Source organism: Pseudomonas karstica, assembly GCF_009707515.1.
Classification (GTDB): domain Bacteria; phylum Pseudomonadota; class Gammaproteobacteria; order Pseudomonadales; family Pseudomonadaceae; genus Aquipseudomonas; species Aquipseudomonas karstica.
On the sequence record NZ_WLYI01000003.1, the window covers coordinates 1 to 115,343 of the forward strand.

57 protein-coding genes and 3 pseudogenes (1 of these 60 running past the window's edge) are annotated in these 115,343 nt (G+C 59.9%); 30 read left to right on the forward strand and 30 right to left on the reverse strand.

The features are described from left to right. The 4 genes from GIR22_RS02880 to GIR22_RS02895 all read left to right on the forward strand — a co-directional run. The coding region (locus GIR22_RS02880; RefSeq protein ID WP_246207780.1) for a phosphopantetheine-binding protein at nucleotides 1-610 on the forward strand (610 nt) is incomplete at its 5' end. Between the two features lie 326 nt (nucleotides 611-936). Continuing rightward, nucleotides 937-31,860 carry a non-ribosomal peptide synthase/polyketide synthase gene (locus GIR22_RS02885; protein WP_154741848.1) on the forward strand — a complete coding sequence of 10,308 codons (30,924 nt, stop codon included), beginning with the start codon at nucleotides 937-939 and terminating at the stop codon, nucleotides 31,858-31,860. A 169-nt stretch (nucleotides 31,861-32,029) separates the two neighbouring features. Next, entirely contained in the window at nucleotides 32,030-33,181 is a 1,152-nt protein-coding gene (macA, locus tag GIR22_RS02890) for a macrolide transporter subunit MacA (RefSeq protein ID WP_154741849.1), read from the forward strand. Between the two features lie 2 nt (nucleotides 33,182-33,183). Beyond that, nucleotides 33,184-35,145 carry a MacB family efflux pump subunit gene (locus tag GIR22_RS02895; protein ID WP_154741850.1) on the forward strand — a complete coding sequence of 654 codons (1,962 nt, stop codon included), beginning with the start codon at nucleotides 33,184-33,186 and terminating at the stop codon, nucleotides 35,143-35,145. A 57-nt stretch (nucleotides 35,146-35,202) separates the two neighbouring features. Here the strand turns inward: GIR22_RS02895 and GIR22_RS02900 are convergent, their stop codons facing one another. Beyond that, entirely contained in the window at nucleotides 35,203-36,543 is a 1,341-nt protein-coding gene (locus GIR22_RS02900; RefSeq protein ID WP_154741851.1) for a diaminobutyrate--2-oxoglutarate transaminase family protein, read from the reverse strand. A gap of 483 nt (nucleotides 36,544-37,026) precedes the next feature. Between GIR22_RS02900 and GIR22_RS02905 the strand changes: the two genes are divergently transcribed. The 3 genes from GIR22_RS02905 to GIR22_RS02915 are packed head-to-tail and all read left to right on the forward strand — an operon-like array spanning nucleotide 37,027 to nucleotide 42,619. Next, nucleotides 37,027-38,454 carry an efflux transporter outer membrane subunit gene (locus GIR22_RS02905; RefSeq protein ID WP_154741852.1) on the forward strand — a complete coding sequence of 476 codons (1,428 nt, stop codon included), beginning with the start codon at nucleotides 37,027-37,029 and terminating at the stop codon, nucleotides 38,452-38,454. Beyond that, the gene (locus GIR22_RS02910) at nucleotides 38,451-39,554 is read left to right on the forward strand and encodes an efflux RND transporter periplasmic adaptor subunit (protein WP_343039632.1); all 1,104 of its coding nucleotides are present in this window, start codon (nucleotides 38,451-38,453) and stop codon (nucleotides 39,552-39,554) included. The genes GIR22_RS02905 and GIR22_RS02910 overlap by 4 nt, the downstream gene beginning before the upstream one ends. Further along, complete coding sequence (locus tag GIR22_RS02915; RefSeq protein WP_154741854.1) at nucleotides 39,551-42,619, forward strand: efflux RND transporter permease subunit; 3,069 nt, start codon at nucleotides 39,551-39,553, stop codon at nucleotides 42,617-42,619. Before GIR22_RS02910 ends, GIR22_RS02915 begins: the two co-directional genes overlap by 4 nt. A gap of 63 nt (nucleotides 42,620-42,682) precedes the next feature. Here GIR22_RS02915 and GIR22_RS02920 read toward each other — a convergent pair whose 3' ends face one another. Together GIR22_RS02920 and GIR22_RS02925 are read right to left on the reverse strand one after the other, a co-directional pair. After that, nucleotides 42,683-43,555, reverse strand: a complete 873-nt coding sequence (locus tag GIR22_RS02920; RefSeq protein ID WP_154741855.1) for a helix-turn-helix transcriptional regulator — start codon at nucleotides 43,553-43,555, stop codon at nucleotides 42,683-42,685. 148 nt (nucleotides 43,556-43,703) lie between these two features. After that, nucleotides 43,704-44,366, reverse strand: a complete 663-nt coding sequence (locus tag GIR22_RS02925; RefSeq protein ID WP_154741856.1) for an acyl-homoserine-lactone synthase — start codon at nucleotides 44,364-44,366, stop codon at nucleotides 43,704-43,706. Nucleotides 44,367-44,839: 473 nt separating this feature from the next. Between GIR22_RS02925 and GIR22_RS02930 the strand changes: the two genes are divergently transcribed. After that, complete coding sequence (locus GIR22_RS02930) at nucleotides 44,840-45,439, forward strand: LysE family translocator (protein WP_154741857.1); 600 nt, start codon at nucleotides 44,840-44,842, stop codon at nucleotides 45,437-45,439. 103 nt (nucleotides 45,440-45,542) lie between these two features. Here GIR22_RS02930 and GIR22_RS02935 read toward each other — a convergent pair whose 3' ends face one another. Continuing rightward, nucleotides 45,543-46,277: a helix-turn-helix transcriptional regulator gene (locus GIR22_RS02935; protein ID WP_154741858.1), complete on the reverse strand. Its 735-nt coding sequence runs from the start codon at nucleotides 46,275-46,277 to the stop codon at nucleotides 45,543-45,545. A gap of 488 nt (nucleotides 46,278-46,765) precedes the next feature. Between GIR22_RS02935 and GIR22_RS02940 the strand changes: the two genes are divergently transcribed. Both GIR22_RS02940 and GIR22_RS02945 read left to right on the forward strand, forming a co-directional pair. Then, the gene (locus tag GIR22_RS02940) at nucleotides 46,766-47,509 is read left to right on the forward strand and encodes a class I SAM-dependent methyltransferase (RefSeq protein WP_154741859.1); all 744 of its coding nucleotides are present in this window, start codon (nucleotides 46,766-46,768) and stop codon (nucleotides 47,507-47,509) included. Nucleotides 47,510-47,601: 92 nt separating this feature from the next. Then, the gene (locus GIR22_RS02945; protein ID WP_154741860.1) at nucleotides 47,602-48,858 is read left to right on the forward strand and encodes an MFS transporter; all 1,257 of its coding nucleotides are present in this window, start codon (nucleotides 47,602-47,604) and stop codon (nucleotides 48,856-48,858) included. Here the strand turns inward: GIR22_RS02945 and GIR22_RS02950 are convergent. The 7 genes and pseudogenes from GIR22_RS02950 to GIR22_RS26710 form a co-directional block, all read right to left on the reverse strand. After that, a complete protein-coding gene (locus tag GIR22_RS02950; RefSeq protein ID WP_178122060.1) occupies nucleotides 48,855-49,649 on the reverse strand; it encodes an alpha/beta fold hydrolase in 795 nt (264 codons plus the stop codon). The two genes, GIR22_RS02945 and GIR22_RS02950, sit on opposite strands and share 4 nt — an antisense overlap. Continuing rightward, entirely contained in the window at nucleotides 49,639-50,721 is a 1,083-nt protein-coding gene (locus tag GIR22_RS02955) for a Gfo/Idh/MocA family oxidoreductase (RefSeq protein WP_154741862.1), read from the reverse strand. The genes GIR22_RS02950 and GIR22_RS02955 overlap by 11 nt, the downstream gene beginning before the upstream one ends. Further along, entirely contained in the window at nucleotides 50,718-51,812 is a 1,095-nt protein-coding gene (locus tag GIR22_RS02960) for an NAD-dependent epimerase/dehydratase family protein (protein ID WP_154741863.1), read from the reverse strand. Before GIR22_RS02960 ends, GIR22_RS02955 begins: the two co-directional genes overlap by 4 nt. Beyond that, entirely contained in the window at nucleotides 51,809-57,283 is a 5,475-nt protein-coding gene (locus tag GIR22_RS02965; protein ID WP_154741864.1) for a non-ribosomal peptide synthetase, read from the reverse strand. Before GIR22_RS02965 ends, GIR22_RS02960 begins: the two co-directional genes overlap by 4 nt. Further along, nucleotides 57,280-63,687, reverse strand: a complete 6,408-nt coding sequence (locus tag GIR22_RS02970; RefSeq protein ID WP_154741865.1) for a non-ribosomal peptide synthetase — start codon at nucleotides 63,685-63,687, stop codon at nucleotides 57,280-57,282. The genes GIR22_RS02965 and GIR22_RS02970 overlap by 4 nt, the downstream gene beginning before the upstream one ends. Next, nucleotides 63,684-65,024, reverse strand: coding sequence for a salicylate synthase (locus GIR22_RS26705; RefSeq protein WP_377664403.1), 1,341 nt, complete (start codon nucleotides 65,022-65,024; stop codon nucleotides 63,684-63,686). The genes GIR22_RS02970 and GIR22_RS26705 overlap by 4 nt, the downstream gene beginning before the upstream one ends. Before the next feature lie 54 nt (nucleotides 65,025-65,078). After that, a pseudogene (locus GIR22_RS26710) lies at nucleotides 65,079-66,653 on the reverse strand ((2,3-dihydroxybenzoyl)adenylate synthase); the annotation flags it as partial. A gap of 256 nt (nucleotides 66,654-66,909) precedes the next feature. Here GIR22_RS26710 and GIR22_RS02980 point away from each other — a divergent pair. Beyond that, complete coding sequence (locus GIR22_RS02980; protein WP_154741867.1) at nucleotides 66,910-68,691, forward strand: ABC transporter ATP-binding protein; 1,782 nt, start codon at nucleotides 66,910-66,912, stop codon at nucleotides 68,689-68,691. Beyond that, nucleotides 68,675-70,387, forward strand: a complete 1,713-nt coding sequence (locus GIR22_RS02985; protein ID WP_154741868.1) for an ABC transporter ATP-binding protein — start codon at nucleotides 68,675-68,677, stop codon at nucleotides 70,385-70,387. The genes GIR22_RS02980 and GIR22_RS02985 overlap by 17 nt, the downstream gene beginning before the upstream one ends. Nucleotides 70,388-70,390: 3 nt before the next feature. On the opposite strand, the gene GIR22_RS02990 is transcribed toward GIR22_RS02985, so the two are convergent. Continuing rightward, the gene (locus GIR22_RS02990; protein WP_154741869.1) at nucleotides 70,391-71,281 is read right to left on the reverse strand and encodes an AraC family transcriptional regulator; all 891 of its coding nucleotides are present in this window, start codon (nucleotides 71,279-71,281) and stop codon (nucleotides 70,391-70,393) included. Between the two features lie 181 nt (nucleotides 71,282-71,462). Continuing rightward, nucleotides 71,463-73,532, reverse strand: coding sequence for a TonB-dependent receptor (locus GIR22_RS02995; protein ID WP_154741870.1), 2,070 nt, complete (start codon nucleotides 73,530-73,532; stop codon nucleotides 71,463-71,465). A gap of 300 nt (nucleotides 73,533-73,832) precedes the next feature. Between GIR22_RS02995 and GIR22_RS03000 the strand changes: the two genes are divergently transcribed. The 3 genes from GIR22_RS03000 to GIR22_RS03010 all read left to right on the forward strand — a co-directional run bounded on the left by GIR22_RS03000 (nucleotide 73,833) and on the right by GIR22_RS03010 (nucleotide 76,064). Continuing rightward, complete coding sequence (locus GIR22_RS03000) at nucleotides 73,833-74,393, forward strand: TetR/AcrR family transcriptional regulator (protein WP_377664406.1); 561 nt, start codon at nucleotides 73,833-73,835, stop codon at nucleotides 74,391-74,393. 56 nt (nucleotides 74,394-74,449) lie between these two features. Beyond that, entirely contained in the window at nucleotides 74,450-75,553 is a 1,104-nt protein-coding gene (locus GIR22_RS03005) for an alkene reductase (protein WP_154741872.1), read from the forward strand. Between the two features lie 130 nt (nucleotides 75,554-75,683). Next, a complete protein-coding gene (locus tag GIR22_RS03010; RefSeq protein ID WP_154741873.1) occupies nucleotides 75,684-76,064 on the forward strand; it encodes a nuclear transport factor 2 family protein in 381 nt (126 codons plus the stop codon). 51 nt (nucleotides 76,065-76,115) lie between these two features. Here the strand turns inward: GIR22_RS03010 and GIR22_RS03015 are convergent, their stop codons facing one another. From GIR22_RS03015 to GIR22_RS03025, 3 genes are all read right to left on the reverse strand, one after another. Further along, entirely contained in the window at nucleotides 76,116-76,928 is an 813-nt protein-coding gene (locus tag GIR22_RS03015; protein WP_154741874.1) for an oxidoreductase, read from the reverse strand. Nucleotides 76,929-76,965: 37 nt separating this feature from the next. Next, on the reverse strand, nucleotides 76,966-77,964 hold the full coding sequence (locus GIR22_RS03020; RefSeq protein ID WP_154741875.1) for an NADP-dependent oxidoreductase: 999 nt from the start codon (nucleotides 77,962-77,964) through the stop codon (nucleotides 76,966-76,968). A 138-nt stretch (nucleotides 77,965-78,102) separates the two neighbouring features. Continuing rightward, nucleotides 78,103-78,891 (reverse strand): SDR family NAD(P)-dependent oxidoreductase, encoded by a 789-nt coding sequence (locus GIR22_RS03025; RefSeq protein ID WP_154741876.1) that lies wholly within the window; start codon nucleotides 78,889-78,891, stop codon nucleotides 78,103-78,105. Nucleotides 78,892-79,134: 243 nt separating this feature from the next. Between GIR22_RS03025 and GIR22_RS03030 the strand changes: the two genes are divergently transcribed. The 3 genes from GIR22_RS03030 to GIR22_RS03040 all read left to right on the forward strand — a co-directional run bounded on the left by GIR22_RS03030 (nucleotide 79,135) and on the right by GIR22_RS03040 (nucleotide 89,210). Further along, nucleotides 79,135-79,734 (forward strand): TetR/AcrR family transcriptional regulator, encoded by a 600-nt coding sequence (locus tag GIR22_RS03030; protein ID WP_154741877.1) that lies wholly within the window; start codon nucleotides 79,135-79,137, stop codon nucleotides 79,732-79,734. A gap of 521 nt (nucleotides 79,735-80,255) precedes the next feature. Next, nucleotides 80,256-81,638 (forward strand): LLM class flavin-dependent oxidoreductase, encoded by a 1,383-nt coding sequence (locus GIR22_RS03035; RefSeq protein ID WP_154741878.1) that lies wholly within the window; start codon nucleotides 80,256-80,258, stop codon nucleotides 81,636-81,638. A gap of 381 nt (nucleotides 81,639-82,019) precedes the next feature. Beyond that, nucleotides 82,020-89,210, forward strand: a complete 7,191-nt coding sequence (locus GIR22_RS03040) for a non-ribosomal peptide synthetase (RefSeq protein WP_178122061.1) — start codon at nucleotides 82,020-82,022, stop codon at nucleotides 89,208-89,210. Here the strand turns inward: GIR22_RS03040 and GIR22_RS03045 are convergent. Then, complete coding sequence (locus tag GIR22_RS03045) at nucleotides 89,197-90,096, reverse strand: LysR family transcriptional regulator (protein ID WP_154742041.1); 900 nt, start codon at nucleotides 90,094-90,096, stop codon at nucleotides 89,197-89,199. The two genes, GIR22_RS03040 and GIR22_RS03045, sit on opposite strands and share 14 nt — an antisense overlap. Nucleotides 90,097-90,277: 181 nt before the next feature. Between GIR22_RS03045 and GIR22_RS03050 the strand changes: the two genes are divergently transcribed. Together GIR22_RS03050 and GIR22_RS03055 are read left to right on the forward strand one after the other, a co-directional pair. After that, nucleotides 90,278-91,288, forward strand: a complete 1,011-nt coding sequence (locus GIR22_RS03050; protein ID WP_154741880.1) for a zinc-dependent alcohol dehydrogenase family protein — start codon at nucleotides 90,278-90,280, stop codon at nucleotides 91,286-91,288. Nucleotides 91,289-91,396: 108 nt separating this feature from the next. After that, a complete protein-coding gene (locus GIR22_RS03055; RefSeq protein WP_246207782.1) occupies nucleotides 91,397-91,567 on the forward strand; it encodes a hypothetical protein in 171 nt (56 codons plus the stop codon). Between the two features lie 274 nt (nucleotides 91,568-91,841). Here the strand turns inward: GIR22_RS03055 and GIR22_RS03060 are convergent, their stop codons facing one another. Beyond that, a complete protein-coding gene (locus tag GIR22_RS03060) occupies nucleotides 91,842-92,468 on the reverse strand; it encodes a hydrolase (RefSeq protein WP_154741881.1) in 627 nt (208 codons plus the stop codon). Nucleotides 92,469-92,918: 450 nt separating this feature from the next. Here GIR22_RS03060 and GIR22_RS03065 point away from each other — a divergent pair, with 450 nt between their 5' ends. From GIR22_RS03065 to GIR22_RS03105, 9 genes are all read left to right on the forward strand, one after another. After that, nucleotides 92,919-93,605 carry a hydrolase gene (locus GIR22_RS03065; protein WP_154741882.1) on the forward strand — a complete coding sequence of 229 codons (687 nt, stop codon included), beginning with the start codon at nucleotides 92,919-92,921 and terminating at the stop codon, nucleotides 93,603-93,605. A gap of 47 nt (nucleotides 93,606-93,652) precedes the next feature. Beyond that, a complete protein-coding gene (locus tag GIR22_RS25915) occupies nucleotides 93,653-93,826 on the forward strand; it encodes a hypothetical protein (protein ID WP_178122062.1) in 174 nt (57 codons plus the stop codon). A gap of 137 nt (nucleotides 93,827-93,963) precedes the next feature. Further along, entirely contained in the window at nucleotides 93,964-95,802 is a 1,839-nt protein-coding gene (locus GIR22_RS03075; protein ID WP_178122063.1) for an amidohydrolase, read from the forward strand. 104 nt (nucleotides 95,803-95,906) lie between these two features. Next, a complete protein-coding gene (locus GIR22_RS03080; protein ID WP_154741884.1) occupies nucleotides 95,907-96,329 on the forward strand; it encodes a DoxX family protein in 423 nt (140 codons plus the stop codon). A 50-nt stretch (nucleotides 96,330-96,379) separates the two neighbouring features. Then, a complete protein-coding gene (locus GIR22_RS03085; protein ID WP_154741885.1) occupies nucleotides 96,380-97,966 on the forward strand; it encodes an MFS transporter in 1,587 nt (528 codons plus the stop codon). Nucleotides 97,967-98,104: 138 nt separating this feature from the next. Further along, nucleotides 98,105-98,878, forward strand: coding sequence for an alpha/beta fold hydrolase (locus GIR22_RS03090; RefSeq protein ID WP_154741886.1), 774 nt, complete (start codon nucleotides 98,105-98,107; stop codon nucleotides 98,876-98,878). Between the two features lie 76 nt (nucleotides 98,879-98,954). After that, complete coding sequence (locus tag GIR22_RS03095; protein WP_178122064.1) at nucleotides 98,955-101,969, forward strand: sensor histidine kinase; 3,015 nt, start codon at nucleotides 98,955-98,957, stop codon at nucleotides 101,967-101,969. Between the two features lie 4 nt (nucleotides 101,970-101,973). Then, nucleotides 101,974-102,612, forward strand: a complete 639-nt coding sequence (locus GIR22_RS03100) for a response regulator transcription factor (protein ID WP_154741888.1) — start codon at nucleotides 101,974-101,976, stop codon at nucleotides 102,610-102,612. Nucleotides 102,613-102,754: 142 nt separating this feature from the next. Next, entirely contained in the window at nucleotides 102,755-103,342 is a 588-nt protein-coding gene (locus tag GIR22_RS03105; RefSeq protein WP_178122065.1) for a helix-turn-helix domain-containing protein, read from the forward strand. Here GIR22_RS03105 and GIR22_RS03110 read toward each other — a convergent pair. Then, nucleotides 103,323-104,645, reverse strand: a complete 1,323-nt coding sequence (locus GIR22_RS03110) for an OprD family porin (protein WP_178122066.1) — start codon at nucleotides 104,643-104,645, stop codon at nucleotides 103,323-103,325. The genes GIR22_RS03105 and GIR22_RS03110 overlap by 20 nt on opposite strands. Nucleotides 104,646-104,988: 343 nt before the next feature. Continuing rightward, nucleotides 104,989-105,912 carry an alpha/beta hydrolase gene (locus GIR22_RS03115; RefSeq protein WP_154741890.1) on the reverse strand — a complete coding sequence of 308 codons (924 nt, stop codon included), beginning with the start codon at nucleotides 105,910-105,912 and terminating at the stop codon, nucleotides 104,989-104,991. A 127-nt stretch (nucleotides 105,913-106,039) separates the two neighbouring features. Between GIR22_RS03115 and GIR22_RS03120 the strand changes: the two genes are divergently transcribed. Beyond that, nucleotides 106,040-106,963 carry a LysR family transcriptional regulator gene (locus GIR22_RS03120; RefSeq protein ID WP_154741891.1) on the forward strand — a complete coding sequence of 308 codons (924 nt, stop codon included), beginning with the start codon at nucleotides 106,040-106,042 and terminating at the stop codon, nucleotides 106,961-106,963. A gap of 67 nt (nucleotides 106,964-107,030) precedes the next feature. Here GIR22_RS03120 and GIR22_RS03125 read toward each other — a convergent pair. From GIR22_RS03125 to GIR22_RS03170, 10 genes and pseudogenes are all read right to left on the reverse strand, one after another. Continuing rightward, nucleotides 107,031-107,518: pseudogene (locus GIR22_RS03125) on the reverse strand (IS66 family transposase); the annotation flags it as partial. 1 nt (nucleotide 107,519) lies between these two features. Continuing rightward, nucleotides 107,520-107,813, reverse strand: a pseudogene (locus GIR22_RS03130) (AraC family transcriptional regulator); the annotation flags it as partial. Between the two features lie 426 nt (nucleotides 107,814-108,239). Beyond that, a complete protein-coding gene (locus GIR22_RS03135) occupies nucleotides 108,240-109,001 on the reverse strand; it encodes a carbon-nitrogen hydrolase family protein (RefSeq protein WP_154741892.1) in 762 nt (253 codons plus the stop codon). 110 nt (nucleotides 109,002-109,111) lie between these two features. Next, nucleotides 109,112-109,396 carry a gamma-butyrobetaine hydroxylase-like domain-containing protein gene (locus GIR22_RS03140; RefSeq protein WP_178122067.1) on the reverse strand — a complete coding sequence of 95 codons (285 nt, stop codon included), beginning with the start codon at nucleotides 109,394-109,396 and terminating at the stop codon, nucleotides 109,112-109,114. Beyond that, nucleotides 109,393-110,340, reverse strand: a complete 948-nt coding sequence (locus tag GIR22_RS03145) for a HEAT repeat domain-containing protein (protein WP_154741893.1) — start codon at nucleotides 110,338-110,340, stop codon at nucleotides 109,393-109,395. The genes GIR22_RS03140 and GIR22_RS03145 overlap by 4 nt, the downstream gene beginning before the upstream one ends. Then, on the reverse strand, nucleotides 110,337-111,185 hold the full coding sequence (locus tag GIR22_RS03150) for an ABC transporter ATP-binding protein (RefSeq protein WP_154741894.1): 849 nt from the start codon (nucleotides 111,183-111,185) through the stop codon (nucleotides 110,337-110,339). Before GIR22_RS03150 ends, GIR22_RS03145 begins: the two co-directional genes overlap by 4 nt. Next, complete coding sequence (locus GIR22_RS03155; RefSeq protein ID WP_154741895.1) at nucleotides 111,185-111,967, reverse strand: ABC transporter permease; 783 nt, start codon at nucleotides 111,965-111,967, stop codon at nucleotides 111,185-111,187. Before GIR22_RS03155 ends, GIR22_RS03150 begins: the two co-directional genes overlap by 1 nt. Nucleotides 111,968-112,016: 49 nt before the next feature. Then, nucleotides 112,017-113,423: an ABC transporter substrate-binding protein gene (locus GIR22_RS03160; RefSeq protein WP_154741896.1), complete on the reverse strand. Its 1,407-nt coding sequence runs from the start codon at nucleotides 113,421-113,423 to the stop codon at nucleotides 112,017-112,019. A gap of 131 nt (nucleotides 113,424-113,554) precedes the next feature. Further along, nucleotides 113,555-113,800, reverse strand: a complete 246-nt coding sequence (locus tag GIR22_RS03165) for a 4Fe-4S dicluster domain-containing protein (protein WP_028616162.1) — start codon at nucleotides 113,798-113,800, stop codon at nucleotides 113,555-113,557. Between the two features lie 58 nt (nucleotides 113,801-113,858). Further along, nucleotides 113,859-115,343, reverse strand: partial view of a fumarate reductase/succinate dehydrogenase flavoprotein subunit gene (locus GIR22_RS03170; protein WP_178122068.1) — the 3' portion only. It continues 246 nt past the right edge of the window; 1,485 of the gene's 1,731 nt are visible here — the last part of the coding sequence; the start codon falls outside the window, past its right edge — the gene reads right to left on this strand; its stop codon occupies nucleotides 113,859-113,861.

Genomic DNA, 115,343 nt, shown 5'->3' on the forward strand with positions numbered 1-115,343 from the left:
TAACGACGACCAGGTGAAGATCCGCGGTTTTCGCATTGAGCTGGGCGAGATCGAAGCCAAACTCGCTCGACACGAAGCGGTAAAAGAAGCCGTGGTGCTGGCTCGCGAAGACGTACCGGGAGAAAAAAGGCTGGTCGCCTACTACACGTCGCAGGCATCGCCGGACACAGGCAGCCTGCGCGCGTACCTGCAAGTGCATTTGCCGGAGTACATGGTGCCGGCTGCCTACGTGCGACTCGATGTCCTGCCGCTGACCCCCAACGGCAAGCTCGACCGCAAAGCCCTGCCAGCGCCGAACAGCGACGCCTATGCCACGCGTCATTACGAAGCGCCGGTGGGTGACGTCGAAATCAGGTTGGCTTTGCTCTGGGCCGAGTTGCTGAAGGTCGACCGGGTCGGTCGACACGATCACTTCTTCGAACTGGGTGGGCATTCACTGTTGGCGGTCAGCCTGATCGAACGCATGCGCAAGGAGAGCATGGAGGTTGATGTGCGCGTGCTGTTCGGTCAGCCGACGCTGGCTCTGGTCGCTGCGGCCGTGGGGCAGGTGCAACGCATCGAGGTGCCGCAGAGCAAGATCCCGACGCTCATGCGCAAACGCAGTATCTGAGTCACCTGCGGTGGCAATCCGATGGGCTCGCTCATCGGATTGCGCCGATCCTGCGAGTCCCGCCTGACCCCCTCCAGGGCTTGTCCCTGCTTCCCATGACATACATCTCCCGCCGAATGTTCTAATTTTTTTAACCTGTAAGGGGCGTAATTGCTGCCTCTGATCAGCTATCAATTTTGAAACATGGCGATGCCCTCACAGCCCTGATCCATACGTAGCCATCGGCCCTTGAAACGCAGCCGATTTCCGGGTTCAGGCGTCACGCCGTATCTAAAAACCACGTTTTTTATCGTCAACCACTCCGAATTTAAAAAGCAGGTTCTTCAATGCAATTCAGCGATTTGATGGCCGTTCTTTCCAAGCACCCGATCCGTCTGCAACTGGATGACGACAAACTGGTGATCCTGGGCGACGACGAAGGACTGGACAGCGCTCTGTGGGACAGTCTTGCGATCCATAAGAGTGAATTGCTCGACCTGGTGCAAAGAAACGGCGGTGACTGGCTGAGTCCGGCATTTCGCATCACCCCGGACATGCTGCCCCTGGCCAATCTCACTCAAGAAGAGATTGACCGGGTTGTCGACAGCGTGCCTGGCGGCGCTGGCAATGTGCAGGACATCTACCCGATGGCGCCGTTGCAAGAAGGCATTCTTTACCATCACCTTGCGGCGCAGCAGGGCGATCCCTACGTACTGCATGCCCTGTTCGGGGCCGAGCAGCGCTCACGGCTTGATGATTTTACCCAGGCGCTGCAAGGGGTGATCAACCGCCACGATATCCTGCGCACCAGCGTGGTTTGGGAAGGCTTGGATGAACCGGTGCAAGTGGTTTGGCGCGAGGCCACGCTGGCCCTGGAAGAGATCGTCCTCGACCCGGCTGCCGGAAATATCGAGGGGCAGTTGCAGCAGCGCTTCGACACCCAGCATCACCGCCTGGATGTGCGCAAGGCCCCGCTGCTGCGGCTGGTCTGCGCGCAAGACCGCGACAATGATCGTTGGGTGGCGATTCTGTTGTTCCACCACATGGCACTCGACCATGCGGCGCTGGAGGTGGTGCAGCACGAGATGCAAGCGTTCCTGCTCGGCCAGGCGCAAGACTTGCCCGGCGCGGTGCCTTACCGCAATTACGTGGCACAGGTCCGACTGGGCGTCAGTGGCGAGGCCCATGAGGCGTTTTTCCGCGAAATGTTGAGCGATATCGATGAGCCGACGCTGCCATTCGGGATTGCCGATGTGCCGGAACACGCGCCGGCTATCGAGGAAGTCAATCTGGCGCTCGATACGTCACTGAGCGTTCGACTGCGGGCTCAGGCCCGGCAGTTGGGCGTGAGCGCCGCGAGCCTGCATCATTTGGCTTGGGCGCGGGTGGTGGGCGCTGTGTCCGGCAGGCAAGACGTGGTATTCGGCACCGTGCTGATGGGGCGCATGCAAGGCGGCGACGGTGCGGATCGCGCGCTGGGCATGTTCATCAACACCTTGCCGCTGCGGGTCAACCTGGGCGTGCAGAACGTACGCGACGGGGTAAAAACCACCCATGCCGGCCTGACGGCGCTGCTCGGTCATGAGCATGCTTCGTTGGCGTTGGCCCAGCGCTGCAGCAGTGTGCCGGCCCCTACGCCGCTGTTTGGTTCACTGCTCAACTACCGGCACAGCGGCACGGCGCAGGTCGCGTCAGCCGCAGCGCTTAAGGCATGGGAAGGCCTACAGACACTGGGCGGCGAAGAACGCACCAACTATCCACTGACCTTGTCAGTGGATGATCTGGGCGAAGACTTCAGCCTGAGCGTGCTGGCCCTGTCCGGGATTGGCGCGCAGCGTGTCGGCGATTACATGCTGGTGGCGCTCGAAGGCCTGATCCGGGCCTTGGAGCAGGATCCGCAGATGCCGCTGCACCAACTCACTATCCTGCCGAGCGCTGAGTATCAGCAGGTAGTGCGGGATTTCAATGCGACGTCTCGACGCTATCCGCAGGACAGTACCGTTCATGGCCTGTTCGAGGCGCAGGTTTTGGCGGCTCCACAGGCGACGGCGGCGATACATGGCGCGCGAAGCCTGACTTACCAGGAACTCAACACCAAGGCTAATGGCCTGGCTCATCACTTGGTTGGCCTCGGTGTACAACCGGGTGATCGTGTGGCGATTCTGCTGGAGCGTTCGCTTGAATTGCTGATCAGTCAGTTGGCGATTCTCAAATGCGGGGCGGTTTATGTACCGCTGGATGCCAGTGCGCCTGCCGATCGTCAGCAGTTTATGCTGCAAGACAGCGGGGCGCAGGTGGTGCTGGCGTTGAGTGCGACGACGGTGCCTGAAAATGCCAGGCGTGTGGATCTGGACAACCTGGACCTGGACGCTGAAGTGACCCACGATCTGGGTTTGGTGCAAACCGCCGAGTCGGTCGCCTACCTGATGTACACCTCGGGCTCGACCGGCGCGCCAAAGGGCGTATTAGTTGCGCACCGGGCGATCAATCGGTTGGTGATCAATAACGGTTATGCCGAGTTCAACGCCCAGGATCGCGTGGCGTTCGCCTCCAACCCGGCCTTTGACGCCAGTACCCTCGACGTTTGGGCGCCGTTGCTCAATGGCGGTTGTGTGGTGGTGGTTGAACAGGATGTGTTGTTGTCGCAAGAGCGCTTTAAAACGCTGCTGCTTGAACAATCAATCAGTGTGTTGTGGATGACGGCTGGTTTGTTCCATCAATACGCCGCCGGTTTGCTATCGGTATTCAGTCAGTTGCGCTACCTGATCGTCGGCGGCGACGTGCTTGACCCGGCAGTGATTGGTCGGGTGCTGAAGGATGGTGCACCGCAGCATCTGCTCAACGGTTATGGCCCGACTGAGGCGACCACGTTCACCACCACGTTTGAGATCAAGTCAGTTGGTGAGGGCAGCATTCCAATCGGCCACCCCGTCGGCAACACCCAAGTCTATGTGTTGGACGCGCACCAGCAGCCTGTACCGCTGGGTGTGGCGGGCGAGTTGTATATCGGTGGCGACGGCGTGGCGAAGGGGTATTTGAACCGGCCTGAACTGACTGCCGAGAAGTTTGTCGTTGATCCGTTCAATGCTGATGCGTTGCTCTATCGCACCGGCGACCTCGGTCGTTGGCTACCAGACGGCAATGTCGAATACTTGGGTCGTAACGACGACCAAGTGAAAATCCGTGGTTTTCGCATCGAACTCGGCGAAATTGAAGCGCGTTTGGGCCTGTGTTCGGGCGTGCAAGATGCCGTGGTGCTGGCACGTCAAGACGAGTCGGGCCCAAAACGCCTGGTCGGTTATGTTATCTCCCAGCCGGGTGTCACCTTGTCAGTGCAGGATTTGCGCGCTGAACTGGTCGCCTCACTGGCCGAGTACATGATTCCTGGGGCTTTCGTGGTCCTTGATAGTTTCCCGCTCACTGCCAACGGCAAACTTGATCGTCGCGCGCTGCCAGCGCCGGATGCCGAGGCCTACGCCAGCCGCGAGTACGAAGCACCGCAGGGCGAAATCGAAGAAACCCTGGCCAAGCTCTGGGCTGAAGTGTTGAAGGTCGAACGCGTTGGTCGCCACGACCACTTTTTCGAACTGGGCGGGCACTCGCTGCTGGCCGTCACGCTGATCGAACGGATGCGCCAGGTCGATCTGAGCGCCGACGTGCGCGTCCTGTTCAGCCAGCCAACCCTGGCCGCACTGGCCGCCGCCATCGGCAGTGGCAAAGAAATCAACGTCCCGGAAAACCTGATACCGCTGGACTGCGAACACATCACCCCGGCCATGCTGCCGTTGGCGACCCTGACCCAAGACACCATCGACCGTATCATCGCCACCGTTCCCGGCGGCGCCCGTAACGTGCAGGATATCTACCCCCTGGCGCCATTGCAGGAAGGCATCCTCTATCACCATTTGGCCGCCGAGCAGGGCGATCCTTATGTCTTGCAATCGCAGTTCGCCTTCGACAACCGCGAACGCCTCGACGCTTTTATTCAAGCGCTGCAAGTAGTGATTGATCGCCACGACATTCTGCGCACCGGCGTTGTCTGGGATGGGGTGGAGTCACCCGCCCAAGTGGTTTGGCGCCAGGCGACATTGTACCTTGAGCAGGTCGAACTCGACCCGGCCGCTGGCGATGCTGTGACGCAGTTGAGCCAGCGCTACGACCCGCGACATCACCGACTGGATGTCAGCCAGGCGCCGATGATGCGCCTGGCCTTTGCGCAGGACGACACCCATCAACGGCTGGTTGCGACGCTGTTGTTTCACCATATGGCACTCGATCACACGGCCATGGAAGTGGTGCAGCATGAGATGCAGGCATACCTGCTTGGCGAGGCCGATCAACTAAACGACGCCGTGCCGTATCGCAACTATGTGGCCCAAGCACGCCTGGGCGTGAGTCGCGAGGAACACGAAGGGTTTTTCCGCGAGATGCTCGGCGATATCGATGAGCCGACCCTGCCGTTCGGTTTGCAGGATGTGCAAGGCGACGGGCGTGATATTGAAGAACATACCCGGCCCGTCGAGGTTGCGCTGGACCTGCGCCTGCGGGCCCAGGCGCGCCAACTCGGCGTGAGTGCCGCCAGCCTGATGCACTTGGCTTGGGCGCAAGTGCTGGGCAAAGTTTCCGGCAGACAGGACGTGGTGTTTGGCACTGTGCTGATGGGCCGGATGCAGGGCGGCGAGGGCGCTGACCGGGCGCTGGGGATGTTCATCAACACCCTGCCACTGCGGGTGGACGTCGGCACCCAAGGCGTACGGTCCGGCGTCAAGGCGGCCCATGCGCGACTGACGGCCTTGCTGGGGCACGAACACGCGTCCTTGGCGTTGGCCCAACGTTGCAGCGGTGTGCCGGCACCGACCCCATTGTTCAGCGCGCTACTCAACTATCGCCACAGCGCGACGAACGTTGCCTCGGCGCAAGCACTGGACGCGTGGGGTGGCATTACGCTCCTAAACGGAGAAGAACGGACCAATTATCCGCTGACCCTGAACGTCGATGACCTGGGCAACGGCTTTAACCTGACGGTGCTGGTGGCGTCTCAGGTCGGCGGGCAGCGTGTCTGCGATTACATGCATACGGCGCTGGAAACATTGGTATTGGCGCTGGAACAGACGCCGCAGGCGTCGTTGTACCGGCTGCCGGTGTTGCCGGTGGCTGAGCGTGAACAGTTGCTGGTGACGTTTAACGCCACGCAAGCCGATTACCCGCTGGAGCAGACGATTCACGGCTTGTTTGAAGCCCAGGTGGCGCGCACTCCAGAGGCGCTGGCGGTGCTGCATGGCGCGCAACGCCTGAGTTATCGCGAACTGAATGCCAAGGCCAACCAGTTGGCGCATTACCTTCGCGGGCAAGGCGTGCAGCCGGATTCGCGAGTGGCGATCTGTGTCGAGCGTGGCCTCGACATGGTGGTAGGGCTGTTGGCAATTCTGAAGGCGGGCGGTGGTTATGTACCGCTGGATCCGGCCTATCCGTTGGACCGGATTGCCTACATGCTCGAAGACAGCACGCCGGCCGTGGTGTTGGCGCAGGCAGCTACACTCGGGTTGCTGAGCGAAGCGTCGATGCCAGTGATCAACCTGGACAGCGGGCTCTGGCAGGATGAATCCGTCTCCAATCCAGAGATTGCTGAGCTGACCTCGTCGCACCTGGCCTACGTGATCTACACCTCGGGCTCCACCGGTTTGCCCAAAGGCGTGATGATCGAACACCGCAACACCGTGAACTTCCTGACCTGGGCACAGCGTTCGTTTGACGCTGAAACCTTGGCCAAAACCCTGTTCTCCACCTCGTTGAACTTCGACTTGGCGGTCTACGAGTGCTTTGCACCACTGACGTCCGGCGGCAGCATCGATGTCGTGACTAATGTGCTGGAACTGCAGCAGGGCGAACACGACATCACCTTGATCAACACCGTGCCTTCGGCGCTCAAGGCGTTGCTGGAATCTGGCGGGCTGAGCGAAGGCGTGCACACGGTCAACGTCGCTGGCGAAGCGCTGAAGCGCAGCCTGGTGGAAAACCTGTTTGAACAGACTCAGGTCAAGCGCCTGTGCAACCTTTACGGCCCTTCGGAAACCACCACCTACTCAAGCTGGGTCTCGATGGCCCGCGAAGACGGTTTTGCCGCACACATCGGTAAACCTGTCGCCAACACCCAGTTCTACCTGCTGGACGAGCACGGGCAACCGGTGCCGTTGGGTGTTGCCGGTGAAATCTATATCGGTGGTGCCGGCGTGGCGCGGGGTTACCTGAACCGTGACGACCTGACCGCTGAACGCTTCCTCAAAGACCCGTTCAGTACCGCTGCGAATGCGCGCATGTACCGCACTGGTGACCTGGGTCGTTACCTGCCCGATGGCAACATCGAATACCTGGGCCGCAACGACGACCAGGTGAAAATCCGCGGTTTCCGCATCGAGCTGGGTGAGATCGAAGCCAAACTCGCTCGACACGAAGCCGTAAAAGAGACCGCAGTGCTGGCCCGTGAAGACGTTCCCGGCGACAAACGCCTGGTCGCCTACTACACCTCGGCGCAAACACTCGACATCGACGCACTGCGTCGTCACCTGCAAACCCAACTGCCGGACTACATGATTCCGGCTGCCTACGTGCACCTCGACGCATTGCCGCTGACCCCCAACGGTAAACTGGACCGCAAGGCCCTGCCGGCACCGGACTCAACTGCTGTCATTGCCCGCATCTACGAAGCCCCGCAAGGCGAGGTCGAAATTGCCCTCGCACAGATCTGGCAAGACCTGCTGGGTCTGCCGCAAGTCGGCCGTCACGACCACTTCTTCGAACTCGGTGGGCATTCATTACTGGCCGTCAGCCTGATTGGGCGGATGCGCCAGCTCGGTTTGTCGGCGGACATTCGTGTCTTGTTCGGCCAGCCAACCCTGGCGGCGCTGGCAGCTGCGGTCGGTGGCACCCCTGAAATCGTGGTGCCGGCCAACAACATCCTGCTGGGTTGCACCCACATCACCCCGGACATGCTGCCTTTGGTCAAACTGGACCAGCCGGCCATCGACCGTATTGTGGCGTCGGTCTCGGGCGGTGCGCGCAACGTGCAGGACATCTACCCGCTGGCGCCGCTGCAAGAAGGCATTCTTTATCACCATATTGCTGCAGAGCAGGGTGACCCCTATGTGCTGAAGGCGACGTTCACCGTCGCAGATCGCGAGCGTCTGGAGGCCTTCACACACGCCTTGCAAGGTGTTATCGACCGCCATGACATCCTGCGCACCTCGGTGGTGTGGCAGGGGCTCGACGAGCCGGTGCAAGTGGTCTGGCGCAAAGCGCAACTGGCCGTCGAGGAAGTTACATTTGACGCTGGCGAAGGCGAGATCGCCGACCGCTTGCGCGAGCAATTCGACACCCTGCATTACCGTCTGGACATGCAACAGGCGCCGTTGATGCGCATTGCGTTTAGCCACGATGCGCCGAATCAGCGCTGGGTGGCCATGCTGTTGTTCCACCACATGGCACTCGATCACGTGGCCCTGGAGGTGGTGCAACAGGAAATGCAGGCGTACTTGTTGGGGCAGGCAGACGCGTTGGGCGAAGCGGTGCCTTACCGCAACTATGTGGCCCATGCGCAACTGGGCGTCAGCCGCGAGGAACACGAAGGGTTTTTCCACGCCATGCTGGGTGACGTAGACGAACCGACCTTGCCGTTCGGCCTGCAGAATGTCCGGGGCGATGGCAGTGACATCGAAGAGGCCACGCTGAACCTCAGCGCCGACCTGAGCCTGCGTCTGCGGGCGCAAGCGCGCCAGTTAGGTATCAGCGCCGCGAGCCTGCACCATTTGGCCTGGGCTCAGGTGCTGGGCCAGGTATCGGGCCGTGACGACGTGGTGTTCGGTACAGTGTTGATGGGCCGGATGCAGGGTGGCGAAGGTGCCGAGCGGGCATTGGGGATGTTCATCAACACCTTGCCACTGCGGGTGAACCTCGGTGAGCTTGGCGTGCGTGATGGTGTAAAAGCCACCCATGCCCGGTTGACCGAATTGCTGGGCCACGAACATGCCTCGCTGGCATTGGCCCAACGTTGCAGCGGGGTGGTCGCGCCGTTGCCATTATTCAGCGCCTTGCTCAACTATCGACACAGCGCCGGGCATTCTGCGTCGCCCGATGCCCTGAACGCCTGGGAAGGGATTGAAATCCTCAGCAACGAAGAACGCACCAACTACCCGCTGACACTCTCGGTGGATGACCTGGGCAAGGACTTCAGCTTGACGGCGCTGGCCATGCCACAGATCGGTGCCGAGCGAATTTGCGCTTACATGGAAACGGCATTGGCGCATCTGGTCGAGTCGCTGGAGCAAGCGCCCCAGACCCCGTTGCACAGCCTGGCAATCCTGCCGCCTGCTGAGCGTCAACAACTGCTGGTGGAGTTCAACGCAACGACGCGCTCCTATCCGCAGGATAAAACCGTGCATGGGCTGTTTGAAGCCCAGGTCCTGGCTCATCCGCAGGCAACGGCGGCTGTTCACGACGGGCAAAGCCTGACTTACAACGAACTCAATACCAAGGCCAACCAGCTCGCCCATCATCTGCTGAGCGTCGGTGTTCAACCGGGCGAGCGCGTGGCGCTGCTGCTGGAGCGCTCGCTTGAGCTGCTGATCAGCCAGTTGGCGGTCCTCAAGTGCGCGGCGGTCTACGTGCCACTGGACATCAGTGCGCCTGACGAGCGCCAGCACTTTATGGTGCAAGACAGCGAGGCGCAGATTGTGCTGACGCTGAGCTCGACGTCTTTGCCTGAAAACGCACGGCGCGTGGATCTGGATGCGCTCACGCTCGATAGCCTGGCTGCCCATGACCCGCAATTGCCGCAGTCAAGCGAGATGCCGGCCTACATCATGTACACCTCGGGCTCGACCGGCACGCCAAAGGGCGTATTGGTTCCGCATCGGGCGATCAATCGGTTGGTGATCAACAACGGTTATGCCGAGTTCAATGCCCAGGATCGCGTGGCGTTCGCCTCCAATCCGGCGTTCGATGCCAGCACCCTCGACGTATGGGCGCCGCTGCTCAATGGCGGTTGCGTGGTGGTGGTTGAACAGGATGTGCTGCTGTCCCAGGAACGCTTTAAAGCGCTGCTGCTTGAGCAATCGGTCAGTGTGCTGTGGATGACGGCTGGTTTGTTCCATCAATACGCTGCCGGTTTGATGAGTGTGTTTGGCCAGTTGCGCTACCTGATCGTCGGCGGCGATGTGCTTGATCCGGCAGTGATCCGCCGGGTGCTGAAAGAAGGTGCACCGCAGCACTTGCTCAACGGCTATGGCCCGACGGAAGCGACCACGTTCTCCGCGACTTATGAAATCAAGACCGCCGTTGAGGGCAGCATCCCGATTGGCCGTCCGATCGGCAATACGCGGCTCTACCTGTTGGATAAACAGGGGCGCCCGGTGCCTATCGGTGTGGCGGGTGAGCTGTATATCGGTGGCGACGGCGTGGCCAAGGGGTATTTGAACCGGCCCGAGCTGACTGCCGAGAAGTTTGTCGTCGACCCGTTCAGTGCTGGTGCGCTGCTCTATCGCACCGGCGACCTCGGTCGTTGGCTACCAGACGGCAATGTCGAATACTTGGGTCGTAACGACGACCAAGTGAAAGTCCGTGGCTTTCGCATCGAACTCGGCGAAATCGAAGCGCGTTTGGGCCAGTGCACTGGCGTACAAGACGCTGTGGTGCTGGCGCGCCAGGACGAATCCGGGCCAAAACGCCTGGTGGGTTATGTCATCGCTCAGCCAGGTGCCACTTTGTCAGCGCAAGACCTGCGTGCCGAACTTGTCGCTTCACTGGCCGAATACATGCTGCCGAGTGCTTTTGTGGTCCTCGAGAGTTTCCCGCTTACCGCTAACGGCAAACTCGACCGCCGCGCGCTGCCAGCGCCGGACGCCGAGGCCTACGCCAATCGTGAGTACGAAGCCCCTGAGGGTGAAGTAGAAGAAACCCTGGCGCAGCTCTGGTCCGAAGTGTTGAAAGTTGAGCAAGTCGGTCGCCACGACCACTTTTTTGAACTGGGTGGGCATTCGCTGTTGGCCGTTACGCTGATCGAGCGGATGCGCCAGGCCGGTTTAAGCGCCGACGTGCGCGTCCTGTTCAGCCAGCCAACCCTGGCTGCACTGGCCGTCGCCATCGGCAGTGGCAAAGAAATCAAGGTGCCGGCAAACCTGATTCCAGCACATTGCGAACACATCACTCCAGCGATGCTGCCGCTGGCGAACCTGACCCAGGACGCCGTCGACCGCATCGTCGCCACCGTTCCCGGCGGCGCCTGTAACGTGCAGGATATCTACCCGCTGGCACCGTTGCAGGAAGGCATCCTTTATCACCACCTCGCAGCCGAGCAGGGCGACCCGTACGTGCTGCAAAGCCAATTTGCCTTCGACAGCCGCGAGCGCCTTGATGGGTTTATCCAGGCCTTGCAAGTGGTGATCGGTCGCCACGACATTTTGCGCAGCAGCGTGGTGTGGGAGGGACTCGACGAACCGGTTCAAGTGGTTTGGCGCAAGGTGTTACTGGAACCTGAATGCGTCGACCTGGAGCCTGCGGCTGGAGATATCGCCACGCAGTTGGGCGCCCGCTTCGATGCGCGGCATTATCGCCTCGACCTGCGGCACGCACCGCTGCTGCATGTGGCTTACGCCCACGACGCCGCGCAAAGCCGCTGGGTGGCAATATTGCTGTTCCACCACATGGCACTGGACCACACCGCGCTGGACGTGATGCAGCACGAAATGCAACTGCACCTGCTGGGCCGGACTGAGCAGTTAGGCGCAGCGATGCCGTACCGCAACTATGTGGCCCAGGCTCGCCTCGGTTTGACTGCGGAGGATCACGAGGCTTTCTTCCGTGAAATGCTCAGTAATGTCGACGAACCGACCCTGCCATTCGGCCTGCAAGATGTGCAGGGCGATGGGCATGGCATCGACGAGGCTCGCCAGCCTGTCGATCTGGCACTCTCCGTGCGTCTGCGGGCTCAGGCGCGCCAGTTGGGTGTGAGTGCTGCCAGTCTGGTGCACCTGGCCTGGGCGCAAGTGCTGGGCAAGGTCTCCGGCAAACAGGACGTGGTGTTCGGCACGGTGTTGCTGGGTCGACTGCAAGCCGGCGACGGCGCCGACCGGGCGATGGGCATGTTCATCAACACCTTGCCGTTGCGCGTGGATGTTGGCGCCCAAGGTGTCCGGGCCGGGGTCAAGGCGACCCATGCGCGGCTCACTGAATTGCTTGGTCACGAACATGCGTCCCTGGCGCTGGCACAGCGTTGCAGCGGTGTAACTGCTCCGACGCCGCTGTTCAGTGCCTTGCTCAACTACCGGCACAGTGCCGGGGATGTCACCAAGGAAGCTGTGTCAGCCTGGCAAGGCATTGAAGCGCTGGGTGGTGACGAGCGGACCAATTACCCGTTGACCCTGAATGTGGATGACTTTGGTGAAGGCTTTCACCTCACTGCACTGGTCGCTTCGCCCATCGGTGCCGAGCGCATTTGCGGCTATATGCAAGTAGCGCTGGACAACCTGGTGGTGGCGCTGGAAACCGCGCCGCACACACCGCTGCACGCGGTCACGATCTTGCCGCCGGCCGAGTACCAGCAGTTGCTTGAAACCTGGAACAGCACCGAGGCGGAGTATGCCCATGACGCGCTGATCCACCAGCAGGTTGAAGCCCGGGCTGCGGCGCAACCAAACGCCGTGGCTGTGGTGTATGAAGACCTGAGCCTGACCTACGGCGAGCTCAACGCCCGTGCTAACCAGATCGCCCATCGTTTGCTGGCACTAGGCGTACGCCCGGATGATCGGGTGGCGATCTGCGTCGAGCGCAGTCTTGATATGATCGTCGGCCTGCTGGGCATCCTGAAGTCCGGTGCCGGCTATGTACCGTTGGACCCGGCGTATCCTGCCGAGCGTATTGCCTACATGCTGTATGACAGCAGTCCTGTGGCCCTGGTGACACAGCTGCCATTGCGTGCCCAGTTGCCGCAAATGAATCTGCCTACGGTACTGCTCGACTTGATCGAAGCCAGTCATGAGGCTGCACCGGCACAGCACAACCCTGATGTTGCGGGCCTCACGTCAGCGCATTTGGCTTACGTGATCTACACCTCCGGCTCGACCGGGCTGCCGAAAGGCGTGATGGTCGAACACCGCAACGTCGCTCGGTTGTTTTCGGCAACCCAACCTTGGTTCGACTTTGGTCCACAAGACGTCTGGGCCTTGTTCCATTCCTTCGCGTTCGATTTCTCGGTCTGGGAAATCTGGGGCGCGCTGACCCACGGTGGGCAGTTGCTGGTAGTGCCGCAGCTAGTCAGCCGCTCACCGCAATACTGCTACGCATTGCTGTGCAAGGCCGGGGTGACGGTTCTCAACCAGACCCCGAGCGCCTTCCGCCAGTTGATTGCCGCCCAGGGCGAAAGCGATCTGAGCCATAGCCTGCGGCAGGTGATCTTCGGCGGCGAAGCGCTGGAAACCGGCATTCTCAAGCCCTGGTATGCCCGCCAGGCCAATGCGCAAACGCAACTGGTCAACATGTATGGCATCACCGAAACCACGGTGCACGTGACCTACCATGCACTGGACGCGGCCGATGCAGAGATGGTCGGCGTCAGCCCGATTGGCCGGCGCATTCCCGACCTGCAACTGTACGTGCTGGATGCCCAGCGCGAGCCAGTACCGGTGGGGGTGATCGGCGAGATGTACGTGGGCGGTGCAGGTGTCGCGCGGGGTTACTTGAACCGCGAAGAACTGACCGCCGAGCGCTTCCTGAGCAATCCATTCAGCGCCGACCCGAGTGCGCGGCTGTACCGCACCGGTGACTTGGGCCGTTGGTTGGCAGATGGCAGCATTGAATACCTGGGCCGCAATGACGATCAGGTGAAGATTCGCGGCTTCCGCATTGAGTTGGGTGAAATCGAGGCGAAACTGGCCGCATGCACCGGTGTGCGTGAAGCTGTGGTATTGGCGCGCCAGGACACGGGCGACAAACGCCTGGTGGCCTATGTGATTGCCAAGGACGGTGAGCAACTGTCGGCCGCAGAACTGCGCGCCGAGCTGTTGGGCTCATTGGCGGAGTACATGGTTCCCAGTGCTTTCGTCACGTTGACTTCGTTCCCGCTGACCACCAACGGCAAGCTTGATCGCCAGGCGCTGCCGGTGCCAGACCAGTCATCGGTGGTCAGCCGCGAATACGAGGCGCCGCAAGGTGAGGTCGAAACGGTAATTGCGCAGATCTGGCAAGACTTGCTGCAACTGCAGCAGGTTGGTCGCCACGATCATTTCTTTGAGCTGGGCGGGCACTCGTTGCTGGCCGTGAAATTGATCGAGCGGATGCGCCAGGTTGACCTGGCCGCCGATGTCCGCGTCCTGTTCGGCCAACCGACCCTGGCGGCACTGGCCGCTGCGGTGGGTGGTGGTCGCGAAATCGTGGTGCCGGTTAACGGCATCCCGCAGGGCTGCACGCGGATCACCCCGGACATGTTGCCGCTGGCCACGTTGAGCCAGGACGAGATCGACCATGTAGTGGCCACGGTCCCTGGTGGCGTGTGCAATGTGCAGGACATCTACGCCTTGGCACCGCTGCAGGAGGGGATTTTGTATCACCACCTCGCGGCAGCGAAAGGCGACCCTTACTTGCAATACGCGATGTTCTCGTTTGACAGTCGCGCCCGCTTGGACGTCTTCGCCCAGGCACTGCAAAGCGTGGTGTCGCGTCACGATATCCTGCGCACTGGCGTGGTCTGGGAAAACCTCGACGAGCCCGTGCAAGTGGTCTGGCGCGAGGCACAACTGGGTCTGGATGAGATTGTGTTGGACCCGCAAGCGGGCGATATCGTCGAGCAATTGCTCGAACGCCTCGACCCACGGCATTTCCGCCTCGACATTCGCCAGGCACCGATGATGCGAATCGGCTATGCCGAAGACCCGGCGAACCAGCGTTGGGTCGCCATGTTGCTGTTCCACCACATGGTCGACGACGCTACATCCCTGGGCATGCTCACCGCCGAAATCGAAGCGCACATGCTCGGCCAGGCGCAGCAGTTAGCGGCCTCGGTACCGTATCGTAACTATGTGGCCCAGGCGCGACTGGGCGTCAGCCGCGAAGAACATGAAGCATTCTTCCGCGACATGCTCGGCGATGTGGCCGAGCCGACGCTGCCTTTCGGCCTGCAGAATGTGCAGGGCGACGGCCACGATATCGAGGAAGTCCGTCAGGTCGTGGATGCCGGCCTCAGCCAGCGTCTGCGGGCCCAGGCCCGTCAGCTTGGGGTGAGCGCGGCCAGTGTCTATCACTTGGCCTGGGCGCAGGTACTGGGTCGCGTGTCTGGCAAGGACGATGTGGTCTTTGGCACAGTGCTGTTGGGTCGGATGCAGGGCGGCGAAGGGGCTGATCGTGCGTTGGGCATGTTTATCAACACCTTGCCGCTGCGCGTGAGTGTCGGGGCACAAAGTGTACGTGCCGGGGTCAAGGCGACCCATGCGCGGCTGACCGCGCTGCTCGGCCACGAGCATGCCTCGCTGGTGCTGGCGCAGCGTTGCAGCGGCGTGACCGCGCCGACGCCACTGTTCAGTGCATTGCTCAATTACCGTCACCTGGGGGCACAAACCGCTTCCAGTGAAACTGTCGCCGCGTGGGAAGGTATTCAGGCGCTGGACGGTGAAGAGCGCACCAACTATCCGTTGACGTTGTCGGTGGATGACTTGGGTGAGGGCTTTAACCTGACCGTTATGGCCCAGGCGCCGATAGGTGCCGAGCGTGTTTGCGGCTACATGCAGTGTGTTCTGCAAAACCTGGTCGAAGCGCTGGAACAGGCGCCGCAAGCAGCGCTGCACGGCTTGGAAGTCTTGCCCAAGGCCGAGCGCCTTCAGTTGCTTGAAACCTGGAACAGCACCGATGCGGTGTATGCCCATGACGCGCTGATTCACCGCCAGTTCGAATCCCAGGCAGCGGCGCAACCAGACGCCGTGGCGGTGGTGTATGAAGACCTGAGCCTGACCTACGGCGAGCTCAACGCCCGGGCTAACCGGGTCGCCCATCGTTTGCTGGTACTGGGCGTACGCCCGGATGATCGGGTAGCGATCTGCGTCGAGCGCAGTCTTGAAATGATCGTCGGCTTGCTGGGCATCCTGAAGTCCGGCGCCGGTTATGTACCGTTGGACCCGGCGTATCCGGCCGAGCGTATGGTCTACATGCTGCACGACAGCGCACCGGTGGCGGTGTTGGCGCAATCCGCGACTCGGCGGCTGCTGGCCGACGTCTCGGTGCCGGTCGTTGACCTTGATGGCGAAAGTTGCCAGGAACACTCTGTTGCCAACCCACAAGTAGCCGGCCTTGGCTCCAGTCACCTGGCGTACGTGATCTACACCTCCGGCTCGACCGGGCTGCCGAAAGGCGTAATGGTCGAACACCGCAACGTCGCTCGGTTGTTCTCGGCAACCCAGCCCTGGTTCGACTTTGGTCCGCAAGACGTCTGGGCCTTGTTCCATTCCTTCGCGTTCGATTTCTCGGTCTGGGAAATCTGGGGCGCGCTGACCCATGGCGGGCGTTTGCTGGTGGTGCCGCAACTGGTCAGCCGTTCGCCGGCAGACTGCTACGCGCTGCTATGCCAGGCCGGTGTCACGGTGTTGAACCAGACCCCGAGTGCTTTCCGCCAGTTGATTGCCGCCCAGGGCGAAAGCGACCTGAGCCACAGCCTGCGGCAAGTGATCTTCGGCGGCGAAGCGCTGGACACCGGTATCCTCAAACCATGGTATGCCCGGGCTGTGAATGCCCAGGCGCAACTGGTCAACATGTATGGCATCACCGAAACCACGGTGCACGTGACCTACCATGCACTGGACGCGGCCGATGCAGAGATGGTCGGCGTCAGCCCGATTGGCCGGCGCATTCCCGACCTGCAACTGTACGTACTGGATGCCCAGCGCGAGCCAGTACCGGTGGGGGTGATCGGCGAAATGTACGTGGGCGGTGCAGGTGTCGCGCGGGGTTACTTGAATCGTGCGGAGCTCAACAGCGAGCGCTTTATCACGGACATCTTCAGTGGCCATGCCGGCGCGCGGTTGTACCGCACCGGTGACCTTGGTCGATGGCTGGCAGACGGCAGCATCGAATACCTGGGCCGTAATGACGACCAGGTGAAGATTCGCGGTTTCCGCATTGAGCTGGGTGAAATCGAGGCGAAGCTGGCGGCATGCGCTGCAGTGCGCGAAGCCGTGGTTATCGCCCGTGAAGACGAGCCGGGTGACAAGCGCTTGGTGGCCTATGTGATCGCCGAGGAGGGCGCTCAACTGTCCGCCGCCGAGTTGCGCACGCAGTTGCTGGACTCGCTGGCGGAATACATGGTGCCGAGCGCGTTTGTGACGCTGTCGGCGTTCCCACTGACTACCAACGGCAAGCTCGACTACAAGGCATTGCCTTCGCCGGATTCGGCAGCGTATGCCAGCCGCGAATATGAAGCGCCCCAAGGCGAGGTCGAGACGACCATTGCCGGGATTTGGCAGGAGTTGCTGAAGATCGAGCAGATCGGTCGGCATGACAATTTCTTTGAACTGGGCGGCCATTCTCTGTTGGCCGTGAAACTGATCGAACGGATGCGCCAGGTTGACTTGGCTGCCGATGTTCGTGTGCTGTTTGGCCAACCGACCCTGGCTGCACTGGCTGCCGCCGTCGGTGAGCAACATGACGTGGTGGTGCCGCCCAATCGTATTACCCAGGATTGCCAGCGGATTACGCCGGATATGTTGCCGCTGGCCGACCTGGATCAGGCGGCTATCGACCGGATTGTCGCCACTGTGCCGGGCGGCGTGGCCAATGTGCAGGATATTTATGCCCTGGCGCCGTTGCAGGAAGGCATTCTTTATCACCACCTCGCGGCGACCCAAGGTGACCCGTACGTGCTGCAAGTGCTGTTCGACTTTGACAGCCGTGAACGACTGGACGCGTTTGCCCAGGCCTTGCAGAGCGTGGTAACGCGCAACGATATTCTGCGCACCAGCATCCTCTGGCAAGGGCTGGAGGCGCCGGTGCAAGTGGTCTGGCGCAACGCGCAGATGGCGGTCGAGGAAGTTGCGACCGACCTCGCGGCTGGGGATGTCCTGCAGCAACTGCACAGCCATTTCGATCCGCGGCATTACCGCCTGGACATCGCTCAGGCACCGCTGATGCGGCTGGCCTTCGCGCAAGACCCGGTCAATCAACGCTGGATTGGCATGCTGCTGTTCCACCACATGGCGCTGGATCACACGGCCCTTGAGGTGGTAGTGCATGAAATGCAGGCCAGCCTGATGGGGCAGACGGACCTGCTCGCAGCTGCCGTGCCATACCGTAACCATGTGGCGCAGGCGCGTCTGGGAGTGAGTCGCGAGCAACACGAGGCGTTCTTCCGCGAAATGCTCGGCGATATCGAAGAGCCGACGCTGCCGTTCGGCTTGCAGGATGTGCAAGGCGACGGCGGCGGTATCGAAGAGCAGCAGCTATTGGTCGATGACGCGCTGAGCCAGCGTCTGCGAGTGCAGGCCCGTCAACTGGGGGTCAGTGCGGCCAGCCTGGTTCACTTGGCGTGGGCGCAGGTCGTCGGTCGGGTGTCGGGGCGCGAAGAAGTGGTGTTCGGCACCGTACTGATGGGGCGGATGCAGGGTGGTGACGGGGCCGATCGTGCCCTGGGCATGTTCATCAATACGCTCCCGCTGCGCATCAGTGTCGGCGCGCAAAGTGCGCGCGCCGGGGTCAAGGCAACCCATACGCAGCTCTCGGCCTTGTTGGGGCACGAGCATGCTTCGCTGTCCCTGGCGCAACGTTGCAGTGGCGTGCCGAACTCGCTGGCGCTGTTCAGCACGCTGTTGAACTACCGACACAGCGCGTCTGAAGCGGTGTCCGAGCAGGCGGTTTCGGCCTGGCAGGGGATTCAGACACTGAGCATGGAAGAGCGGACCAACTACCCGTTGTGCCTGAATGTGGACGATCTGGGCGAGGGTTTCATGCTCACCGCGCAAGCGGTGGTCGAGGTCAGTGCGCAGCGTGTTTGCGATTACATGCATACGGCGATGGAAACGTTGGTGGAGGCGTTGGAACAAACGCCTGACGCGTCGTTGCGTAGTTTGTCGATTTTGCCGGAAACTGCGCGTGAGCAGTTGCTGGTGACGTTTAACGCCACGCAAGCCGATTACCCGTTGGAGCAGACGGTTCACGGCTTGTTTGAAGCCCAGGTGGCGCGCACCCCAGAGGCGCTGGCGGTGCTGCATGGTGCGCAGCGCTTGAGTTATCGCGAGCTGAATGAGCGAGCCAACCGGTTGGCGCATTACCTGCGCAAGCAGGGTGTACAGCCGGATTCCCGGGTGGCGATCTGCGTCGAACGTAGCCTCGATATGGTGGTGGGCCTGCTGGCGATTCTGAAAGCAGGCGGCGGTTATGTACCGCTGGATCCGGCTTATCCGTTGGACCGGATTGCCTACATGCTTGAAGACAGCACGCCGGCCGTGGTGTTGGCGCAGGCAGCCACGCTCGGGCTGCTGAGCGAAGCGTCGATGCCAGTGATCAACCTGGACAGCGAGCTCTGGCAGGACGAATCCGTGTCTAATCCGCAGGTCGCGGACCTGACCTCGTCGCACCTGGCCTACGTGATCTACACCTCGGGCTCCACCGGTTTGCCCAAAGGCGTGATGATCGAGCACCGCAATACGGTGAACTTCCTGACCTGGGCACATCGTTCATTTGACGCTGAAACCTTGGCCAAAACCTTGTTCTCCACCTCGTTGAACTTCGACCTGGCGGTCTACGAGTGCTTTGCGCCACTGACGTCCGGCGGCAGTATCGATGTCGTGACTAATGTGCTGGAACTGCAGCAGGGCGAACACGACATCACCTTGATCAACACCGTGCCTTCGGCGCTCAAGGCGTTGCTGGAATCCGGCGGATTGAGCGAAGGCGTGCACACGGTCAACGTCGCCGGTGAAGCGCTCAAGCGCAGCCTGGTGGAAAACCTGTTCGAGCAGACCCAGGTCAAGCGCCTGTGCAACCTTTACGGCCCTTCGGAAACCACCACCTACTCAAGCTGGGTGTCGATGGCTCGTGAAGACGGTTTTGCCGCACACATCGGCAAACCGGTGGCCAATACCCAGTTCTACCTGCTGGACGAGCACGGGCAACCGGTGCCATTGGGTGTGGCGGGTGAAATCTATATCGGCGGTGCCGGCGTGGCGCGGGGTTACCTGAACCGTGACGACCTGACCGCTGAACGCTTCCTCAAAGATCCGTTCAGCAGCGCTGCAAATGCACGCATGTACCGCACCGGCGACCTGGGCCGCTACCTGCCCGACGGCAACATCGAATACCTGGGCCGTAACGACGACCAGGTGAAGATCCGCGGTTTCCGTATCGAGCTGGGCGAGATCGAAGCCAAGCTCGCGCAGCATCAGGACATCAACGAAACTGCAGTGCTGGCCCGCGAAGACGTGCCGGGCGACAAACGCCTGGTCGCCTACTACACCTCGGCGCAAACACTCGACATCGACACACTGCGCCGTCACCTGCAAACCCAACTGCCGGACTACATGATTCCGGCCGCCTACGTGCACCTTGATGCACTGCCGCTGACCCCCAACGGTAAACTCGACCGCAAGGCCTTGCCGGTACCGGACCTTGAATCAGTCATCACCCGGGGCTACGAAGCCCCGCAAGGCGAAGTCGAAATCGTTCTTGCACAGATCTGGCAAAAATTGCTCGGCCTGCCGCAAGTCGGTCGCCATGACCAGTTCTTCGAGTTGGGCGGCCACTCGCTGTTGGCGATCCAATTGATATCCCAGGTGCGCTTGCAACTGGGCGTGGAACTGGGTCTGGCCGACCTGTTCGAGCACCCGCAACTCGCCGCACTGGCGCAGTCCGTGGCCCAGGCCAGTCGCAGCACCTTGCCGGACATTGTCAATGTCTCCCGCGAGGAAGACTTGCCGCTGTCGTTCGCCCAACAGCGCCTGTGGTTCCTGGCGCAAATGGAGGGTGGCAGCGCGGCTTACCACATGCCGGCCGGCTTACGCCTGCGTGGCAGCCTGGACCGCGTCGCCCTGCAACGCGCCCTGGATCGTATCGTGGCTCGCCACGAAATACTGCGCACCACGTTCGTTCAGGACCACGGCGAGGAAGCACGGCAACGCATTGCTCCAGCCGACTGCGGTTTCGCTTTGCGCGAGTACGATTTGCACGGCCAGGTCGACACCGACGCCGAACTGCAGACCCTGGCGGCGCAAGAAGCGGTCGAGCTGTTCGATTTGGAACAGGGCCCGTTGATTCGCGGTCGTTTGATTTGTCTGGATCACCAGGATCACGTACTGCTGGTGACCATGCACCATATCGTCTCGGACGGCTGGTCGATCGGCGTGCTGACCCAGGAACTGGCAGCGCTGTATAACGCCTTCTGTCACGGCCTCGACGATCCGCTGCCGGCACTGACCGTGCAATACGCCGACTATGCCGTGTGGCAACGCCGCTGGTTGAGCGGCGAAGTGATGCGCACCCAAAGCACCTGGTGGCAGCAGACCCTCGCTGAAGCTCCGGCGCTGCTGACGCTACCGACTGATCGGTTGCGCCCGGCACAGCAGGACTACGCCGGGGCTGCGCTGGCAGTGGTCCTTGATCAAGACCTGACCACCGGCCTCAAAGCCTTGAGCAAACGTCACGGCACCACGCTCTACATGACGTTGATGGCCGGCTGGGCGGCGCTGTTGAGCCGGCTTTCGGGTCAGGACGAGGTGGTGATCGGTTCGCCGGTAGCCAACCGTATGCGGGCAGAAGTCGAGGGCTTGATCGGGTTGTTTGTCAACACGCTAGCCGTGCGTGTGGATGTCTGCGGTGCGCCGAGCGTCGAAACCTTACTTGCACGGGTCAAGGCCCAGACCCTCGGGGCCCAGGCCCATCAAGACCTACCGTTCGAGCAAGTGGTAGAAGTGCTCAACCCGGTTCGTAGCCTGGCCCACAGTCCGGTGTTCCAAGCCATGTTGTCGTGGCAGAACCTGGACAGCACCGAACTGCTGCTCGATGGCCTGAAACTTGAAGGCGTGGGTGCGGCCAATAGTGTGGCCAAGTTCGACCTGTCGCTGGAACTGGGCGAAGCCCAGGATCAGTTGTTCGGCACGTTGGAGTACGCCACCGCATTGTTCGATGAGAGCACGGTGCAGCGTTACCTCGGTTATTTCGAGCGGCTGCTGCGTGCCATGGTGGCTGACGACCAGGTGCTGGTTGAACGGATTTCGCTGCTGGACGAGACCGAACGTCAGCGTTTGCTGGTCGACCTCAATGCCACGCAGTCAGCGTACCCGCACGACCAGACGATCCATCAGTTGTTCGAAGCGCAGGTCTGCGCGCAACCCGAGGCCATCGCGGTGGTGTTCGACGGTGAGCGGCTGAGCTACGCAGAGTTGAATCGCCAGGCCAACCAGTTGGCGCATCACTTGATCGGGCAGGGCATTCGCCCGGATGATCGGGTGGCGATCTGCGTCGAACGCAGTGCCGAAATGCTGGTCGGTTTGTTGGCGATCCTCAAGGCCGGCGGCGGTTACGTGCCACTCGACCCGGCGTTCCCGGCGGAACGACTGGCCTACATGCTCGCCGACAGCGCGCCGACGATGCTATTGACCCAGCGTGCGCTGCAAGCGCGGCTGCCTGCACTGGAAGTGCCGGTGGTGTTGCTTGACCACGAGGAACGGGTGCGTAGCGGCATCTCCGTCGGCAACGAGCACAACCCGGTTATCCCGACCCTGGGCGCGCGCCACCTGGCCTACGTGATCTACACCTCGGGTTCGACCGGCAACCCCAAAGGGGTCATGATCGAACACCGCGGCCTGGTCAATTACAGTGTCGATGCGGTCCGCTTGTTCGGCCTGACGCCGGCCGACACGGTGCTGCAACAGAACACCCTGAACTTCGACCTGTCGGTGGAAGAGATCTTCCCGGCACTGACCGCAGGCGCGACCCTGGCGCCCAGCCGTGTGCTCTTTGGCACGTCTCAAACCGCTGAGATCCGTCCGACGTTCCTGCACCTGACCGCGGCGCACTGGCATACCCTGGCCGCCGAATGGCACTACACCCCGGCGCTGGCTCGCGAGCAGTTGCGTGACGTGCGCCTGATCAATGTCACCGGCGACGCCTTGTCGACGCACAAGTTGCAGATGTGGGAACAGGTGCGCCCGGCGCACACGAAACTGATCAACACCTACGGTCCGACTGAAGCGACAGTGTCGTGCACGGCTGCCTACGTCACCTACGAGGGACTTAACAGCAATGCCAGCATCGGCACGCCGATGGCTAATACCCGTATTTACCTGCTCGATGCCCACCAGCAACCGGTGCCGTTCGGGGTCTCCGGCGAGATCTTTATCGGTGGCGACGGCGTGGCCCGGGGTTACCTCAACCTGGATGCAATCAGCGCCGAACGCTTTCTTGCCGACCCGTTCAGCGAACTGCCCGGCGCGCGGATGTACAAAACCGGCGACCTGGCGCGCTATCGTCCTGACGCAGGCCTTGAATACCTGGGTCGTAACGACTTCCAGGTCAAGGTACGGGGGTTCCGTATCGAACTGGGCGAGATCGAAGCCCGACTCGGCGATTGCGCCGGGGTCAAGGAAGCGGCGGTGATCGTTCGCGAAGATGCGCCGGGTGACAAACGCCTGGTGGCTTACGTGGTTGCGCACACTGGCGTGGTGCTCACCGTGGAGAGTTTGCGTGTGCAGCTATTGCCGGTGTTGCCCGAGTACATGCTACCGAGTGCGTTCGTCACCCTGGCGGCGTTGCCGCTGACGCCGAACCGTAAACTCGACCGTCAAGCGCTGCCGGCGCCCGACGGCGAGGCTTACGCCAGTCGCGCTCACGAAGCGCCGCAAGGTGCTACGCAAATCGCCCTGGCGCAGATCTGGCAGGACTTGCTCAAGGTTGAATCGGTGGGGCGTCATGACCATTTCTTCGACCTCGGCGGCCATTCGTTGCTGGTGATGCGCTTGATCTCGCAGGTGCGCCAACACCTGGGTGTGGAGCTGAACCTGGCCGATGTCTTTGCCCATCCCGAACTGGCAGCGCTGGCGCAAGTACTGGTCCAGGCCGCACGCAGCACCCAGCCCGATATCGTGCAGGTGTCTCGTGACCAGGCCTTGCCGTTGTCCTTTGCGCAACAGCGCCTGTGGTTCCTGGCGCAACTGGATGGCGCGAGTGCGGCGTATCACATTCCCACCGGCCTGCGTCTGCGCGGGGAGCTGGACAACCTCGCACTGACTCGCGCCCTGGATCGAATCGTCGCTCGCCACGAAGCCTTGCGCACCACGTTTGTACAGGAACAAGGACAGGAGCCGGAGCAACGCATTGCCCCCGCCGACATCGGTTTTGCCCTGCAATTGCAGGATCTGGCGGAGCATCCGGACGCCGAAACCGAGTTGTTGGTCATGGCTGCGCAGGAGGCTCGCCAGGCGTTTGACCTGATGCGCGGTCCGCTGGTCCGTGGTCGCCTGGTGCGCATGGCCGACGACGATCATGTGCTGCTGGTGACGATGCATCACATCGTCTCGGACGGTTGGTCGGCGGACGTGCTGACCCGTGAACTTGGCGTGCTGTATGAGGCGTTCCGCCAGGGGCAGGATGATCCGCTGCCGACCTTGCCGGTTCAATATGCCGACTACGCCATCTGGCAGCGCAACTGGCTGACGGGTGAGGTGTTGCACCAACAGGAAGTCTACTGGCAGCAAGCATTGGCTGGTGCGCCGGCGCTGCTGACATTGCCGAGCGACCGCGCACGTCCCGCGCAACAAGACTATTCAGGCAATGCCGTGGGGATCGCACTGGATGAAACCTTGACCCGCGACCTCAAGACGTTGAGTCAGCGCCAGGGCACCACGTTGTTCATGACGGTGATGGCTGCCTGGGCGACGGTGCTGAGTCGCCTGTCTGGGCAAAGTGACATCGTTATCGGTACGCCAGTAGCGAATCGTCTGCGTGCTGAAGTCGAAGACCTGATCGGTTTCTTCGTCAACACGCTGGCGCTGCGCATCGACGTGTCAGCAGGCCTGACGGTCGAAGGTTTGCTACAACAGGTGAAGGTTCAGACCCTGGGCGCCCAGGCGCACCAGGACTTGCCGTTCGAACAGGTGGTGGAGGTGGTCCGGCCGGTTCGCAGCCTGTCTCACAGCCCGGTGTTCCAGGCCATGTTGTCTTGGCAGAACAATGAAAGTGCTGGACTGGAGTTGGGCGACATGGCCCTGCAAGGGTTGGGTGTGAGCAGCCGTACGGCAAAGTTTGATGTTTTGCTGGACATGACGGAGATTGGCGGCCAACTGTTCGGCTCGCTGGAATACGCCACCGCGCTGTTTGACCAGGCAACGATGGAGCGCTATCTCGGTTATCTCGAGTGCGTATTGCGCGCCATGGTTGCCAACGAACACACCGTGCTGGCGAAAATCCCGCTGCTGAGTGACAACGAACGGCATTATCTGCTGCAAACCCTTAACGCTACAGCGGTCGAGTACCCGCAGGATTTGACTTTGAAGGGCTTGTTCGAAGCGCAGGTCGCTGCGCGTCCGGACGCTATCGCTGTGACGTATGAAAACAATCACTGGACTTACGACACCCTGAACCGCCGCGCCAACCAGGTGGCCCATCGATTGATCGCCCTGGGCATTCGTCCGGACGATCGCGTGGCGATTTGCGTCGAGCGCGGGCTGGAAATGATCGTCGGCCTACTGGGCATCCTGAAATCCGGCGCCTGCTATGTGCCGCTGGATCCGGCTTACCCGGCCGAGCGCATGGCCTACATGCTTGACGACAGTAATCCTGCGGCCCTGGTGACTCAGTTGCCTTTGCGCGACCAGTTGCCACAACTGAATGTGCCGACGCTACTGCTCGACCTGATCGACGCCAACCATGAGGCCCCTGCAACGCAGCATAACCCTGACGTCCCAGGCTTGACGTCGAGCCATTTGGCCTACGTGATCTACACCTCTGGCTCGACTGGCCAGCCCAAGGGTGTGATGGTCGAACACCGCAATGTCGCGCGCCTGTTCTCGGCGACCCAGCCTTGGTTCGACTTCGGCCCGCAAGACGTGTGGGCCTTGTTCCACTCCTTCGCCTTTGATTTCTCGGTATGGGAAATCTGGGGCGCGCTGACCCACGGCGGGCGTTTGTTGGTTGTTCCACAGTTGGTCAGCCGTTCGCCACAAGAATGCTATGCATTGTTGTGCGAGGCCGGTGTAACGGTCCTGAACCAGACGCCGAGCGCCTTCCGTCAGCTCAGTGCAGCCCAGGGCGAAAGCAACCTGACGCACAGCCTGCGGCAAGTGATTTTCGGCGGTGAAGCGCTGGAACCCGGCATTCTCAAACCCTGGTATGCCCGTGCGACTAATGCTCAGACGCAACTGGTCAACATGTACGGCATTACCGAAACAACGGTGCACGTAACCTATCGCGCGCTGAAAGCCGCGGATGCGCAACTGATAGGCGTCAGCCCGATTGGTGGGCGCATTCCCGATTTGCAACTGTATGTGCTGGATGCACAGTTTGAGCCGGTGCCAGTGGGCGTAGTCGGTGAAATGTATGTGGGTGGTGCGGGGGTCGCACGAGGTTATCTGCACCGTCCAGAACTGACGGCCGAGCGTTTCCTCAATGATCCGTTCAGCACCACCCCGAATGCACGTATGTATCGCACCGGCGATCTGGGGCGTTATTTGCCGGATGGCAACATCGCGTACCTGGGCCGTAACGACGATCAGGTCAAGATTCGCGGTTTCCGTATCGAGTTGGGCGAGATCGAGGCCCGTCTCACTGGGCACCCGGCCGTGCTGGAAGCGGTGGTGATTGCGCGCGAAGACGAACCTGGTGACAAGCGCCTGGTGGCCTATTACACCCTGCAGGCTCAAGAGCAAGCGGTGGACATTCAGGCACTGCGTACACATTTGCATGCTCAGTTGCCGGAGCACATGGTGCCGGCCGCGTACGTGCGGCTCGACGCCTGGCCACTGACTCCGAACGGCAAGTTGGATCGCAAGGTCCTGCCTGCGCCGAACCTGGATTCGTTGGTCACACACGGTTATGAGGCACCGCAAGGTTCAGTCGAAACGACCCTTTCAGAACTTTGGGCCGATTTACTCAAGGTTGAGCGGGTCGGTCGCCACGACCACTTCTTTGAACTGGGCGGTCACTCACTGCTGGCGGTCACGCTGATCGAACGCATGCGTCAGGTGGGTTTGAGTGCGGATGTGCGCGTGCTGTTCGGCCAGCCGACCCTGGCCGCGCTGGCAGCGGCAGTGGGTGGAGGAACGGAGATTGTGGTGCCGGACAATGCGATCACAACAGATTGCGAGCGGATCACCCCGGATATGTTGCCGCTGGCGACACTCTCGCAGGTTGAGATCGAGCAGATTGTCGCGAGGGTTCCCGGTGGTGTGGCAAATGTTCAAGACATCTACGCACTCGCGCCTCTACAGGAAGGGATCTTGTACCACCACCTTGCTACACAACTGGGTGATCCCTATGTACAGCAGGCGTTGTTCAACCTTCAGGATCAAGCTCGGCTGGATGCCTTCGTCAATGCGTTGCAGGGCGTGATCGGCCGCCACGACATCCTGCGCACAGCAGTACTTTGGGAAGGATTGCGTGAGCCGGTGCAAGTGGTCTTGCGCGAAACACAGCTGATTTTGGAACGGTGTGTTTTCGAGCCAGGTAGCGACATTGCCGCGCAACTTCGCGAACGCTTCGATCCGCGCCACTACCGGATTGATGTACGGCAGGCTCCATTGCTGCGCCTTGCCTATTCGTATGATGACGAACACCAGCGTTGGGTGGCCTTGTTGCTGTTCCATCACATAGTGCTCGATCACACTGCACTGGACGTGATCCAGTACGAAATGCAGGCGTACTTGTTAGGGCAGCAAGCGCAATTAGGCGCCGCTGTGCCGTACCGCAACTATGTAGCGCAGGCCAGACTCGGCATGAGCGAAAGCGCCCATGAGGCTTTCTTCAGCGACATGTTGAGCGACATCAAGGAGCCGACCTTGCCGTTTGGCCTGCACGATGTGCAGGGCGACGGGACGGGCGTCGAGCAAGCGCAACTGGTGCTGGACGAAACCTTGAGTCGCCGCTTGCGTACGCAGGCTCGACAATTGGGTGTCAGCGCGGCGAGCCTGCATCACCTGGCGTGGGCGCAGGTAGTGGCGGGTGTTTCCGGGCGAGAGGAGGTGGTGTTCGGCACCGTGCTGATGGGGCGGATGCAGGGCGGCGAGGGCGCCGATCGAGCGCTGGGACTGTTTATCAACACCTTGCCGTTACGGGTTGATGTTGGCGCAGTCGGGGCACGAGAGGGGGTGAAGGCGACGCATGCACGGCTGGCTGCATTGCTTGGGCACGAACACGCTTCGCTGGCCCTGGCACAACGTTGCAGCGGTGTAGCCGCGCCGGCGCCGTTGTTCAGCGCGTTGCTGAACTACCGACACACGGCAACCCAGGTCACCGATGATGCAGTGTCGGCCTGGAGTGGCATCGAAGGGTTGGGGGGCGAAGAGTGGAGCAACTATCCGCTGTCGCTGAACGTGGACGATCTGGGCGAACCGTTTGCGCTGACCGCATTGGTGGCCTCGCAGGTTGGGGCGAAACGGGTCTGCGATTACATGCATGCCGCACTGGAAAGCCTGGTCGATGCGCTTGAGCGTACCCCCGACGCGCCGCTGCGCGAGCTGGCCATTCTGCCGTTGGCTGAACGCCGTCAACTGTTACTTGAGTTCAATGCCACCGACGCGGCTTACCCGCATGAACAGACAGTGCACAGCCTGTTCCAGGCCCAGGTACAGGCCCGGCCTGACGCCATTGCCGTCGAACACGCAGGGCAGCAACTCACTTACGCAGAACTGGAGGCACGGGCTAACGATCTGGCGCATTACCTGCGCGAACAAGGCGTCACGCCACAGGCGCGGGTAGCGATTCTGCTGAGTCGCTCGTTCGATCTTGTCGTCAGCGAACTGGCGATTCTCAAATGCGCTGCCATCTATGTGCCGCTGGACCACCATGCACCGCAGGATCGCCAGCGCTTCATGCTGGAGGACAGCGCGGCGACGCTGATCCTGACCACCCGCGACAGAGTCGTCCCGGATGGCGTGCTGCGGGTTGATCTGGATACGCTATCGCTGGCCCGTGATGAACGGCCGTCCTTAGACGTACCGCAAGCCAGCGATACCCCGGCCTACATCATGTACACCTCCGGTTCCACCGGCCAACCGAAGGGTGTGATCGTGCCGCACCTGGCCATCGCACGATTGGCGATTAACAACGGGTACGCGGATTTTGGCACGCAAGATCGCGTGGCCTTCGCATCGAACCCGGCTTTCGACGCCAGCACTATGGAAGTGTGGGGCGCTCTGCTGAATGGCGGCCGGGCAGTGATCATTGATCACGAAGCCTTGCTCAACCCGCCGCAATTGGCCCGGGAGCTGACACAAACCGGTGTGTCGGTGCTGTTCGTGACCACGGCGATGTTCAATCAGTATCAAGTGTTGATTCCGGACGCACTGGCGGGGCTGCGCATCCTGTTGTGTGGTGGCGAGCGCGGTGATCCGGCCTCGTTCCGGCGCTTGTTGGCACATGCGCCGGCACTTCGCCTGGTGCACTGCTATGGCCCTACCGAAACCACCACCTTCGCGACCACCCATGCAGTGACTGCTGTGGCAGAAGACGCGATGACTGTGCCTATCGGCCGGCCGATTTCAAACACCCGGATCTACATCCTCAATGCCGCGCAACAACCGGTACCGGTCGGTGTGACGGGTGAGCTTTATATCGGCGGCGCGGGCGTAGCCCTGGGTTATTTGAATCGTGCGGACTTGACCGAAGAACGCTTTATCGTCGACCCGTTCGACGAACGAGCGGCGGCGCGGCTGTACCGCACCGGCGACCTTGGGCGCTGGTTGCCGGATGGCACTATCGAGTACCTCGATCGCAATGACGGTCAGGTGAAAATCCGTGGTTTCCGGATCGAGCTGGGTGAGATCGAGGCCCGGTTGCATCAGTGCCACGGGATTCGCGAAGCCTTGGTTGTGGCGCGTGAAGACAACCCAGGCGACAAGCGTCTGGTGGCGTACTACACGGTGCAGGCAACCGGTGAGACACCGGACGTCGAGACCCTGCGCTTGCAACTGCACTCGCTGCTGCCGGAGTACATGGTGCCGGCAGCGTATGTAAGGTTGGAGGCATTGCCGCTGACGCTGAACGGTAAAGTCGACGTCAGTGCGTTGCCGGCACCGGAAATGGGGGCCTATGCGAGCCGCGACTATGAAGCGCCGATAGGTGCATTGGAAACTACTTTGGCCGGCCTGTGGGCCGACGTGCTGAAGCTGGAACGGGTTGATCGCCATGATAATTTCTTTGAAATAGGTGGGCATTCGTTGCTGGCGGTCCGGCTGGTAGGTCTGCTGGCGCAGGCTGGCCTGAACCTTTCCCTGGCCGAGTTGTTCCAGCATGAAAGCGTCGCGGCGATGGCGTCGATGCTGCAAGCCCGCAGCCCGGATATCGAGGTTCAGGGTACGGTGGTGCCAGTGCGCAAGGCTGGCACGCAAAACCCGCTGTTCCTGGTGCACGAATTCAGTGGTCTCGATGTCTACTTCCCGGCGTTGGGCAAGCACATTGATCCGGATATCCCGGTTTACGGTTTGCCGGCCATTGCCTGGGGCGAGGAACAGTTGCAAACCATGGAATGCCTGGCCACCCGGCTCTTGGGTATCCTGCGTTCGGTCCAGCCCCAAGGCCCGTACCGATTGGCCGGTTGGTCGTTTGGCGGTGTGCTGGCCTATGAAATTGCCACGCAGCTCATGGGGCTGGACGAGGAGGTCGAGTTCCTCGGCCTGATTGACAGTTACTTGCCTCGGCTGGTGGATCAGGGCCGGGAGCGCTGGGCCCCGGGCGAAGCCCACAAGCTTCATCTGCTGGACCGTTGCGAAGTCTTTTGGAAAGCCCAGGCACCCGATCAAACGAACGTTGTGTCGATCCTCGACAACCTCGCCCGATTGCAGGCGCAGTTGGACAGCTTCGACTTTGAAGGCCTGGTGCAGCAATGCCGTGACGATGATGTGCTGCACCCCGAGCTGGCGGCCTACAGCGCGGCCCAGCTCTGGTACTACCTTGATCGCGAGGTTGCACATGGTCATGCACTGGCCCATTACACGGTGTATCCGATCTCCACACCAGTGCATTTGCTTATCGCCGAGACGCGTAAGGACGATGCGCCCGAGCATTGCGGTTATCTGGGTTGGGATGCCGTCCTGCCGACATCACAGTTGCACTGTGTGAGCGTGCCGGGCGACCACCAGACGATGATGCAAGTACCGCATATTCAGGTGCTGGGCCAAACCATCAGCGAAATACTGCATGCCGTTGTTGCACGTCCGGTGGCCTCGCCAGCCCAAGCCTGCTACCAACCGCTGTTGACCATTCAGGGCGGGCGCACCGGGCAGACGCCAATCTTCTGTGTTCCGGGGGCGGGAGACAGCGTGACTGGGTTTATCGGACTGACCGATGCGTTTGGCCCGGATTGGCCGATCCATGGACTGCAACACCGTGGACTGGACGGTAGCGCTGTGCCTTACAGCCTTGTGGAAACGGCGGCCGAGGCCTATCTCGAAGCTATCGACAGTGTGTACCCCGAAGGTCCGGTGCACTTGCTTGGACATTCCTTCGGTGGCTGGATTGTGTTTGAGATGGCCGCGCGTTTGCGTGCCAATGGCCGCAACGTAGCGTCGCTGACATTGATCGACAGCGAGTCACCGGGTGGCAACGGTGTGGTAGGCAAACCCTACACTGCCACCGGGGTCTTGAAACGCTTGATCGAGGCGATGCAACTCGCTTCCGGCAAGTCGCTGGGTATCGATGCCACGGCATTCGGGGCGCAGGATGATACCGGGCAGATGAGCTTGCTGCATGCGGGTATGGTGCGTGCCGGTATGTTGCCGCAGCGTTCAGCGGTCAACTCCATGTGCGGTCCGGCGCGTACCTTCGGGACAGCGTTGCGCACGGTCTATCAACCGCAACACCAATACACCGGGCCAGTGCGGTTGGTGCTGGCCAACGATCCGACACTGGATACGGCCGGTAACAAACGCGAGCAAGAACAAATGATCGAGGGATGGCGCAAGCATGTGCCCAATCTCAACATCTGGTACGGTCCAGGTAATCACTTCACCATCCTCAAAGCACCTCACGTCCATAACTTGGCAGCCTGGTGGCAGGACAGCCTTCCCCTACTTGATGAGGAGACCGCCGATGACTGCCTGTAGGCGTCCTCCCATCGTTACGAACCGTCGTCACTCAGCCGTGCCCGCGCCCCCCTGAAAAGGGGGATGCGCCCACTTTGAGCGCCGACGCATCCAAGTAACACGACGCTCCTATCAATGGACCCCGGCGGTATACCGGCCGGGCCTGACATCAACGCATTCGTGGTCATTTATGGAAAAGTCGAAGTTTCGCAAAATAGCTATCGTAAGCACACTGGTCGTGGTGGCCGGTCTGATTTTCTACAGCATTCAATCATCGGGTAAGCCTCCGGAATACCTGACCGCCACGGTTGAACGCGGCGACATCGAGAACGCGGTACTGGCAGCCGGGATTCTGCAGGGTGTAAAACAGGTAGATGTAGGTGCGCAGGTGTCGGGTCAGCTGAAATCGCTCAAGGTCAAATTGGGCGACAAAGTCACCAAGGGCCAGTGGCTGGCAGAAATCGATCCGGTGGTGTTGCAGAACTCCCTGCGTCAATCACAGGTCAATAAGGAAAACCTGGAAGCGCAGAAACGTGCGACGGCGGCGCAACTCAAGGATGCCAAGAGCACCTACGAGCGCTACAAAAGGCTGCAGTCGGATGGCGCCATTTCCAGGCAGGAATACGAGACGGCCGAGTCGAACTACCACGTACAGAGCGCCAATCTTGTTTCGCTCGATGCGCAGATCAAGGACGCCCAAATCCAGATAGAAACGGCGCGGGTCAACTTGGCCTACACCCATATCGTCGCACCCATCGACGGTTACGTGGTGGGCGTGGTGACCCAGGAAGGGCAGACCGTTATTGCTCAGCAACTGGCACCGGTGCTGCTCAAACTGGCGGATCTGGACACCATGACTGTCAAGGCGCAGGTCTCCGAGGCGGACGTGATTCATATCACCCCGGGCCAGGAAGTGTATTTCACCATCCTGGGTGAGTCGAGCAAACGCTACTACGCCAAGCTGCGTGGCACCGAGCCCGCGCCGCAGGACTTCCTGGAAACCCAAGCCTCCGGTGCGACCAAACAGAATACTGCGGTGTTTTACAACGGCCTGTTCGACGTACCGAACCCCGACCATCGCCTGCGTATTTCGATGACCGCGCAGGTGCGTATTGTCCTGGACAAGGCCAAGGACGTGTTGACGGTGCCGGTCGCGGCATTGGGCTCGAAAAACAGCGATGGCACCTACCAGGTGCGAATCCTGGACGCTCAGGGCCAGACGCAGGTGCGCAATGTGCAGACGGGGATCAATAATAACGTTCGGGCTCAGATCAAGGACGGTTTGGCCGAGGGTGACAAGGTGGTCATCGGTGAGCCGTCGCCGACTGTGGCAGGGGCCTGACGATGACGCGACCATTATTGGAACTCAAGGGCATTACCCGCAGCTTTCTCGCTGGCGAGAAGGATTTTATCGCACTCAAAGATATCAATCTGACCATTAACGCCGGCGAGATCGTTGCGATCATAGGCGCATCTGGCTCAGGAAAATCCACATTGATGAACGTGCTGGGCTGCCTGGATCATGCCAGTTCCGGTAGCTACAAGGTGGATGGGCGCGAGACCGGCGCCATGGACGACCATGAACTGGCGGCACTGCGTCGCGACCATTTCGGCTTCATTTTCCAGCGTTACCACCTGCTGCCGCACTTGAGCGCGCTGAATAATGTCGAGATGCCGGCCATCTACGCGGGCGTTGGCGAGTCGCAACGGCACAGTCGTGCCACGGAGTTGTTGGGGCGGCTGGGGCTGGACGGGCATTTGAGTAATCGGCCGAGCCAATTGTCCGGTGGTCAACAGCAGCGGGTGAGTATTGCCCGAGCCCTGATGAACGGTGGCGAGGTGATCCTCGCCGACGAACCGACCGGTGCGCTGGATACAGCCAGTGGCAGGGAGGTGATGAAGATTTTGCTTGAGCTCAATGCGGCGGGGCATACCGTGATCATCGTCACCCACGATGAGAAAGTCGCGGCCAATGCCAAGCGCATAATCGAGATCCAGGACGGCGAGATCCTCAGTGACCGCATCAACCTGGAGCGTCCGCAGGAAGATCCTTCAGCACAGGGCGAACGTCCCGCGAAGGTCAAGCAGGCGAACCGCTTGGTCGCGGGGCTGGGCTTGTTCAGCGAAGCGTTCAACATGGCTTGGGTGGCGCTGATATCGCACCGGATGCGCACATTGCTGACCATGCTCGGCATTATTATCGGTATCACCTCGGTGGTATCGATCGTGGCCATCGGCGAAGGGGCCAAGCGCTATGTACTCAAGGATATCCAGGCGATCGGCAGCAATACAATCGAGATCTTCCCGGGCACGGACTGGGGCGACAGTCGCTCGACCGCCATCGAAACCCTGGTATTGCCTGACGTCACCGCTCTCAGTGAGCAGTACTACATTGATAGCGCCACCCCGAACGTCGGCCGCAACCTGTTACTACGCTTCGAGAACATTGATGTGACCGCAACGGTCAACGGCGTCAGCGAGAGTTACTTCCAGGTGCGCGGGATCAAAATGGGCGAGGGTGTCTCGTTCGGCAAAGACGATGCCCGGCGCCAGTCGCAGGTGGTGGTGATCGACCACAACACCCGACTCAGATTGTTTGGCCCGACGGCCAACCCGTTGGGGCAGGTGATTCTGGTCGACAATCTACCGTGCACCGTGATCGGGGTGACCGAGGACAAAAAAAGCGTGTTCAACACCAGTAAATCCCTAAATGTGTGGATGCCTTACGAAACAGCGGCCGGACGGGTGTTGGGCCAGCGCTATCTCGACAGCATCACTGTGCGGATAAAGGACGGACAACCGAGCAAAGTAGTCGAGGACAATGTGGTCAAGCTTATGGAGCAGCGTCACGGTACCAAGGATTTCTATACCTACAACCTCGACAGCATTATGCAAACGGTGCAGAAAACCAGTCAGTCGCTGGCGTTGCTGCTCTCGTTGATCGCAGTGATATCGTTGGTGGTCGGGGGGATTGGGGTGATGAACATCATGCTGGTCTCGGTGACCGAGCGCACCCGTGAAATCGGGATACGCATGGCCGTTGGCGCACGTCAGTCGGACATCCGCCAGCAATTCCTGGTCGAGGCGGTAATGGTGTGCCTGGTGGGAGGAACGATCGGCATCGCGCTGTCGTTCGGGATTGGCTTCATCTTTTCATTATTGGTCAAGGAATGGCAGATGGTGTTCTCGATGAGCTCGATCATCATGGCGTTTGTCTGCTCGACGCTGATCGGTATCGTGTTCGGCTTCGTGCCGGCGCGCAACGCGGCACGCCTTGATCCGATCGAAGCCTTGGCGCGGGATTGACACTGAACCTGTGGGAGCAAGCCGCTCCCACAGGTGGCTTGACTGACTGGCGTCAGTTCAAGCCCTCTCACCGGCATACAGCTGGCTTGCTTCACCGGATTTCTTTACTGCCTGTTCAAAACGATCCAGCACCATACCGACCTCTGTTTCGGTAATAGTCAGCGGTGGCAGAAACCTCAGCACAGCGCCATGGCGACCACCTGTTTCCATAATCAGTCCGTTGGCGAAACAGTTGAGTTTGATCGCCCGTGCCCGGGCGCCATCGCCCTGACCTGCACGCCCAAGGGTGCCGGGCTTGGTGATTTCCACCCCAAGCATCAACCCGCGTCCGCGGATATCCCCGATGAATGAATAACGTTGGGCAATCTGCTGCAGACCGTTTTCCAGTTGCTTACCCATTTTGGCGGCATGCTCGACGAGGTGACCTTCCTTGATATGACGCATAGTCGCGGCACCCGCGACCATTGCCACCTGGTTGCCGCGGAAAGTCCCCGCATGCATGCCCGGGCTCCAGGTATCCAGATGCTCGGCAAACACGATCAACGACAGCGGATAGCCGCCACCGATAGCTTTGGACAGCACCAGAATGTCAGGCACGATGCCGGCATGCTCAATGGCGAAGGTGCTGCCGGTGCGGCCCAGGCCGGTCTGGACCTCATCGACAATCAGTAAAATATCTTGTTCCTGGGTGATTTCACGCAATGCCTTGAGCCACTGGGCCGAGGCTGGAATACAGCCGCCTTCGCCTTGCACCACTTCGACGATGACCGCTGCGGGTTTGGTGACCCCGCCTTCCGGGTCCGAGAGGACGGTGCGGATGTAGTCGATGGACAACTGATCGGTGTTTTCGCCATTGGTGCCGAACGGGCAACGAAAGCGATAGGGGAACGGCAGAAAGTGAGTGCCTTGGGTGATAAGGCTATTGCCGGCCTTGGGGGACAGGTTGCCCATGGCCGACAAGGCACCGGCCGTCATACCGTGATAGCCACCGTGGAATGCCATCAGCGTGGAACGTTTGGTGTAGTGACGTGCCAGTTTGATGGCGGCCTCGACCGCATCCGAACCGCTGGGACCGCAGAACAGAATCTTGCTGGTGTCGCGCATTTTTGCAGGCAGCATCGAGAACAGCTCTTGCACGAACATGTGCTTGGCCGGTGTGGCGAGGTCGAGTGCTTGCTGCAGATGATCGCTGCCGAGAAAATCCATCACCGCGTCCCTGACGACCGGTGGGTTGTGTCCCAGGGCCAGGGTACCGGCGTTTGACAGGCAGTCGAGGTACTCCTGGCCGCTGGCATCTTTGATGCGCATGCCTTTGCCGCTAACGAACAGCCGCTGAAAAGTCTGCGCGTAGGTTCGCGCGTTCGACTCAACTTTATTGAGATAGCTTAGTTCTTCCATATTCGATCACCAGTGGCCATAAGAATAGAGAGTCGAGCAGGGGTGCACCTCATGCTCGATGACGTGGCAGGCAAGTTTGTGTTTCTGTCATTTCAGCAGGTACTTGTGCCGGCGGAGGGTCATCTGGCAAAAGCCGTGCAGTCGCTTAGATAGAATAAAGGCTTGGCTTTTTTTAACTCGATCGACGACATAAGTACTTGATTATATTAATTTAATTGATTGTGGGTGTCGGGTTTTTTGGCGTGTAATCCACTCTTCGATTTCAACAGGATTGAGCACTTAAAGTGCGGTGTTAATAACGACCTGAATATTATATTTAGCGCGCCAGGAACGATCGCTCGATTCTGCTGGAGGGTTGAGTTTATCGCCAACTTTTCGAGCTGGGCATGTCCCTGATTTCCATGCCAGACACCTTGGAGGGTGCAGGTTTAAATACCCGACACACACGCCTCATCAAACCGATGAGTTCATACGGTTATAGCGATGAATGTCCTGTTCTGGCACCGATATCCGCTGGTGATTCTGTGTGCAACAGCCCTGAGCGGCTGCGTACTTGGGCCTGACTATCAGGTACCCACGGTTCCGATCGCCGCCAAATGGCAAGCACCATTACCCCATGGTGCGTCCGTGGCAGCCTTGACCGATTGGTGGCAGCAATTCGATGACCCGGCACTCGCCGAGTTGTTGCGCCTGGCCGAAGCCGATAGCCCGTCAATGGATCAGGCAGCAGCCAACATCGCGTTGGCCCGTGCGACCTTGGGCACCCGTGTCGCCGAGGCGTTGCCGAGTCTAGGGGCGACGTTATCGAAGGGCCGTGGTGGCGAACAGGAAGGTTCCGTCAGCCAGGCCGGTTCGGGTTCGTCTGCGCAGTTCGACGCCGCGTGGGAAATCGACCTGTTCGGCAAGCTGCGTCGCAACAACGAAGCGGCCAGCAACCGTGTCCAGGCGCGAGTCGACGATTGGCATGATGCACGGGTGTCGCTGGCGGCGCAGGTAGGCGATGACTACGTGCAATACCGTGGCTGTCAGAAACGGGTGCTGGCCTATAAGGACCAGGCGCAATCGCAACAAGACACGGCGCGCATCACTCGCCAGTCATTCCAGGCCGGTTTCACCTCGTCCGCCGATGCGGCGTTGGCCGATGCCAGTGCGGCGAGCATTGCCGCGACGCTGATCAGTCAGCAGGGTGATTGCCAGGTCCTGCTCAAAAGCCTTGTCGCGCTCACGGGCAGTGACGAAGGCCGGTTGATCAACGTGCTTAGTCACACATCAGCGCAATTGCCGCATCCGGCTCAGCTCAACGTGCAAGAAATCCCCGCCGATCTGCTGCGCCAGCGCCCGGACCTTGCGTCCAGCGAGCGCGAGCTGGCAGCGGCAAACGCTGAAATTGGCGTGGCCCAGGCTGATCGGCTACCGAGCTTGAGTCTTTCCGGGACGTTTTCCGTAGGGGCAACCTTGGGCGAGCGCGCCCGCTCCTGGTCGCTGGGCCCGGTCTTGTCGATTCCACTGTTCGATGGCGGCAAGCGCCGCGCCGCGGTCGACGGAGCTAGGGCCAGTTATGACGCCGCCCTTGCGGTGTATCGCCAGACGTTGCGCACCAGCGTCATGGAAGTCGAACAATCGCTGGTGCGCCTCGATGCGGCGCGCCGGCGTGAGTCCGAAGCCGTGCGTTCCAGTACAGGCTTTCGCGAGTCTTTCGAGGCCATCGATCGTGACTGGCAGGCCGGCAGTGCCAGCCTGCTGGATCGCGAAACCGCACGCCGGGAGGCGCTTACGGCCGAGATTGAGCTGATCACCTTGCAGCAGGATCAAGTGCGCTACTGGATCGCCCTATACAAAGCATTGGGTGGCGGATGGCAAGCCAATCAACCGCTGGTGCAAAGCCAGGCATCGAGCGGAGAGGGCGTGTGAAGTCGACGTTGCGAAATCGTTTGCTGGCAGTCGCCGTCCTCGCAGGCGTGATTGGGTTTGTCTACCTTCGCCGTGAGGCTGAGCCGGTCGTGGAGGCCCCCAATGTCAGTAGCTTGAGCGTGGAAGTGGTACAAGCGCGGCGCCAGCTCTGGCCTCAATTGCTGTCCGCCAGCGGTGCGCTGGCGCCCTGGCAAGAAGCGGTCATCAATGCCGAGACCAGCAGCCTGCGCATTGCCAGCCTCAAAGCCGATGTCGGCAGCCGGGTCAAGGCAGGGCAACTGTTGGCCACTCTGGCCTCGGAAACAGTGCTGGCCGAAGAAAGCAAACAACAGGCTGTCGTTGCCCAGGCTGTGGCCAAACTCGAACAGGCCAACTCCAATGACCGTCGCGCCCGGATCGTCGGTCAGAGCGGTTCCTTGTCAGAACAGCAGCGCGAAGACTATCGAATCCAAGTGGCGACCGCCAAGGCCGATCTCGCAGGTGCCAGGGCCGAGTTGCAAGCCACTCGGATCAGGCTCAAACAGACGCGTATCGTGGCGGTCGACGATGGCATCATCTCCTCGCGTACCGCGTTGCTCGGCAAGGTGGTGGCGGCTGGCGATGAGCTCTTTCGTATGGTGCGCGAAGGCCGTATCGAATGGCAGGCCGAGCTGGACTCGCGTCAGTTGGCCCAGGTGCAAGCCGGGCAGGTCGCGCGGCTGACGTTGCCGGGCGGCCAGCGCCTGCAAGGACAGGTTCGCCTGGTATCGCCCACACTGAGCACGAAAACCAGTCGGGCGCTGGTCTATATCGCCCTGCCAACCGACAGTGCCGCCCAGGCCGGCATGTACGCCAGCGGCCAGATCGAACTGCCACCGCGCGAGGCTCTCACCGTGCCGGACACCGCCGTCATCCTGCGCGACGGTCGCTCCTATGTGTTCACCCTGGGGGACGATATGCGTGTTGTCCAGCGTCCCGTCGAGGTCGGCCGGCGACTTGAGCAATCGGTGGAAATCCTCAGCGGCTTGAATGAACCGGCGCGCGTCATCCGTGCCGGTGGCGCATTTCTGAATGACGGCGCGAGCGTAACGCTGGTTCAGACACCGGTTGTCCAGCCATGAATATCTCAGCGCTCTCGATTCGTCATCCGGTTCCGGCGGTCATGCTGTTTATCCTGCTGACGATTTTCGGCTTACTGGGCTTTGAAAGGCTCGGCATCCAGGACTTCCCGGATATGGACCTGCCCGTGGTGGTGATCAGTGCCTCACTCGAAGGCGCCGCTCCTGAGCAATTGGAAACCGAGGTGGCGCGTAAGATTGAGGACAAACTCACCTCCCTGCGCTTGCTCAAACACGTGACCACCGTCATTACGGACGGTGGCGTCAACATTAGCGTCAGCTTTGATATTGACAAAGACGGCAACGAGGCACTCAACGAGGTACGTAACGCGGTCGACAGTGCCATGCCGCTGTTGCCGGCCAGCCTCGATATGCCGTCGGTATCCCGATTGACCACCAGCGCCTCGCCGTTGCTCACCTATGTCATCGAATCCGATAGCCTGGATGAGGAAGCACTGTCGTGGTTTGTCGACAATGAGCTGAGCAAGAAACTGCTGTCCATCCCGGGTGTGGCGCAAATCTCGCGGGTGGGCGGTGTCGACCGGGAGATCCAGGTCAACCTGGCCCCGGCCTTGATGGCCGGGCTGGAAATGCGTGTGGCGGACGTGGCTAACCAGCTCAAGGCGATGCAAAAGGACAACTCCGGCGGCCAAGGCAATTTGGGTAGCGGTCAGCAGGCCATGCGTACCTTGGGGGCAATTGATGATCCGGCAGCGCTCGGAGCCATCGACATTCCGAGCGGTGACGGTCGCCTGCTCAAGCTGGGTCAGTTAGGCGACATTCGCGACACCCACGCCGAACGCAGTAGCCGTGCCTTTCGTGACGGCAAACCGGTGATTGGTTTCCAGATCACCCGTTCGCTGGGGTTTTCCGATGTCGGCGTGGCCGATGACGTGCGCAAGGCAATGACCCGGTTTATCGCGCAACATCCCAACGTGAAGATCGTCGAAGCCAACAACACCGTTAAATCGGTCCTCGACAATTACCACGGTTCGATGAACCTGCTGTATGAGGGCATGCTGCTGGCGGTGCTGGTGGTCTGGTGGTTTCTGCGGGACTGGCGCGCTACGCTTATCGTCGCCACAGCACTGCCGCTGTCGATCATTCCGACCTTTGGCGTGATGTATTTGGCTGGGTTCACGCTCAATACGGTGTCATTGCTGGCCCTGGCCCTGGTCATCGGCGTGCTGGTGGACGATGCCATCGTCGAGATCGAAAACATTTCCCGGCACCAACGAATGGGCAAAACCCCGCGTGAGGCAGCCACCGAGGCGTCGGACGAAATTGGTCTGGCGGTGCTCGCGACGACTGCCACGCTGGTCGCGGTATTCTTGCCCACGGCCTTTATGGGTGGGGTTGCCGGAATACTGTTCCGTCAGTTTGGGGTGACCGCCTCGGTGGCGTTGCTGTTTTCGTTGCTGGTGGCGCGGGTGCTGACGCCGATGATGGCGGCCCACTTTCTCAGGGCAAGGAAGGATGAAGCACACGACAGCAAGCTGATGACGCGTTATCTGGGCTGGATTCACGGCACTCTGAACCGGCGCAAAACCACAATGTTGTTGGCAGGCTTGTTTTTTGTTGGCTCGCTGGCGCTGATTCCTTTGCTGCCAACCAGTTTCCTGCCGCCCCAGGACAATGCCCGCAGCAAAGTCACGCTGGAGTTACCGCCCGGTACCAGGCTGGAACAAACCACTGCGCTAGCTCTGCAAGCCAGCGAAATATTGCGCACCATGCCGCAGGTCCGACACGTATTCACTTCTGTGGGCACCGCCAGCAGTTCGGGTTCCGGGCCCAGCGATATCACCGGTAACGGCGATGCTTTTTTGAGCGTGGATCTGGTGCCTCGCGATGAGCGCGACCTCAAACAGGTCGAGGTCGAAGCCAATATGCGCGAGGCACTGCGTATGCTCCCGGGGGTACGCATCAACGTGGGAGGTGACGGTAGTGGAGAGCGGCTCAATATCGTCCTTGCCGGTGATGATGGTGATTTACTGGAGCGCACGGCGAGTGCACTCGAACCGCAGCTGCGCCAGTTGCAGGGGATAGGTAACGTCACGTCGAGCACTGCCCTGCAGCGTCCGGAAGTCCAGATGCGTCCCGATTTCGCCCGCGCCGCGCAATTGGGCATTACCAGCCAGGACATCGCCGATACCTTGCGCATGGCAACCTACGGCGAATATTCCTCGTCGCTGGGTAAAATCAATTTATCCCAGCGCCAGGTGGACATTCGCGTACGCATGGACCCGCTGCTGCGCGGTGATCTTGATTCAATCAAGCAGTTACGCGTGACTGGTCTCGACGGGCAGGTGGCGTTGGCATCATTGGGTGAGATCAGCATGGGCAGCGGACCGGCACAAATCAGTCGGCTGGATCGCTTGCGTAACATCACCCTGTCAATCGAACTCAACGGGCGCAGCCTGGGTGAAGTCATGGCCGAGGCCAGAAAGTTGCCGGTGATGCAAAACCTACCTTCAGAAGTGAAGCTGGTGGAGCAGGGAGAGTTGCAGTTGATGACTGAACTGTTTGGCAGCTTCAGTTTGGCCATGACCATCGGTGTATTTTGTATTTATGCGGTGCTGGTGCTGTTGTTCCACGACTTCTTGCAGCCCGCGACGATTCTTTCGGCGCTGCCGCTCTCGTTGGGCGGCGCGCTGGTGGCGTTGTTGGTGTGCAATATGAGTTTTTCCCTGCCTACGGTGATCGGTTTGCTGATGTTGATGGGGATCGTGACCAAGAACTCCATTCTATTGGTGGAGTACGCAATCATGGCTCGCCGTGATTATGCCTTGGGGCGATATGAGGCATTAATAGACGCATGTCACAAACGCGCCCGCCCCATTTTGATGACCACTATTGCCATGGGCGCCGGGATGTTACCCACGGCGATGGGGATAGGCGAAGATCCGAGCTTTCGGCAGCCGATGGCCGTAGTAGTGATTGGCGGATTGCTGACGTCGACACTGCTGAGTTTGTTGGTAGTGCCGGTGATTTTCACTTATATCGACGATGTGCTGGAGTGGTTCAAGCGCCGCGTTCGTGTGTTGACTGCCGAGGCGGGGAACAAGTGAGGCGAGGGGATACCCCCAACACTGGCCTTTTTAAGTACGATCGGGCAAGTGCTGGGGGGGAAGTTAGACAGCTTGTCGAGTAACGTTATTGGTAGCCCATTCAACACTGGATGGATTGGTATCTACCGAATGCATCCAGCGAATCAACGAGCGGCGGCCGCCAATTCCCATCTTTATCGCTGCACGTTTTAGATAACTTTCGACCGTGTTTACTTTCAGGTCGAGTTGCTCGGCGAGCTCCGGTGCTGTGCGTCCGGCCAGAAGTCCCACGCACACTTCGGTTTCGCGAGAAGACAAATTCAGTCCCGACTGCAGCAGACGATCAGCAAATCGCTGTCGCAATGCGTCCATTCCGCCGTTTTCTGGACTGCCCAGGGCGAGGTAGTTGTCATGTCGAGGCAGTTCCGGCGGGAGCAGAGCGGCAAAGTGTTCTTCTACCATGGGCAACAACAGGCAGGAGAGGTCTTTAAATAATGCACACTCTTGTACCGAAAACCCTTGGGAGAGGGGTGAACGGTATACAGATAGGACGTAACGATGGCCATTCTTGTTAGACGTCAGTTGCAGTTGGGTGGTTGCAGAGCTGAGGGGAGGTGTTTTATCTATGTGTTCACTGTCGAGCAAACTGCGGGGGGAGCCTGGAAGTATCTTCGGAGTGGCGTGCTCGAAAAAAATATCACCGGAAAGTAAAAATGGCTTTCTTGCTGGGTGAGTGTCAATTTTGGACTCGGCACATGTGTTGTTAATACCCATACAATCTAGATTCAAGGTGCTCAGTTCTTGAGTGTTCCTCGCATCTATCCATTGTTCCGTAATATGCGTTACCTCGATAGGCAGTTCGGTGAGTATCAGGTCGTGCAACATTCGAGGAAAATTACGGTTGCCAGTACTGGCGATGGCTTTTCCAACGTGCGGAAATAATTTTTGTAGGTTCATCCGCTCTCCGTGGTACGGCGTCAGGGGTGTTATATTTTGGGTCGGATTGGTCGTCGGGCACATGATATGTTTTAAATATTGCAGGTGTATTTCGGTATTACCTATTTGGCCGGTATTACTGCGTTTGATCGGGTGGGCCGAATGGGAGTCAACCGGCCATCAGGGATTGGCCATATATAGGTGTTCGACTTGTGGCGTTATTTTTAAGCGTTTCCTCATAGGGAGTCGGTGTGCAGGCAAAGGGCCATAAATTGGTTTTTTTGTTTTTTGTTCCCGGTGCAATACTTCTTCTATTTACGGTCCAATCGAAGCGTTTCAGAACTTTCTCCATCAGGGTATTTATGACAATTTTGTAAGTGTCTATATTCTGTTTACTGGCGAATTTTATCATTGACAGAAAAATCTCCGTCGTGCGAAAATCTATATTAGCTTGAGTTAGTTCTCGGCATGCTGAATGTGAAAGTCTTGTTGCCTTCCAACAGTATATAGAATCAGGTCTGATTTGTTCGTCCGTTAACATAAGGCTGAATGCCCAGGCAGTAAGTGTCGGTTTGCTGAAGGAGCCTATTCGAACACGGTTGGTCACCAAGTCTTTTTCGTGTGAGTAGACATAAGTAGCATGGCGATCGTCGTATTTATTCGATTCGTAGTTGCTTGCGCGATAATTTTCTACGTACCATTTTTTCCTGTCTATAAACGCTACTTTACGGATAAACAGGATGTGCTCCAGGGCTCTATAAAAGGTTGTTGAATCGCTTCCAATGCTGGTGCCTACATCAAAAAATCGATATGTGCGTGGAGAGTGATTCATGATCGGGTTTTTGGGCTGTGCGTATTTAGGTCACTGTAACGCCACAATAAAGTAATGCAACTGTCCTAAAGTACAGTATTGGATATATGGGGTCTGATTATTGATAAGTCATTGATTTATAATGAATTTATACGCAATGAAAAACGATTTTAGTGGTGGCACTTTAATAGCTATTGGGTAGTAAGGCTTCTATAGAGATTAGAGTAACGGTGGGTGTACTAATTACCCTATCGTTGCACTCGGGTATAAAAGCGAATTCTGTCATAAAAAGGTAGCAATGATCTGGGTGAGTTATCTCTGTGGCTAAGGTTTCAGCTCATTGCGCGCAGGGGCTGAAGCGGCAATGCAGTGATGGGCGTAGTGTGATTCTGTTTTGTGAAGCGCTATGAATGAATGGTATCGGCCATATGAAATATAGGCTGATGGAACCCTCAAAAATATAAGCCGTTTTGGCATCTCGAAAGGATGAACTTATGTATTATATTGCACTGTCACTGTTGACCGTCCTGTTGCTTCCAGGTCCTACCAACTCGCTGTTGCTGCAGTCCGGAATAAGCAGGGGATTGAACGCGTACTCCTTCAGGCTAATTTCTACCGAATGGCTGGCCTATATTATTCAAATTACACTGTGGGGCGTATTTATCGATCTGCTGGTCGCTGATTATCCATGGGTCGTTGTTGCAACCAAAGTATTTGCAGTGTGTTTTTTATTTTATATTTCGTTAAAACTATGGTTTTCGGCAAAGCACAATACCTCACTCGCCGCATCAGGCATTACAGTGCCTGAACTTTTCGTGGCAACACTGACCAATCCAAAAGGATTGTTTTTCGCCACTTTTGTTGCGCCTTCCGGAACGTTCTTGTCCGCGGACAGTTATGTGGCATTCATCTCTCTGTTTTCGGTGGTGATCTTCCCGGTAGGGCTTGTGTGGATTGCGACAGGTGCTTACTTTGGTCGAAAGTTACACTCGGCGGTTTCCGGACGTTGGGTTAGTCGGTGCATTTCCGTGGTGCTCGGACTCTATGCATCCTTTATGCTGTTTAATATTGCTTCGCAAGCAGTGTTTACGTGAATGGCACGATCGATGCTGGTATTTACATAGGAGTGTAAGTAGCACCGCGCCTAACGGGAGTAGAGGGTTGTAGGGCGAGAGACGAGGCAGGAAGTATCAGAGGCTAGACAAGGTGTAACTGAGCGGCTTTCATCATGGCTTGCTTGACGTTAATGCAGTCAAGCTTTTCGGTTATTTGTTTGGCGTGAAATTTTACGGTTCGTTCAGAGATGTACATGATCAGCCCTATTTCCTTATAGTTCTTTCCAAGGGTAAGCCAGTGCAAAAACTCAACCTCTCTAGGGGTCAGTTTTATTGTGATGCCAGTACTGATATCGTCTATAGGGCGATGCTGATGAGCAATGATGCTGAGGGCTTTTATGATGAGCATGTTTGATCGAACGATGGGTACAAAATCGGGGTTGTTTTCTTCTGACGTTAAGTGAAGGGAGCCAAACGCCCTGCCAGGGTCATGGAGGGGGACCGTAAATCCTTGTTTGATGCCATAGGAAGTCGATTGCTTGAATAGCTTGTTGCTTATACCTATTTCTTCCGGGATTTCATCCCAGAAAAAGGGAGTCGATGTGATGGCTGAGTTTGCCATTACAGGGTCTGATTTGTAGAGGGAGTTCTGTCGGTAAGTATCAACCCACTCAGCGGGGTAGTTGCTGTGAATCGAAATTCTTGGGTTTTCGAAAGGAGTGGGGTTTAGGTAAACATAAGAAAATTTGTCAATTCCGATCTGTGCAAATGTCCTGCCCAGCACTTTTGTGTACTCTTCCTGGCTGACCCCTTGGATGCTGCTTTCAACTTCTTGAATTAAGCTGAAGAGACTCTGGTTTGAGTTGAGCTTGGGCATGATTGACAGACTCGATAAAGTAATGCGTTGGGAGTTATTAGATTATTTACTTTAAAAAATCGTCATGTCATTTATGAGCTGAAAATATTTATAGCACTGGTTGTCAACAATGACAAGAGTACCGTGCAGCCTCGCTCAGCGGCATGAAAGGCCTGGGTTTTCGGTGGTGGCTGATGCTTGAAGCAAGCCTTGGTATTTTGAAATTAGATGCATATCGATATAGCGAAACAATCGGACTATATGCCAAAGATCCAAGGACAATGGTGTAAAAGTTCTGAACTAGGGGCGGCGGATTTCACTGCGCCTTGACCGGGATGAGCAGTTGGCAGTACCCCATTTTTCTGCATAAGCACCCCTAAGCTGGAGTTGTGATTGTTGATCAACGCGACATTGCAATCGAGGTGTCAGGCTGAGCGATCCCGTCAGTTGAATTGGTGCTGAGACTCGTTATCATTAAGGCTTGATATTCAGCCAAATGGAATGACTTCATGCTCACCGCTCAATACGCCGATCCATATGCCCTGTCTGCCGAGTTTTATGATGTGCTGTGCGAGCAACAATGGCTGCAGCGCCGTGGGCCCATCGCCCAGATGCTGCAGGAAGTCGACCCCAGCGGCGTGATCCTGGACATCGGCGCGGGTACCGGGCCATGCGTCCAGGTGATTGCCGACGCCTTGCCCAAGGCGCGAATCCTCGCAGTAGAGCCTTCGGCCGCAATGAGGGCTGCACTGGTGGGACGGATCATGCGCAGCAGCGACCTGCGCCAGCGCGTCACCGTGCTGGCCGGCACCCTCGATCAAGTGACGTTGCCGCCACGCCTGGCCGCAGCGGTAATCTGCGGCACCATCGGTTACCTCGATGCTCCCCAGCGCCATCAACTTTGGCAGCAACTGGCCGAACGCCTGGATGAGCGCGGCATTGTCATTGTCGACGTGATGATGCTCAAGGCCCCGCAAACCGTGCCCTTGATGCAAGCTGCCAACACCTCAATCGGCGAGCATACCTACCACGTCGCACTGCATGGCGAACCCGCCGGCGGCGACCTGATGCATTGGACCCTGGACTACCAGGTGCGCGCGGGCGATCAGGTAATCCGCCGCTTCCAGGCTGACCATCACTGGCACACCTTCGGCCTGGAACAGGTCGCCGAGGAAGCCGGCGCCGCAGGTTTTGTCCTCGAACCCCTGGGCGATGCACTGATCCCTGCTGCGGTGTTGCGCAAGCGTAGTTAATCCCGATTCGGGGAGCCGTTTCGGGTTACGGGTGGTGCCCCATTGAAGGATCCATTTAGATGGTCTTTTTAGCTTTTGGGGCAGGGGAACACATGCAGTCGGTTGTCGATACATCGCTCGTGGGCCACCGTCCGGTGGTCACGCGGGATTGGCGAATTGTGTTGCTGGTGGCTGGCCTGTACCTGGCGCAAGGCTTGCCGGTAGGGTTGGCTTTTCAAGCGTACCCGACGCTGTTGCGCAACATGGGCGCATCCCTCGACCTGGTGGCGCTGACGCCGTTGGCCAGCTTGCCGTGGGTGGCCAAGCTGCTGTGGGCGGCGGCGGTGGAAAACCGCTGGAGCCCGCGCCTGGGAAGGCGTCGCAGTTGGATCCTACCCTTGCAGGCAGGCTCGGTGCTCACCTTGGCGGCGATGGCGCTGGTGCCGTTCGATGTGCCGAACATGGGCCTGCTGCTGGGCCTGATCGCGCTGCTGTCATTGTTCAGCGCCACCCAGGATATCGCCGTCGATGGCCTGGCGGCGGAACGTCTGCCCAGTGCCAGCCTGGGCCGGGTCAACACCTTCCAGGTGGCCGGGTTCATGGTCGGCATGCTGCTCGGCGGGCCGGGCACGATGCTGCTGTTCGATCACTTCCACGCGTCCGTGGTGTTCAGCCTGCTAGCCACCCTGGTGCTGCTGTGCAGCCTGCCGGTGTTGTTCTGGCAGGAGCCTGCTGCGGTAGTGACGACGGACAAGGCCAGCCTGCGGCATTTTTTCAAACGCCCATTCTCTGGGCGTCTGACTGCTCTGGTGATGCTGGTGACCCTGGGCGGCTCGACTTTCTTCGGCCTGGCCAAGTTGATCCTGCTGGATGCGGGGTGGTCGGTCAGTGATGTCGGCGTATTGGCCGGTGTCGGGCAGTTGCTGACCATCATCCTGGGCTGTGGGCTTGCGGGGTTGCTGCTGCAACAGTTTTCGCGCTGGGCTACCTTGCTGGCCGGCCTGGTGATGGTCGGGTGCGCCGGCTTGCTGTGGTTGGGGCTGGTGATGCAACCGGGGTGGTCGGGGATGGGTTATGTGATTGTCGCGACCGTGTTCGGCGGGCTGGGAATTGGTGTCACCAGTGTGGCTTCCTACACGCTGGCGATGCGCTTTGCCCAGTTGGGCGAGCAACCGGGCACCGATTGCTCGGTGTTCCAGGGCTTGCAGACGCTGGGGGATATCCTGGTGTCGTCGGTGGCAATCGGCGTGGCCGCCAGTTTGGGTTATGGCAGCGGCCTGGGGGTTGGGCTGTTGGCCCTCGGTGCTGCGCTCGCCATGCTGTGGCATGTACGGCGCAGCACCCGTGGACTGGGGCTGAATGACGCCTAAGGCATCTCAAGGGCCTGGGGGCTGCTCACCCCCAGGCATCGGCTGATGCAACGCAACACCATTTCACGTTGGGGAGTCAGGTAAAAATGCCCACCCTCGAACGGGTGCAAACGTATCCCTTTATCCGTTTCGTCTGCCCACGCCTCGGCATCTCCCGGGTTCAACTCCCGATCATCACGTCCCACCAGCACCTCAATTGGCACGTTCAGGCGCGCGCGTTGCGGGTCCGGTCGATAGGTCTCGATCAACTTGTAATCATTGCGCAGAATCGGCAATGCCATGGACTGCAACTCGGGGCAGGTCTGCAGCGCCGAGGGGCTGCCCCCCAGCCCGGCAATATCTGCCAGTAATCGCCCATCTTCCGCCAAGTGCAAACTGCCGCCATGGTGCCTGTTCGGTCCTTCGCGGCCGGACACAATCAAGCACGTGGGCTGTCGCAGCGACTGACGCTGCAAGGCCAGGCACACTTCATGTGCGACCGCCGCGCCCATGCTGTGACCGAACAGCGCGTAGGGCCGGTCGAGCCAGTCAGGCAACACCGCCGTGAGGCCGTTCACCAGAGGTCGCATCTGATCGATCAGTGGTTCGTTGATGCGTTCTTCACGCCCCGGCAATTGCAGGGCGATCACCTCGATATTCGGTGGCAGCAGGCGTGCCCAGCTGGCAAAGAAACGCGCGCCGCCGCCGGCATGGGCCAGGCAGAACAGATACATGCGCGCCAGGGGGCGGGGTTCGAAGCGGCGGATCCAGCGTTGCTGATGCTGTTGCAGGTGCAGGATTTCATTGAGCACGGGGCAGATTCCTTGAGGGGGCGACCCAGGCATGCATGGCCAGGGGCGTCGGCGGTTTGGGATGAATGGATTGTGCGGGGCCCAACACCGCGCCCAACTGCTGCCAGGCCTTGCAGCAACTGAGGTGGAACTGCGCAAGTGCCGAATCGTTCGGCTGGCCGATGTTGGCATGCACGCGCAACAGCGCTTGGGCGATGCTTTCGGGCCATAGCTCGCTGAACACCTGGCGTAGGGTGGGCGGTTGCGGGTGGCCGATCAGGCTGCTGACGGCCAGGTCCAGGGCGGGGGAGTCGCCGTCCATTTCCAGCACGCCCTGGGCATTGCGGTGCACGTGGGCGCGTGGGCTCCATAGCACACTGGCGTGGGTGTCGGTCAGGCTCAGGGTACCGCCCGTAGTGCCCAGCACGATGCGATGCAGGAGTTGGGTGTGGTTGTCCGGGTCGCCGGGGTGCAATTGGTTCTGTACTCGCAAATGCAACGGGACACCGGCCAGTTCGCCCGTGATGCTGACAAAGGGCCCAACGCTACCCTCGTGTAGATTGAAGGCCCAGGGCCGCAGGCCACCTAAGGCCTGGCCGAGCATTTCCACCAGGGGAAAGAGCACATGCACACTGCACGCTGCGTCGATGTATTGGGCTTCACGTTGGCTCAGTACATGACGGGCGGCATCGATGAAACAGCGCACGGGCGCCAGGTCGCTGTAGAACGGATTGAGCCGGTACAGCACGCCATGCTGGCGTGCCAGGCGCAGGCAGTCTGCGACTTCATCGTGGTGCACCGGGTGCTCCTGGATCACCGACACGCCCCGCGCCAACAGCGCCTTGGCCAACTCGGTGCCATTACCGCCGACAACCGCCGAGCGCACAGCCACGCAGGCCAGGTCCACTTCGGGCAAGTCCGCAAGGTTACGATACAACGGCACCTGCCAACGCCGCGCGCAAGCTTCGGACTGTGTACTGCCACGACCCAGAATGCCCACCAGTTGGTAATGCTCCGGCAGTCGCGCGATACCTTCCAGGTAGACGTTGCCGAAGGTCGTGCCGCAAACAATCACACGTAGCGCCGCGCTCATAACACGCCTTCCTCTTCGCTCACGACCGATTCAACGGCCAGGTTGACGATACTCAGGGCCTGGCACGCGGTGCTGGCTTGTACGGCGTCGATCACCGTGGCCGGCGGCAGGCAGTCGCCGGCCCAGTGCGCGCCGCGCCACGACTGATCATGCAACAGCTGCAAGGTGGCACATACCGCGATGGTGGCGCTCAGGCCGTAACTGTCCTGGCTGCTGAGCACCGCGCGCTGGCGTTGCGCTTGCCCATCACCCCAACCTGTGAGTTCCACGCTCAGCCGGTAGTAGGCGCGGCGCCCCAACAGTTGCAGGTCGGCGGCTTGCACCAGTTGCGCCACTGCATGGGGCAGGGCACTCGGGTCCTGGCTCAGGCGCTGGCATAACGTGGCGATCAGCGCCGGAATCTGCGGGTGATCGAACACGTTATGGAAACTCGCTTGGGGCACCCCCAGGGTGCTGGCCAGGCGCCGCAATTCGTCGGTCAGGTAGGCACTGCGAAACACTGCTTCGGGAAAGCCCGGCAAGTGCTGCATTTGTTGCTCGATTGCCAACGTCTGCACACGGCCATCCACCCAATGGGCATTCGGCGTACCGAAGCCGCCCAGGGCACTGAGCAAAACATCAGCCCCTCCGGCGTTACTGCAGTGTTCGCGGCCGCCGGCATTGATTTGCAGGCTGCTCACCCGGTCGAAACTGCGACTGGCCAACCAACGCGGTAGCAGCGCGGTAAGGCCGGGAAACACCCCGGCACCGATGATTGAGGGTTGCCGGGCACCTTGCAGCGCACTCAGCAGCGCGGCATTTCCAAACGCATCGACGTACGCGGCACCGGCTCCGTGCGCAGCTTGCGCGACCCTATCACCCACGCGCCACGACGGCCCCGCACAATTGAGGACCACCTGGCATCCGGCGCAAAAGTCCGCCAGGGCCTGGGCATCGAACAGATCCAGTACCCGGCCATCGACCCCGTCCGGCCACACCTGCGCCTGGCGCTGACCACCGCGCACCCGTAGATCGTGTTGCAGCAATTGAGCCAGCGCCGCACTGCCCACCGCACCACCGGCGCCGACCAGTCCCACCAACGGCCGGTTCATGCCATCACCTTTTCGCCCAGCAACACCGCTAGCAACTGACTGACATGGGGCGTTTGCATGCACGACACATGGTCGCCGCTGATGGTTTGCAAGCTGATGGTACCCAGCGCCAGGTCATTCCAAAAGCCGCGCATATCGCCCTGTAAGCCGGGCAGGAAGTGCAGGGTTTCATCGTCCAGCAAAATCCGCAGGTCGCCGGTAAATGGCGCCGGCTGGTAGCGCGCCACGGCATTGAGGCTATGGCGGAATACACGGAATAATGCCTGGATCTGTTCGGCCGGCATCGGTTCGGCTTGGGTCTGTACCTGGGCTGCGAGGGCTTGCAGGCGCTGGTCGCTGGGTTGCTGCGCCAGTTGGCGGTAGATGGCGGCGATGGGTGCCCACTCACCGTCCAGCTGTTGCAGGCAGTTCGCTGGTAATTGACGGCCATGGCGTTCGATCAAGTGCGCCACGGCGCTGTGCAGGCCGGCATCGTCGACGCAATGGCCAGCGGCCTGGATATCGGCGCCAAGCAGGCGGCCAAAGGCGCGCTCCAGCAGCAGATCATCGACAATTTCATAGCGGAAACGGTCACTGCTGATGATGCTCACCGTGCCCACATTCGCACCAGCTTCCAACAGGCAGCGAGCCACTTCGGTCGCCAGCAGGCCGCCCATGCAATAGCCCACCAGTTCGAAGCGCAGGTTGCCCTCGGCTTGCAGGTAACCGGCATAACGCGCGCCCAATCGTTCGATCAATTGCTCGGCAGCCAAGTCCAGGTACTCACTCTCATCCAGCAGGCTCAGGCCGAGGATCGCGCCTTGTCGCTGAGGCGCCTTGCGCAAGGCGGCGAGCAAGCTACGGTAGGGTGCGAGGGTACCGCTGCCATCGTGCAACAGCACATGCACGGTGGTGCAGGCCGGGTCTCGCGCCGGGGCGAGTACGCTCAAAGGCGAGGCTGCATTTGTGCTGCCGTTGGAGGGTTGCGACGGTAATTCCTGCAGGCGTGCGGCGATGGCTTTGACGGTCGGTTCACGCAGCACTTCGCGCAACAGACGGTCCCATTCCCAGCTCGCCGCTTCAGGCAATTGTTCACGCATTTTCGCGACAATCTGCGCGACCAGCAGCGAGTCGCCCCCGGCGGCAAAAAAGTCCTGGTCGCGGGCCAGCTCGGCGCAGCCCAAGGCCTGGCTCCACAGTTGGGCGATGCGCCGTTCCAGATCATTTTGCGGTGCCTCGCCGCTGTCCATCACGCTGCCGCCCTGGGCTTGCAGGCGCTGGGCCAGGCGGGCGCGGTCGACTTTGCCGTTGGCCGATAGCGGTAGGCTTTCCAGCACTTGCAACTGGCTGGGCACCATGTAGCCGGGCAAGCGCTGTTGCAGATAGTCGTGCAACTGTTCGCCGGTCAGCGCCACGCGCCGCGCCGGGAAGCGCGTGACAAAGGTGGTCTGGCCCGCGCAGTCGAGCACGTCATTGGCTTCGGGCCAGGCCGCCACCAACTCGGCACCGGCCTCGCTGAACAGCGCTTGCCATTGGGCGCGGCTGATAAAGGTCTGGTCGCTGCCGGCACGCAGGTCGGTGAAGCCATCCAGGCCTTCCTTGAACTCCATGGAGGTCAGCAGCGAGAGGATTTCCCGGGTGGCCTCCATCACCACCAGGTGCCCGCCGGGGGCCGACAGCTCGCGCAGGTTATTCAACACCGTCGGTGCGTGGCGTGCGTTATGCAGCACGTTGGCGCAGACAATCAGATCCCAGCTGCCGGCGTTCAAACCCTGGGTCAGCGCATCGGCATTGATGTCGAACAGGCCGAAGCGCACCCACGGCCGATCAGCAAAGTGCTCCCGAGCCTCGTTGATAAAGAAGGTCGAGACGTCGGTAAACAGATAGTCCACCGCAAAGCCATCCAGCGCGGGAATCAGGTCGCGACTGGTGCCACCCACTCCGGCGCCGATTTCCAGGACCCGCAGGGGTTGACCGAGGGCCGCGCGCTCACGGGCAATCTGTCGGGCGCTGGCGCAGATCACCTGGTTCATGCAACGCATCAGCAGGTTTTCATTATAGGCCGCCAGTGCGGTGTCCATGTTGCCCTGGGGGAACAGCAGGGTCAGTGGGTCGACCTCGCCACTGAGCAACTGCGGCAGGCGTTCGCTGGATTCGTGGAGGTAGCGCAGCAGTTCGGCACCGTAGTTCAGACGCTGCTCCAGGGCATTCATAGCCTGCCAGCACAGCGTACTTTGCTCGGCATCCGGCGCTTCGCCCAGGCGGTAGTGGTCGGCGTCGTGCAGCAGCCAGCCTTCGTTGACCAGGGCCTTGAGCCAGCGGCGCATCAGGCGTTGATGGGCCGGGGAGACGCGACATTGCTGTTGTACCTCGGTCACGCTGTGGCGGGCCTTGGCATCTGCAAACAGTCCGGCATCGCGCAGGGTCTTGAGGATGTCCAGCAAGGCGATGCGGTTGGCCATCGCCACCCATTCGGCGAACAGTCTGCGGTCGAGGCTTGCGGTGGCCGCGGCGCCGCATTCCAGGGCGCAGGCCGCCAAGGGCGCAGCGCTGGTATCGACGTTCAGGTGGCGGGCTTCGACGAATGCCGCCAGGCGCCGCTCCATGGGGTTGTCACCACTGAGCAGCGTCACGCCGTGGGCCACGTCCGGGTGTTCGTTAAGCAGGCTTTCGATCTCGCTGAGTTCGATGCGATGGCCACGCAGTTTGACCTGGGTATCTTCGCGGCCCAAGAACTCGATCTGCCCATTGGCGCGGTAGCACCCGAAGTCACCGGTGCGGTACAGCCGCGCGCCGCTGAGAGGGTGATGAATAAAGCGCTGGCCAGTGCGCTCGGGGTCGTTGAGGTAACCGTCGGCCAAACCCACGCCGCCGATATACAGCTCGCCAGCCACGCAGTCCGGGCGATCCTGGAAATGCTCGTCCAGCACATGAAACTGCTGGTTGGTCAAAGGCGTGCCATAGGGAATGCTGCGGGCATTGGCCGGCACCGTGCCGATCTCATGCCCTATGGACCAGATCGCCGCTTCGGTGGCGCCGCCCAGGCTGATCAGGCGCAGGGCCGGGCAATGCGCCTTGATCGCAGCGGGCAGGGTGATCGCGATCCAGTCGCCGGACAGCAACGCCACGCGCAGGTGTTTCGCAGCTGCAAGCGGCTCGGCGTCAAGGTAGCTGCACAGCATCTGCATCTGCGCCGGGACCGAGTTCCACAAGCTGACATGGTGCAGGTTGATCAGCCCGGCCCAGTGCGCCGGGTCGCTGCGCTGCGTCGGGTCTGGCAGCACCAACGCGGCACCGGCGAGGAAGCTGCCAAACAGGTCGTACACCGACAGGTCGAAGCCCAGGTTGGCCAGGCCCAGCACCCGATCCTGCGCGGTCAACGCCACCCGCTGGTTGATATCCGACAGGGTGTTGAAGGTGGCACGATGGCTCATCATCACGCCCTTGGGCCGCCCTGTGGTGCCTGAGGTGTAGATCACATAGGCGAGACTGGCCGGATCGGTCGGAACACCGGGCAGTTGTTCGAAGGGCAGCGGCGCCAGGCTCTCCACGGCGATCAACTTGACGCGAGTTGGCCATGGGCGTTGTTCGGCCTGGGCGGTATCGGTGAGCACGTAGCCGATGGTCGCGTCCTCGAGAATCGCATCCCGCCGCGCATCCGGCTGGCTGCTGTCGATGGGCACATAGACTGCGCCGCGCAACAGTGTGCCTAGCACGGCTGCCACCTGGTCCACGCCCTTGTCCAGGATGATCGCGACCTTGGCACCTGCCGGGCAGCTTTCACGGTGCAGGCTTTGTGCGACGGCATTGGCGCGCTCGGCCAGTTGCTGGTAGCTGAACGAGCCCTCGTGACAGACCAGGGCAAGCGCGTGCGGGGTGCGTTGCAGGCTGTCGATAAAACCGTCGTGCAGGCAGCCTTGGGGCCATTCGATCTGGATAGCATTGCTGGCGTCACGACGGGCAGCCATGGCGGCGGGCAGTTGAGACGGGCAGGGAGCCTGCCAATGCGAGGGCTGTTCGGCGAGTTGCTGCAGCAGGTGTTCGAAGCTGGCAAAGGCGGCTTCTATCAGGCCTTCGGGGAATACGCCGCTGCGCACATCCCAGTTTACCTGCAAGCCTTGCGGGCCTTCACTTACCTGGCAATCGAGCCACACTTGCGGCGTCTGGGTGATGCCATAGCCCAAGGTGGCGCCACGCATAAAGGGGTGAGCATTGCCGACGCCCAAGGTGCTGGTGAACACCACCGGCATCAGGCTGCGGCCGTGCAAGCGGGCGTGTTCGCGCAGCACCTCGATACCGGAGAACGCGCCGTGTTCCAGGTCTTGCCAGAGTTGTTCTTGCAACGCTGTGGCGCGTTGGCCGAAGTGGCTGTCGAGCGGTGGCTGCACGGCCAGTACGTTGACCGCGGTGAAGTCCCCCAACACCTTGTCGATATCCGGATGCAGCGGTGGGCGCTTGAGTACGGTGACGCTCAGGCTGAACGCTGCGCGCCGCGACCACCGCCCGAGAATCTCGGCAAACGCGGCCAGCACCGCCGCCGACGGCGTAAGGCGCTGTTGCGCGGCGTGGGCGCAAAACTGTTGCCACTGCTGGGGCGACAGGCCGGTGGCATGGCGCTCGAACCGCGGCGTGTCACCGTCGACAGGTGCCAGGATCGGCAACTCGGGGGCGGGCGGCAGTTGCTCCAGGCGCCCCAGCCAGTAGTCGCGGTCACGGCTGTGGCGTGCCTGTGCGGCGGCGGTGTCGAGGGCCGCGCGCTCGGCCAGCAGGGCGTCTCGGAAGGTCAGGTCCAGGGCCGGCAATACCCGTTCGGGAGCGTGGTACAACTGGTCCAGTTCCCCCAGCAGGCACTGGATGCTGACAAAGTCGGCCACCAGCAAATCGATGGACAGGTGCAGGCGGCTGCCGTTGGTGCGCTGGCTCAGGCGCAGTTCATACAACGGCCAGGCATCGGCGGCGTACACGCGGTTGGCCAGGGCTTCACGGGTGGCCAACAGGGCCTGTTGCTCGGTGTCGGTGGGCAGTGCGCGCAAGTCTTGGCTATGCAGCGCCGGTAATTCAACTTCGGGTAGCACTCGTTGATACCCGGCCTGGGCAATCACCGCACGCAGCATAGGGTGGCGCTGGATCAACTGATGCCAGGCGCGCTCCAGGCGCTGTGGGTCGAGGGCCGGGCCGTCGAGTTCGACATAGCCGTGGCAACCAACGCCGCCATAGTCATAGGCATCGCTGCGGCCCACCAGGTAGGCAGCCTGCACATCGGTAAGGGCGAAAGGTTGGAACTGATTATCCGGGTCGGCGACCACCGCCGCCTGTTGCGGGCTGAACCACTGCAACAGGTGTTCCTTATGCTCGCGAAGGCGCTGTTTGAGGGCGTCGTCGAGGGCGCCGGCCGGTGCACGAAAACGCAGTTGGCCGTCCTCGGCCCACAGGCGGATGCCCAGGGCTTCGCATTCGGCGAGAAATTGCGACAGGTTCAGGGGGGAATTCATAAGGTGCCTTCCTCGAAATGCTCGGCGTATAGATGCAGGGGGCGTTCAGTGTGGCTGCCCAGGTAGTCACACAGGGCGGCGATGCTCGGGTGAGCGAAGAGTTCGCGCAGGCTCAGCGGGGCCTGGCACAGGCGTCGACGCTTGAGGGTTTCCACCAGGCGCGTAGCGCTCAGGCTGTCGCCCCCCAGCAGGAAAAAATCACTATGGCGCCCAGGGATCGGGCGTTGCAGGACCTCGGCCCAGACCTCGGCCATTTCGGTTTCCAGCGTGCCCTGGGGGGCATCGCTGCGTTCGGCGGTGCAGTCCAGCAGCAGTTGGTGCACGGCGCCCCGGTCGGCCTTGCCGTTGGCGCTCAAGGGCAGGGCCTTAAGAATTTGCAGGCTGGCAGGGATCATGTAGTCCGGCAGGCGCTGACGCAGTTGTTGGCGCAGCACTTCCAGGGACACCTCGCCGTCCACCACCACGGCGGCTGCCAGGCTCGGCGGGCAGCCCAGGGTGACAGTCAGCGCCTGGCGCACCTGGGGACAGGCCAGCAGGGCGTTGTCGATTTCCCCCAGCTCGATGCGATGACCACGCACCTTGACCTGCTGGTCGCGACGGCCGAGAAATTCCAGGCTGCCGTCAGGCCAGTAACGGCCCATATCCCCGGTGCGGTACCAACGCTGGTCGTCGCGTGTCACAAAACGCTCGGCGCTCAGCTCCAGAGCACCGCGATACCCCATGGCGACACCGCGCCCGCCAATCCACAGCTCGCCAGTGACCCAGTCCGGGCAGTCGTGTTCCTGGGCGTCCACCACGCGATAACACTGGTTGCCCAGCGGACGGCCGTAGGGAATGGACCGCCATTGCTTCGGCAACGGCAGGTCGACCGGCTGGTAGTTGGACCAGATCGCGGCTTCGGTAGCGCCGCCCATGGCAATCATCCGGCACTGGCCGTTGCTCGCCGCGTGCAGGCGGGCCGGCAGGTCAAGGCCGATCCAGTCACCGGATAGCCAGGCCTGGCGCAGCGGCAGGGTCTCGGCCACGGTCAGCAGCATATCCAGCAGCATCGGCACCGAGTTCCACAGGGTGACCTGGTGCTGCTGGATCAGACGGTTCCACACGGTGGCGTCGCGGCGTTGTTCTTCATCCAGCAGCACCACGCTGCCACCAACGGCCAATACACCGAAGAGGTCGTACACCGACAGGTCAAAGTCCAGTGCGGAAACGGCCAACAAGCGGTCTTCAGCGCCAATTGCAAAGCGTTGGTTAAGGTCGTCCAGGGTATTGCAGGCGGCGCGATGGCTGATCTGCACACCCTTGGGTTCGCCGGTGGAGCCGGAGGTGAAAATCACATAGGCCGGGCTGTCGACGCTGATCGCAACCGGTGCGGATAACGCTGTGCTGTCCAGGGCCATGGCCAGCGAATCGGCATCCAGCGTCAGGCGAATGCCGGCGCGTTGCTCGATACGTTGGCGCCGCTCCAGGGGTTGGCGCACGCCCATCGGCACATAGCACGCACCAACGGCCAACACACCGAACAGGGCGATCACTGCGTCAGTGCCCCGAGGCAAGTGCACACCAATGGCGTCTTCGGGTTGCACGCCTTGGGTCTGCAACCAGCCGGCCACACGCAAGGCACACTCTCGTAGTTGGCCGTAGCTGACACGCCGATCACCGTCAATCAAGGCCAGACGCTGGCTGTCGATGGAGAAGGGCGCGTCCAGCAGGGTTCTTGGCGCGATGGCGACCGCGCTGGCGTTGGCCTGTGCGCGAACCTGTGCCTGGTTGTCAGGCAACGGCAAGGCCAGCGGGGCGTGCCAGTCGGCGTCGATCAGCACCTGCAAGGCCTGGGTGTAGCTGGCGAAGGCGGCGTCCAGCAGGCTCTTGGGAAACAGCGCATCCACCGCGTCCCAGCACAGCACCAGGGCACCGCGGTGTTCATAGAGCTGATGGTCGAGCCACACCTGTGGGGTTTCCGAAAGCCCCCCGGCGGCGATGTCGGGGAAGCCGGCGGGCAGGTCTTCCAGCAGGTCATCCGCCAGTCCCAGGGTGCTGGTGAACACCACCGGTAGCGCCGCGGCTTGTGGGCCGATACGGCGTGCCCGTTCGCGCTGCACCCAGATCGACGAGCACGCCGCATGTTGCAGCACATCGGCGACTTGCGCCTGTACTGCCTGAGCCTGGGCCAGGAAGCTGGCTTGGGGCTGAGGGTAGAAACTCACCGGCGCCAGGGAGGTGAAATCCCCCAGTACGCGGCCGATATGCGGGTGAACGTCCTGGCGATCGAACAGGGTCAGGTTGAGGGTGTGGGCCTGGCCGTCGCTCCAGCGCGCCAGGGCCTGGGAGTAGACGCTCAATAGCAACACCGATGCAGTGATTCCGGAGTCCCGAGCACGCTGGCGCAGGGCTTGCCACTGCGGCGCGGGCAGGCGGAATTCGCGACGGCTGAAGTGCACCTCCGCCAACTGCTGCGGTGTGCCGTGCAACGGCAGCGCCGGTGGGCCGGGCAGGTCGTCGAGGCGCGCATGCCAGTAGGCCCGGGCCTGTTCGAGGGTGGCAGGGTCAGGCTGCACCTGCAGAACATAGTCGCGAAACGACAGGTCGATGGCCGGCAACTGCGTATCGGGTTGGATGTAGAGCAGCGCCAGCTCTGCCAGCAGGCGCTTGATGCTCAAGCCGTCGAGAGTCAGGTAATCGAAAAACAGCCCGGCCCGGCAACGGCCTTCGCCATAGCCTACGACGTGCACTTCAAACATTGGCCACTGGCTGCGCTGACGTGGGCGTTGTACCCAACATTCGGCCAGGCGTTGGCGGGCGGCTTCGGCGTTACTCGCCTGATGGACCTGCACCTTCATCGGTGCCACCTCGCAGAGGATTACTTGACGGTCATCGTCCACCAACTGTGCGCGAAGCATTTCATGGCGTTGGATCAGCCGGTCCCAGGCCTGTTCGAAACGCGGGATATCCAGCGCTTCGCCGTCCAACTCGATCAGGTACGTGGTGCCGCACGACAGTGGCAATCCCTGGCTTTGCCCGCGCCAATAGGCTTGTTGCACTTCGGTCAGCGGGAAGGGCAGGTGTCGTTGACCAGGGTCGGCCACCAGGCGTAGCTCGGTGTGCACCCCAGGGGCTTGCAGTTGCGCAACGAACTCCGCCAGGCGCGGCATGGCAAATAGCTGCCGCAGGCTCTGGGCATTCGCCAGGCCGGCGCGGCGCAGGCGTGCGCTGCACTGGGTAGCGAGCAAACTGTCACCGCCCAGACGGAAGAAATCACTTTGCCGGTACACCTCGGCCCCCGGCAACAACTCGCGCCAGATCGCCGCTACCTGTTGCTCGTGTTCACCACAGGGTGCTTCATTGGCGATGGCTTGCTGCGGGGCGGTCTGCCCGGCGAGTTCGACCAGCGCCCGTCGGTCGAGTTTGCCGTTGGCACTCAAGGGCAGGTCGTCGAGCAATAACCATTGGCTGGGCAGCATGTAGTCCGGCAGTTGGGTGCTGAGTTGCTGACGCAGTGCTTCGATGCACAGCGAACCTTCGGTTGGGACCACCGCTGCCAGCAGGTGCAACGGTGTACCGATGGCCAGGGCCACGGCTTGGCGGACTTGTGGTTGCAGGAGCAGGGCGTTTTCGATTTCACCCAGTTCGATGCGATGGCCGCGCACCTTGACCTGGTGGTCGCGACGGCCAAGGAACTCCAGGCAGCCATCGGGCCAATAGCGACCCAGATCGCCAGTGCGGTACCAGCGCGAGCCCTGGTGCTCGACGAAGCGCTCAGCGCTCAGTTGCGGCGTGCCTCGGTAGCCGTTGGCGACGCCGGCCCCGCCAATCCACAGTTCACCCGCCAGCCAGTCCGGGCAGTCGCGACCCAGGCTGTCCACCACGCGATACTGTTGGTTACCCAACGGCTTGCCATAGGGGATCGAACGCCAATGCGCCGGCAAGGGCAAGTCGACAGGTTGGTAGTTGGACCAGATCGCGGCTTCGGTAGCGCCGCCCATGGCGATCATCCGGCACTGGCCGTTGCTGGCCGCGTGGAGACGGGCCGGCAGGTCGAGGCCGATCCAGTCGCCGGAAAGCCACGCCATGCGCAGGGGCAAGGGTTGAGCGTGGTCTTCGGCTTCGGTCAGCAGCATGTCCAGCAAAAGCGGCACCGAGTTCCACAGGGTGACCTGGTGCTGGTGGATCAGAGCCTTCCAGGTACCGGCATCCCGGCGCTGGTTTTCCTCCAGCAGCACCACGGCGCCGCCTACCGCAAGCACGCCAAACAGGTCATACACCGACAGGTCGAAATCCAGGGCGGATACCGCCAGCAGGCGGTCATCAGCGCCGATGCCGAAGCGCTGGTTAAGGTCGTCGAGGGTGTTGCAGGCGGCGCGGTGGCTGACCTCTACCCCCTTGGGATCGCCGGTGGAGCCGGAGGTGAAAATCACATAGGCGGGGCTGTCGGGGCTCACTGGCATTGGCGCTGGCAGCGGCTCGAACGTCAAGGCGTGATGCAGCCAGTGCGGGTCGATCAGCGTGTTGATCGCGGCGAGCTGGCAGATGCGTTCGCGGCGGGCCAGGGGCTGGCTCGGGCTGATGGGCACGTAGCAGGCGCCGGCGGCGAGTACGCCGTACAGCGCCAGCACCGCCTGGTGGCCACGAGGCATACACACGCCGACCGCTTCACCTGGTTGCACGCCGTGTTCCAGCAGCGCGGCGGCAATGCGCAGGGCGCCCTGTTGCAGTTGCGCGTAGCTGATGCGCCGGTCGCCGTCGATCAGCGCCAGGCGTTCGCCGTTGAGGGCGAAGGGCGCCTGGAGCAAGGTGCGTGGAGCGATTGGCGTGTCGGTGGCGTTGACCTGCTGGCGCAGGTGCTGTTGATGTTCGGGCAAGTGCGGCAGGGCCGGAGCGTCCCAGGTGCTGTCGTGTTGCAGATCATGCAGCAGGGCCAGGTAGGCGTCGAACATGTCGTCGACCAGGCCTTCGGGGAACAGCGCGTCTTGGGCATCCCAGGCCAGCAGCAGGGCGCCGTCTTCTTCGTAGACCTGGTGGTCGAGCCAGACTTGTGGGGTCTGGGAAATCATGTGGGTGAGGGCGCCGAGGGTGTGCGCATCGTCATGTCCCAGTAGCGGTGCGCCGAGGTTGCAGGCGAACACCACCGGGGAAAAACTGCGCTGGCCGGCGCCGCGTTGGGCGAGGTCTCGTTGTACCTGTACCCCGGAGTATTCGGCGTGGGCCACATCGCGATGGAATTGTGCCTGCAATTGCGTCAGTTGCTGGACAATGCTGCCGGGTTGGCGCAGGTCGACTTCCAGTAAGAGCAGGTTGGTGAAGTCGGCGACCACCTGATCGAGCCCCGGTGTATCGCCCTGGCGGTCGAACAGCGGCAGGTTGAGCAGGAAGTGAGGCTCCTGGCTCCAGCGGCCCAGCACTTGGGCGAAGGCACCGGCGAGCAGCATGGCCGGGGTGAGTTGACGCTTGGCGGCGCCGTCCCGCAGGCGTTGCCACACCTGGGGTGACAGGCGTTGTTGGCGCCGGCTAAAACGTACCTGTTGCACTGTTTCCGGTTCGCAGGCCAGGGGCAGGGCAGGGCCGGCGGGTAGCTGGTCGAGACGGGCTTGCCAGTAATGGGCGGCACTGGCCGCCGGTACCGGGCGCTGTGCCAGGTAGTGAGCGAAATGCCAACCCTGGGCCGCCTTGGGCAGGCTTTCACCACGATACAACGCGGCCAGGTCCCGCAGGATCAGATGCAGGCTATGGACATCGGCCACCAGCAAATCCAGGTCGAAGTGCAGGCGTGTGCGCCCGTCGGGCAGCAGGCTCAATTGCAGCCCGGCGACCTCACCTTGTTCCACCGCCAATTGCCGATGGGACAGCCCGTCGCGAATATCCAGCAAGGACTGTTCACGCGCGGCCGGCGCAAGGGTGCGCAGGTCATGGACTTGCAGCGCGGACATGCCGTGCTCCAAGACCTGTTGCCGGCCTTCGTCATCAAAGCGTGCGCGCAACATGCCGTGCCATTGCTGCAAGGCTTGCCAGGCAGAGGCCAGGCGTTGCGGGTCGAGGGCGCTGCCGTCCAGTTCCAGGTAAGCGTGGCAACCTACGCCACCGAGCACTTGTTCCGCGCCGCGGCCAACCCAGTAGGCGTGTTGCACGTCAGTGAGGGCGAAGGGCGCAGTGGGGTCTATCACCACGGCAGTGGTGACGGCCTTGCGCGGGGTGGCGGTGAGTCGCGGCAACCAGTAGGCGAGGGTTGGTTGTTCGATCAGGTCGGCGAAAGTCACCGACGCGCCGGCCTGGCGCCACTGATTGACCAGGCGCATCAGGTGCAGGGAGTCGAGGCCCAGTTCGATCAGGTTGGCCTGATCGTCCATCGCTTCGCCACGCTGTAGCAGCGCGCCGATCTGCTCGCGCAAGTGCTCGATCGTCAGCGTGCTCATGGCTGCACCTCGGCGGCCCGTTGTGTCTCGACGGCCAGCAGCCGCACATGAGGGGCGATACTGGCGAGTTTTTCCCGGGTTTCTTCCAGCTCGCGCTCGGGCAGGGACAGCGAGACAATCCCCGCACCAGCCTGCACCCACGCCTGGCCGTGGTCTTCGAACAGGCTGCGCAGCACCAGCGCCGCATCGAGGCTGCCGTCGCTGTCGGCGATCATCACGCAGCCACTGTAGAGGTCGCGGCTGCCGCCTTCGTGCTCGGCAATTGCGGCAATGGCTTCGCGCTTGGGAATGCCCGAGGCGGTGACGGCGGGAAACAGCGCGGCAAAGGCATGCCAGGCATTGCAGCCGGGCTTGAGCCGCCCTTTGAGGCGCGAACTCAGGTGCTGCACGCTGCCGCGCCGCGAGATGTCCATAAACTCACTGACCCCCAGGCCCTGGGGTTCGCAGATCGGTTGCAGTTCTTCAAACGCCAGCTTGACCGACACGGCGTGTTCGGCGATTTCCTTCGGGTCCTGATACAGCGATTGGCGCAGGCGTGCTTCCTCATCGGCATCTCGCCCCAAGGCGCGTGTTCCAGCCAAAGGCTGGGTGCTGACAGCCCCGCCGGCGCTGACTTCCACCACGGTTTCCGGGCTGAAACCCACGCAGGAAAAGCCGCCCTTATGATGGATAAACGAGCGCGCGGGCGTGTTGGCGAGACGCCCGGCACGGTAGCTGGCGACCAGGTCGACGCGGCCTTCGAGGGGCACTTTGCGCGACAGAATGATTTTCTGGTAATCGCCCCGGCTAATTTGCGCCACGGCGCTTTCAACCTGGCGGCAATAACGCGCGGCGTCATGGTGGGCGATGTCAACTTGGGCGACGCGGGGCAGGGATTGATCCAGGGTACGGGCGCATTCGGCGTCCAGTTCTTGCACGCGACTTTGGGCGGCGTTGAGGGCGGCGGGTTGCAAGGCACGGATCAGTGCGCTGCCTTCACGAACACGAATTTCCAGTGGCGGGATATCCAGTTGCAGCAGCGGGCGGGTGCTGGGCATATCCGCCAGTTGGTGAAAGCGTCGCGCCAATTCGAAGGTAGCGGTGCCGTAGGCGCGCCACAGTTCAAAGGGCAGGGCCTGGGCGGCTTTTTCCAGGGCTAGGGGTATATCGTCGGCGGGCCAGCTCCAGCACTGGCCGGCCACGTTCAGTTGCACTGTGGTACCGCTGAGACGTACCTGAGCGATGCTACCAATACCGAGGGACCACTCGCCCTGATGCTCGTAAAGGGTGAGGTCCTGGGGCAAGTAGTGGCCCGCCAGGGCGGCGGCCAATGCCTGGGGGTCGGCGCTGATGGGCACGCGGCATTCCAGGTAACGTTGGCGTGGCTCGGCGTTGCATTGGAAGCGTTGCTGCAACTGGCGCTTGTCGAGTTTACCGACGCTGGTCAGCGGCCAGCTGTGCAGGATTTCCAACTGGTCCGGCCATTTGTGGCGGGGCAGGCCCAAACTCTGGAAATGCTGATGCAGGGCACCGAGGGTGATGGGTTGCGGTTGATGCAGGATCACGCAGGCACATACGCGCTCGCCGAGGCGTTCATCGGTGAGTGCGATCACGGCGGCGTCCTGGACCTGGGGATGTTCACGCAGCAGTTGTTCGATTTCGGCGGCGGCGATTTTTTCCCCGGCGCGGTTGATCTGTTCCTTGATGCGCCCTTCGATCACCAGGTTGCCGTCGGCGCTCCAGCGTGCCAAGTCGCCGGAATGGTAAAACCCTTCGGCATCGAACACCTGACGGTTGTGGGCCTCGGCGCGGTAATAACCGCTGATGGTGTAGGGGCCGCGCACGATCAATTCACCGACTTCGCCCGCAGCGACTGATGTGCCGTCGGTGTTCACCAGGCGCACATCATCGGCCGCACACAGAGGCCGGCCCTGGGTGTTGAGGATCACTGATTGCGGGTCGTCCAGGCGGGTGTAGCAGAGCAAGCCTTCGGCCATGCCGAACACCTGTTGCAGGGCGCAACCGAGGGCCGGGGTGACCAGCGCCGCGACGTCGCTGGACAGGCGCGCACCACCGACTTGCAGCAGGCGCAGGCTGGACAGGTCGCTGTGGTCCCACTCCCGCGCCTGCAACCACAGCTTGACCAGCGGCGGCACCAGGGCCGTGTGGGTGACGCGGTGGCGGGCGATCAGGTCGAAGGCTTCATCGGCACTGGCGGTACGCGAAAACACTACGCGCCCGCCAGTGGACAAGGCGCCGATCAGCCCCGGACAGGCCAGCGGGAAGTTGTGGGCGATGGGCAGGGCGGCGAGATACACCGCGTCCCGATCGAACCCGCAGAGCTGGGCCGAGGCCATGGCGTTGTAGGCATAATCGGCGTGGCTGCGCGGGATCAGCTTGGGGGTTCCGGTGGTGCCGCCGGAGAGCAGCAGCAAGGCGGTACTGTGGGGGTCGACTGGTTCCGGTTCGCGCACGGCGCCGTGGAGGGTGGCCAGGGGTACGCCACGGTTGTCCACATCACCGGCGATGACCAACTGACGCAGGGCGGGGCACAGGTCCAACTGGCGCTCGGCCATGGGCCGGTAATCGAAACCCAGAAAACGCTCGGCGACGATATAGGCGCTGGGCTCGGCCAGTTCACAAAGCGCCTGGATTTCGTGCTCGCGGTGCGCCGGCATGGCCAGGATTGGCCAGGCACCTACCCGCAGCAGGGCGAATAAAGTGCGGGCGAAGGCGATGCCATTGGGCAGTTGCACCAGCACGCGGTCGCCGCTGTGGATGCCGAGGTCGGCCAGCCCACCGGCGAGGCAGCACACCTGGTGTTCGAAGTCGCGGTAGCTCAGTTGTTGATCGCCTTCGATCAGGGCTATGCGTGGGCCAAATGCGCGCGCCCAATCTTGCAGGTGCTCGTTCAGGCTCTGGGGCTGCCACAGTCCGGCTTGGGTCAGGTGCTGAGCCTGGGTGTCGCGCCAATGAAGAGGGTGCATGGATCTGGCTCCTGTTGAGAGGGTCGCTGGAAAGTCGATTATTGAGAATGATTCTCCTTATTCAACAAATAGACCGCCCGAAACCGAACGCCTTGGCCCCGATCCGAACTTTTTGGTTACATCCTTATTCCCAAAAGCGCAGTTCTCCGGGCCCGCAATAATTCCCCTCCGGGGCCTGCCCGAACCGATCAGGGGAGCCATCACCCATCGGCTTGAGGAATCATTGCCAGACACTTGAGACAGGCTGGGAGTGGCGATGAAAACTGAACAGGCCGACGCACCAACGCCAGGTTGGCGCTGGTTGCTGCGGGGTCAGGGGCAACGGCTGGGGCTGGCAGTGGCCATGGCGGTGTTGGCGGCGGCGGTGGAGTTGCTGCCGTTTTTTTTGCTGGCCCATGGAGTGAACCTCGTGGTGCAGGACGAGCCTGGCCTGGGGGCAAGCCTGATGACACTGGCGGGCTGGATGGCCTTGGCATTGCTCGGGAAATACCTGTTGTACTCCCTGGCGTATTACCTGAGCCATGTGGCGGCGTATAGGGTGTTGCTCAACACTCGGCGCGCGCTGGTGCGGCATCTGTCGTGGGCTCCGCTGCCGTGGCTGAGCCGCTTGTCCAGTGGCGAGCTCAAGCAGCGGGTGATCCAGGACGTGGAGCGCATGGAGCAATTTATCGCCCACCACAGCGTCGAGTGTGTGGCGGCGCTGTTGAGCCCGGCGTGGGTATTTATTGCCCTGTGTTTTATTGACTGGCGCTTGGCGTTATGCGCTTTGTTGCCGGTACCGTTGGCGCTGTTGGCGCAGACCTGGATGATGCGCGGCCTGGGCGAGCGGCTGGCGCAATACGCCGGTGCGGTGGATGACCTGGACGGCGCCACGCTGGAGTTTTTACACAGTGCGCCGCTGATGAAAGCCTTCCACCAGGATGCCCGCTCATTCAAGCGTATGCGCGAGGCGTTGGCCCACTACCAGCAATTGATCGGCCGCATGATCGGCATGACGGTGCCGGGCTGGTCGGTGTTCGTGGTCTTGCTGGGGGCCAATGTGGTGGTGCTGTTCCCCGTGGGGTTGTGGCTCTACGGTGCGGGACAGTTGACCCAGGCCGAGCTGGTACTGGTATTGATCCTTGGCACCGGCATGTTGCGCCCGTTGTTGCGGGTAGCGCGGCTCAATTCCCAATGGCAGGAAATCATGGGCGGCGTGCGACGGTTTGCGCCGCTGCTGGTGTGGCCGCAACCGGCCTGCGCAAGCGAGCAACCCTTGAGTGCGCCGTTGGCCGTGGCGTTCGAAGGGGTCTCGTTCAGTTATGCCCAGCAACCCGTGTTGCAGCATATCGACTTGCACTTGCCTGCCGGGAAAATGACTGCTCTGGTCGGCCCCTCGGGCAGTGGCAAAAGTACCTTGGCCTGGTTACTCGGTGGGTTGCTGGAGGCCGATACGGGACGGGTGTTGCTCAACGGCGAACCCTTGGCGAACCTCAGTGAGGCGGCCCGTGCCGCCACGGTGGGTGTGGTGTCCCAGGACGCCTTCATCTTCCAGGGCACGCTGTTGGATAACCTGCGCATCGGCCACATCGACGCCACCGTCGAACAGATCTACGCCGCCCTGCGCGTGGCCCAGGTCGAGGACTTTGTACGCGCCTTGCCCTTGGGGCTCGACACGCCAATGGATGAGCGTGGCGTGCGGTTGTCTGGCGGCGAACGCCAGCGCATCGGCCTGGCCCGTGCGTTGTTGGCCGAGTCCCCCGTCCTGGTGCTGGACGAAGCCACAGCCTTTGCCGATAGCCGCACCGAGCGCCGCTTCTACCAGGCCCTGCGCGACACTTGGCCGGACAAGACCCTGCTGGTGATCGCCCATCGCCTGACCAGCATTTGCGACGCTGAACAGATCGTATTGCTGGAGCGCGGCGTTATTCAGGAGCGAGGCACCCATGCCCATTTGCTGGCGCGCAGCAACGCCTACGCCACGCAATGGCAGCACCAGTTCGACAGTGAAGACTGGACCATCCGAGAAGGGAGTATGCAGCATGCACCGGTTGATTGAAGGGCTGCGCCAAGTGGTGGGCATTGCGGATACCCGTTCACCACGTCTCTGGTGTGGGCTGGGGTTGCGCGTGCTGGAGCGTGCCTGCGCGATTGCGCCGTTTTTTCTCGGGTTTGTGTGGTTGCAGGGGGGGACGACAGCTTCATTGCTGTGGCTGACCCTTGGCTTGTTGGGGTTGCTGGCGGCGCAGCTGGTGTGCTCCCATTTTGGCCAGCTCAACAGTTTTCTGGGTGGCTATGAACTGATGCACGGTTACCGGCAGCAGCTGCTGGACCATGTGGCGCGGCTGCCGTTGGGGGCGTTGCGCCAGGAACGTATCGGGCAACTGGGCGAGCGTTTGACCGAGGACGTCAAGCGTATCGAAACCATCTTCACCCATGTGCTGGGGGAGTTGCTGGCGGCCTTGACCGTGCCCCTGCTGTTTATGCTGGTGCTGGTGTGGGTAGATTGGCGCCTGACCCTGGCGCTCTTGGTGACCTTGCCCCTGGCCTTTGTGTTGCTGAACCGGCTGAGTGGGTTTTTCCTCGCCGCGGCGCGGCGCAAGCAGCACAGCTTTATGCAGGCGGCGGGGTTGCTGGTGGAGTTTATCGCCGGGCTGCGCACCTTGCGCCTGTTCAACCGTGCCGGGGCATGGCGTGGGCGGCTGGACCAGCAGTTCAGTGAGATCGAACGGCACAGCCTGGGTGTGGAAGTGTGGGGTGGCAGCGCGATTCAGCTCTACCGTTTGTGTGTGGATATAAGCTTGGTGCTGCTGTTGTTGACGGCAGGCCTGTTGGCGAATGCAGGGCAATTGCCGGTGCTGACGTGGATGTTGTTCGCGCTGGTTGCGCCGCGCCTGCTGGATCCGTTGCTGGATGTGGCTGCGTACCTGAGCGAACTGCGTGGCCTGGCCCAGGCCCAGGGTCGGTTGCAATTGTTGCTCGACATGCCCACCGTTGAAGAGCCGTTGCAACCTGTGACGGTGCAGGGCCACGACGTGCGGTTTTGTGACGTAAGCCTGCGTTATCCCGAGCAGCCTGAGTGGGCGTTGCGGGGGTTGAACTTCAGTGTCGAGCCCGGGCAGATGCTGGCGATCGTCGGGCCTTCCGGAGCGGGTAAAAGCAGCCTGTTGCATTTGCTGGCACGGTTCCACGACCCGCAGCAGGGACGCATCGAACTGGGCGGCGTGGATGTGCGCGATATGCGCCTGGAGCAACTGTACGGTGCCTGCAGTTTTGTATTCCAGGACGTGCAACTGTTCGACGCCAGCGTGCTCGACAATGTGCGCCTGGGCAAACCCGAGGCCAGCTTGGCGCAGGTGATGTACGTTTGTGGCCAGGCCGGCTGTGATGCGTTCATCCAGCGCCTGCCACAGGGCTATGACACGCCCATTGGCGAGAATGGCCAGCGCTTGTCCGGCGGTGAGCGCCAGCGTTTGTCCATCGCTCGGGCCTTGCTCAAGGACGCACCGATCCTGCTGCTGGACGAAGCCACCGCCTCGGTGGACCCGCTGGCCCAGTATGAAATTCAGCGGGCGTTATCACGCCTGGCCAAGGGCCGCACGCTGATCATGGTGGCGCACCGCTTGCGTACGGTGCGCCATGCCGATGTGATTCTGGTGCTGGACCAGGGGCGTATCGTCGAGCGCGGCCGCCACGCACCGTTGCTGGCGCAGGGCGGGTTATATGCCGAGTTGTGGCAGCAGCAGGTTGGCTGAGATCTATTCCAGGGCGCCGCGCCGGGCATCGCGCGGCAGCACCCCATACTGTTTGCGAAACGCCACGCTGAAGTGGCTGATATTGCTGTAGCCCAGCATGGAGGCGGTGTCGGTCACCCCGTGTTGCTGCAACAATTGGCGCGCCTTGCCCATGCGTTCGCGCTGGAACAGGGCGTAGATACTCACATCAAACATCGCCTTGAACCCACGCTTGAGCTTGAGCTGGTTAAGTCCGGTTTCACGGGCAAGCTGCTCGATGGTGGGTGCGGCACTGAGGTCCATCAGCAAGCGCTCGCGGGCGGCCAGTAGCTGCTTCTGTTCGCGCCGGGAAATCTGCTCACTCTGCTCCTTGGGGTTGAAGGCCTTGAGGTGCCAGGCGAGAAACTCCAGGCTGGCCGAATGCACCAGCAGCCGCGAGGCCGAATCATCCCCCAGCAGGCGCTCCAGGCGCAGGGCAGCATCCTTGATGCGCTGGTTGCCATGGGTGGTGTGCAGGCAAAAGTTGCCTTCGATGCTGTCTCCCAGGCGCTGGTAATCGTCGCCGGCCAGTTCGCTCAGCCGCTCGGGGGTGATGCGCAGTTCGAGGTTGCGATGGGCCGGGGCGAATTCCAGTTCGAAGCGTTCGGCGGGGGCGAAGCTGGTCATCAACTGGTCTTTGCCCAGGCGCAGGCCTTTGCGGCCGACGCGTACGTCGATATCGCCGTTGAGCATGCAACTGAAGTGCAGGTGGGGGTTGTCGTCGATGGTGCTGATGCGAACGGCCTGGCTGGCGTCGAAGGTCACCAGGGACACTTCCAGCCCGGGTTGGATCACCTGGGTTCGCACATGGCAACCGGGAGGGCCGGCTTGAGGTGCGGTTTCGTCGAAAAAGGTAGAAGCACGAAGCTGGTACATGGTCGTCCTTGCAGGCATCCGCCCAGGAAACCTGGGCAGGGGGGCAAACGGCTCGCCAGTATCCTTGTTCCTGCGGCGCCCGGTTTCGGTCACCACGTTGTCCAGAAATCCGCGCGAGCATTCAAGATGCATCGCAGGCTATTACCAATCATTCTCATTTGCAAGAGTGTAACGCTACCCCTCAGAACTCCATGCCAGCCCTTATACCCAAAGTGCGCGGCTGGCCAGCGATGACCATGCCGTTGGACATGGCACGGGTGAAGTAGGTGGTGTCGCCCAGGTTCTTGCCGAACAGACCGATTGTCCACTGCTTCAGGCGGTAGTCGATATTGGCGTCCCACAAGGTGTACGAACCCTGGGACATCGTCGCATTCGGGTACAGATAAGATTGCCCCTGGCGCGTCAGGCCGGTGCCGACGGTGATGTGGTCGGTGGCTGCCCAGTCCATCGATACGCCGTAGCTGTGCTTGGGTGTGCTGGGGAATTGCTTGCCGGAGTAATCTACTGCACCGCGGGTGTAGTCATCGAACTGCGCTTCCAGCAGGCTGGCATAGGCGTTGACCTGTACCGACGCCACCGGCCGCACCGTGGCGGTCAATTCCAGGCCTTTGTTATGGGACTTGCCGGCGTTGCTGGTGGAGGTCTGGCCGCCGCCGTCCTCGACGATCACCTGCTGGTCACGCAGGCGGGTGTAGAACACGTCGGCCCCGACTTCCCACACCTTGCTCGGCGCGCGGTAGCGGTAGCCCAACTCGGCGTAGTTGCCGTACTCGGGGTTGTAGGCATCGCCGGCCGCGCTGGCGGTGGTGGAGTAGGTGTTGAAGCCCGACGCCTTGTAGCCGCGCGCCAATACCAGGTAGGTGAAGTGTTGCTCGTTGGGGCTGTATTCCAGGCTGAAGCGCGGCAGGGCCACGGTCTCGTTGACTTTGCGGTTGTTGAACGACTCCAGGCTGGCGAAGCTGGTATCGGGCGCACCGTCACCGTCGCTGTCGAACATTGCGCCCTGTTGGCTGCTCCAGTCCATGGTGCGGCGGTTGTGCTCCACCCGCAGGCCGACTGCAGCGCGCCACTGCGGCTGGAAGCGCCAGCCCAGTTCTCCGAAGGTGGCCACGGTGTCGCCTTCGACCCTGGCCTTGGTGTCGCTCAGGTAAAACGGGCTGAGGTCGAAGGTGTAGGGCGCGTCACGACGTACATGGGACAGGAAGCCGCCCACCAGCCAGTCGATATTGCCATTCTGGCCATTGAACCGCGCTTCGCCGGTGTATTGGCGGGTCTTCATGTCATAGCCGGCGGTGCCGCCAAAGATCGATTTGGGCAACCAGTAATCCCACTCGGTCTGGTTGGCACCAACGTTGACCACCAATTGCGTGTCATCGGCAAAACGCTTGCGGTATTCGCCGGTGAACAAGGTGTACTCGGTGTTGTTGGTGCCGGCGTCGGTGGCGTTGGATTGGTACTTTTTCGCAAGGTCACGGGGGGCGAAGTAGTCGTTGTCGCCGTGGGTATTCATATGATGCAGACCGAAGCGCCACTCATCGCCATCATCGTCCAGGTGCAAGAGTTTGATGCGTCCGAAGCCGCTGTCCCAACCGGCCGTGTCATGGCGGCCCAGGGTGGAGTTGGCAATCATGCCGTCGTTCTTTTCACCGCCGACGCTGACACGCACGGCGGTGTTCTCCGTGAGGGGCAGGTTGCCAGTGACTTCGGCGCGTTGCTGGTTATGGGTGCCATATTCCAGCTTGACCTTGCCGCTGGCGGTGAACTCAGGGTCACGGGTGCGCAGGGCCACCAGGCCGCCCATGCTGTTTTGCCCGTACAGGGTGTTTTGCGGGCCACGCAGGATTTCGACCTGGTCAATATCATACAACTGGCCGAGTACCAGGGCGTTCATGGGCACGCCGTCGATGTACACGCTGTTGCTGATGCTGTCGCCTTCATCATCGGAAAAACCCAGGCCGCGAATAGTCAGCGACGGTGTGTGCCGGGTGAAGGTACTGAAATACAGATTGGGTTGGCGCTGGGCCACATCGCCGAGGGTATCGAGGTGACTGTCCTCGATCTTTTCACCCTTGACCACGCTGACACTGTTCGCTGTCTTGAATTGCGGGGTGTCCTGTTTGGTGGCAGTGATCACCGTGGCATCCAGCTCCTCAAGATTGACGTCGGCAGCCATCACCGGTTGCATCAAGGGCAGGGTGCAGGACAGAAACAGGGCACAGCGTACGGCTTGGGAAAGGGGAGAGCGTTCCATGGGATCCACGCCTGAAGAAGAATGGCGCAAATGATACTGTTTCTCATTTTGTTCGCTACCCGATTCGGGTCCCAAATCACCCGATTACAGTGCAACGTTGCTAGCGTTTTGCCTCCTTTCACGCAATTGCTACCGAGGGCTCTACTTCGTTAGTAACCTCACGCTGTTCGCTATAAAGCGTCGGCATACCTATAGAGCTGTTATCGGCTCAGCGCAGAGCTCCTAAAACCGTTGGGCAATAGTTACTAGACGACCGGTCTAGTTTTGTATAGGCTGCCTCCCATGAAGAAAATCCAAGACATGCGACAGCACATCATCGATGTGGCCAAGTCGCTGATGACCAACAAGGGCTATACAGCCGTCGGCTTGTCGGAAGTGCTGGCAACCGCGGGCGTGCCCAAGGGCTCGTTCTATCACTACTTCCGCTCGAAAGAGGAGTTCGGTCAGGCGCTGCTCGAAGAATACTTTCAGGAGTACATCGGTCGCGTCGACATTGTCATGGCGGCAGAAGGAACCGGTGCCGAGCGGCTGTTGGGCTACCTGAACTACTGGGCCAAGACCCAGGCGTTCGATCATCCCGAGGAAAAATGCCTGGTGGTAAAACTGGGCGCTGAAGTCTGCGACTTGTCGGAAGACATGCGCAGGGTACTGGAGGAAGGCACGGCGCTCATTATCCAGCGCATTACACGCTGCGTTGAGCAGGGCATGGCGGATGGTTCGATCCTGACCACCCAGGATGCGGTGACCTTGGCCGAATCGCTGTATCAGCTATGGCTTGGCGCCTCATTGCTAGTCAAGGTCAAAAAGACCACGGCCCCCTTTGAAACCGCACTGATCACGAGTAAACGCCTGCTGGCATAGGGGCGTTTTTTTTAACTAGATCACTAGACGACCGGTCTAATATTTAAGGTGTGCATATGATTGATAACAGTCTCAATACCGACCTTTTCTCGCCCATACAGATGGGTGCCCTGCAATTGGCCAACCGGATTGTCATGGCACCGGTGACGCGCAGCCGGATGGCAGACGACGGCGTACCGAACGAACTGCACGCTACTTACTACGCCCAGCGTGCCAGCGCGGGACTGATTATCGCCGAAGCTACGAACATCTCTGCACTAGGGCGCGGCTATGCGATGACCCCGGGAATCTGGACGGAAGAGCAGGTGGCAGGCTGGAAAAAAGTAACCAACGCAGTACACGCGGCGGGCGGCAAGATCGTCAGCCAACTCTGGCATGTGGGTCGCTTCTCCAGTGTTGAGTTGCAGCCAAACGGTGAGTCTCCAGTCGCGCCCTCGGCAATCAAAGCCGAAGGCAGCACCTACACCGAGAAAGGCTTTGTCGAAGTCTCTATGCCTCGTGCATTGGAGACCTCGGAGATCCCCGGCATCATCGAGCAGTACAAACACGCTGCCGAAAATGCCAAGCACGCCGGTTTCGATGGCGTGGAAGTCCATTGCGCCAACAGCTATCTGCTCGACCAGTTCCTGCGTGATTCGACCAACCAGCGCACTGACCAATACGGCGGTTCTGTCGAGAACCGAGCTCGCCTGACGCTGGAAGTCACCGAGGCCGTGACTGCGATCTGGGGCAGTGACCGGGTTGGCATTCGGCTTTCGCCAGTGACGCCTGATGCTGGTAACACGCCGCCCGACAGCAATGTCATGGCGACTTACGGCTACCTGATTCAGCAGCTCAATCGCTTTAATCTGGCCTATCTGCACTTCGTCGAAGGCGCCACCGCCACCTCGCGCACGGTGCCCGAAGGCGTGGATCTGGATGCGCTCAGCGCGCAGTTCGAAGGGCCGTTCATTGGCAACAACAACTACGACCTGGAGATGGCGCTCGAGCGCCGGGCACAGGGCCGGATCGACGCAGTGGCGTTCGGTCGCTTGTTCATTTCCAACCCAGACCTGGTAGAGCGCCTGCGCCGAGGCATCGAGCTAACCATCGCCCCGCGCGCGAGTTACTACGGTGGCAGCGCCAAGGGTTACACCGATTGGCCGACGGCTGATAACTGAACCAAGCCAACCAACCGGAAACGTCACCGTCAACGATCTGATCATCTCGTCGACTCGCCAGGACGGGTGATCGTTGGCTGGCCATGCGGCGCGATGGGAAATCGGAAAATCTTTCAATCAGGAGTCCAACATGAGCAATCCAACTTACGTCCAGGAATACAACGCTATCGTCAGCGTGCTTAGTCAGTACAACGAAGGTGGTGCAAAGGCTGACAGCGCTTTGATGAAGCCCGCGTTCAATGAGCAGGCCACCCTGTTTGGCGTTGACGGTAACAAGCTTGTCGGCGGCGCGATCCAGAATCTGTACGACATCATCGACAACTCTTTTCGCCCATCTCCCGAAGCCCAAGCTGCGATCGTTCGCATCGATATCGTGGGCACTGCCGCCAGTGCCAGGGTCGATACCGACAACGTTTCGGGATTTCGTTTCACCGACTTCTTCAACCTGCTGAAGGTCGAAGGCAAGTGGACGATCGTCAGCAAGATTTACCACACCCATCCGAGCGCGTGAGCCCTCGATCTGCAGCGACCGAGCACTTGAGAATGTAGCTATCCCTATGGTTCAGACCGGCAAGCGGAATTGCTTGCGCAGGCTCTTATCAAAAATCCCTGGGGGGGCAAAACGGCGCAGCATGCTAATTTGCCTCGCTGCCTTCCCGGCAGTATAGCGATGCTGAGGGCGGGCATCGTTCGCCGCTCTCACTACTACAGCCGCCACGACTTCTGGAAGATCGGCTTTGGGCATCACATCGCCTAGCAGTGCCTTGAACCCGGCTCGAGCCTGGTCGTACTCCTTCAATAGCGAATCCGGTTCAATGCCGTTCTGATCGAAGACGGTACGCACGAATGCTGGCTCGATAACCGAGACTCGAACATTGAAGGCACGAACCTCGTGATCAAGAGATTCCGAATAGCCCTCTAGAGCATGCTTGACCGCTGAATAATGAGCGGAGTATGGCGCGGGTATCCGTCCCAAAATCGATCCGATATTGATGATGCGGCCTCGACCACAGTGCCGCATCGACGGTAACACCGCATTCGTCATGCGGATTACGCCGAACAGGTTGACATCGAACAGTGCCTGTACCTGCGGGATCGAGAACTCCTCAGTGCCACCCAGTAGACCGACGCCAGCATTATTGACCAAAAGGTCGATCCGGCCGGTCTGTGCAAGAACAGTGGAAACAAGAGCACTGACAGAGTCGTCATCCGTCACATCGCAAGTGAGCATGGATACCTGCGTTGGGCTGTCGCCGGCCTTGCGGCTCGTGCCGAACACTGTATACCCCGCCCGCACCAGGGCCTCAGCAGTAGCGCGACCAATACCAGATGATGCACCGGTCACTATCGCGGTTCTTTCGAAAGACGTACTCATTTGATACTCCAATTTGGTCATGAAGTGATAGGAGCAGTTATTTTATTTTAATGATGACCTTGCCCTTTGATCTGCCTTGCCCGACATAGCTCAAGGCGTCGGCTGTCGACTCGAAAGCAAACGTTCGGTCGATCACCGGTTTTATAATGCCGGACTCGATGAGCGTCGTTATCTCATCCAGTTGGGCACCACTGGCACGCATGAATACGAACGCATAGCTGATGTTTTTTTTGCGTGCTTTTCTGCGGATACCACCGCTCAACATACGCATGACGAGGCCCAGTACCCAGGGCAGCCTTTGCTCTTGGGCAAACTGTGGAGTCGGTGGCCCGGAGATGGATATGAGCTGGCCACCCGGCCTCAGAATGGTGAGTGACTTTTCCAGTTCATCAGCGCCCAGGCTATTCAATACGACGTCATAGTCTTGCAGAACGCTTTCGAAGTTTTGCTTCTTGTAGTCGATGACAACGTCTGCTCCGAGTGCCTTGACCCAATCCACATTACGTGTGCTGGTGGTTGTCGCGACGAAGGCGCCCAGGTGCTTGGCGAGTTGGATGGCGAGGGTGCCGACGCCACCGGAGCCTGCGTGGATAAACACCTTCTGGCCTTGTTTCAGCCTGGCGCTTTCAACCAGCACTTGCCAAGCGGTCAGCGCAACCAGCGGGAGGGCGGCTGCCTCTTCCATGCTGAGGTTTTCAGGTTTCAACGCGAGTGCGTCTTCGTGTACCGCAATCAGCTCGGCGAATGTGCCTATGCGCTCCTGGGGAGGGCGTGCATACACCTCATCACCCGGCTTGAAGCGCCGCACAGAGGGTCCTACGCTAACCACTACTCCCGCCAGGTCATTACCCAATATCAACGGGAATGAATACGGCAAGATCAGTTTGAATTCGCCGGTACTGATCTTCGAGTCGAGCAAGTTGACGCTTGTGGCATACACCTGAACAAGAACGTCATGGGCACCCACTTCAGGGGTGGGTACCTCGACGATACGTCCATTCTTTTTACCGTAACGGTCGATTGAGAATGCTTTCATGGTGATTCAACTCTCAGAGCTTTGAATGGGACTAAACCGCTTCAGTTATCCAGGAATACCGTTACTTTCGCCACGAAGTCCGCATGGTGAGATAGGCCGTTGCAGGCGCTCTAGTGCCAGCGCCTGCTTCACGATGTTTTATGCCTTGGCTTTATATCGCTCGGCGACATTGGATTGCCGAATCTGCGACAGCAGGCCCTGACGTGCAGCCTGCAAGGCATCCCAGAGGGCAGCATCCTGCAAGGGAGGAATCGTCACGGGCTCACGCCGATCAAAACCAACCAGCGCTGCATCGACTAGATCACCCACTTCCATGACGTCGGTTAGGGTATTGATGTCGATGCCTGCTCGCTCCCAGATTTCGGTACGAGTAGCTGCTGGCAAGACGGCTTGCACATAGACGCCTTTGGGCGACAATTCCAGGCTCATGCCTTGTGACAGAAACAGCACAAAGGCCTTAGTGGCGCCGTAGATCGTCATGCCGAACTCGGGTGCCAGGCCAACAACTGAACCTATGTTGATAATCGCGCCGTCCCCAGCCTGTGCCAGGCGTGGGGCAATGGCGCTGGCAAGCCGTACCAGTGCGGTAGTGTTGAGCGTAACCAACTGAGCAACGCTGTCGGTGGACTGCTCGATAAAGCTGCCGGATTGCGCGGCGCCCGCATTGTTTACCAGGATGCCAATGCGGGCATCCTCGCGTAGGCGTGTCTCGACGGTCGTCAAGTCGCTGCTTTGGGTCAAGTCAGCCTGAAGTACATCAATGACGACATTGTGTTTTTCACTCAGTCGCGCTGCGAGAGCGTCTAACCGATTCTTGTCGCGGGCTACCAGTACGAGGTCGTGTCCGCGTTGTGCGAAGCGCTCGGCATAGGTGGCGCCGATGCCAGTGGAGGCGCCGGTAATGAGAACGGTCGTAGGGATACTCATGGCTTGATTCTCTGCTGTGGATGTCGATTGGCGATTCACATGTATCGCTTGGGAAGCGCGCAAAGGTGATGTTCAGTGGTTGCTTTGGCCGGCGTTCAGTAAGCGTCGGGTAGTCGATGTAGCCAGATGCGCCGCCGCCATACGGATTTATGATGTCGATCGAAATCAAAGATGTCAACAGTTTTGATTATGGTCGACATCATAGTATGGTAAGGTCATTGTTTAAGAGGCATAGGGCGCGAAATGAAGATCACCAAGACGCAATCACTCGCCAACCGGGCTCATATTGTGGATACGGCTTCAGAGCTGTTTCGTGAGCGTGGCTACGATGGCGTGGGTGTGGCAGAGCTGATGGCCACTGCTGGTTTTACCCAGGGAGGCTTCTACAAGCACTTCGGTTCCAAGGCTGATTTGATGGCCGAGGCAGCTGAAAATAGCCTTTCGCAATCCCTCGCCAGTACCTGCGGCCTTGATGTTGCTGGGTTCGTAGATATGTACGTGTCGAGGGATCACCGAGACGGCAGGGGAGGCGGTTGTACCATGGCAGCGCTGTGTGGTGACGCTGCCCGCCAGCCAGGTGAGTTAAAGGCGACCTTTGCCAGTGGGGTAGAAAACACGCTGGCAGCACTCGAGGAAAAATACCAGGCGGGTCTGGATGCACCTCGGGAAGACGCGCGAGCAAAAATGATCGACCTGCTGGCGCATGCAATAGGTGCAGTCATGTTGTCACGCGCCTGCCCGGATGATTCTTCTCTGGCTGATGAAATACTCCAGGTTTGCCACGCTGAGATAATTGCGTCACTGGCGTTGTCGCCAGTTTGTGAACCGCAGGGGAGCACATAGATGGACGCTTTCTGTTGAGGGTATGCCTTGGTTTTCGTCGGCAACCCTCTCCAGCGTTTACATAGGTCGCCAATGCACTGCGCGAAGCAATCTAGATAAAGCAATGACTTTGCCACAAGCAACTTCGCGCCATCTCCTTCGCGTTGTAATGGATAGTAATCGGCAGGACATAGACCGCGATGTATGAAACGACAGCATTTGAATCGCTAGATCCAATATAGCTTGAACATAGCCTGTTATTCCATAAATCTAGTATCGGGTGGTTTTATAGTGCGCTTTAATCTATTCAGGATTTCTGAATTGATTGGAGCGCTTGTCTTTGAAAACTACGGCGCGCCTACAGCTTAGCGCTTTCGCAGCCCCCACTCCGACGGTGCGTTGAGCAGCTTTCGCAAAAGTGGATCGGCGCCGATATCCCGCAATGACAACCCTCAATCCACACCGTCTTGAACGCCACTGCGGCAAAGGTTTCAAGAATCAGCGGTGACCCGCCCGTTTAATGACTTTTTACAGGTACTACGATGTCCGATCCAAAACCTCTGTTGTTTGCGTTATATGAGCAAGCGAGTGTGGGCTGTGGCGGCGCGCCAAGTCTCTGGACGCACCCGGCTGACGAGCGACTAAAAGTCAACTCTCTGGGCTACTGGTCGAACCTGGCGCGTATTGCAGACCAGGCTCATCTCGATATGTTGTTTTTTGGTGATGTGCTGGGTTTCTACGATGTGTTTGGCGCAAATGCCGATGCGGCCATGAAGTGGGCGGTGGAAGCACCGGCCAACGATCCGTTGATGATCATCCCGGCATTGGCCGCGGTGACGGAAAACCTGGCCTTTGGCGTCACTGTCACCACCAGTTACGAACATCCCTTCACCCATGCCCGGCGCTTCAGCACGCTGGATCACCTGACCAATGGCCGGGTCGGGTGGAACATCGTCACTTCCTACTTGAGCAGCGCCGCTCGTAATTTCGGCCTCAGGCAGATGATCAAGCACGATGATCGTTATGAACGCGCCGAAGAGTTTCTCGATGTGGTCTACAAGCTCTGGGAAGGCAGTTGGGCCGACGACGCCGTGGTTGCGGACAAGGGACGCCAACTCTATGCCATGGGTAACCGTATCCGTCCCATCAACCACGAGGGTGAACATTACCGGGTGGCCGGGCCGCACTTGACTTCGCCATCGCCCCAGCGCACACCTTTGCTGATCCAGGCCGGTTGGTCGGGCCGTGGTCGTGAGTTTGCGGCCAAACACGCCGAACTGATTTTCATAGCCAAGTCCAATCCGCTGGAGATTCGCCAAGGTTTGGAAGATATATGGACGCAGGCCAGGGCAAGGGGGCGTCACGCCGAGGATGTTAAATCACTGACGGTACTTCGAATCGTCACGGCCAAGACCGAGATCGAAGCCCAACGCAAATATGACGAACTGCAAAGCAACTATCACTTGCAGGCGCAACTGGTGAGTTATGCCGGCGATACCGGTATCGACATCAGCCGCTACGCGGACAGCGACGCGTTGTCCACTCACACCGAGGGCATGACCTCCTACGTGATGCGTACCGATGGCAGTGGCAAGCCCTTGACCGCCGGCGATGTCAAACAGCGCTTTGCCAACGTCACCCGGGGCAGCGATCTGATTCTGGTGGGAACGCCGCAGCAGGTGGCCGAGCGCATCGAAGAGCATGCACGGATCTCCGGTACCAGCGGCTACATGCTCAATCCGCTGGTTAGCCCAGGTAGCCTTGAGGACTTCGTTGAGTTTGTCATTCCTGAGCTGCAAAAGCGCGGTTTGTACCGTACCCAACCACAGAGCGGGACTTTCCGTTCGCGGTTACGGGCTGATGGCGGTAACCATTTGCCGGATTCTGCTTATGGTTCCTCGTTTCGTTTTGATAAAAGTTTGTAGGACAGAGCATGTCTGTGGGGAAGGGCAGATACCAGGGAGATACAGGCGAACACGTTCTTTTTATGCTGACCGCCACCCGCGTCTGATTGCCATCATCCTGGACTTTGTACCGGTAATGAGGGACAGCCACTGCGCTCACGCTCCGTATACTTGACGCCCTGCGGTGAGCCCATTTACTGATGGGCCCAGAACTTGTCCAGGGGGTTGGGCGGTGCCTGAATGGCGTACCCGCCTCCAAGCGTGCCCATGCTTGTGTTCCGGGCGGCACCGACAAATCTTCAAGAAGGAGCTTATGAAGTTTATCGCTGCTTGTGCGTTGGGCGACATTGTCGCGACAGGTTTTTCCTTGGCCGAGGCCGTTCGCACAGTGGAGTACGGAGCATGAACCAGCCTCTGGATTTGTCGCCAACCTACCCATTGACCGCCGCACAGCACGATATCTGGCTGGACCAGATGACCCAGGGTGATTCGCCCCTGTACACCATCGGTGGCTACATCCAGATCAAGGGCCGCATCGATCCTGAGCGTTTCCAGCAGGCGATCGGGTTGCTGATTGAAAAGCACGACGCCCTGCGCACGGTATTACTGCCAAATGTAGGTGAAGAGGGCGCGCCGATGCAGGCGCTGGCCTGCGCCTTGGTTGCGCAAGTGCCACTGCAAGACTTCTCTGATTGCGTCGATCCAGAGGCGGCGGTGCAAGTCTGGATGCAGCAACAGATCGAGATCGCGTTTCCATTGGATGGCCGTCGGCTGTTCCGGTTTCACCTGGCCAAGCTCGGTGACACGTCGTTCTACTTTGTTGCCCACGTTCACCACCTGATTCTGGATGGCTGGGGCATCAGCCTGATGTTCGGTTCGGTGGGTGAGCTCTACAGTGCCCTGGAAAATAACCAGCAGCCGGATCTGGCGGCACCTTCATACGTGGAATTCATCCACGACGATGCGCGCTATCGAGACTCCCTGCGCTTCGCCCGCGACCAGGCGTATTGGCTGAAAAAATACCGAGTTGTTCCAGAACCGTTGTTCGTTGCGCGTTACCGCGACCAGCACTTGGATCGCTGGGCGCCGAGCCGCCTGCTGGCCCAGCGTTATCCGCACCCGTTGAACGAGCGTATCGACGCACTGGCGAAGGTGCATCAGGTCTCGCGCTTTCACGTGCTGCTCGCTGCGCTGTATGTCTATTTTGTCCGCACGCCCCAACGCGACGAACTGGTAATCGGCCTGCCGATCCATAACCGCTCCAACGCCAAGTTCCGCAATACCCTGGGGTTGTTCACCCAGGTCAGTGCCGTGCGGTTGCAGTTCAGCGATGAATTGTCGTTCGGTGAACTGGCGCGGGAGATCGCGCGCACGCTCAAGCAGGATTATCGTCATCAGCGTTTTCCGCTCAGCGATATGAACCGTTCGTTGGGGCTGCGCCGCGATGACCGCGCGCAACTGTTCGATCTGTCGTTTTCCTATGAGCAGGTCGATCATCCGTTCATGTACGGACAGTCCCCGGCCAGCGGGGTGAGGAGTTCGAGCAATCATGAACAGACGCCACTGACCATTCATATCCGCACCAGCCCGCACGAGGAAACGGGGTGGATACACTTCACCTACAACGAAGCGTATTTCCAGCAAGCCGATATCGAGGCTCTGGTCGAGCGCTTCATGCATGTGCTGGAGCAGGGGTTGGCGGATGACAGTTTGCCCGTTCGCGGTTTCATTCTGCCGACACCGGCCGAAGCCCTGATGCTGCAAACATGGAATGCGACGACCCGCAGCTATCCGCAGGACAAAACCGTTCACGCGTTGTTCGAAGCGCAGGTCCTGGCCCATCCGCAAGCAACCGCCGCGGTCCATGACGGGCAAAGCCTGACTTACAACCAACTCAACATCAGGGCCAATCGCCTGGCCCAGCACTTGGTCAGCCTCGGCGTACACCCCGGTGAATCCGTGGCGACTCTGCTGGAGCGCTCGCTTGAGCTGTTGGTCAGCCAATTGGCGATCATCAAAAGTGCCGCTGTCTATGTGCCTCTGGACATCAGTGCGCCCATTGATCGCAAGGGTTTTATGGTGCAGGACAGCGGGGCGCGGATTGTGCTGACGCTGAGCGCGACGACGGTGCCCGACGGCGTCCGGCGCGTAGATATGGACACCGTGGCGCTTGATAGCCTGGCCTGTGACCCACAGCAGCCACAGTCCAGCGAATCGCCGGCCTGCATCATGTACACCTCGGGCTCAACCGGCACACCGAAAGGCGTTTTGGTTCCACATCGGGCGATCAGTCGCCTGGTCATCAACAACGGCTACGCCGCATTCAACGCCCGGGACCGAGTGGCTTTTGCCTCCAACCCGGCCTTCGATGCCAGCACCCTCGACGTCTGGGCACCCTTGCTCAATGGCGGTTGCGTGGTGATTGTTGAGCAAGACGTACTGCTCTCGCAGGAGCGTTTCAGCGCGCTGCTGCGAGAGCAAAAGATCAGCGTGTTGTGGATGACGGCGGGGCTGTTCCATCAATACGCCGCCGGCTTGATGTCGGTATTCAGTAAGTTGCGCTACCTGATCGTTGGCGGCGACGTGCTTGATCCGGCCGTGATTGGTCGGGTGCTGAAAGAAGGCGCGCCGCAGCACCTGCTCAACGGCTATGGCCCGACTGAGGCGACCACGTTCACCACCACGTTTGAGATCAAGTCAGTCGGTGAGGGCAGCATTCCAATCGGTCACCCCGTCGGCAACACCCAAGTCTATGTGTTGGACGCACACCAACAGCCAGTACCGATTGGTGTAGCCGGCGAGTTATACATCGGTGGCGACGGCGTGGCCAAAGGGTATTTGAACCGCCCCGAACTGACCGCCGAGAAGTTTGTGACTGACCCGTTCAGCGTTGAGCCGAACGCGTTGCTGTACCGCACGGGCGACCTCGGTCGCTGGCTGCCCGACGGTAATGTGGAATACCTGGGCCGCAACGACGACCAGGTGAAGATCCGTGGTTTCCGTATCGAACTGGGCGAGATCGAGGCCCGACTGGGCGAGTGCGCGGGTGTGAAAAATGCCGTGGTGTTGGCGCGCCAGGACGAATCAGGACCAAAACGCCTCGTGGGTTACGTGATTGCTCAGCCAGAGGTGAGTCTTTCAGTGCAGGAGTTACGCGCTGAACTGGCCGCCTCGCTGGCCGAGTACATGATGCCCAGCGCCTTGGTGGTGCTGGAAGTATTCCCGCTGACCGCCAATGGCAAGCTCGATCGTCGCGCCTTGCCGGCCCCGGGCGCAGACGCCTACGCCAGCCGCGAGTACGAAGCGCCGCAGGGCGAGGTCGAGCAAACCCTGGCGCGTCTGTGGGCCGACCTGCTCAAAGTTGAACAGGTCGGCCGTTACGACCACTTCTTTGAACTCGGCGGCCACTCCCTGCTTGCCGTCAGCCTGATCGAACGCATGCGCCAGGCTGATTTGAGCGCCGATGTGCGCGTACTGTTCAACCAGCCGACGCTGGCGGCACTGGCCGCAGCCGTCGGGAGCGGTAAGGAGATCTATGTCCCGGACAACCTGATTCCTTTGAACTGCGAACATATCACCCCGGACCTGCTGCCGCTCGCCACTCTGAGCCAGGAAACCATCGACCGCATTGTGGCGACGGTCTCGGGCGGTGCGCGCAACGTACAGGACATCTATCCGTTGGCGCCGTTGCAGGAAGGCATTCTTTATCACCACTTGGCGGCGGAGCAGGGTGACCCTTACGTGCTGCAAGCCCAGTATGCCTTCGACAACCGCGAGCGCCTCGACGCCTTCGTCCAGGCTTTGCAGGGGGTGATCGGTCGGCATGACATTCTTCGCACTGGTGTGGTGTGGAATGGCCTGGAATCACCGGCCCAAGTGGTCTGGCGCAAAGCGAAACTTCATCTGGAACAGGTCGAACTCGACCCAGCCGCTGGCGACGTCGTCGTGCAACTGAGCCAGCGTTTCGACCCTCGCCATCACCGACTCGACATCAGCCAGGCCCCAATGATGCGTCTGGCTTACGCGCAGGATGAGGCCAACCAGCGCCTGGTCGCGACACTGCTGTTCCACCATATTGCGCTGGACCACACGGCGCTGGCCGTGATGCAACACGAAATGCAACTGCACCTGCTGGGCCAGACCGAGCAGTTGGGTGAAGCGATGCCGTACCGCAATTATGTGGCGCAGGCTCGCTTCGGCTCGAATGCCGACGAGCACGAAGCGTTCTTCCGCGAGATGCTCGGAGAAGTCGATGAGCCGACATTGCCGTTCGGCCTGCAAGATGTGCAGGGTGACGGTCATGGCATCGACGTGGCCCGCCAACCTGTCGACCTGACGCTGTCCAAACGGCTGCGGGCTCAGGCGCGTCAGCTTGGCGTCAGCGCCGCATGCCTGGTGCACCTGGCTTTTGCACTGGTGCTGGGCAAAGTGGCCGGCAAGCAGGACGTAGTCTTCGGCACCGTACTGCTGGGCCGCCTGCAAGCTGGCGATGGCGCCGATCGCGCACTGGGGATGTTCATCAACACCTTGCCGTTGCGCGTGGATGTTGGCGCACAAGGTGTGCGCGCCGGGGTCAAGGCGACTCATGCGCGGCTGACCGCGTTACTCGGTCACGAACACGCATCCTTGGCCTTGGCTCAACGTTGCAGCAGCGTGAGCGCTCCGACGCCGCTGTTCAGTGCGTTGCTCAACTATCGGCACAGTGCCGGCGAAGTCATCGCTGGAGCCTTGTCTGCGTGGCAAGGCATTACCGCCTTGTGGGGTGACGAGCGCAGCAATTACCCGTTGACCTTGAATGTCGACGACTCGGGTGAAGCCTTTTATCTCACTGCACTGGTTGCCAAACCCATCGGCGCCGAGCGTATTTGCGGCTATATGCAAGTGGCGCTGGACAACCTGGTGCAAGCCCTGGAAACCGCGCCGCGCACCGCGCTGCAGGATTTGACCGTGCTGCCAGTAGCCGAGCGTCAACAATTGCTGGAAACCTGGAACACCACGGATACTTTCTATCCCCATGACGAGTTGATCCACCGCCTATTCGAAGCCCGGGCAGCGGCGCAGCCTGACGCGGTGGCGGTGGTGTTCGAAGGCCAGGCACTGACTTACGCCGAACTCAACACACGGGCAAATCAGCTCGCCCATCACCTGATCGAGTTGGGCATTCGCCCGGATGATCGGGTGGCGATTTGCGTTGAACGTAGCCTGGAAATGATCGTCGGCCTGCTGGGGATCCTGAAGTCCGGCGCTGGTTATGTACCGTTGGACCCGGCATATCCGCCGGACCGGATCACCTACCTGCTGAAGGACAGCACACCGGTTGCATTGTTGGCGCAAGCCGCGACGCATCATTTGCTGGATGCGGTGTCCGTGCCGGTCATTGATCTTGATGGCGGCAATTGGCAGGTCAAGTCCGTCGCCAATCCATGGGTGACAGGCCTGACTTCATCGCACCTGGCCTACGTGATCTACACCTCCGGCTCGACCGGGCTGCCCAAAGGCGTGATGGTTGAACACCGCAATGTCGCGCGGCTGTTTTCGGCGACGCAGCCCTGGTTCGATTTCGGTCCGCAAGATATCTGGGCCTTGTTCCACTCTTTCGCTTTCGACTTCTCCGTTTGGGAAATCTGGGGTGCGTTGACCCATGGCGGCCGTTTGTTGGTGGTGCCACAACTGATCAGCCGTTCACCAGCCGATTGCTACGCGCTGCTGTGCGAGGCCGGTGTCACGGTGCTGAACCAGACGCCGAGCGCCTTCCGCCAGTTGATCGCGGCCCAGGGCGACAGCGGCCTGAGCCACAACGTGCGGCAGGTGATTTTCGGCGGCGAAGCGTTGGATACCGGCATGCTTAAGCCTTGGTATACCCGCGAGGCCAATGCACACACGCAACTGGTCAACATGTACGGCATCACCGAAACCACGGTACACGTGACTTATCGTGCACTGAGCGCAGCCGACGCGCAATTGATCGGCGTCAGCCCCATCGGTGGGCGCATACCCGATTTGCAACTGTACGTGCTGGATGCCCTGCGCGAACCGGTGCCAGTGGGTGTGGTCGGTGAAATGTACGTAGGCGGAGGAGGGGTTGCGCGGGGTTACTTGAACCGCGCCGAACTGACCGCCGAACGCTTCCTGAGCAATCCATTCAGCAGCGCCCCGAGTGCCCGTATGTACCGCACCGGCGACCTCGGTCGTTGGCTGGCGGACGGCAGCGTCGAATACCTGGGCCGCAATGACGACCAGGTGAAGGTCCGTGGTTTTCGTATCGAGTTAGGCGAGATCGAAGCCCGTTTGGCCGACTGCGAGAGCGTGCGCGAAGCGGTGGTGATCGTTCGTGAGGACGAACTGGGCGACAAGCGCCTGGTGGCTTATGTCATCGCTCAGGAAAACATCGAGCTGGTCGTGGCCGAACTGCGCAGCCAACTGTTGCTGACCCTGGCCGATTACATGGTGCCGAGCGCGTTTGTGGTCCTTGACGCCTTGCCGCTGACCACTAACGGCAAGCTTGATCGCCAGGCGCTGCCGGTGCCCGACCAATCCTCGGTAATCACAAGGAAATACGTAGCGCCGCAGACGGAAGACGAACAATCGATCGCGGCTATCTGGCAAGACGTCCTGAGCTTGCCGCAAGTGGGGTTGCATGATGATTTCTTTGAGTCGGGCGGCGACTCCATTCGCGTCATCAACCTGATTTCGCGCGTCCAGAAGGCGTTCCCCGCCAATCGGGTGTCGATCATGGCGTTTTACCAGGCGCCGACCGTGCTTGGCCTAGTGGCGTTGTTGACGACACCGGCCAATCAGGCCCACGAGTGGTTGCCGGAGCTGACCCGAGGTACGCTAAACAGCACGTTGACCTTAGTCTGCGTGCCTTACGCCGGGGCCTCGGCCATGGTCTACCAGCCGCTGGCCGATCAGTTGTGCCAGCGCCTGCCATCCGCCCGGGTATATGCCGTGGCGTTGCCGGGCAACCAGATGGAAGCCAGCTTCGATGACAGCCTCAGCCTGATGGACATGGCCCGCGCGTGTGCCGAGCGTATTCGCCAGCGCATTCCAGGGCCGGTCAGCGTCTACGGTCATTGTGCGGGTTGCATATTGGCGATGGAGATCACCCGCCAGCTTGAGTTGCAAGGGCATGCGGTCCGTTTTGTCATGCTCGGCGGGGCGCTTGCGCCGCCTATCTGGGTGAAGTACATCCCGTGGAACAATCCATGGTGCTGGCACAGCGACGTGTCGTTGAATCGCCTGATCAAGTCCTGGGGCGGCGCCTCGGCGTTGAACGAGGTGGCGATGGCCGGTTTATTACGCGGTTTTCGGCGTGATGCAGGCTTGGCGATGCAGCACATCAAACAGCACGGATGCATGAAGATCGGTGCACCAATTATCAACGTGTTGAGCCAGGATGATCCGCTGACCCGGGGCAAGGAAGCGCGCTATCGATTCTGGGGGCGTTTCTCCAGGGTGGTGCACGGCGTTCTGCTGGCCGATGGCGGGCATTATTTTGTCAGTAGCCGGGCTGCCGAAGTGGCCGGGGTGATCCTGCAGGCTAACCAGGACCGTGACAGCCTGATCGAGATACCCGGGATCATTCAGCCTTGAACCACTTTGGGTGAAGTGCAGGGAAGTGTTCACGCAGCCAATCGGCAAATGCATGCACTTGTGGCGCTAAATGCGTCCGGCTCGGGTAGAGCACCGAGACTTTGCGTTGGGCAGGGCGGTAGGGTTGGAGCACCTCAATCAGTTCTCCGCTGGTGAGAAAGGCATCCACCGTAATTCCAGGCGCCTGGATGATGCCGAAGCCCGCAAGCCCGCAGTGGACGTAAGCGTTGGACTCGTTGACCGCGATTGATCCACGGCTTGGATACGGCTGATCTTCTCCGCCATCTTGGAAGTACCAGGACAGAGGCCTGTTGTTTTGCCCCGAGAGAAAGTCGACACCGCGATGGTTTGCCAAGTCGCCTAAATTTTTAGGCTCACCCCAATCCTTGAGATATTGCGGTGCCGCACAGGTGACCATTTCTACCGTTCCGATCTGACGAGCAACCATGCTTGAGTCTCGCAACTCGCCAATTCGCAATACGCAGTCCACACCCTCTGCCACCAGATCGACCGTCCTGTCGGTGACGCCCACCACCAACTCGATATCGGGAAAAGCGCCGGTAAATGATTTCAGGCTTTCAATAAAACTGCGTTGCGAAAATGCCGTAGGAATATCCACCCGAAGCCGCCCCTGCAGGGTGATGCCACTGCGGTCAAACATGGACGTGGTGTCTGAAATGTCCGCCAGGATGACTTTGACTCGTTCATAGAACTTTTCACCTTCGGCCGTCAGCTTGACCTTGCGGGTAGTGCGGTGGAACAGGCGCACGCCTATTGAAGCTTCCAGCGCCTGAATAGACCTGGTGATGTATGGACGGCCCATCTGGGTGGCCTCGGCCACCTTCGTGAAGCTCCCGAGTTCCGCTAGCCTTGCAAACACCTGCATTGACTGCAACAGCTCCATTGCCAGTTCTCCACATTATCCGAGGCGACTTTGTTGTCCTGCAGGATAACAATCCTGTGCATTCTTGGGCATTTATTCATCGAGGCAGACGCGAAACAATGGTCCTCAGCACACAGGCAGTCGAACCCGACCGCCTGGCGTCCACTTCGAATGGAGAAGAAAAATGAAAGCTTGGCTTCTGAAAGATTTTGGCCTGGACAACCTGCAGCAGGGTGAGACTCAAACCCCGACGCCCAAGGCAGGTGAGCTGCTGGTCAAGGTCGGTGCCGTGTCCCTCAACTTCCGGGATAAAGCGATCGTTGACGGTATCTACGAGCCGCATAGGGTTCCCAAGCCACTGATCCCGGTAAGCGACGCGGCCGGTACCGTAATGGCAGTGGGCGAGGGCGTCAGCCGCTTCGCTGTCGGCGACCGCGTCAACTCCCATCTGTACTCCCGCTGGATCGACGGCATGCCTGCCCACGATGAACCAGATTATTGCTTCGGCTCCCCGCTGCCAGGCGGCCTGGCTGAATTCATGATCATTCATGAAGACAGTGCAGTACGTGCGCCTGATGACATGAATGATGAAGAAGCGTCGACTCTTCCTATTGCAGCATTGACCGCATGGTACTCGCTGGTGGATTTCGGTCAGGTCCAGGCCGGACAGACTGTGCTGGTACAGGGAACTGGCGGTGTCTCCATCTTCGCCGCTCAAATTGCCATGGCACTGGGTGCCAAGGTCATCATCACCTCGAGCCGCGATGAAAACCTGGAAGCGGTGATCAAGTTGGGCGCGATCGCTGGCGTCAACTACCGCAAGACACCGGACTGGGCTGCGCAGGTGTTGAAACTCACTGACGGCAAAGGCGTTGATCTCCTCTTGGAAGTCGCCGGCGGCGAAGGCGTCAACGATTCCGTTCAAGCAACCAAGGTCGGTGGCCGTATTGCCCAAATTGGCTTCTTGACTGGCCAGACGACCGCCTTGAACCTGATGCCGCTGATCTTCCGTCAAACCACGATTCGTGGTATTGCAGTTGCTCCACGTTCTTCGTTTGACCGGATGAACGAGTTCTTGAACACCCACCACATCCGTCCCGTGATCGATCACGTGTACCCGTTTGAGCAGGCGCGTGAAGCTTACGAGCATTTGGCTCGCGGCCCATTTGGCAAGGTTGTTATCAAGGTTAGCTAAGCGTATAGGGAAACCCATCGTCGCCAGGCAATGATTGAGGGCGACATGGACTTTCTCGAAAGCATCTATATTCCGTGACCTCGCCTGCGCAGGGTAGGGAAGTGTGTAGTGATTAATGGGTTGATCGACATGCAGGTGGTGATTCGCGGTGTACCCATGCTGCTGAACTCACGCTACATCAGCGTCTGGAAATCGGGCGATAACGGATGGCAAATTATGGCTTGGCAATCCACTCGTTATACCAATGGCAACGGGCACATAAAAAAAGACGCCGTGTGAGCTAATGCTGTTCAGGTAAGGCTTTTTGCAGGAGCGAGAGGGACGCTTGGTTATTGCTCGAGAAGAACTCGAAGGCGCCGCGCTTATCCAGCATGCACGCGTTACCGTTGACGTTTTTCGCGAGCAAGCTAGCTCCTACAAGAGGGGGTCGCTTAACTAATCAGCATTAGCCACATGGGCGCCTAAAGCCGCTTCCTTACCGTCGGAGCAAAAAAGGAAGCGGGTACGGCAGCGGCTGCATTCGCGAGCCGCTATCTACAGCACATATCAGCCTTTAAGCGTTCTTTTCAGCGTTGAACCCATCGAAGTTTTCGAACACGCCCAGGAAGCCTGGAACGGTCACCTTGCGCGACCAGTCGCGCTGGAGCTCGCAGTACATCTGCACACGGCTGATGAGCTTCGCGCCTGCCTGCTCCATTCGGCGCAGAGCCGCCTCGTGTGCGGCGAGTGATGTACCGCCGACCGCATCGACCGGCACATAGACCTCGTAGCCCTCCTGGATCGCGTCGAGTACAGGAAAAGTCAGGCACGCTTCGGTCCACAGCGCAGTCATGATGAGCTTCTTGCGGCCGAGCGCTTTAACCGCCTGCTTGAACTCGGTGTCCTCCCAGCTGTTAATCGAGGTGCGGTCATAGGTCGGCAGGTGGCCAAGCACGTCCTGCAGTTCCTTGATCGGCGGCTTGTTAAGGCCGGTCCCGACGTTGACGGTAGAGTGGATGATCGGGATGTCGTAATTGATCGCCGCCTTGGCAACGCTCGTTATATTGAAGACGAGCTCGTCACGGGGCATCGAGCGGATAGAGGATACCTGGACCGGCTGGTAATCAATGATGATCAACGCCGAATTTTCGGGTGACAAAAGTTGGTCGGTCTGGGGGTTGCGGATATCTTCGCTTGCCATTGAAACAGGTCCTTTCTTGGCGATACGCGCCTGCGGAATAATGGCACACGCCTTCAGGCGAGGGCCGTCACACACTGCGCTGTTATTCGATTGAGATTGGTTTTCCAGGAGACATGCGTCAGTGGCACGTTGCCTGGAATGGAGACTGTACTGTTCCCATGCCAGGCACAGTAGTGCCATTCTGAGGTGAGCTGTGTTGCACAATGGGGAACGCTTCAATGGACATCGAATGCAGCAGACCTCGAAGAAAAGTCACGCAGGCAGCGCACTTTCAGTTAGCCAGTGCACTTTGAGGGGGCCGCGCGAGCGCTGGATCTCACTGCAGATATTCGACGGTGCCGATCACACAATCATCCCAACATCAGGCAGTAATCCAATAATAAGCGACGGTGCTTTGCGACAGTAAGCGGGCGCTTCACGACCCCTCCTTACTTGTCAAAGGTGAGCACAATGCAGAACCCGAAGCTTGAAGTCTTGACCCCCAGCAACTCGCAGTTGATCTTCATCGACCAACAGCCGCAAATGGCTTTTGGTGTGCAGAGCATTGATCGGCAAACCTTGAAGAACAACACCGTAGGCCTGGCGAAGGCGGCGCGTATCTTTGGCGTGCCTACAATTATCACCACTGTCGAAACCGAAAGTTTTTCGGGCCATACCTATCCCGAACTGCTGGAGGTGTTCCCCGATGCGCCCATCCTTGAGCGCAGCTCGATGAACTCCTGGGACGACCAGAAAGTGCGCGATGCGCTCAAGCGTAACGGGCGCAATAAGGTGATCGTTTCGGGGCTTTGGACAGAAGTCTGCAATACCACGTTCGCACTCTCGGCGATGCACGATGCCGGGTACGAAATCTATATGGTCGCTGACGCCTCTGGCGGCACCAGCCAGGCGGCCCACGATTACTCGATGCAGCGGATGATCCAGGCGGGTGTGGTGCCTGTCACCTGGCAACAGGTATTGCTGGAGTGGCAGCGCGACTGGAAAAACCGCGACACCTACGATGAGGTCATGGCCCTGGCCAGAGAGCATTCCGGTGCCTACGGCATGGGTATCGATTATGCCTACACCATGGTGCACAAGGCAGAAGAGCGGGTGAAGCACGGCCCCACGTTGGCGCCGGTTCACGCTGAGATCTAGGCCATTAAAAAGGGCGGCCCTGGCCGTCCTGATTCGGGAGCGCCCCCATGATTCAACAGTTGCCCGACATTGTGACGCTGGTCGTACGCCACTGCGTACGGACCGTGCAGCTTGAACTATATGCCACCATTGTTGTGCTGGTGGTTTACGTTTTCATGCCCATGGTCACCGGTTGGTTTGCTGGCTGGCTACAAGACGACGATGAGGGGGCTGCTTCATGAGTAACAAGCCAACAGACGAGGGTCGGCGTGGGTTTATCGCCGCTGGATCTTTGATCGGCGCTGCCGGCGCCCTGTGGTCGACGTTTCCGTTTGCAGCCGCCGCAGGCTCAACGTCCTCAACTATCTCAGGAGGCAACATGACTGCTGACAGCATTTTCTACAATGGCGACCTGCACACGGTGGATAGAGAAAAACCGCGAGCCAAAGCCGTGGCGATCAAGGATGGCAAGTTCGTTGCTGTCGGCAGCGATGCCGAAGCCATGGCGTTTCGTGGCACCGCAACCCAGGTTGTCAATTTACAAGGGCGTACGGTGATCCCCGGGTTAAATGACTCTCACCTTCATCTGATCCGTGGTGGCCTCAATTACAACCTGGAGTTGCGCTGGGAAGGGGTGCCTTCGGTGGCTGATGCGCTGCGTATGCTCAAGGTTCAGGCAGACCGCACCCCCACGCCGCAATGGGTGCGGGTGGTAGGGGGATGGAATGAATTCCAGTTTGCCGAACGGAGACTGCCTACGCTCGATGAGCTTAACCAGGCTGCACCGGATACGCCGGTATTTGTTCTGCATCTGTATGACAGGGCTTTATTGAACCGCGCCGCGTTACGAGTGGTTGGGTATACGCGCAACACGCCCAATCCTCCGGGCGGCGAAATTCAGCGCGACGCCAATGGCGAGCCTACCGGGATGTTGATAGCCCGGCCTAATGCGATGATTCTCTACTCAACACTCGCAAAAGGTCCGACGCTGCCTATCGAATATCAAGTCAACTCCACGCGCCAGTTTATGCGAGAGTTGAATCGGCTGGGTGTGACCAGTGCCATCGATGCGGGTGGCGGTTTTCAGAGTTATCCGGATGATTACCAGGTGGTGCGCGAGCTCGCGAAGAACGATCAGCTCACCGTGCGTATTGCCTATAACCTGTTTACCCAGAAACCCAAGGAGGAGCTGGCAGACTTCCAAAGCTGGACCAAGCAAGTGAAACCTGGAGATGGCGACGATTTTTTCCGCCACAACGGTGCGGGCGAAATGTTGGTGTTCTCTGCGGCAGACTTCGAAGACTTTCTTGAGCCGCGTCCGGACCTTGCGCCGCAAATGGAGGCGGACCTCGAGCCCGTGGTGCGTCACTTGGTGGAACACCGTTGGCCGTTCCGCCTGCATGCTACCTATGACGAATCCATCTCGCGCATGCTGGATGTGTTCGAACGGGTCAATCAGGATATTCCCTTTAACGGCTTGCCATGGTTCTTCGATCACGCTGAAACCATTACGCCGCGCAACATCGAGCGTGTGCGAGCTTTAGGTGGAGGCATCGCGATTCAGGATCGCATGGCATTCCAGGGCGAGTACTTTGTTGAGCGCTACGGCAGCAAGGCGGCGGAGCAGACGCCGCCGATCCAGCGGATGCTGGCTGAGGGCGTGCCGGTAGGCGCGGGTACTGACGCTACGCGGGTATCCAGCTACAACCCCTGGACGTCGCTTTACTGGTTGGTCAGTGGCAAGACGGTGGGCGGCCTGGAACTGTACCCCGAAGGCTTGTCCCGCGCGGTCGCACTTGAACTCTTTACCCATGGCAGTGCCTGGTTTTCGTCGGAACAGAGCAAGAAAGGCCAACTGAAAGTAGGCCAGTTGGCAGACCTGGTTGCGCTTAACGCCGACTTCTTTAACGTCGAGGAAGAACAGATCAAGTGGATGGAGTCGGTGCTGACGGTGGTCGGTGGCAAAGTGGTTTATGCCTCTGGGGAGTTTAAGCCGCTGTCCCCCGGTGAAATACCGGTGATACCGGAGTGGTCCCCCGTGGCGCGTGTGCCTGGGCATTGGAAACCAAGCGCTCCACTGCAGGCAGGTGTTCATCATTGCTCGGGGCCCTGTGCGGTTCACGCACATCAGCATGACCGGGTCAGGACGTCTTCCGCGCCGGTCAGCGATTACCAGGGTTTCTGGGGCGCTTTTGGATGTTCCTGCTTTGCGTTCTGATAGCGTGACATCGGCCCCCGTTGCATCGGCCTGGAGCCCGCTGCTTCATCATAGGATAAACGCCAAAAGGGTCGCTTTGTCACCCGTATCGATGGAGAGGGCTGATGTCATTCAGCATTGAGGCGGGTGGCGCAATCTCGATCGTGATGCTGTTCCTTGCGCATCTGGGACTTTGCGCGGCTTATATACAGGGCGGGCTGGTCAAACTGACCGATTTCCCCGGCGCCGTCGTTGAGATGGCCCACTTCCGCCTGAACCCGCCCGTCTTGTTCGCCGTTCTGGTGATAGCGCTGGAACTGGGCGCCTCTGTGATGGTGTTGACGGGCTTTCTGCGCTGGCTGGGTGCGCTGGCATTGGCCGGATTCACGCTTCTATCCACCCTGATCGCGCTGCGGTTCTGGGAGCAGCCGGCAGGCGAGGCTAGGCACGCAGACGCGAATGCCTTTTTCGAACATCTCGGTCTCATCGGAGGGTTCCTACTTGTCGTCTGGGTGGATCTTGCCCGGAACCCGTCCCTCGATCTGTGACGAAAGTAGCCTGACGTTTCTAAACCACCTCACCCGTCAAGGAGAATCGGATGACCGCCATTGACATGCCCGCCCCGGCGAAGGGCCCGCTGAGCCTACCGGTCTTCCGGGCACTGTGGATCGCCACGATCATTTCCAATATCGGCACCTGGATGCATGATGTCGGTGCGGGATGGTTGATGACCTCGCTGTCGCCCAGTCCACTGCTGGTGGCTCTGGTGCAGGCCGCTACGACCCTGCCGATGTTCTTGCTGGCCCTGCCGGCCGGGGCGCTGGCCGACATCGTCGATCGCCGGAAGATGCTGCTGTCCGCACAGGTCCTCGGCCTTGCTGCCGCCGCCGTTCTGGCCTTCCTGACCTTTCAAGGACTGACCACCCCGTGGCTGCTGCTCGCCGCCACCTTTGTTCTCGGCGTGGCGGCGGCGCTCAGTGCGCCGGTGTTTCAAGCCATCGTTCCAGAACTGGTCGACAAGGCCACCTTGCCCGATGCGGTGGCGCTCAACAGTCTCGGCGTCAACATCTCGCGTGCCATAGGCCCGGCGCTTGGCGGGGTGATCGTTGCGTTAGCCGGTGTTCCAGCGGTCTTCGCGCTGAATGCCGTTTCGGTTTCGGCGGTATTGATCGTGCTTGTCACATGGAAACGCGCCACGACCGTACATAGCTTGCCGCCCGAACATTTCTTCGGCGCGCTGCGGGCCGGTTATCGCTATGCACGGCATTCTCCGGCGATGCGGCTGGTACTGATCCGCACGCTGGGCTTCTTCCTGTTCAGCAGCGCGCTCTGGGCGATGCTGCCGCTGGTGGGCCGCCGCGAACTGGGGCTGGATGCGGCGGGCTACGGCGCGCTTCTCGGCTGCATGGGCGCCGGTGCCATTGTCGGTGCATTGCTGCTGAAACAACTGCGCAAGAAGGTAGCGTCCAACAGGGTCTCGATCTGGGCGACACTGCTGTTCGCGGCTGCGACCCTCGCACTGGCGCTGGCGCCCAATGCTTGGCTGGCCGGGGCAGTGATGTTCGCTGCCGGCGTCGCCTGGATCGGCATGCTGACCTCGCTCAACGTCGCGGCGCAGATGGCCTCGCCCGGCTGGGTCAAGGCACGGGCGCTCGCAGTCTATCTGTTGGTGCTTCAGGGAGCCATGACCGGCGGTAGTATCCTGTGGGGTACCCTTGCAAGCAGCGCGGGCGTCGCCGACGCCCTGATCATCGCGGCCATCGGCCAGATGCTGGCGATCCTGCTGGCCCTGCGCTGGCGGCTGCCGAAGGATTCCACCACCGATCTGGCGCCCTCGAACCATTGGGCCGAGCCTGTCCTCGCTGTCCCGCTTGCCAATGACCGCGGCCCCGTCCTGATCGAAGTCGAATACCGGATCGCCCCGGAACAACAGGCCGCGTTCACCGCCGCCCTACGCAATTTTCGTGCGACGCGCTATCGCGACGGCGCGATCCGCTGGGATGTCTGGGAGGACGTCGCAGAGCCCGGCCGGGTGGTGGAGGCATTCATCGTCGAAAGCTGGGTCGAGCATCAGCGCCAGCATGCGAGGGTGACCCATAGCGATGCACTGGATCAGGAACTGTTGAGCGCGTTTCACATCGGCGATCAACCGCCCGTCGTCCGCCACCTGTTGCGACCACTTTGACTCTGGACGCTGAGGCCGTGCGGATGGTCCGGGCGACAAGCAAGCAGGAGACGCGACATGATTGAAATGGTCATCGAGCAGCGGCGTTGCGACCTAACACACCATTTCATGCACATAGCGCGTCGCTGATTGCCGGCCGTGGATTACAAGGTCTGTTTTATCCAGGGCGATTGGCTGATGCCGACGGTATGGGACAAGTTCGAGCGTCACTTCAAGGCCTGCGGCTACGCTTGTTGTGTGCTGTCGCTGCCAGCTCCAGGCGAGCAAGGTTGGTACCGAGTTCTGCACGGTAAAGATGCCAGATCATCGCCCCTTGGACGTCTCGTGGATTTTTACGCGGAGCAGATTGCCGCCTTCCCGGCGCCGCCTATTCTGATTGGCCATGCGATGGGCGGGCTGATCGTTCAGCTATTGCTGGACCGTGGTCTGGGCATGGCTGGCATCGCAATAGCTCCTCGTCCACCTCAGTGCGTCTTCCCTGGCATTCGTTCGCTACTGCAGATACTTACGACAAGAGTTGAGCGGATCGAGGGTATGCGCTTTCTACGCCTGACGCCTGCGCAATTCTCCCGCCTGGGGCATCCGGCATCCCGTCAGACAACCGACCCGCTATATGAACGGTTTGTTGGTCGAGTCCCGCAAAAACTGATGACAGCGGTAGCATTAGGCGTGGGTAGCAGGCTGTTCTTCAATCACGAGCGCGGGCCCTTATTACTGATTTCCGGTAGCGATGACCGTATGATTGCCAGTTCTGTAGTTTTGGCCAACTATCTCTATCAGAGACGGTCGTTGGCGCCGACAGATTTCATCTCGCTTCCCGGCTATGGCCACCTGCTCATAACGCAGCCGGGTTGGGAGCAGGTCGCGGATCAAATCATTGAATGGCTTCAGCGACAGTTGGGCTGCTTTTGATGCCGCCCACAGGTTGCAGTACTCAATACAAGACGCGTGCTGGCGCGTGCCGTAGGTGCATTCCTTGCGAATATACGTGGTTTTACTGCTGAGTTTCGTGCTTGGTTGCCTTACGTGCTCAAGTGCAGTTGCGCGCATTTCGGATGAAATCGACCATCGCCGCTGGACCGCCAGCGACCAGGGCCCCAGTTCAGTGGGAGCGCTTGCGCAAACCGCTGATGGATACCTTTGGCTGGGTACTCATGATTCCTTGTATCGCTTCGATGGTTTTGAGTTCGAGAAATTCGCGCCGGCTGACGGTGAGCAACTGGGCGTGGTCTCGGCGCTTCTGAGCTCCAGGGAAGGGCTGTGGGTGGGTTTTCGTGCCGGTGGGGCCCGTTTGATCAATGCAAGCGGCGTGATTCAACCGATTGATCCAGGCCTTCCGGGCGGGGTGGTGTACAGCTTGGCCGAGGACCAGCAAGGACACGTTTGGGTCGCGGCGGATGATGGGCTCGCCCGGCATGACGGCACGGGTTGGCACGTGGTTGGCAAGGAGGCGGGCTTTCCCGACCGGCATGCCCGAGCGGTGCATGTGGATGCAGATGGCTATGTCTGGGCCGCGAGTGAAGAGGCAATATATACGCTTCCCCCAGGGGCATCTGCGTTCATGGAGATTGGCATCAAGAGTCAATCGATCAGCAAAATAGTATCGTCCCCTGCAGGCGACATATGGATAACTGATCGTTCCAGGGACCATCTACTGCGCCTGAAAAAAACAGGCTATGCCGACATTGAGTTTGAAGAGATACCGGCATCACGCACGGTCAGTATCGTTCTGGACGAGCAGGGAGACGCTTGGCTGGGCACGCTGGGAGCCGGTGTGCATCACTTGGCTGCCGGGGCGCTGCCCAAGCCTGTCGAGGATCAGGATGCAATCAACTCATACACCGTTCGCGATGGACTCAGCTCCGACACTATATTGGCCCAGCTAATCGACCGTGATGGCACCCTGTGGGTGGGTACGGATGCGGGCCTGGATCGACTCAAGCGTAAAACACTGTCTCACCTCGCTCTGCCTAGCGGCGCAGGCAGTCATGCATTGGCAGCAAGCGGTGATGGTTCTTTATGGATCGGTTCCGACAATGGCCAGCTAACGGGCCTGCGAGGCGATAGCCATTCCACCTTTGAGTTGGATATGCCGATCACCACATTGGTAAATAGTCAGCAACACGGCTTGTTGATTGGCGGGTATCGGGGGATTTATTCGCTTTCAGGCGATGGTCCGGTGCGCATCGCAACCTTACCTGTCGAATCCGCCCGCGAGGCTGCCATAAGGGCGATGACGGTAGGAACGAATGGGGATATATGGGTCTCAATCAACCGTGCAGGGCTTTTCGTATGGGCTGATAAGCAATGGCGACGCATTGAGCCTGTCAGTGATTCCGAACGGCAGGTGATGCCTGTCAGCGCGTCCCGTGATCTGACGGGCAAGCTGTGGTTCGGCTACCGGGATAATCTTCTGGTGTCCGTTGATGAGCAAAAGACCGCACGTTGGAGCGACCAGCAAGGTTTGAACATCGGCCATGTCACGGCGATGCTGCATTTGCCCGGACGCACCTGGGTAGGTGGTCAACATGGCTTGGCGTATCTCAAGGATGGACGCTTTCATCGCCTGGATCTACCGGCTGCCGGACCTTTTCAGAATATCTATGGGCTCGTCGCCGTACCGGCCGAGAAAAACGCAGCCGAATCCGGGATGGATATCTGGGTACACAGCCGCGATGGAATCTTCAAACTGCCTGCAGCAGAGATCGAGCGAGTAATAGCGGGCGGCAACACACTGTTGTACAGCTCGCACGATCACATTGGCCGGCTACCTATGGACCCATTCAAAGTATTGCCGTTGCCCACTGCGGTCCATACGGAAGATGGCTTGCTATGGTTCACCACCGGAAACGGGGTTGTCCGTGTTGATCCATACCAGCCAACGGATATGGCACTACCACCTGCCGTCACGATCAAGGCGCTGACAGTCGATGGAAATGATTTTGATATCTACGCCGCGCCCGTTCGGTTATCAGCTGCGCCGGAACAGTTGGTTATTACCTATTCAGCATTGAATCTCGCCTCACCAGAGACCATGCGCTTTCAATACCGGCTTAATGGCCATGATTCGCAATGGACCGATGCCGGGCACTCCAGGCAAGCGGTTTTTTCACACCTACGCCCGGGTAATTACGAATTCCAGGTCCGTGCGCTTGGCGAGAATGGGCATTTCACCCCTCCTGATGCAGCTTTAACTGTCACCATTCCCCAGGTTTTCTATCTTCGCCCAGGATTCCTGCTGATCTTTTCAGTAGCGCTGCTGACGCTTGTGTTCTGGATTTCCCGCGTCTATACGCAACGGGAAAAGGCAGCCCTCAGGACCCGCCTTGAGGAGCGCTTTCAGGAGCGCGAGCGCATCGCGCGCGAGCTGCATGACACCTTGCTGCAAAGCGTTCAGGGAATGATGCTCAGCTTCCAGGCGGTCGCGGACAGCCTGCCGGAGGGATCCCGTGCTCGCGATTCGATGGAGCGGGCGCTGGACCGGGCCGAGCAGGTGATTGCCGAGGGCCGCGACCGAATCACAGGGTTGCGTGGCCAGATGGCGCCAGTTGAAGATTTAGCCGTTGCGTTTCAAGCTTTAAAGCTGGAGGCCAGCGTTCCTTTTTCTGCAACCTACCACGTTGGTAACGTGGATGAACCGCTGGCGCTGCGCAACGAAGTTCGTGATGCTTTTTACCAGGTGGGCAGAGAAGCAGTTTCCAATTCGCTTCGCCATGCGCAGGCTACTCGGGTTACCGTTACCTTCACCTACGCGCCGGGCACGTTCGAGATGCTGGTTGTCGACGATGGGGTCGGCATTGATCCGCTCTATCAGCGAATGCACGGGCGCCCTGAACACGGCGGGCTCAGAGGCATGTACGAACGGGCCAGTAGAATTGATGCAACCCTGGCGATAGTTAGCAACCCCTTGAGCGGTACGCGCATTACACTCTCGCTGCCTGGCGCCACGGCCTATGAACACCCAGTGGGCAGTAAACCGAATCGCTCGAGCAGGGCAGGATAAACCTATGGTAGATCACAAGAGGCCTATCACCGTGCTGATAGTGGATGACCATCCGCTGATACGGGAGGGTATTGAAGCAGTAGTGGGTGGTTATGACGATATCACCGTGGTGGGGGAAGCCTCTAACGGGATTGAGGCAATCCGGTTATACCGAACGACGCAACCAGACGTCACGCTTATGGATGTACAGATGCCTGAGCTAGACGGAATTGGTGCAATCAGCTCCATCATGTCCGAGTTCCCGCAAGCTTGTATTGCTGTGCTCACTACCTACCGAGGGGATGTAAGGGCGCTACAAGCCATCAAGGCTGGGGCGCGAGGCTATCTTTTGAAAAGCACGTTGCGCCATGAACTCATTGAAACCATACGTGCCCTGGCCGCCGGAAAACGCTGCTTTCCCCCGGAAATTGCGGCTGAATTGGCGGCTCACATGGACCAGGATGGTCTCACCAATAGAGAGGTTCAGGTGCTCAGACATGTCGCCGACGGCTCGTCGAACAAGGAGACGGCCCTTGCACTGGCAATAGGTGAAGACACAGTGAAAGGGCATTTGCGAAATATTATGGACAAGCTGGGAGCCCATAACCGTACTCACGCGGTGACTATCGGTATCCAGCGAGGGATTATCGAACTTGCGCAATAAATAATACCCCCCCCCCTTTAGTGTTGGTTAATGCCTCCTCGTTTGGGGCTGTGCCAGGCCCCACCACAACGCCATCCTGTGCTGCCATGGTGACGAGTTAAACGCGCCACCAAGATTTGATCCCGGCCTAGGAGCGTTAGCTGTGAACGGGAATACCAGCGCAGATTACGTATTGGACAACACCGCCTCTCGTGGTCCCAACTATTTGAAACAGACGAGGCAACTGCTGACGTTGCTGATGGAGGCGGAGCGAGCCATTCAACGTGATCCCGACATCGCTTCGACTTACCTTAATCAGGCAATTGACCTGTTGGCAGTCGACAATCAAAGCAAACCTTTGCCGCACAGAAACAGGGGAGGGTTGGCTCGATGGCAAATCTCCCGTGTAGATGAATACATACATGAGCATGTCGAACATTGCATACGGACAACCGAACTGGCTTCGTTACTGAGCCTGAGCGTCAGTCATTTTTCGCATGCGTTCAAACAGACAACCGGCATGACTCCGCTGATGTATGTGACCGCCGCACGAGTGGAGGCAGCACGGCAATACATGCTGTGTTCAGCGCATTCCTTAAGTGACATTGCGCTTAGCCATGGATTTTGCGATCAGTCGCACTTTTGCCGAGTATTCAGGCGCGAAACAGGCTTGTCACCGCAAACCTGGCGAAAGCTGCATGCTGCAACTCCTCACTTTACTCCCAAGCGGCTTAAAGCCGCCCAAACTTGAGTGGGTATTCGATAACCATGTAGATCCTGTCAATGTCGTCACCGCCTTGGGCTCTGTTTGCCCGATGTACCACGTGGGACAACTGAAAAGACAAGTCTTTGGCCGGCCCTGACTGCAGCACATACCGAAGATCGATATCGCGCTCCCAGTGTCGCCCGCCATCGCCTTGTTGAGGAGCGTACTCTCCGGTCGATTCGTCGAAAGGGTTATAGCCGCCGCCTTTGGGCGCGTGGGTTGCGTCGATACCGCGCCCGGCGACGTAACGAATCATGAATTTCAATCCAGGTATGCCGTAGCTGCCCAGGTCGAGGTCATAACGGGCCTGCCAGGAATGTTCATGGGGGCCATTGAAGTCGGCATACTTGATCGAATTGGCAAGGTAAATGGAGTCGCCGCCGATAAAGTCGAATGGGGTGTTGCCGTTGATCTTTTGGTAGGCGAGGGTGAAGGCATGGGCTCCGGCGGTGTATTTGCCAGCCAGGCTGTAGGCGGTGTTATTGATGGCTCCGGCCACGGACTCGCCATAATCCCTGGTGTGATAAACGTTACCGTCGACGAATAACCCGGATTGCTTGAGGTGCAAGTTGGCATAGTATTGGTGCCAGGTGTCACTCAGCTGTGAGGCATAAAGCGCACCGCCTACCGGGCGCTCTTCAAACAAGTTGGCGCCAATGAAGTCGATGCCGCCCGTTCGGGAACTTGCACCATAGCCGGAGAAATCGCCTTTACGGGTCGATGCGTTCTGATTCTTGAACGCCGTGAAGTGACCTGCCAGCACATGCATGTCATCGATTTCACGGCTATCCAGTAGCAGGCCAGTGGCGTACTCGGGCTGCAGGCGTTTGTCGGCCGTGTCGAATACCGGCGTTTGCACCGTCATTTCACCGAACGCCAAGGTGGTGCGAGAGGTGCGCAGCTTAAGGGCGCCGCCACCACTGGAATAATTGTCCTCGCTACGACCCTCTTGATCGAGTGGCAGTAATCCCGCCCCGGAATGCCCCTTGCCGCCGTCCAGCTTCAAACCCAGAAACACATGGGCATCAATGCCAAAACCAATAGTGCCAGAGGTAAATCCGGACTCAAACGACGTAATGTACCCTTGGGCCCATTCCTGAATGTGGTTTTTGCCTGAAGGCGAAGATGATCGATAGTCATTGCCGAGGTAAAAATTTCGACTGAGCACTTCAAGTGAAGAGCCTTCTCGAAACCCTTCTGACGGTTGTGCAGCCTGCGACGCCAAGGCTGTTCCACTGGGGGTGCAGATGACCAAAAGAAGCCCGCAAGTGACTCGCAGGTCAGTCACTTTTCTTCGTCCTTAAGCGGCAAAACCAAGGCGTAATGCTTGCCGTATTGTTCGTCGCTCGCATGTCCATCGCCTCACAGAAGTCGAAGAAATGATCGCGCATTTTGTAACGCCAGAATTGGACAGGCGTGCGGTTTTTTTGGATGGCTGTGCGGAGTTAGCAAAATCGTAAGGGCCGGCGAACACACCTTCCGAACTCCAGCATTAAGGACGATGGTGTATATACGGCCGATGATCACGTATTGCGTAATTGCCATCGTCCTGGAAGATTGTTCAGCGGCACGGAGGTTTTACTCTGCTTGGCCTCCAGCGCTTCACAAACAGGGCTGAAGGCATGCGAAGGTTACCAATTCTTCCCAATAAACGCGGCAGCCGCGTCCAGTGCATGCCGCGCTCCTTGAAGCTCCATCACTGACCGTTGAAATACGTGATGAAGGCCTTCGTAGATGGCCAAATGAACTTCCCCCCCGTTAGCGGCAACGCGATCAGCGTATCGTCGCGCATCGTCAAGCAATCGCTCGTCGCTTCCTACCTGAATCAGCAACGGCGGGAGCCCGGCAGTGCTTGCGTACAAAGGCGATGCTCTACCGTCAAATGGACTCGTTCCGGCGAGGTAGGACTGTGCAGCATTGGCAAGTATATCTGTTACTGGAAATATCGGGTCGTAGCTGTTTGGCGAGCTGAACGACCCTCCCTCCAGCGCCAGGTCGACCCACGGCGAGTAGAGCACCGCCGAAGCAATCAGTGAGCGGATATCAATTGCTGAGATACTAGCGAGAGCCAGCCCGGCTCCGGCGGAATCCCCGACCATAGAAATTCGAGTGATCCCTTGAGCGTTGAGCCAGGCCAGCGCGTCTACAGCCGCATCGAACGCAGCAGGGAACGGTTGTTCTGGCGCTAGCGGATAATCAAGCACGAAAGTCGCGACGCCGACGCGCTTAGCCAGTTGGCTCGCTAGCCCCCGATAAGCCTGGGCTGATCCCAACGAATAGGCGCCCCCATGAATGAACATGATTACCCGATCACTTGGCGCGCCTTGCGGGCGAACCCACCAACCGGTTACCCCTGTATCATCCGACGGCTCACAGACCATCTCTTCTGCGATGGGCGTACTTGCCGTCATCCGGTCGTAGGCCTCGCGCATCGAGCCGGCTGCATTGGCGAAATACCCACTTAAAGCGGCCAGTACATTTTTTTCCGCTTCGCGCTCACTGTCGGTTATTGGGTAACGGGTTTCGGATACGCGATTATTTACGGGGGCAGACATAGATGAGTTTCCTCGTCAAGGCAAACAGGTTGTCCAGGAGAGGGAACGGTAACTGATTCTCTAATTTAGAAATATGAGTAAAAAGAGCTACCATCTATTCCCAGATGGACTTTTCAGGTGCTGACAAATGGATCAGATCGACGCCATCAAATTGTTCATTCGAGTGGTTGAGCGGGGAGGTTTTTCGGCAGCCGCGCGCGAGGCGGGCGTTGGCCAATCTGCGGTGAGTAAGCAGATTGCCGCTTTGGAAGAACGATTGGGTGCGACGTTGTTGTTAAGAACGTCGCGCAGCCTGCGCGTGACTGAAGCAGGTCAGCGCTTCTATAGCTCCGCTTTACAGTGGGTGGGAGATTACACTGATATGGTTGCGGCGGTCGCCGATAGCCAGGCGGCGCCATCGGGCAACATTCGGATCGCTGTCGCCCCTGTTTTCGGGCGTCTGTATGTAGTGCCACATCTGGCATCGTTCTTCGAGCGCTACCCCGGTATCAACGTCGAGACCACCGTTTCGGACCGCCATGCCAACTTGATCGAGGAGGGTGTAGATTTCGCTATTCGCCATGGCGAACTGGAGGATTCCAGCTTGACCGCACGGCGTCTTGCCACGAGCCCGCTTGTGACTGTCGCGAGCCTTGGCTACTTGCAACGACATGGTGAGCCAGTAACGCCAAATGACCTGCAACAGCATGGGTGCATTCTGTTCAGCGGGCGTGAGGAAACTCGCCCGTGGCGGTTCGTGGACATGAACGCCACATCTATCACTTTGCGCCCCGAAGGCCGTTTTTGTAGCAACGATGGCGAACAAATCAGGACTGCCGTGCTCGGGCACATTGGCATCGCTCAGGTGCCAGCGTGGCTTGTGATGCCCGAACTTATTTCAGGACAATTGCGAGCAATCCTCCCGAATCATGCGACTGGCGAGGTGCCGATCAGCGCGGTGTACCCGTCCCGACGTGTGCTCACACACAAAGCTCGATTGCTCATCGAACTACTTAGCGAAATGCTCAACCGAGATTTGCGCGCTGCAATTACAACTCAATACCCCCTGTAGTCGGCCGCTGCCTTTGAGATCTTTTTTTGCGCATCGTAAAACGACGGGTAGCGTATGCACTCGGGCATCACGTCACGTAATAAACCGGCTGCCACTTATGCGGAAGCAGCTGCTTGATTTCACTCGCCCGCTGCGTTGGCAGGCGCGCGAGAACATCCCTCAGATATGCATACGGATCATAGCCATTCAGCCGCGCAGACTGGATCAAGCTCATGATCGCTGCTGACCGTTTGCCGCTGCGTAACGACCCTGCGAAGAGCCAGTTCTTGTGCCCAAGAGCCCATGGCCTGATTTGGTTTTCGGCCCAATTGTTGTCTATGGGTACGGCCCCGTCATCAAGGTAACGCGATAGCGCTGGGCGATCATCCAGGCATGCAGCATGTCCATCACCGGAACGGCTTTCTCTTGCCGTAATCGGCGCCGTAAATCCGGCTCCAAATCGCGGACCTCGCTCTCGATTTCGTACAACAATTGGATATAGCGCAGGGCTTGCTCGGCGAGCGTGCTTTTATTCGTCGCATGCAACTCGAAGAGCTTACGCCGTGCATGGGCCATACCAACGCATTTCGTAGGGGGTAGGGGAGGTGGTAAGGAAAAAATCTCCCTTTTCCACCTCGCTCAAACTCCAGTCTTCACCAGCCAGACGCTCTTCAACCGTGACATCTCCGCATAGAGTCCAAACAATCAAAGGCTCAGCTACTGCGGGTACTATGACGCTTTCTTCAATACGTTCTCGATTAAAAACCTGCACCAATACGTCTTTCGAAGAAATGCCATCGGATGCGGCAATATGTTCGCCACGAATGTGTGCTTCCAAGCCTGTGGCAGAAGTTCGCTCAGCGCTATCCACGACTCAATTCTCCCAACTACCAGCATAAAACGGCACCATCGTTTACCTTAACCATGAAAGGCGGGAAGGCAACGACGGATGTGTTTTTGGCCTGACAATCTACCAACAAGATCCACTCACAGAATCAGGCAAGTTGTCGGTAGGGTCTGACTAACGGCTGCCTGCCTTAGATGCGAGTCGGTCACAGCGTTGAGCAATGAACGATGCTCATCGCAGCCACGCGGACAGGTGCACCGGTGCGTAGCGACCGTGAAGAGAAACGGCACTGAAGGCAGTTACCTCGAACACAAAGAACGTGGCCGGTTGAGAGGCTGGTTTGTCGAATCAGTGGTTTAGGCTGCTCATGAACATATCTGACATGGCACTTGATTTAACATAATATACATTATGCGAACTGTCCTATTGAAGGATCAGGGTCAGTGGAGGTCAGATTTCAAGCCCTATATGGATGACGTTACCATTCCACTGGCCTGAAGCATTTTGCTCTCCAATCACCAGGCACTGACCTTGGCCGTCTGCCGCCGCGATCAGCGTGCCGTTGTTCGACCAGATTGAGCTGCGTCCTGCACATTCCCATTCGCCCGATACGCCGCCATGGTTCGCAAGCAACACCATTATGTGATGTGTTGCCGCGTAATCAGCCAGTTGCTTGCTTTCAGAAGCATATGCCGTCTTTGAAATCAAAACGCTGGCGGCATAGATTTCAGCATTCGTATCCCGTGCTGCAATGCGATGACTGGGTTGCATTGCATCAGCGCAGATAGCCAAGGCTATTTTCCGGGTCTCGATAGTTAAAGGTTCGCCGCCCGTACCAAGACTGAACACCCGGTCTTCACCTGGGTGCAGGTATTGTTTGCTGTACAGCGACTGACAGCCATCAGCGTGGAATACCAATGCGCCAATCACTAAATCCGAGTTTTCAGGCAACCTCAATGGCGCGCCCACTACGGTTGTGATCCCACTGTTGCGGGCCAGTTCTTTTATCGGTACCAAGCGCGCATCGTCAGGCCCTATGGCTAGTTGCGCAGACGCTTCAAGTTCATAACCGGTGAGCGATAGTTCAGGAAAAATCAGAAATTGGACACCGTTGCGAGCAGCTACACGCATGATTCGTAGATGCTGCTCAATGTTGGCTGGTATGTCTTGGGCGATAGAAACAGACTGTGCTGCAGCGACTATAAATGACATGGAGCATCCCTTCCTCACTCGCTATATATTCGCATTTAATATAACTATACTAAATAGTCCTTTAGTTTAGTTATATCAAGGCTCTCCACAAACTCACCTATCAGTGCACTCTACCCTCCCCCCATCTGCAGCAGATACGCCCAGGGATAAATCCCTCGCTGGTGCCCATCGCTGAAGATCAATTGCACGCCATAGCCCTGAATGTGAACCTCCAGCACTCGTACGTTTTCAGGCACCTGGGGTGGCGTGCCCTTTAATCGAAAGGCCTGGCATTGTGAGCACGGGCACTCGCGCCGCAACCGGGCATGGTCGATCCACTGTTCACCGTCGGCCCACTCCAGCCTGAGACGGTGGTTGTCATTCTTACCGATGCTTTTCGGTGCGGCGACGTTCACTGCAGTTGCGCCAGGGCAATGCGTACTGCCTTGCGAACTTCCGGGTCACTGTCGTCGGCGGCATCACGCAAGGCCGTCAGTGCCTGTCGGTCACCCAGTTCGCCCAAGGCCAGGGCCGCTTCCTTGCGTAGGTTGCTGATGCTGTGGCCCAGTGCCTGGATCAGTGCGTCCAGCGCCGGTAGATAACGAAGCCGCCCCAGGCTGCGAGTGGCTCGCAGGCGGACTTGCCAATAATCATCGGCCAGCGCGTTGATTAATGCGTCGCCGGCGCTGGCACTGCCGACTTTGCCCAGGGTGGTTGCCGCCTCTTCACGAACTTGCCATGTCGTATCCTGCAAGGCCTGGTAAAGCGCCGGCAATACCCGCTCATCGTTCGCCAAGCCCAAGGCGCCAGTGGCGGCCCGTCGTACTTCAGTGTCCGGGTCGCTGCTGGCGAGTGTGGCCAGGCGTTCCAGGGCTGGCAGGTGCTTGAGCCAGCCCAGCACACCTACGGCTTCGCGGCGCACGCCGGCATCGCTGTCGGCCAGCGCCTGCAGTGCCGCAGGTGCGGCGTCTTCAAGGCGTAATTCGCGCAACGCACGAAACACCGCGGTGCGCACAGTAACGTCGGCATGCCCGGTCCAAGGCACCAACAGCCTGCCAGCCTGTTTCGTTTTGAGCACGCTCAGGCTCTGGGCGGCGGCTTCACGCACTGACGTTTCGGTGTCGGTCAACGCCAGGCACAGCGCCCCTACCACCTCGTCTTCTTCCCATGCTTCCAGCAGGCTGGCCGCCTGGGCGCGAACTTCGGTGGCCGGGTCATTGCCCAGGCTGTCCACCAGCCATACCAGGCCATCGGGGTCTTCCAGGTCTGCCAGATCGATCAGGGCAATACGGCGCACACCCGCATCCGACGCTTGTAGTCGGGGACGCAGGGCTTCTATTTCAAGGTTTTCATCAGTCATAAGGCAAATCGCGGTTTGGGTTGGTCGGTAGGCAGCCCGAGCGGGTTGAGGCGCGGCAACTGGCGGCCGTCTTCATGGTGCAGCAGCTCCAGGCAATGGCGCTTGAGGTGGGTAAACTGCGCAGTGGTCATCAGCTCAGTGCGGCGCGGCCTCGGGAAACTCAGGCTGAAATCTTCGATGATGCGGCCAGGGCGCGGGCTCATGATCAGGATGCGGTCGGCGAGAAACAGCGCTTCGTCTATGTCATGGGTCACGAACACTACGGTGGTGCGAATCCGGGTCCAGATGTCCAGCAACAAGGCCTGCATTTTCATGCGGGTCAGGGCATCCAGTGCACCAAAGGGCTCATCCATCAGCAGCAGGCTGGGACGGTTGACCAGCACCCTGGCGATCTCAACCCGCTGTTGCATGCCGCCGGATAACTGATTGGGCCACCGCTCGGCGAAGCCTTCCAGGCCCACCAGCGCCAGGATCTCATCGGCAGCGGCCAGGCGCTCGGCCTTGGCCACGCCGCGCATTTTCAGGCCAAAGGCAACGTTTTCCCGTACTGAACGCCACGGAAACAAGGTGTGCTGTTGAAACACCATGCCCCGTTGCTGCGATGGCCCGACCACCGCTTTTGCGTCCACACGCAGCGAGCCCTGGCTAGGCCTCAGGTGGCCGGCCAAGGCGCCGAGCAACGTCGACTTGCCACACCCGGACGGACCGAGGATGCACACGAACTGTCCGGGTTCGATCTGGCAGTCCAGGGCTTTCACCGCCTCGAATGCTTGCTGCTGTTCGCCCAGGACGATGGACAAGTTGCTAATCTCGATGCGGCCTTCAAGCTGAGTATTGAGGTTCATCAGGCTTTACCTCGTGGACGATGCCAAGGGGTGAGCAATGCGCCCAGGCGCTTGACCAGCAGGCTGCTGCCCATGCCCAGCACACCGATCAATAACATACCGACGACAATGTCGGCGTAGTTCTGGATGGTGTAGGACTCCCAGGTGTAATAGCCGATACCGAACTGGCCGGAGATCATCTCTGCCGTGACCAGGCAGAACCACGAGGTGCCCATGCCGATGGCAAGGCCCGTGATGATGCTCGGCGCCGCGCCCGGCACAATCACTTCGAGCAGGATCGCCCGCCGCCCTGCCCCCAGGCTGCGCGCCGAGGCGATCAGGCGAGGGTCGACGCCTTCAACCCCATGCACAGTGTTGAGCATGATCGGAAACAGCGCGCCAGTGAACGTGATGAACACCATCGACAGCTCCGACGACGGGAACATCAGGATCGCCAGGGGAATCCAGGCCACTGCAGGAATCGGGCGAATCACCTCCAGGGGCGGCAGCAGTACATCTTCGGCCCATTTCGAGCGACCGATGGCGATGCCCAGGCCGACACCTACCAGCACCGCCGCCAGGTACCCTTCAAAGACCCTGAGCAAGCTGGCGCTCAAGTGCTGGGCCAACTTACCCGAGTCCGCCAGGCCCAGTGCCGCCTGGATCACCGCCCCAGGCGTCGGCACATTGGCGAAGGTCACCAGCCACAGGTTCCAATGGGCGCTGGCCGCTACTTGCCAGAACAGCAGGCAGAACAGCAATGAGGCGGCCCTGGGTATCCAGCGCAACGCAGTATTTGACATGAATGCACGCTCCGTCAGGGCGCAGAACCGATCTGCGCCCGTGGCTATATCAATGACCGGCAACCGCCTGCGCGCCAGCATCAATGAAATTGAACACCTTGCCACCCTGGGCCTGGGCGTACTGTTGCGCCTGGTCCTTGAGCAGGAATGCACTCAACTTGCCTTGCCCATCACTGGCAAACCACGCTTGGCTGGCCAGTAACTTGATGCCGCTGTCTTCGGCCTGGGCGTACACCGCCCTCACCTGCTTGCCGTCTTTTTTCAACTCGGCGAGCGCGGTAAAGGCCGTTTCTGCAGAGGCATAATGGCGCACCTTGGGCTCACCCTTGACCCAGATTTGCGCGACGTGTTTCCAGTCGGTTATCGGCGCTCCGGTCTGCGCATCGTTGGCCTTGAGCGGCGCCTGGGCGTAATTGGCCAGTTGCGCGTTGTAGTCCAGGCCGGATGCCTTGAAGGCCTCGCGAATGTACTGGTCATCAATGAAGGTGTTGAGGTCCAGCCCACGATCAGCCTTTTTCAGCAGTTTGAGGGTATCGATGGCCGTGCCCACCGCCTGGCGGTATTGCGGCTTCCAGCTCAGGTCACGGGTTTGCACGCCCAGCGGGCCGTGGAACAGGTAATTGACCTCGGCTTCAACCCCGGTGACCTTCTCGATCAACTCGCTGTACTTCTCTGGCTCTGCGCTCAGTAACTGATTGGCCTCAATACTGGCGCGCAGGTAGGCGACGACCACTTCCGGGTATTGGCGGGCGTAGCTTTCATCTACCAGGGCGCCGTGGAAGGTCGGGGTATTAGATTGTGAACCGTCGTAGATCTTGCGGGCAAAACCCCGGTTGGGGAACAACTCGCCAAAGGGCACGAAATCGGCGTGAGCCTCGATCTTGTTCGCCTGCAACGCCGAGCCTGCTATTTCCGGCGCCTGGGCGATGATGTTGACGTCCTTGAGTGGGTCCCAGCCTTGGGCTGCGACCGCGCGCAGTAACATGCCGTGGGCAGTCGAGGCGAATGGCACTGAAATGGTCTTGCCCTTCAAGTCCGCGAGGGACTGTGCGGTGGATGCGATCGGCACGACGATCCCGTTGCCGCTGCCCTCGATGTTGCCCGACAGCACATTGATAAACAGGCTGTGCTTGCCCGCGGCCTCGAAGGCCACGCCGTTGAAGGCCCCAGGAAAATCGGCCATGGCGCCGAAGTCCAGCTTGCCGGCGACCATTTCGTTGGTCAGCGGCGCGCCACTGGTGAAGTTCTTCCACTGGATGTCATAGGTGGCGTCCTGGTACTTACCGTCGTGGGGCAGGTATTTTTCCAACAGGCCCAGTTCGCGGATCAGCAAGCCGCCCGCTGCACAGTTGATGGTGGTGTCCTGAGTGCCGATGGCCACCCGGATGGTGTGTGCCTGCACGGACAGGCTAAAGGAGGCCAGCACCAGGCTGGTCAGGGTTGCGCGCAATAACATTGGGTGTGTCCCCTCGAATCATGGTTGTAATAGTCGTCTCCGCCACGATCAGGCGTGGTGGGAAACGAGGGGGTGTGGCGTTGGCGTCCGGTGTTTGCGGATAGCGTGGGTGAAGCGGTGAACCTGGAATCTCAACGCAACAGGTACGGGATCTCGACCTTGACCGCACCTGTTGGGCAGTCCTTTTCGCAGGGCATGCAGTACCAGCATTCGTCGAATGCCATGTAGGCCTTTTGCGTCGCGGGATTGATCGCCAACAGGTCCATTGGGCACACATCGACGCAGACCGTGCAGCCTTTCTCGGCAATGCACTTATCTTCATCGATCGTCACCGGCGCGTTGGAGCGGAAAAATATTTCCTGGGGCTGATAGGCCATTTCACGGTGTCCTTGGCGCTTTTGCGCTCTATTAAGGTGTGGCGTGCTACACAAAGGCTCAGGCAGCGTCGGCGCCTACCCGCAGGCGGTCGTAAGCCTGCATTTCTTCGGCATCCAGCGGGATGACGTAGGGTTCAACGGCTTTCTTGAAGCTGACCATGCGCCCGTCCTCGCCCTTCTTCAGGTGGCAATGACAGAACCAGTCGGCATCATTGCGCTGTGGGTGATCCACCCGATGGTGATACAAGCCCCAGCGACTTTCGGCGCGGTACAACGAGGCCCGCGCAGCCATCTCGGCACAGTCGCGAATCACGCTGGTTTCCATGGCGCGCATCAGCTCATGGGCGTTGTGCGCCTTCATTTGGCCAAGGTCGCGCTCGATGTCGGCGAAGCGTTGCAGGCCGATTTCCATCTTGCGAGTCACCTTGGGCGGTTGTAGATAGTCGTTGACGAAGCGCCGCAGCTTGTACTCGACCTGGGCCGGTGGCAGGCCGGTCTCCCGCTCCAGTGGCGCATAAACCCGAGCTTGTTCGGCGGCTACCTGCGTGGCGTTCAGGGCGCTGAAGTCCCGCTCGACCACGTACTGCGCGGCGTTGGTGCCGGCGAACCAGCCATAGGTAAACGCACCCAACATGTAGTTATGGGGCACGGCCGCCATGTCGCCTGCCGAATACAGGCCCTTGACCGAGGTCTCGGCGCGTTCGTTGACCCATACCCCCGACGCCGAATGACCGCTGCAAAAGCCAATCTCGGAGATGTGCATTTCCACCATGTCACTGCGGTAATCAGTCCCGCGGTTGGCGTGAAACTGGCCGCGACTTGGGCGCTCATTACTGTGCAGGATCTGCTCGATGTTCTGGATGGTTTCCTCGGCCAGGTGATCGAGCTTGAGAAACACCGGGCCGTTACCGCTTTCCAGCTCCTGGTGGAACTCCCACATCATCTGTCCACTCCAGTAGTCGCACTCGATGAAGCGCTCGCCCTTGTTGTTGGCGGTATAGCCGCCCAGCGGGCCGGTCACATAGGCGCACGCAGGGCCGTTGTAATCCTTGATCAACGGGTTGATCTGGAAGCACTCCAGGTTCGCCAGTTCGGCGCCGGCGTGATAGGCCATGGCGTAGCCGTCCCCGGCATTGGTCGGGTTTTCGTAGGTGCCCATCAGGTAGCCCGATGACGGCAAGCCCAGCCGGCCCGCAGCGCCGCAGCACAGGATCACCGCCTTGGCCTTGATCACATGGAAGTCGGCGGTGCGGCAATCAAACCCCATCACGCCGTTGACCGCACCCTCGCTGTCGGTGAGCAAGCGGGTGCAGACCAGCCGGTTGGTGATGGTCACCCGAGCGCGCTTGAGCTGGCGATACAGGACCTTCTTAATGTCATGTCCTTCGGGCATCGGCAGCACATAGGCGCCCATGTGATGGACCTTTTTCACCGCATAGTCGCCGGTCTCGTCCTTTTCGAACTTCACACCCCAGCGGTCCAACTGCTCGATGGTTTCATAGCTGTGGGTGGCGTAGGCATACACCGCGGCCTGGTTGACGAT

Bases quoted from the DNA above. Each gene is read 5' to 3' on its own strand.
- GIR22_RS03155 (WP_154741895.1), bottom strand. From the start codon at position 111,967: ATGTCAAATACTGCGTTGCGCTGGATACCCAGGGCCGCCTCATTGCTG.
- GIR22_RS02980 (WP_154741867.1), top strand. From the start codon at position 66,910: ATGAAAACTGAACAGGCCGACGCACCAACGCCAGGTTGGCGCTGGTTG.
- GIR22_RS03165 (WP_028616162.1), bottom strand. From the start codon at position 113,800: ATGGCCTATCAGCCCCAGGAAATATTTTTCCGCTCCAACGCGCCGGTG.
- GIR22_RS03135 (WP_154741892.1), bottom strand. From the start codon at position 109,001: ATGTCATTTATAGTCGCTGCAGCACAGTCTGTTTCTATCGCCCAAGAC.
- GIR22_RS03160 (WP_154741896.1), bottom strand. From the start codon at position 113,423: ATGTTATTGCGCGCAACCCTGACCAGCCTGGTGCTGGCCTCCTTTAGC.
- GIR22_RS03150 (WP_154741894.1), bottom strand. From the start codon at position 111,185: ATGAACCTCAATACTCAGCTTGAAGGCCGCATCGAGATTAGCAACTTG.
- GIR22_RS03120 (WP_154741891.1), top strand. From the start codon at position 106,040: ATGGATCAGATCGACGCCATCAAATTGTTCATTCGAGTGGTTGAGCGG.
- GIR22_RS03020 (WP_154741875.1), bottom strand. From the start codon at position 77,964: ATGAAAGCATTCTCAATCGACCGTTACGGTAAAAAGAATGGACGTATC.
- GIR22_RS02940 (WP_154741859.1), top strand. From the start codon at position 46,766: ATGCTCACCGCTCAATACGCCGATCCATATGCCCTGTCTGCCGAGTTT.
- GIR22_RS02955 (WP_154741862.1), bottom strand. From the start codon at position 50,721: ATGAGCGCGGCGCTACGTGTGATTGTTTGCGGCACGACCTTCGGCAAC.
- GIR22_RS25915 (WP_178122062.1), top strand. From the start codon at position 93,653: ATGATTCAACAGTTGCCCGACATTGTGACGCTGGTCGTACGCCACTGC.
- GIR22_RS02905 (WP_154741852.1), top strand. From the start codon at position 37,027: ATGAATGTCCTGTTCTGGCACCGATATCCGCTGGTGATTCTGTGTGCA.
- GIR22_RS03000 (WP_377664406.1), top strand. From the start codon at position 73,833: ATGCGACAGCACATCATCGATGTGGCCAAGTCGCTGATGACCAACAAG.
- GIR22_RS02995 (WP_154741870.1), bottom strand. From the start codon at position 73,532: ATGGAACGCTCTCCCCTTTCCCAAGCCGTACGCTGTGCCCTGTTTCTG.
- GIR22_RS02920 (WP_154741855.1), bottom strand. From the start codon at position 43,555: ATGAACCTACAAAAATTATTTCCGCACGTTGGAAAAGCCATCGCCAGT.
- GIR22_RS03005 (WP_154741872.1), top strand. From the start codon at position 74,450: ATGATTGATAACAGTCTCAATACCGACCTTTTCTCGCCCATACAGATG.
- GIR22_RS02990 (WP_154741869.1), bottom strand. From the start codon at position 71,281: ATGTACCAGCTTCGTGCTTCTACCTTTTTCGACGAAACCGCACCTCAA.
- GIR22_RS02985 (WP_154741868.1), top strand. From the start codon at position 68,675: ATGCACCGGTTGATTGAAGGGCTGCGCCAAGTGGTGGGCATTGCGGAT.
- GIR22_RS03060 (WP_154741881.1), bottom strand. From the start codon at position 92,468: ATGGCAAGCGAAGATATCCGCAACCCCCAGACCGACCAACTTTTGTCA.
- GIR22_RS02885 (WP_154741848.1), top strand. From the start codon at position 937: ATGCAATTCAGCGATTTGATGGCCGTTCTTTCCAAGCACCCGATCCGT.
- GIR22_RS02925 (WP_154741856.1), bottom strand. From the start codon at position 44,366: ATGAATCACTCTCCACGCACATATCGATTTTTTGATGTAGGCACCAGC.
- GIR22_RS02935 (WP_154741858.1), bottom strand. From the start codon at position 46,277: ATGCCCAAGCTCAACTCAAACCAGAGTCTCTTCAGCTTAATTCAAGAA.
- GIR22_RS03025 (WP_154741876.1), bottom strand. From the start codon at position 78,891: ATGAGTATCCCTACGACCGTTCTCATTACCGGCGCCTCCACTGGCATC.
- GIR22_RS03040 (WP_178122061.1), top strand. From the start codon at position 82,020: ATGAACCAGCCTCTGGATTTGTCGCCAACCTACCCATTGACCGCCGCA.
- GIR22_RS03045 (WP_154742041.1), bottom strand. From the start codon at position 90,096: ATGCAGGTGTTTGCAAGGCTAGCGGAACTCGGGAGCTTCACGAAGGTG.
- GIR22_RS03015 (WP_154741874.1), bottom strand. From the start codon at position 76,928: ATGAGTACGTCTTTCGAAAGAACCGCGATAGTGACCGGTGCATCATCT.
- GIR22_RS03085 (WP_154741885.1), top strand. From the start codon at position 96,380: ATGACCGCCATTGACATGCCCGCCCCGGCGAAGGGCCCGCTGAGCCTA.
- GIR22_RS03115 (WP_154741890.1), bottom strand. From the start codon at position 105,912: ATGTCTGCCCCCGTAAATAATCGCGTATCCGAAACCCGTTACCCAATA.
- GIR22_RS03100 (WP_154741888.1), top strand. From the start codon at position 101,974: ATGGTAGATCACAAGAGGCCTATCACCGTGCTGATAGTGGATGACCAT.
- GIR22_RS03080 (WP_154741884.1), top strand. From the start codon at position 95,907: ATGTCATTCAGCATTGAGGCGGGTGGCGCAATCTCGATCGTGATGCTG.
- GIR22_RS02960 (WP_154741863.1), bottom strand. From the start codon at position 51,812: ATGAACCGGCCGTTGGTGGGACTGGTCGGCGCCGGTGGTGCGGTGGGC.
- GIR22_RS02945 (WP_154741860.1), top strand. From the start codon at position 47,602: ATGCAGTCGGTTGTCGATACATCGCTCGTGGGCCACCGTCCGGTGGTC.
- GIR22_RS03035 (WP_154741878.1), top strand. From the start codon at position 80,256: ATGTCCGATCCAAAACCTCTGTTGTTTGCGTTATATGAGCAAGCGAGT.
- GIR22_RS02930 (WP_154741857.1), top strand. From the start codon at position 44,840: ATGTATTATATTGCACTGTCACTGTTGACCGTCCTGTTGCTTCCAGGT.
- GIR22_RS02915 (WP_154741854.1), top strand. From the start codon at position 39,551: ATGAATATCTCAGCGCTCTCGATTCGTCATCCGGTTCCGGCGGTCATG.
- GIR22_RS02965 (WP_154741864.1), bottom strand. From the start codon at position 57,283: ATGAATTCCCCCCTGAACCTGTCGCAATTTCTCGCCGAATGCGAAGCC.
- GIR22_RS02900 (WP_154741851.1), bottom strand. From the start codon at position 36,543: ATGGAAGAACTAAGCTATCTCAATAAAGTTGAGTCGAACGCGCGAACC.
- GIR22_RS03075 (WP_178122063.1), top strand. From the start codon at position 93,964: ATGACTGCTGACAGCATTTTCTACAATGGCGACCTGCACACGGTGGAT.
- GIR22_RS03010 (WP_154741873.1), top strand. From the start codon at position 75,684: ATGAGCAATCCAACTTACGTCCAGGAATACAACGCTATCGTCAGCGTG.
- GIR22_RS03065 (WP_154741882.1), top strand. From the start codon at position 92,919: ATGCAGAACCCGAAGCTTGAAGTCTTGACCCCCAGCAACTCGCAGTTG.
- GIR22_RS03030 (WP_154741877.1), top strand. From the start codon at position 79,135: ATGAAGATCACCAAGACGCAATCACTCGCCAACCGGGCTCATATTGTG.
- GIR22_RS03050 (WP_154741880.1), top strand. From the start codon at position 90,278: ATGAAAGCTTGGCTTCTGAAAGATTTTGGCCTGGACAACCTGCAGCAG.
- macA (WP_154741849.1), top strand. From the start codon at position 32,030: ATGGAAAAGTCGAAGTTTCGCAAAATAGCTATCGTAAGCACACTGGTC.
- GIR22_RS03145 (WP_154741893.1), bottom strand. From the start codon at position 110,340: ATGACTGATGAAAACCTTGAAATAGAAGCCCTGCGTCCCCGACTACAA.
- GIR22_RS02970 (WP_154741865.1), bottom strand. From the start codon at position 63,687: ATGAGCACGCTGACGATCGAGCACTTGCGCGAGCAGATCGGCGCGCTG.
- GIR22_RS02895 (WP_154741850.1), top strand. From the start codon at position 33,184: ATGACGCGACCATTATTGGAACTCAAGGGCATTACCCGCAGCTTTCTC.